Below are 115,343 nucleotides of genomic sequence, written 5' to 3'. Positions count from 1 at the left end.
GGCACGCGCTGGCTCAATGTCTACGGGCTGCACGACCCCGACCTCATGGCCGAGATCGGCCGGACGTTTAACCTGCACCCCCTGGTGTTGGAAGACATCCTCAATACCGACCAGCGCCCCAAGCTGGACACCTACGACGATTACCTTTTCCTTGTCACACGCTTTTTCAGCTACGACAAATCCTCCATGCTCATCGGCTCCGAGCAAGTGAGCATCGTGCTGGGTCGGGATTTCGTGCTGACCTTTCAAGAACGTCGCACCGGCTCATTCGATCCGCTGCGCGAACGGCTGCGCGCCAACAAGGGCCACATCCGCACTGCAGGCCCCGGCTATCTCGCCTATGCCCTGCTCGATATCATCGTCGACCGGTACTTCATTGCGTTGGAGCAAATTAGCGACGATTGCGAGACGCTGGAAGACGAAGTGCTAGATAAACCGACGACTTGCGTCCTGCAAAACATCCATAAGCTCAAGCGCGAGAGCGTAACTCTACGTCGCGCCGTCTGGCCGCTGCGCGAAGTCGTCAATAGCCTGATCCGCAACGAATCGGGCTTTTTTACCCACGAAACCGTCCTGTACCTGCGCGATGTCTACGACCACACCGTGCATTTCATCGAATCGCTGGAGGCCTTGCGCGACCTCCTCGCCGGCATGCTGGACATTTATCTTTCCAGCATCAGCAAACGGGTCAACATGGAAGTGCGTGCTCTGACCGTAATGGCCATGCTGTTCATGCCTGCAACCTTAATTGCAGGCGTATTCGGCATGAATTTCAAATATATACCGCTACTCGATAGCGCCGACGGTTTCTGGGTTGCGATGGGAGGCATGGCCACCATCGCCAGCGTCATGGGGCTGATCTTCTGGCGAAGGCAGTGGCTCAGCCGACACTGACCATGTCCGGGAATTGCTCCCGAACATGGGCAACCTTGGGCATCACCACCAACTGGCAATAGGGCTGACGGGTATTGTTGGCGAAATAATCCTGATGGTAGGACTCGGCCGAATAGAATTGGCTTGACGGCGTCACTTCCGTCACTACCGGATTCGGCCAAAGGCCATTGGCGTTGATTTCCCGAATAACTTGCGCTGCCTCTAACCGTTGTTTTTCGTCATGGTAGAAAACGGCAGAACGATACTGCGTGCCGATGTCGTTGCCCTGGCGATTAAGCGTGGTCGGGTTATGGCTGGCGAAAAAGACTTCAAGCAAATCGCGATAGGCAACTACTTGCGGATCGAACGTCACCTGAATAACTTCGGCATGCCCTGTCGTTCCTTCGCATACTTGCTTATAAGTTGGGTTCAGCAACGTGCCGCCCATAAAACCGGAAACCACAGACGACACACCCCGCAATTGTCGGAATACGGCTTCAAGGCACCAGAAACAACCGCCGGCGAATGTAGCGACTTCGAGTTGGGCAACCATCCTGTCCTCCGTCTGTGGTCTCATACGTTATTGGTTAAATTACAACTTTTCGGCAATCACAACAATGAAAGGTTCATCATGAAAACCACCCGTACCGCCCTGGCCTTGATAGGCCTGGCCCTGATTCTCCCCGCATCTCCTTCGGTCTATGCGGATCCACCTCCCTGGGCGCCAGCGCACGGTTGGCGCAAAAAGCACGATCCCTATTACACCGGCTATTCCGGCAAGCGCTGGGATGACGACTACGGCATCGTCGAGGGTACTTGCGATCGAGACAAGATAGGCGCAGTGCTGGGTGGTGTCGTAGGCGGTGCAATCGGATCGACGGTGGGGAAAGGCGACGGCCGAACGGTTGCCATCATTATTGGCTCCGTACTGGGCGCAGTAGTCGGCCATCAAATCGGCGAACAAATGGACAAAGCTGACCGCGCTTGTATCGGCCACGCACTGGAGCTTGCCTCCGACCGTAACAGCGTCGTCTGGGACAACCCCAATAGCGGCTTGAGCTACCGTGTCACGCCAGTACGCGGCTTGGATATCGATGGCCGCAAATGTAGAGAATATGACCTCGCCATCCGAGGTGATGGCGTCAACGAAAAACGGCGCGAAAAAGCCTGCCAGGTCAGCGAAGGCACCTGGAAGCCCATGTAATCGCCCGTCCCGTTACCAAAGCCGCGCGATGTTATAATCCGCGGCTTTTCTGTTTACAGACTCCCCCATGCGTCTCGTCATCCAAGGCCCATCTATCACCTCTGAATCGTTGGCCCGCATTGCATCCCTGGCCGGAGTTCAGGCAACCCAAATCGCCGAGACGGCGCATGTGTTCAAGGGTGTAGAAACGAACGAAGCCATCGGCAGCTATTGCCGCGAGCAAAGTCTGGACTACGCGTTCGTTCCGGACGAGTTGAATCTCGATCAGGTCGGCCTCGTCGTCATGGACATGGATTCAACCTTGATTTCGATCGAATGCATCGACGAAATCGCCGATATGTACGGCCTCAAGCCGCAAGTAGCGGAAATTACCGAAAGCGCGATGCGCGGCGAGATCGAATTTGCAGAAAGCCTGCGCCGGCGCGTGGCCCTGCTCAACGGTCTCGACGAAAACGCACTGCAACGCGTCTACGACGAACGCCTGCATCTCAATCCGGGCGCAGAATACATGCTGGGCGAACTCAAAAAACACGGTATTCGCACACTGTTGGTGTCAGGTGGATTCACCTTCTTCACCGACCGCCTCAAGAACCGACTTGGGCTCGACTACGCGTATTCGAATACTTTGGAAATAATCGACGGCAAACTGACTGGCAAGGTGTTAGGCAACATCCTGGATGCTCAGGGCAAGGCTGACAGTTTGATTCGTATCCGCGAAGAACTGGGCCTGATCAAGGAACAAGTCATTGCCGTGGGTGATGGCGCCAACGACCTCAAGATGATGGCCGTAGCCGGCGCCGGAGTGGCTTATCACGCCAAACCCGTAGTGCAGACCCAGGCTACATTCGCGCTCAACCATAGCGGACTCGAGGGTGTGGTTCACCTGCTGCGGAATTGATCGCGAGGCAACTACCAATAAAAAAGGGCGCCGCGGCGCCCTTTTTCGTTCGGGAAAGATTACTTCCCGTTGACTTTTACCGGCACATACAAGGTGCTGTCTCCGCGCAGGATCAGCAACGCGACAGTCTTGCCAACCATGCCGTCGATCAGCTTGTTGAACTGGTCGACACCTTGCACTTCGTTGTTGTTGACAGCCAGCACAACGTCGCCGCGGCGAATGCCGGCAAGCGCAGCAGTCCCTTGGGAGTTCAAAACCAGCAAGCCGTTCTTGCCCAGTTTCTTCTTTTGCTGCGGCGTCAGATCGCGTAACTGCAAGCCGAGGCGGTTGGGCTCTACCTTGGCCGGGCCGCGCGGCGCAGCCTTGGCTTCGTCTTTCTCGTCCGGCATCTCACCGACTTTAACTGAAAGGTTACGCGTTGCACCTTTGCGCAGCACTTCCATTGTGACGTCCTTGCCGGGCTTGGTGCCACCGACAATTCGCGGCAAATCAGAAGAATTAACGACCGGTTTACCGTCGAAACGAATGATCACATCCCCCGGTTCCAAACCGCTACGCTCGGCAGGACTACCCTTCTCGATGCCTGCCACCAAGGCACCGTTGGTGTTCTTCATGCCAAAGGAATCCGCCAGCTCTTTGGTGATTTCCTGGATACCGATTCCCAGCCAGCCACGCGACACTTTGCCGGTGGACTTGAGCTGGTTTTGCACGTCCATCGCCACGTCGATCGGAATGGCGAACGACAGTCCCATATAGCCACCAGAACGGCTATAGATCTGGGAATTGATGCCGACGACTTCGCCTTTCATGTTGAACAACGGACCGCCGGAGTTACCCGGATTGATAGCCACGTCGGTCTGAATGAACGGAACATAATTTTCCTGCGGGAGGGCGCGACCCTTGGCGCTGACGATACCAGCCGTCACGGTGTTCTCGAGTCCGAAGGGCGAACCGATGGCAACAACCCATTCACCGACCTTAAGTTGCGTAGGATCGCCCAGTGTAACCTTGGGCAGACCGGTAGCCTCGATCTTGATCAAGGCGACATCGGAACGCGGATCAGAACCGATGATCTTGGCCTTGAACTCGCGGCGGTCAGTCAGCTTGACGATGACTTCGTCGGCGTCGTTCACCACGTGTGCATTGGTCAGCACATAGCCGTCCGAACTGACAATGAACCCGGAGCCCAGCGATTGGGTCTTGTAATCCTGACCACCGCCCTGCCCGCCCGGACCTTGCGGCCCTTGCGATCCTGGAGGCGCGAAGTGGCGGAAAAATTCGTAGAAAGGATCATCCTCCGGCACGTTGGGGAACGGCATCATGCCGTTGCCGCCGTTGGCGTGCACAGTGGTGACGGTACTGATATTAACGACTGCAGCCCCCTGCTTTTCCACCAGTTCGGTGAAATCAGGCAGGTCTTTGGCCAATACAGTCGTCGTGAATGAGAGCAGGAAAAGGGCTGTAACCCAGAGCTTTCGCATCATAAAGAATCACCTTGAACAATGACGAATAGACACCAATTCGCCGCGCCGCAACATCACGGGCTGATAACGCCCGTCCGTCTCACGGCGTTGCGTTTGGAACTTGACCCATACGAAACCGGCAAAGAGGCCGGCCAGGGCGCCGATGACAGCCCCCGCATCGCCGCCAACGCGGGATGCAGAAGCGCCACTACCGATAAATGCGCCGATACAAACCAGCACAAGGGGTATAAGGTAGGCCGTCAACGAACCGGCCAGCAATGCGCCCTCCTCTATGCCGATAATCACAGCTTCGCCAACCTTGGCTTGCAGTGCATTCGACGTCCAGAATCCGCCACTGTTGCGCTTGAACAATCGGCCCCATAGGGATACCCCGCAGCCCTGCGTGGTGCCGCAAAGCCCGCAAGGCGCGTTACGACGGATTTCCAGATGTGCGCGGTCGCCTTCCACGGCGACCACGACAGCTTGCTCTTCAATCATTTGTTAAATACGACTCCGTTGGAAATTTGTGCGACCGTAGCTGCAGGCACTTCGCCCATCACCACGACCTGATGACCATCGTGCACTGTCACCAATACATTGGTAGCGCCCTGGCTGAAACTGCCGACCTTGGGCACCGAGACACCCTGACTCACGGGCTCGATGAATACAGACACCGAGGCAAGACCATCCCAGAACACGAGATGGCTAACCGGATAAGGCTTGCCCGGCACTGCACGTTTAACCTGCTCAGTCTTGCGGAACCCCGGCGGTAAATGCGTGACCGTCCAGCTTTCATCCCGTGCAGGAATCGGTGTCACGGTTTCCTCGGGCGCCATCACGTAGCTTTTACCGCGCTGGATATCCGGATGGAACCAGTCACTATTGTCACTATCCACCAGCATCAACTGGCTGAACGCCACTTGCTCGATCACTTCATCCTTGTCATTGAGGATGGCCATCTTAAGGAGCAATCCCGATTCACGCTCGATCCACAGCTTGCATCGATAACGGAGTTTGTCTCGCGGGTCCAGAGTGACCATTTGCCCTTCGTGTCCGCCGATGCGCTCGGTACCGCCAAGCTTGATCTGGTAGTTCGCTTTCAGGTCGTCTGTCAGCTTGGGCAACACAGCAGGGAAACCGTTCTGCAGCCGACGCTTGTCTACCATGACCTTTTCGCTCTTGGGCTGGTAGATCACCACGTCATTGCCCTGGCGGAGCATCTCGCGAGGAACACCGTCCAGCAGCACCAGGCGCGCAAACTCGCCGCTGGGGCCGTAGTTCACGTGCATGATCTGCATCGAACTCACATTGGCGCCCGCCTGATAAACGAACACCCCCTTGTAATTGAGCTGATGTGCAGCTTGATTGGCTTTGTCCAACATCAGCCAGGGATCACCGGACTCCGCCGCCTGTCCCGCTAGCGGCAACAACCAAAGCAACAAACCGAGGCGACGGATCAACGAGCGCATTCGAATCAATTACCGGTTTCCGAATAAGTAGCAGGCTGGATTTCATACGCATGCTGCATACCGTAGGTCGGTGCGTATTCATGGTGAGCCAGCATGTAATTGTTGAGAGATTCGGGAGACAAGGTGTTCTGGGCGATGGAGGGGGCAGGCGCTTGGGTAGGCAATCCGACATTCTGGGATTGCCAGACGATCCAGCCGACGAATGCGACAGCAGCCACTGATGCGGCAACAGGCACCACATGCTGATGCTGCAAACGCTCGCGCAGGGTACGGCGTCGCGGTGCCAATACGGTGGGTTCGGATTCGAGTTGCTGCATAATCTTGGAATACATGCCGTTTTGCGCGTGGAATTCGCCGCGCATTACGTCGCCAATAAGATGGTAGGTCGACCAGCACGCTTCAGCTTCATCGCTTTTACAAAGTGCTGTGTATAGATGTGGATTTTCATCCATATCCATCTCTCCATCCATGAGTGCGGATAGCTGTTCCTTCATTTGATTCTCCTGTCTACTACCATCTTTTATCCTGGGGGGTATCGAGCAACGGCCGTAATCGTTCGGCGATGGATTCACGGGCACGGAAGATGCGTGAACGCACGGTCCCGATCGGGCAATCCATCATTGTGGCGATCTCTTCATAGCTCAAACCTTCGATTTCGCGCAGCACGATTGCGGTTTTCAGATCTTCAGGCAATGCATCAATTGCCAACTGCACGGTTTTGGCAATTTCCTGTGTCATCAGTTCAGTTTCCGGCGTATCGAGTGTTCTCAATTCGTCGCCGTCCTCGAAGTTCTCCGCGTCGTCCACGTCGATCTCGTTCGAGGTCTGCGGCCGGCGCCCCATGGATACCAGGTAGTTCTTGGCAGTATTGATGCCAATGCGGTAGAGCCAGGTATAAAAAGCACTTTCCCCGCGGAAATTGGGTAGCGCGCGGTAAGCCTTGATAAAGGCCTCTTGCACCACGTCTTCCACTTCCGCCTGGTCGCGGATGAAGCGGGACAGCAGCCGGCCGAGCTTGCGGCGGTATTTGTCCACCAATAGCCCGAAAGCCTGCTTATCTCCACGCTGAACCCGTTCGACCAGTTGCTGATCTATGTCACGGTCGCTCGCCAAGAGCGCTTCTCCCTGTTATTGCCTTGTTATGTGCGATCAGCGAAGTATACCGCGCCAACACTGTACGCAGCTAACAGACAACGCTAAACTCGGGTTGGTTCAATTCCCGATTACGAGTCCTGATTTTGCGGAAATTCGATGTACTCATCATAGGCAGCGGTCTGGCCGGTTTGACCCTCGCGCTTCACCTGGCGTCTACCCGCAGCATCTGCCTGATTACAAAAAGAGAACTCAACGACAGTTCGAGCCATTGGGCCCAAGGTGGCATCGCTGCGGTGCTGGCCGACGACGACACTATTGAAGCGCACATCCAGGACACCTTGATTGCCGGCGCCGGCCTTTGCGATCCGGAAGTCACTCGGTTCGTTGTAGAACATAGCCGTGAAACGGTACAGTGGCTGATCGACCAAGGCGTGCCGTTCACCCGTGAAGACGACAACAGCGGTTTCCACCTGACTCGCGAAGGCGGCCACAGCCGCAGGCGCATCATCCATGCCGCCGATGCGACTGGACACGCCGTGCAGGAAACGCTGGCCGAAAAAGTAAGACGCCATCCCAACATCACGGTGTTGGAGCATCACATCGCCGTCGACCTCATCACGGCCAAGAAGAACGACAGACGCAATAATCGCTGCCTGGGCGCCTACGTGCTCGACCAACAGCAAGGCAAGGTAGTGACCATCGGCGCTCAAAACACGGTATTGGCGACAGGCGGCGCGGGCAAGGTGTACCTCTACACAACCAACCCGGACGTGGCGACGGGCGACGGCGTGGCGATGGGCTGGCGGGCCGGTTGCCGCGTGGCAAACATGGAATTCATCCAGTTCCATCCCACTTGCCTCTATCACCCGCAGGCCAAGTCTTTCCTGATTACCGAGGCAGTGCGCGGCGAAGGCGGCATTCTCAAACTGCCGGACGGGACGCGCTTCATGCCGGAGCACGATGAACGCGCCGAATTGGCACCCCGTGATGTTGTGGCACGGGCCATCGACTACGAGATGAAAAAACGCGGGATCGACTGCGTTTACCTAGACATTTCGCACCGTCCCGCCGATTTCATCCTGTCGCATTTCCCGACCATTTACCGGCGCTGCTTCGAACTTAGCATCGACATCACCAAGCAACCTATTCCTGTCGTGCCAGCCGCCCACTATTCCTGCGGCGGACTGATGACGGACATGAATAGCCGCACCGATCTCCCGCATCTATATGCCATTGGCGAAGCCGCCTGTACCGGATTACACGGCGCCAATAGACTGGCATCTAACTCATTGCTGGAATGCATGGTATTCGCACGCGCAACCGCCATCGACATCCTGACGCAGCGTGGCATGGAGATTCCTGAATTACCGGATTGGGATGAAAGCCGGGTGACGGACGCAGATGAAGAAATCGTCATCACTCATAACTGGAGCGAACTTCGACGCTTTATGTGGAATTACGTGGGCATCGTGCGCACCAACAAGCGACTAACCCGCGCCATGCACCGCATCAACCTGCTACGCGATGAGGTCCATGAGTTCTATAGCAACTTCCGGGTTAATGGCGATTTAATTGAGCTGCGCAACCTGCTTCAAGTGGCCGAGCTCATCGTGAGAAGTGCCATGGAACGCCAAGAAAGCCGTGGGTTGCACTACAGCAAGGATTATCCAGAAATGTTGCCGGAAGCGATTCCAACCGTCTTGGAGCCTTCCAACTACTACAGCCTGCTAGATCATATGCATGGAAGACGGAAACGTAAGACAAGTGCTTAGTTGCGCACACTCAATCTACTTCGAAACTTTCTCCATGATAGTAATCAAGTGAGGGCCTTGCCATGATTGGCTTAATATCCTGAAAGACCCATTAAAACCATAAATGGCTCCCCAATTATTTACATCATCAAAATAGTAGGGAAACGTCTGCTCTGTAATGATATTGACGTGCGTCGGGTCGCAGAAGGCCTCGGCATGCGGATAAGCCGGCGTTTGAGATAAAAACTTTCCACCCGGCTTGAGCACACGGAAGACCTCGCTCATTAACTCAACAAAAGGATTTCTTCGTTGCGGAGCATAGATCAACCGGGGAATATGCTCTAGAAAGTCGTGTGCCGTAACAAAATCAAAGAAATTCGAATCAAAAGGAATAGGCTCTATCACCAAGTCCGCTTTGACAATATTGTTGGCGGTATCATTTCGAACATCAATCCCATAAACCACTTCCGCATTGAAAATATTTTTAGGATTGAGGCCGCAACCGAGATCAAGAGAAGTCGTTGCCATAGTTAGTTATTTTTGTTGGTTAAAAGGTTGGATATATCTAGAAGAGAAATTCGGATGCAATTCGCAAGGTAATTAAACCTGCATGTTCATTACGTCCTGATATGCAGCAACCAGCTTATTACGCACCTGCACCATGGTCTGGAAGGAAATACTGGCTTTTTGCAGCGAGATCATCACATCCTGAATATTTGCCTCAGGCTTGCCGAGTTGAAAATCCTCGGCTTTTTGATCAGCGCCTTGTTGTGCCGCATTGACCTGATCGATCGCCCCCTTGAGGGCATCGGCAAAATTTGCCGCACTGTCGGCGGGAGCCGTGTCAGTTTTGCCGCCGGCGATTGCCGCCGCAGCGTTCATCTGACTGAGTAATTGATCAATGCCCTTTGTATCCATTGCGTTTCTCAAGTTGTTATCCGATTATAGTCCTACATCGGAAGTATTTGTCTAGGCTTTAAAAAGCAAATCCTGGGCCAATTCACTTTCCTTCCCGATACTGCTGCAACTTATGCCGCAAGGTGCGCTCGCTCATGCCTAGCTTTTGTGCTGCCAGCTTGCGTGACCCGTTTACCGAATCTAGCGCATTCATGATGTGGACTTTTTCCAGGGATTTAAGATCATTGATCTCGCCCGAAGCCTCTCCCGTCACGTCAGGGGGTTGTCGATGAGGCCTTTGTGCGGAAATAGGCAGATGTAGGTGTTGCGGTAAAATATTATCGCTACCAGCCAGAATCACTGCGCGCTGAATCACATTCTCAAGTTCGCGTGCATTGCCCGGCCAAGGGTAGCTCAACAGTGTTTGCTCCGCCTCATCTGACAGTCGCATGGATTTTCGTCCCATGGAAGCAGACATTTCCGAAAGAAAATGACGCGCCAAAGGCAAGATATCCTGCACTCGCTCGCGCAATGGTGCAATCTGTAAGGGGAAAACATTCAGGCGATAGAATAAATCCTCCCGGAACGCCCCCTTCTCAACCTCAGCCTTCATGTCGCGATTGGAAGTCGCCAGCACACGTACATCCAATGCAATCGCCTTATGCCCCCCGACGCGCTCGACCTCACGCTCCTGCAATACCCGCAGCAATTTGGCCTGTAGCGCCAGCGGCATTTCGGAAATTTCATCCAACAGCAGCGTGCCGCCCTGCGCCTGCTCGAACTTCCCCGGCTGCGCCTGCGTGGCACCGGTAAAGGCACCTTTTTCGTAGCCGAACATGGTTGCCTCGAGCAGGTTGTCCGGGATAGCGGCACAATTGACGGCAACAAAGGGCTTTTCCGCCCGTGAGGAATGCTGATGGATAAATCGCGCCATCACTTCCTTGCCAGTCCCGGACTCACCGGTAATCATCACGGTTGCCGGAGTATCGGCGACCTTCAGCGCCATGCCGTAGAGGCTACTGCTGGCCGGGTCATCCATGACTGTTTGCTGCTGGCTGGCAAAACTTGCCGGCAACATCCAGCGGGCGGCCCTGGACAACAAATCCTCGACTTCAAAAGGCTTGACCAGATAATCGCAAGCCCCCTCTCGCATCGCCTCGACCGCCTGGGAAATGACGCCATAGGCCGTCATCAGCAACACCGGCACATGAGGCCATTCGGATTTAATCTCGTGCAGCAGCTGCAAGCCCGTCATGTTGGGCATTTGGACATCGGTGATGACCAACCCAACCGCATGCTGCCGCAATACGGCTAACGCCTGGACACCATCCTGTGCAATCAACACGCGATAGCGAGAGAGCTCTAATGTATCGACCAACGCCTCGCGCAGACTAGCGTCGTCCTCAACGATCAAAATAGGTAGTTGTTTCATTGTTTGACGATCGGAAAGCTGAGGCAGAATTCGCTGCCCTCGTTTTCGACGGATTTTACTGCAATCTCGCCGCCGTGAATTTGGACGACCTCGCGCACGATGGCGAGCCCGAGCCCCGTGCCTTCGGTGCGCGTGGTAAAAAATGGCTCGAACAATCGCTCCTGCAGCGCCACAGGGATGCCCTTGCCCGTGTCGCACACCTTGAACAAAATCTTTCCATCATCCACTCCAGAAGACAGCGATACCGAACCGCCCGCCTTGCAGGCTTGCATGGCATTACTCAACAGGTTATGTAAGGCGCCCGCCAAGGCTTCGCGGCTACCGAGCACGCAAGCATCCTGACTTTGATCGTCGACAGTGAACGCAATTCCAGCCTGAATCAATTGCGGCTCCATCACTTGCTGCACTTCGGACACGAGCGAAGACACCAAGATTTTCTCCTGCGCGCTGCGGCCGCCACGCACGAACACCAGCATGTCCTTGATGAGCTTTTCAAGATAACGCAATCGCCCCAAGGCCTTTTCGGAGAACCGGCTTCGATCTTCCGGTGCAAGATTGGCATCCGCCAGATGCGAGGTGTAGAGCAATGCCGCGGCCAAAGGAGTACGGAGCTGATGCGCCAGGGCTGCAGCCATTTCGCCCATGGCGGATAAACGCTTATGGCGCTGCAGCTGGATCTGCATGGCGTAGGCATCGGTTACTTCTTGCAACAGCAAGATTTCGCCGTGCAGCCCTTCGCGAATATTGGATGAAATGCTGATACGCCGTTCGGTACCCGCCAACAGCCATTCGCCTGGCGTCGGCGTAGCCTCCAGGCACCGCTCACGCACCGATTCCCATGGTGCACCGATCACAGGCTCGGTTAGCAACTTAAGTGCAGCTGGATTCGCCTCCTCAACCAATCCTGCGGCATCTAGGACTACCACACCGCCCGGCAAAGCATCGAGCAGGCGAGTGAGCCGTTGCGAGAGCGCTTCTTTTTCCTCATATTGCCGCCGTAACTCACCATTGGCCACGGCAAGTTCCTGAGTGAGTCCCTCGGCTTTCACCTGCAATTCAGCGTAGGCACTCGTCAGCTGCTCCGAAACCTGATTGAACAAGGCGAATGCCTGCTGGAGTTCCTCTTGCGTCGATGGAGGCTTTGATGTGTCGGTCATGAATGCAATATAAATGTGTTCAATCTAAAGTATAGTGTCAAAATGCCGTTGCTAATGCTTGTTTGAAGATTGAAAAATAGATCCTGGGTCATTAGCCATCTGAACAACTGCATCCAGACTCTAACAATAACAAATGCCGAGTTAGAAAATTTAAGTGATAGGTCTACAGTGTCCACATTTCAGAAAATTAGATCAGGAATTGCCTCAGCTACAGCACTCGGCCTTTCCCTCAATGGCCATTCGAGTGCATAATTAAGGCCTAAAAACACAATAAATACCTAGAATGCCTGATACTCACGGAGCACCGAGATGTCCGAACTACTGAAGCGCATTGACGCTCGCACCAAGCTGGCCGGCTCTAACAAGCTGGAGATGCTACTTTTCTCGTTAGGCACGGACGAACGTACAGGTCGGGAAGAAACCTTCGGCATCAACGTTTTCAAAGTGCGCGAAGTCATGCGCATCCCCCAGATCACCCACGCACCTGATATGCCGCCTTCGGTCGAAGGCATGGTCAGCTTGCGCGGAGTTCTGGTGCCGGTGGTCGATCTCATCAAATACGTGGGCATCCACAACTCCAAGGCACCCCAGATCATGATTGTGACCGAATACAACGGTCACACCCAAGGTTTCCTGGTCGAGAGCGTGGACACTATTCTCCGCATCGACTGGTCTGCCATGAAGGTACCGCCAGAAATGCTTACGGCACAAATGGGTGGCCTTATCACTGCAGTCACCGAGCTCAAGGACGGCCGAATCGTGATGATGATGGACGTCGAGAAGATTCTGGCGGAAACCTCCAATTACGTAGACGATGCGGCGATTTCCTCGCTCAAGCCGATTCCCGTTGCAGGCAAAACAATATTCTTTACGGATGACTCTGTGGTGGCACGCAAGCAAATCGAAAAGGCCTTGAACGCCCTCGGAATTGCAAGTGTCTCCGCCACCAACGGCAAGGAAGCCTGGCAAGAATTGCTGAAGATCGCCAACCGCTGCGACGCACTGGGGCAGAAAGTCATCGATAACATCCAATTGGTGTTGACCGACGTGGAAATGCCCGAGATGGACGGCTATGTACTGACGCGCAACATCAAGAGCGACCCACGCTTCGCCGGTATTCCGGTCATCATGCACTCATCGCTCTCGAGCGAAGCCAATGCGCATCTTGGGCGGTCGGTGGGCGTAGATGAGTACGTGCCGAAGTTCGAACCCCATAAGCTGGCAGAGGTATTGAGCCGTATGCTGGTCACCAATCAAAACGCCTAAGTCTCTGGGAGAAACGAGCCCATGTCAGAACAAAACTCACTTCTGGACGATGTGGATGCCCGCACCAAGCTTGCAGGCTCCAATAAAATGGAGATCCTGCTGTTCTCGCTGGGAACACACGAAATCTTCGGCATCAATGTATTCAAGGTCCGTGAAGTCACGCACACGCCATACATCACAAAAACACCCAACGTACCGGCAGGTGTTGAGGGATTCATTTCATTGCGTGGCAACATCATCCCGGTAATATCCCTCACCAACTTCATTAGGTTGGGTAATGATCACAAGTGCACCAACGCTACGCTGATCGTGACTGAATTCAGCCGTCACACACAGGGTTTCCTGGTGGATAGCGTAGACCGCATCATTCGAGTCGACTGGGATAAGGTAAAGCCTCCGCAAAACATGCTGGGCGGCAACGAAGGCATCATTACCGCCATTACAGAATTGCCTGACGGACGCCTGGTATCCATTCTAGACGTAGAGCAACTGCTGGCATCTGCCATTGGGGAAGAGGTCATCCCCGAAATCGCAGCACTTGAATCCGATGACGAGCGCTTCATTTTCTTCACTGATGACTCCTCGGTAGCGCGCAAAGCCATTGTGGGTGTACTGGATCGATTGGGCGTCAAGCACCAACAAGCTAGTAATGGTCACGAAGCCTGGGAAAAACTGAAATCCCTCGCAGCCCGCGCACAGCAAGACGGCCGTCCCTTACACCAGACTTTGCGATTGATTTTAACTGACGCGGAAATGCCGGAAATGGACGGCTATGTGCTTACAAAGAATATCAAGAGCGATCGCCGCTTCGAGGGAATTCCCGTAGTCATGCACTCGTCGCTCTCATCGCAAGCCAATCGCAATATGGGGATGCAGGCCGGCGTTGATACTTACGTGGCCAAATTCGACCCGCTCATCCTGGTCGACACGCTACGCCCGTTGCTGGTTTAATTATTGTTCAAGTTTAGAGATCGTCACGGAGCAACTTAATGCCTGACAAAAATATGAAATTCCTGGTGGTGGACGACTTCTCAACCATGCGCCGAATCGTTCGCAACCTGCTCAAGGAACTCGGCTTCACCAACGTCGATGAAGCAGAAGACGGTGCAGTTGCCCTCACCAAGCTGAAAGGCGGCAATTTCGAATTCGTCGTCAGCGACTGGAACATGCCCAATATGACCGGGATCGAGTTGCTGAAGGCGATCCGCGCCGATGCTGAATTGAAGCATTTGCCTGTCATGATGGTGACTGCCGAAGCCAAGAAAGAAAACATCATCGCTGCTGCACAAGCCGGAGCTAACGGCTATGTGGTCAAGCCGTTTACGGCAGCGACCCTGGAAGAAAAGCTCAATAAGATTTTCGAAAAACTGGGCATTTGAGGAGCAAATAGTGAGCACGGAATCAGGGGATACACCAGAACTCGAAGCGCTGTTTGACAGCATCATCGGCGCTAACGAACCAACGCCGGAACCGCCGCCGCCTAAGGCAGAAGCGCCTGTTCAAGCAGAGCCCGCAATAACTGCGGTTGCTGCAGCACCGGTCAGCGACAGCACAGACGTTTATGCCCAAGTGGGGCATCTGACGAGAAAGCTACACGACACGTTGCGTGAACTGGGATATGACCGCTCGATCGAAAAAGCTGTCGGCAAGATGCCCGATGCTCGCGATCGCCTCAACTACATCTCCACGTTGACGGAACAAGCAGCCGTCAAGACGCTAAACGCCACAGAAAACGCCAAGCCGCTACAAGAAGCGCTGGAAACCAACGCGAAACATCTGTCTACCCGTTGGGATCAGATGATGAGCGGCCAGCTCAATATCGATGAGTTCAAGCAACTGGTGGGTCAAACCCGCGAACACCTGCAGGATGTTCCGCTCAAGACTAAGGCCACAAATGCCCAACTGATGGACATCGTCATGGCCCAGGACTACCAGGACTTAACCGGTCAGGTGATCAAAAAACTTGCAGAAACAGTGCAGCAGCTGGAAAACCAGCTCCTGCAAATGTTGATCGCCAGCGCATCAGAAGAGAAAAAACGCGAAATGGGCGACAGCTTGCTGAACGGCCCTGTGGTCAATGCAGAAGGCCGAAGCGATATCGTCACGAGCCAAAACCAAGTGGACGAATTGCTGGAAAGCCTAGGCTTCTAAGATACCAACCATTAATAACAATGACTGACTTGTCGTTTAAGGAAAGACCATGAGTGACTTCGCCGGCATGGAAGACATGCTGCAAGATTTCCTGACGGAAGCTTCCGACCTGCTTGCAGGCGTCGATAACAAACTGGTGGAATTGGAAAAACATCCGGAAGACCACGATCTCCTGAACGAGATTTTCCGTGGATTCCATACCATCAAGGGCGGCGCAGGCTTCCTCAATGCGAATGAAATGGTCGCGCTTTGTCACCGCACCGAAAATCTGTTTGACAAGCTACGAAACGGCGAGCTTAAGCTCAACCCAGGCATCATGGACGTGATCCTCGCCGCCACAGCAATCGTACGTGAAATGTTTGGCGAGCTCTCGCAAAATCGTCAGCCCTCGCCAGCAGACCCTGCCATTCTGGCTTCCTTGGACGCTGTTCTTTCAGGTGAAGCGATGCCTGCTCTTGCAACGGCCGCGCCAGCTCCCGCCGCACCCGGCTTGTCCCAGTCTATCCTGGCGCCTTCTGCTGCTGTAGCAGCAGAACCGTCTAATGCCGCAGAGGGTCCGGATTGGACAGGTATGTATCATGGATTGCTTGGCACCGCACCGGCTCCAGCCGCTACGGCAGCCCCAGCGGCCGCGCCCAGTCATCCCCTTGCAGGCGCAGCAGCCGACTCGACGACGCCCGTAGGCGCTTCCATTACTCCGGCTCGCACGGCCCCCAAGACGGCCACCTCGCCCGCAGCTGTTGCCGCATCAAAGGACACCTCCATCCGCGTCGATACGGCACGCCTCGACCAGGTGCTGAACCTTTCCGGCGAAATCGGCCTGACCAAGAACCGCCTGACCTGCATCCGCACTGCGATGATGCAAGGCAAGATTGACCACGATAGCATCAAGGACCTCGACGAAGCCGTCAGTCAGCTCGATTTGCTCGTGGGCGACCTGCAAAACGCTGTCATGAAGACGCGCATGCAGCCCATCGGTCGTCTGTTCCAGAAATACCCTCGCTTGGCACGCGACCTCGCACGCCAACTGGGCAAGGATGTGGAACTGGTGTTGTCGGGTGAAGATACCGAAATCGACAAGACCATGATCGAGGACTTGAACGATCCGCTCGTTCACCTCATTCGTAATGCTGTGGACCATGGTGTCGATAGTCCCGAAGAGCGTCAGCTTGCCGGGAAATCAGCCAAGAGCTTGATTCATCTTTCCGCCGAGCAGATTGGCGACCACATTGTCATCGAGATTTCCGATGACGGTCGAGGTATCCGTCCCGATGTCATCCGTGGGAAAGCCATGGAAAAGGGCTTGATCGACGCCGAAACCGCCAATTCGCTGGACGAGCGCCAAAGCCTGCAATTGATCTTCCTGCCGGGTTTCTCGACCAAGGATCAGATTTCCGATGTTTCAGGTCGCGGCGTCGGCATGGATGTGGTGAAAACCAACATTCAGCGACTCAACGGCCGCGTGGATGTCACTTCCGTAGTCGGACAAGGCACAAGCTTCCGTATTCTGCTGCCGCTCACGCTAGCCATCCTACCCGTGCTTATGGTGCGCCTGGGCGAACAGCCTTTTGCCGTGCCCTTGTCGATGGTACGCGAGATTATTCCCATTCGTCCGGAAGACGTACAGCGCGTTTCCGGCAAAGCGACCATGGTGGTGCGAGAAGAAGTATTGCCCATCCGTACCCTCGCCAGCCTCATCGGCTGGCAGCAGACGACCGTGCCGGCATTCGGCGTGCTCATGCAAACCGGCGATAGCACCTTCATCATGGCGATCGACAGCTTCATCGGCCAGGCCGATGTGGTGATCAAATCCCTGCTCGACATCAAGCCAAGAGGCATCGCCGGCGCCACCCTGACTGGCGACGGAGCCATCGTCCTGGTACTCGACATGGATGAGCTGCTTCGCATGCAAACCCAGGATACGCAGGCTGCCCTCTTCGCCTGACCCTAGACACCGCAGATAACAAACTAAATTAATGCAGGATAACCAGGCCTTTATCGGGCGCCAGCCTATTCTCAACGCTGAACAGCAGATCGTCGCCTACGAGTTGCTGTTCCGCCACAACGCCAATACCGACACGAACGTCATCGAGAATGACGTTCGTTCGTGCACGCAAATTCTTGTCAACACGCTCAACGACATGGGCACCCAATGGTTGTTGGGGGACAAGCAGGCCTTTATCAACATTAACGGTGAAGTACTGATGGGCGAGTTCATCGAACTCCTGCCCGCCAAACGCATCGTGTTGGAACTGATGCCTGGTTTGACCGTAGATGAGGCCTTGATCCAACGAATTGCGGAACTGCGCGGCAAAGGATTCGGCGTTTCTCTCGCTACGATTGAGGATCAGGGATTATTGTCCTTGTTGCCGCATGCCGATTACATCAAGCTCAATATTGCAAAGTTGGGTCTGGATAAAACTCTGGCCCTGTTTGGGAAACTACAAGGGCGAAGTATCAAGGTCATCGCAGAAAACGTCGAAAGCCGCCACGATTTCGATGCCTGTAAAAAAACCGGTTTCAAGTTGTTCCAGGGCTTTTATTTCGCTCACCCTGAAACCCTCACGGCCAAGGTCATCCATCCCGCATACGCAGTGGTGCTCGAAATCCTCAACATGGTGTCGAGAAAAGCCGAGATCAAGGAAATCGAACTCGCCTTCAAGCACGATGTAGCCCTCTCCTTCAAGCTGCTGCGCTATATCAACTCCGTGGGGTTCGGCCTGTCGAGCGAAATTCAATCGATTCGCCACGCCATTACCATCCTGGGTTACGATCAGCTCTACCGGTGGCTGACGCTGCTCATGGTCACGGCTGGTGAGAATTCAGCTCCGCCGGCCCTGATGAAGACTGCAATCACTCGCGGACGTTTGACCGAACTGCTGGGTGCTGGATACCTAAGCAAAAAGGAGCGCGAAGACCTATTCATCGTGGGTGTGTTTTCCCTGCTCGATGCCATGCTGGAAATGCCCATGGATCAGGCGCTGGACAAGCTCAACCTCCCAGAAGCCGTCACAGAGGCCCTGCTGCAGCATACCGGCGTTTATGGTCCATTTCTGCAATTGGCAGAAGCCTGTGAAGGCGCCGATGTAGATAAAATCCGCACGCTGGCGGATTCGTTGATTATGGATCCGGAACTCGTTAACAAGTGCCATATCGAGGCGCTGTCCTGGACTGAAGGACTGGGCATTTAAAAGGATTTCCCCATGAACAACGACCAGGCACTCGCTTACATGCACGGCTTGCTGCGCATGATGCTCGATAGAAAAGCCTCCGACTTGTTCATCTCGGCCGATTTTCCGCCGTCGATGAAAATCGACGGCAAGATGACTCCCGTAGCCCCGCAAAAGCTCACCGGCGTACACACCAAAAGCTTTGCCTATGCGCTGATGAACGAAAAGCAGCGTAACCAGTTCGAGCAGGAAAAAGAATGTAACTTTGCCATCTGGCCCAAGGAAATCGGCCGTTTTCGGGTGAATGTATTCGTCCAGCAAGAAAACGTCGGCATGGTGTTGCGTACGATCACCACCAAAATTCCAAATTTCGACGAGCTGGGCCTGCCTCAGCAGTTGAAAGAGGTCATGATGACCAAGCGCGGCCTCATCATCCTCGTCGGTGGCACCGGCTCAGGCAAATCGACAACGCTGGCGGCTCTGATCGATTATCGGAACGAGCACTCCTACGGCCACATCATCACTATCGAAGATCCGGTCGAATACGTTCACAGCAGCAAAAACTGCCTTATCACGCACCGCGAAGTCGGGCGCGACACATTGGACTGGTTCCCCGCACTCAAAAACACCTTGCGTCAAGCGCCGGACGTAATTCTGATCGGCGAAATCCGTGACCGCGAAACCATGGAATTCGCACTCAATTTCGCCGAAACCGGCCATTTGTGCATGGCTACACTGCATGCCAACAGCGCAAACCAGGCGATCGATCGCATCATCAACTTCTTTCCAGAAGAACGGCACGCCCAGCTGCACATGGACCTGTCGCTCAACCTGCGCGCCTTCGTCTCGCAGCGGCTGGTGCCCAAGAAGGGCGGGGGTCGGTGCGCGGCTATCGAAATCCTGCTTAATTCGCCACTGGTGGCCGACCTCATCCTTAAGGGCGAGACCAACATGGTCAAGGAGGCTATGGCGAAATCGGTCGAGTTGGGCATGCAGACCTTCGACCAAGCGCTCTTCAATTTGGCCGAGGAAGGTCGCATCACAGAGGACGACGCCTTGCGCAATGCCGACTCGATAAACGAGCTGCGCCTCAAGTTCAAGTTGCACAGCAAGACTTCGAAGGTGCAAGATGCCTCCGATCGCATCGCGCATCTCTCGCTCCACGAGGATGAACCGGAAGAGGAAGAAGCGCCCTCCACTGAAACATCACCACCCGCAAAACCTGCTGCCTGATTTGGAACTCTCATTGCTCATTACGGCCTTGGCCGCCGCCTGGTTTTGGCTCGACAGCCTGCATGCCCGCGATGTAGCCGTCGCAGCAGGCAAGCAAGCGGCTGATCGCTACGGGCTGCAATTCCTCGACGATACGGTAGCCTTTGCCAAGCTCTGGGCTGCCCGCGATGCCGACGGACGTATGCGCTTTAAACGCACCTATCATTTCGAAGTCAGCGATACCGGCACCGATCGGCTTCCGTGCCGTATCATCCTCCTAGGCAAGCACATCGAAGCGCTGTACATCCCGCCCCACAGGGATTGAGATGTTTCGAGGACGCTTCGCCCCGTCACCTACCGGCCCCCTGCACTTCGGCTCTCTCGTTGCCGCAGTAGCAAGCTATCTGGACGCCCGCAGTTGCGGAGGCGAATGGATCGTTCGCATGGAAGACCTCGACCCGCCGCGAGAGCAGCCGGGGGCGGCCGATTCTATTTTGCGAACACTGGAGACCTACGGACTGGAATGGGACGGTCCGGTGTTGTACCAGAGCCGCCGTAGTGAATTTTACGAGGCGGCCCTTGCAAAGCTCGTCTCACTGGAATCGCTCTACCCTTGCGCCTGCACTCGCAAGGAAATCGCCGACTCGGCGTTACCTGGAATCGAAGGGCCTGTATACCCCGGAACGTGCCGCCACGGCTTAGGAGGACGCGAAATGCGCGCCTGGCGGGTCAGGACCAATCAGCAAGAAATTGCATTCGAGGACGCCGTTCAAGGTCCGCAATCACAAATCCTCGAACGCGACATCGGCGACTTCATTCTCAAGCGCGCCGATGGCTTGTATGCCTATCAATTGGCAGTAGTCATCGACGATGCAGAGCAAGGTATCACCCATGTCGTCCGCGGTGCGGATTTGCTGGATTCAACGCCGCGCCAGATTTACCTCCAGCAGCTACTGTCGCTACCACATCCGATGTATGCGCACATTCCTTTGGCCGTTAACGCGCAGGGCGAAAAACTGAGCAAACAAACCCTTGCAGCCCCCTTGAAGGGTGATTCTCCAGGGCGCGCACTCTGGCTTGCCCTGGACTTCCTGCAGCAGCAACCGCCTCAGGAATTAGCCGGCGCCAACCTGGGCGATCTCTGGCCATGGGCGCTTGCCAATTGGCGTCTCAGAAACATCCCAAAAGCTCGCGCTCTGCCGGCCCCAACGCTGTAAGCCAACATTTCTAGAGTGCAGGCGCATCTTGCTGCGATTGCGAAGTCTGGAACTGATCGGCCAGGCGCTTCAACTTTTGCGACGTCTGACGAGCCCTCGTTACGCTTGAATTAAGCTCATCCAGCGCAGATCGCATCGATTCCGTCACCTCGGCCACGCCCTGAACACGATTGCCGTAAGCATAGGCGCTTTGGGCGATGTCGTTGATGAGTTTGAACATACGCTCCAAGATCTCATGCGTACCGCCGTTGTCGGATGCCGCAGCCTCAGCCAGCCGTAAGCCTTCTTCCATCCCGGAGCTACCCCGCTCCATGATGCTGACAGCCTCGCGCGCCTGTCCCTGCACGGTCTGGATCATCTGATCGATCTCAGTAGTGGCACCGCTCGTTCTCTCTGCCAGCTTGCGCACCTCATCTGCGACCACGGCAAATCCGCGCCCCGCCTCCCCAGCCCGTGCCGCTTCGATGGCCGCATTAAGCGCCAGCAGGTTAGTCTGGTCGGCGATTTCGTTGATGACCTGGACGATGCGACCGATCTGCTCGGTGCTGTCGCTCAAGCGACGAATGGTCTGCGAGGATTGATCGATCGAGGTCCGGATGTCTTGCGTACGGTCCTGCACCAAGGCGAATTGCCTGCGACTGTTCTCGACCGCTTGCTCCATGGCAGCTCGGATTTCCGTCGTTGTCGCAGTAGCTGTATCGATGTCCGACATCTGCTTTTGCAGAGAATCCAGAATCTCGTGCACCGCATTCAGCACCTGTGACGTCGCTTTACTAGCTTCCAGGTTGCGTTGCTGCATCTGCTGCTGGTTGGTCGTCATCTCTTCCGTCGCAAGCACCACCCGGCTCACGGTGCCGTCCAGCGTATCGATAAAGCTGTTGACCCATTGTGCCATCACCGAAGGTTCGTCGGTCGCGGCCGATGATCGCTCGAAGCGCTGCGCCAGGTTGCCCCCGCCTTCCGCCAGGCTGCGGATTACCTTGGCCATCTGACGCAAGCGATCCGTCATCGGGCTTAATGCAAAGCGATAGAATGCCAAAGTACCAAAACACAATAGGCCGAGGTTAAGCAGCTCGTTCTGGAGCCGGTTCAGCTCGAACCAGCTACCGACCCCCACGCTGGCAAGCCAAGTGCCGAGCACGATGGTGAGATAGCCTCGCAGCATGCGGAAATTGACCGACCGGAAGCGAAAAGCCTCTTCCAGGTCTGCCTCGCACATCATGCCCCAGGTATCCTTGGAGCCCGGCATCTTGAAGGTAATACCCTTGCCTATCACCGGAATATGGCGGTAATCGGAGTATCCGGGATACGTCACAAACAAGTTCTGTCCGTTGCGTATGGTTTCGCGCACACCAGGATGAAGCTGGCCCGTCGCCGGATCGTTGAAGATCAACTCCAGTTCGGTGTGATTCTTCACCGTGACCGTACCGTAAGCAGTGCGCACGCCCTGCTTGAGGTTATCGCCCAGGCTGAAGGTGCTGTCCTCGAAGCGCGAGCGAGAGAGTGCCGTACCAGGTTGGATACCTGGATCGAACATCGATTTGACCATGAACAAATAGTTGTCCCCGGATTCGATGAACACGTGCCCAGCCTCGCGCTGGATCAAATCACCCAGCACATCGTTCGGCACTCGGCCGCACAGGCAACCTACAACCTGGCCGTTTTGCTGCAACGGCAGGTAGAACATAAGCGTCACCGCATCGTGAAAACGCGATGTAGAAGGCCCGATGGCCACGGTTTGCGGATCGACGTAGGGACCATGCAGGAACTTGGCCTTCAGGCCTTCCGCAAGCGCGGCCGAAGGCAAATCTCGCTGACCGATATGCTTGGCGTAGGTCGAGACCAGGACTTGGCCTTCGGTATTGACGATGAAAAGCTCAGAGAAGTCGCTCGAAGAGGATTGCTTGCTGGCAAACGCCGTTTGGTCCAGTGACGGGAAATCCTTCAACGCCTCGGTCGCAAGGTTTTCCAAGAACTCCCAATGTTGAGCAGCCCAACCTTGAAGAATTTTCACCCGCGTATCGGCGATTCCCTCGAAAGTCTGCTCCAGTACGGGGTAACGCCGGCGGTTGAGGTAGCACGCCCAACGCATGCTCATTTTTCCGGTCTTGCCAAACCAAGGCAGCCACGCACGCTCTGCCGAAGACAAGCTCATTCGATTACTTTGCAACATCTCCACTCCTTTGTGTTGTAAGAAAAGCCTTGCGCCGTTGCAAAACCTTCTCAATTTCTGTGGGGATTTCCCTACATTTAATGAAGAGCTAAAGCAGCATCTGTGCCAGAGATAAACACCCTATGTTCAACGTCGCCAGAAACACAAACGCCCAATACAGGTGCATCCGCCCCATGGCAATTGATACATGTACCTTTTTGGTGCATTCCCTCTAATCGGCCTCCGTGCTTATGCGGACAGAGCCAATACGAGAGAATGGTATGATTAGAGGTTTCCCATTTATGCAGGACGAAGAATTTTGTCTGACGTTTTACAGCGCTTCGTGTTTGAAGCAACCCCAATTCGTGGTGAAATCGTGCACCTCGACCAGACTTGGCGCACCGTACTCGAACGCCACCACTATCCCGAAGTCTTGCGCGACAAGTTAGGCGAACTCATGGCGGCCGCAGCTTTGCTGGCTGCAACGCTCAAGCTGCGCGGATCGCTCATCCTTCAAATCCAGGGTAGCGGACCAGTTTCACTGTTGGTAGTGGAATGCACGGGAGACATGACCATGCGCGCAACTGCCAAGTGGGAAGGAGAATTACCCCAAGGCGGACTGGCGGAATTGGTCGGTAGCGGCCGATTCGCCATCACCTTGGACCCGCAGGATGGTAGCCAGGCATACCAGGGCATCGTTGCGCTCGAAGGCAACAGCGTGGCGGAGATTCTGGAAAACTACATGCTGCGCTCCGAGCAACTGGACACGCGCCTCATCTTGAGTGCTAACGACAAACAGGCGGCCGGGATGCTGCTGCAAAAGCTGCCGGGCAAGCCGGATCAAGATGAAGACGCGTGGAATCGCGCGGGAAAATTTCTCGAGACCGTCACGCCGCAGGAACTCATGGAGTTGGCGCCGGAAACCCTGCTGCACCGTCTGTTCCACGAGGATGACATCCGCGTGTTCGAACCCCAGCCAGTATCGTTCTACTGCCGCTGCTCGCGTTCAGGCGTCGCCAATATGCTCAAGATGCTAGGCAAGGAAGAAGTGCAGAGCATTCTCGAAGAGCGGTCCAACATCGAAGTGAATTGTGAGTTTTGCAACCAGCAGTACACCTTTGACTCGGTCGATGCCGATCAGCTTTTTTCAAGCGATTACGACCTGCCCGGCAGCCAGACGCGTCACTAGACTATCGCTGGCTCAATCAGCAGCCGCTCGAAAGCCTCGCTTGTGAGCGGCCTGCTGAAAAAATATCCCTGCAACTCGTCACAGCCCATGCTGCGCAGATGATCGTGTTCGTAGCGGGTTTCCACCCCTTCTGCGATCACCTTGAGCCCCAGGCTCCGCCCCAACGCGACAATGGCGTTCAGAATGGGCTTCTTCGCTGGTTCCTGTTCCAGGTTATCGACGAATGACCGATCAATTTTCAGCCGGTCCACAGGAAAGTCCTTGAGATAAGCCATGCTTGAATAGCCGGTCCCGAAATCGTCGATCGCCAGGCACACGCCCAGCGCCTTCAATTCGTGCAGGGTATCGACGAATTTCCGCGCGTCCAGCACCAAGGTGCTTTCGGTGATTTCAAGCTCCAGGCAATGCGGTGGTAGATCGACAGACGCCAACGCACTGCGCACGGATTCGACGAAGTGTGGTTGCCCGAATTGGCGCGGCGAGACGTTGACGGCAATAGGAATATCGCGGCCCAGACGTTCGCGCAATTCATGAGCCTTGGCACATGCCTCGCGCATCACCCAAGCACCGATCTCTTCGATCATCCCGGTCTCTTCCGCTACGGGGATGAACTTGAACGGTGGGATCATCTCACCCCCTTCCGGCTGCCAGCGAATCAACGCTTCAGCACCATTGACCTTGCCGGTAAGGAAATCCATCTTAGGTTGGTAATGAAGCACGAATTCCTTGCGCTCGATCGCCTGGCGGAGACGATATTCCACGCTGAGCCGCTCGATCAAAATATCGTTCAGCGCCGGGGTATAGAACTGCAGGTTGTTGCGCCCCGCCCGCTTTGCCTCGTACATGGCGGAATCGGCATGCTTGAGCAGAGTATTGGGGTCGCGTCCGTCCTGCGGGTACATGCTGATGCCGATGCTGCAAGACACGACGAAATCGCGATGATCGATGGTGCAGTTCTCCGACACCGCCGCGAGAATACGCTGCATGCTGTGCGAGATGTCCTCGACCTTGTGGATGTTGGTGAGCAGGATCACGAACTCGTCCCCGCCCAGCCGCACCACAGTGTCGCTTTCACGCACGCTGTCGCTCAGCCGCTTAGCCATCTCGACCAGGAGCCGGTCGCCCATGTCATGGCCCATGCTGTCGTTGATCAGCTTGAATTGATCGAGGTCGATGAAAGCCACGGCGAGCTGAGTGCCGCTACGTTCCGCAAGCGAGATGCACTGTTCCAGCCGATCGCTTAACAATGAACGGTTAGGCAAGCCGGTCAACCCATCGTGGGTCGCCTGGTATTCGATCTGCTGCTCGAAGCTCTTGCGCTCGGTGATGTCTTCTACCGTGCCTTCGAAAAACAGTAGCTTGCCGTCCGCATCCAATACTTGGCGGGCGTTCTCGCTGATCCAGATGATATCGCCGTACTTGCGATAGACCTGCGCCTCGAAGTTCTGCACCCGGCCTTGGGCGCGCATGATAGCGACGAATTCATTGCGCTTGTTGTGGTCGACGTAAAGCTGGTTCTGGATATCCGAGATGCCCAGCCGCAGATCGTCCGGCGAATCGTAGCCGTAGATGCGAGCCAAAGCGGGATTGAAGTTGAGATAGGTGCCTTCCGGGCTAGTCTGGTAGATACCTTCCAGCGCGTTCTCGAATATGGACCGGTAGCGCTCTTCGGCCTCTCGCGCCGCCTGCTCGCTGAGCTTGAGTCGGGTAATGTCCTGGATGAAACCTTCCAGCGCCTCCACCCCACCCTGCTCGTTGCGCAGCGTGGCGCCGCGTTCCCATACCCAACGCACACTGCCATCGGCATGCAGGATGCGATACTCCACATCGAAACGATCGCCGTGCGCGATTGAAGCATCAATGCTGGCCCTGACCCTGGCCCGGTCATCGGGATGGGTCAGACGGTTGTAGGAAATACGGCGATTGAAAATGAGGTCGTCGGCATCGTAGCCGGTGACTTCCTTGCACCCTTCGCTGACGAAAATCATGCTCCAGTTCTCGTCGCACAGGCAGCAGTAGGCCAAGCCGTCGAGATTACTCAGGAGCGAATCCAGCATGCGCGTCCTGTCCTGAAGCAATTGTTCCAGGACGGGCGTCAGCGGCAAAGAGGGAAAGACTTTCCCCAGTCCGCCATCCACTTCTCGCAAGATACTGTCGTCGCAATAAGAATTCATGCCGTAGGGACAAGCAACATCTATACCGAAATATCGCCTTACAGCATTTCCTTACTTCCGAGCGCCATCCTCAAAAGATTACCTGCCACTTACCGCCTTTGCGGCACCATTGTTGTGCACGGGGATGAGCAGTATTACTTCAAGCGTTGTCGCACGCACTCGAACAAACAAATGGACGCCGCCGCAGCAGCATTAAGTGACTCGATCTGCCCCGGCATCGGGATGCGTACAGGCGTATTGGCGATTTCCAGCAAGGCATCTGATAACCCGGCACCTTCATTCCCGATCAGCACCGCCGTCGGTCCGCGCAAGTCCAGTTGGTAGAGCGATTGCTTGGCATCGAGCCGGGTAGCCAGGGTTTTACCGTTGAATCGCGCTACCAGTGCCGGCAAATCAGCCCCTTCTTCGATGGGCAGGACAAAATGCGCGCCCATGGCAGCCCGAAGCACCTTGGGCGACCAGGCATCCGCGCAGCGCGGGGAGAGATAAGCGACCTCAACACCTGCCGCCGCCGCAGAGCGCAGTATGGTGCCCAGATTGCCCGGATCCTGCACATCTTCGAGCATCAGGCAAAACCCAGCATTGGAAGGAATGCGCGCTGGCGGAATATCGATGAGGGCCAGCAGGCCTACGGGGGTGTCGAGCTGCGTGATTTCGTTGAAAAGCGCATCCGGCAGTTGCAGTACCTCGACCTCAGGCAGCGACGCGAGCAGTGGACCGATTTCCGGATGATCGAGGGCATTCTCGCTGATGGCGACGAGACGGGGCTGCATGCCGGATTCGAGGCAAGCGGCCAGCAGGTGAATACCGTCCAGCAAGGCTTGCGCTGCCTTGCGTCGCGCTTTCGACGATTCTGCGAGTTTTTTGAGTTGTTTGAAGCTTGCGTTATCGCGCGAGGAAATGCGTTTCATGCCCTGAGTCTGGTGTTAAGTAGCGCCTCGAATTCCTCGGCCGGCAGAGGGTGCGAGAACAGGTAACCCTGTCCGTAATCGCACCCCGCAGACACCAGCCAATCGCGTTGAATGGGTGTTTCCACGCCCTCCGCGACGACCTTGATGCCGAGCTTGTGCGCCATCACGATGATGGCTTCGCATAATGCCATATCGTTGCCGTGAGGCGCCATCTGATGGATGAAAGACTCATGGATTTTAAGGTAGTCGATCTCGAACTTGCGCAAATACGCCAGGGAGGAATAGCCGGTCCCGAAATCGTCGATGGCGATCTGCACACCCGCGTTGCGCAACTCCATGATTTTTTCCGCCACTAGCGGACTGGAATCGAGCAGCAGCGCTTCCGTGATTTCGACCGCCAACGCGGCGCCAGCATGTTCCCATTGCGTCGAGTTGCCTGGTTGTATTTTCTTTTTTTCGTCGTGGAATTGTGCCGCAGACTTATTCACGCCGATCTGAAAATCGCTACGATAGCGGCTCCGCCATAGCTCGGCTTGACGAGCTGCCTGGTGAAATACCCAATCCCCGATCTCGACGATGAGCCCGGTTTCTTCCGACAACGCCAAGAATTCACCTGGGTTAAGCAAGCCGTGCACCGGGTGCTGCCAGCGCACCAGTGCCTCGGCCTTGCGAATCTCGCCGGTCTTGAGATCAACGATGGGCTGGTAATGCACGACGAACTGGCCTTCCGCCAACGCGATGCGTAATTCGCCGGCCAATTGGAGACGGGCCTGGGCTGTAGCCTGCATGGCCGCTGTGAAGTAATTGAACCGGTTGCGCCCCTGGTGCTTGGCTGCGTACATGGCCTGGTCGGCGTTCTTGATCAACGTATCGACATCCTCGGCATCGGCGGGAAACAGCGTGATGCCGATACTGGCAGAAACATACCCTGTCTCAAGCCCCAACTGGAACGGTTCCGTCAGGCGATGCAGGATATTTTGCGCCACACGTTCCACACTACTGGTATCCACCAGTTCACCCATGATGGCGGTGAACTCGTCACCGCCCAAACGTGCCACGGTATCTGAGCTGCGCACGCAATTACGCAGCCGCTGCGCGGCTTCCTTAAGCAGCAAGTCGCCCATATCGTGGCCCAGCGTATCGTTTACCTCCTTGAAACGGTCAAGGTCCAGGAACATCAGCGCCATCGGCAGGCCGGAACGCTTGGATTTCTTCATTTCCTGATCTAGGCGATCATAGAACATGCGACGGTTGGGCAAGCCGGTCAACAAGTCGAAATTAGCCTGCTGCCAGATCAACGCTTCTGAAGCTTTCTTCTGGGTGATATCCGAAAACAGCGCCACCAATCGATGAGTCGTCCCGTCGGCACGGCGAATGGCATTGATGCGCAACCATTCCGGAAAAACCTCCCCATTCTTGCGCTTGTTCCAGATCTCCCCCTCCCACTTGCCGTGGGTTTTGATGGCGTGCCAGAACGAGCGATAAAAGGCGGCATCCTGCCGTCCGGACTTCAACAGGCTCGTCGGCTGGCCGATTGCTTCCTCTGCCGAATATCCGGTCAACGCGGTGAAGGCAGGGTTGATACTCATGATGATACCGTTGAGATCGGTGACCATCATGGCATCGCTACTGTGCTCGTACACCAAGCTGGCCAGCTTCTGCGACTCCTCGATCTGACGGCGTTCCGTGATATCGCGCAGCACCATATGGATAAAGCGCTGCTGATGCTGCGTGATCATTCGGGCACTGATTTCCACGGGAAACACACTGCCGTCCTTGCGCCTGTGCTGGGTCTCGAAACGGCTTGCCTCTTTACGTTCCAATATTTCCCGCTTTTGCTCGCACGCCGCATGCGAAGCATCTTCCTCAAGTTCGCACACGTGTTTGCCGACCAACTCATCCATGTCGTAGCCGTACACTTCCTGCGCCCGATCGTTGGCCTGGATAATGCGACCCTGGCTATCGGCCACAATAATGATGTCGTTGGCGAATTTGGAGAGTGTGTTATAGCGTGCCTCGAGGGTTTCGCGTTCCAGCTTTTCCTGTTTATGCAGGTGCTCGAGATGTTCCTGCCGCCGTAGCCACCACAACCAGATGCTAAAGCCAGAAATCGCCATGAGGGCCATGCTGCCCAAGGCCGCCACAATACCTATACGATTAATACTGGCATAGGCTTCCGCTTGATCTTCCTTCACCAGTAGCAGCCAGGGAGAATGAGCGATAGGCGTGATGTAGCCAAGCACTGGATGGCCTCGATAATCATGGAAGTCGTTTAAAAAGGCAGGGACGTTCGACACCTTTGCCATTGCCATGCTGAGTTCGTCAGCGGCTTCAGCCAACGATTTGTTCGTTCGCGGTGGACTTAAATATACGGCGCGCCCATCCTTATAGCGAAGCAGCACCGCCTCGCCAGTTCGGTTATTTCCCGGCCAATCCTGAATCATGGGATACAACACGGGCACAGGATCGAGTTCGGCATACAAAGCACCGATCACCGTACCATGAGCACGCAAGGGCACCATGAAGCCGAAATTTATCGGACCAGCGGCACTGTCGCGATGAAAATCGACCAGCACCAAGTCGTTGTTGGCCATTGCTTGCCTGGCTGCCGCGCCTTCCGTTGCAACGGCTGGGGTATTGTCGCCGTATTCAGGCCGGCCCAGCTTGTCGTAGACCTCGATGCCGGTAAATCCGTGAATGTTTTTGAGCGCCTGAAAACGCGCTTGTACATCAGACATATCGAGCCCAGCATGGCCTTGATACATCCATGCTGCCAAGTCGCGCACCGATTCATCGTCAGCCGCATGCATGATCAGGTCATCCTGGCGTTCCTTCAGCCAACTTGCGATCTGACGGGCCTTGAGCGTGCCGTGCGTGACCAGCGATTGCTGGGTGTCTTGCATGACGGAATCCCTCAAGGCAGTGAAAATCGACCAGCCGCTCAAGCCAATGGCCAAGCACAGCCAGACGAAAAGAAGCAGGGGAAAGAGCCGACTAGCAACGGGAACTGGAAGCTGTAAATCTACATTGGGATGCTGCCTGGATGAGGTGAGCCGGTATACCAGCCGATACAGCAAACTGCCCGTAATAAGGACGAAAACCAGCCCTTTGTAGGTTTGCAGCTGTGTTACCTCAGCAATATCGGGAATCAGCCATTGCAATAAATCGTCGGACAAAAAAATCCAGCTCGCTGCAAAAGCGATATAGATCGCACTGATGCGTGCCGCAGGGCCGGAAGCTTTGTAGGGATTTCCTGACATGCCATTATTTTGAGGCGGCAAGATCAGCAATACAAGAATTTGTTAAAACACTTATTTAAAAAAACCTCCTCCACCAGATAACCAAAAGGGTTAGTCAAACCGCATAAACGATTCGACTAACCCTTTGAGCATTACAAGCAGGCGCAAATTCGCCTGCGGAGGACGATTAGCGTGTAATCGGCTTGTATCGAATACGCTTGGGCTTGGCACCCTCTTCGCCCAGCCGTTTCTTCTTGTCTTCCTCGTATTCCTGGTAGTTTCCGTTGAAGAAAGTCCACTGCGAATCGCCTTCAGCCGCCAGGATGTGCGTCGCGATACGATCCAGGAACCAGCGATCGTGCGAAGTCACCAGCACGCAGCCGGCGAATTCCAACAGTGCGTCTTCCAGCGCACGCAGGGTTTCCACGTCAAGGTCGTTGGAAGGCTCGTCCAGCAGCAGCACGTTGCCGCCGGAAATCAGCGTCTTGGCGAGATGCAGCCGTCCACGTTCACCGCCTGATAGCTGACCGACGATCTTCTGCTGGTCACCGCCCTTGAAGTTGAAGCGGCCGATGTAGGCCCGGCTTGGCATCTCGAATTTGCCCACGGACAGAATATCTGCGCCGCCTGCAATCACGTCGAACACCGTCTTGTTATCTTCCAGCCCTTCGCGCGACTGATCCACCGCCGCAATCTTCACGGTCGGACCGACCACGATTTCGCCACTGTCCGGCTGCTCCTTGCCTTGCAACATCCGGAACAGCGTCGACTTACCCGCGCCGTTGGGACCGATGACGCCAACGATGGCGCCGGGGGGAATGCTGAAACTCAGGTTATCAATCAGCAGGCGATCGCCAAAGCCCTTGCTGACGCCGTTGAACTCGATGACCTTGTCGCCCAAACGCTCACCAGGCGGAATGAAAATTTCCTGCGTTTCGTTGCGCTTCTGGTATTCGACGGAGTTGAGTTCTTCGAAACGGCTCAGACGCGCTTTGGACTTGGCCTGGCGCGCCTTCGGGTTCTGGCGCACCCATTCCAGCTCTTGCTTCATCGCCTTCATGTGGGCGTCGATCTGCTTGTTTTCCTGCTCCAGGCGCGCTTCCTTTTGCTCGAGCCAGCTGGAGTAATTGCCCTTCCAGGGAATGCCGTGGCCGCGGTCCAGTTCCAGAATCCACTCGGCGGCGTTATCCAGGAAGTAGCGGTCGTGCGTCACGGCTACCACAGTGCCTGGGAAGCGCACGAGGAACTGTTCCAGCCACTCCACGGATTCGGCATCCAGGTGGTTGGTCGGCTCGTCCAGCAGCAGCATGTCCGGCTTTGAAAGCAACAGCTTGCACAATGCCACGCGGCGTTTTTCACCGCCGGACAATGGACCGATCTTGGCATCCCAAGGTGGCAGGCGGAGCGCATCGGCGGCGATTTCGAGCTGGTTTTCCAGGTCGGAACCGCTGGCGGCGATGATGTTCTCGTACTTGGCCTGCTCTTCGGCCAGTTTGTCGAAATCGGCGTCGGGTTCGGCGTAGGCCGCGTAGATTTCTTCCAGCTTCTGCTTGGCCTCCATCACGGCGCCCATGCCGGATTCGACTTCCTCGCGCACGGTCTTTTCCGGGTCGAGTTGCGGCTCCTGCGGCAAATAGCCGATGGAAACGCCGGGCTGCCATTGCACTTCGCCCTCGAATTCCTTGTCGGCACCCGCCATGATGCGCAACACAGTGGATTTACCCGCGCCGTTCAAGCCCAGGAGACCGATCTTGGCACCAGGGAAGAACGATAGGGAAATATCCTTGATGATTTGCCGCTTGGGCGGCACGACTTTGCTCACGCGGAGCATGGACATGACGTACTGAGCCATGGAGTATCCTTTTGACAATGAAAAACGGCCCGCAGTGATACGAGCCGTGCCAGTGTTTTGCAAACACCTGAATATGGGCCTGAATTATAGACTCTATTAGTTCAGGCAACCACCGGGTTCATCTTGCCTTGCAGTGACACACCCAAGTATCTAAAGCGAAGCAACTTTTACCCTGGGCGCCGCTCGATGGCTGACATATGCAAGAAACTCATCCTCCGGCATAGGCTTGGCATATAAATAACCTTGCAAATACTCGCACCCGACCGAGGCCAGAATATCGCGCTGGGCTTCGGTTTCCACCCCCTCGGCCACCACCTTGATCCCAAGCTTGTGCGCCATCGCCACGATGGCTTCGGCAATCGCACGATCATTCGCATCGGCATCGATGTCACGCACAAAAGAACGGTCGATCTTCAAATAATCGATTGGAAACTTCTTGAGATATGCCATGGCAGAGTAGCCCGTACCGAAGTCGTCCAGTGCTACCTGCATACCGGCTGCACGCAAGTTCTCCAACTTGCCCAGGATGTCCGAAGCATCGCTCAACAGCAACCCTTCGGTAATTTCGACAACGATGCTTTCGGTCTGCAAGCCGATTTCGTTGATATACGCGGCCCAATGGTCGCTGAAATCCCCACGTGTGAATTGGCGCGGCGACAGGTTGACACTAATACTGGGAGCATCGCCCCCCACGCTGGGAAAGAGATCGGACCATTGTTTCGCCATCAGGGCCGACCGCTGGAACACCCAGTTACCGATGTCGTGGATACAGCCATTTTCTTCGGCAATCGGTACGAACTGGGCGGGAGACACCATTCCGCGATCCGGGTGCACCCAGCGCAAAAGTGCTTCTGCCTTGACGACTTCACCGGTTGCAACCTCGGCAATCGGCTGGAACCAGACCTGCAACTGGTTATTAGCCAAGGCCTCGCGCAAGTCATTGGCAAGATGCAATCGGTTCTGGGATTGCGTCTGCATTTCCCGAGTGAAGAAACTGAACCCGTTGCGTCCTTGTTCCTTGGCTGCATACATGGCCTGGTCGGCGCAGCTAAGGAGAGTCTCCTGCTGCGTTGCATCCTCGGGAAAGCAGGTAATGCCGATGCTTGCCGAAATGTAGCAAGTGTTGCCGTCGACATGAAACGGCTGTTCCATGCGCTGGATAATTTCACCCGCAATACGCGCAAGATGCTTCGCCTCCACAGCATTAGGCACGACGACAATGAATTCGTCACCGCCCAGCCGCGCGACGATATCGGATTCTCGAACGCAATGCGTAAGACGACGAGCGGCATCGACCAACAGAAGATCGCCGACTTCATGCCCCAGCGTATCGTTGACTTCCTTGAACCGATCGAGATCGATGAACAACACACCGATTGCCGTTCCCGTGCGTTCGGCATGGGCGATTTCCTCGCGTAGACGTTCGCCGAACATGCGCCGATTCAACAAGCCAGTCAAAGCATCGTAGCTTGCCTGGCGCTGCAATAGCCGCTCGACAGCAAGACGTTCAGTCATGTCACGTCCAATGGCAAGCGTCCCTTCAACCTGGCCATTACCATCGTATTCAGCAACGATGTACATCTCGTGACTGACCAGGCGTCCATCATCGCGATGCCATTCCAACAGCACATGGTCCGGCTTTCCGGTCAGCATCACATGCCGTAGCCGTGCCTGGTATTCTTCGCACGACATATGGGGCCGCCAAATGGTGTCGTCCTCCACGGGACGTTGGAGGGCCCGCTCAATCGGAGTACCAGTCTCATGTGCATACGCTGGATTGACGAACACACGGCGAAAATCCCGGTCGTAGCGCGCGATGATGTCGGGCGAATTTTCAACCAAAGTACGGAAACGCCGCTCACGTGTAGCAATTTCCTCCTGCATGGCATGCTCTGCCGCCAGCAGATCTCGTACGTTGCCGATCATGATGTTAAAGTCCGCCGCGAGACGACCGATCTCGTTTTTCTCGTTCCCTTCTGGCGGGATGACATAGGCATCAACCTTCGACGCATTGATATCGACATCATGCACGCGCCTCGAAAACTCCCTGATCGGCCGCACTACGGTATGCAGCATGACCAGCGCCACGGCAATACTGACCGCCAGCAGTTCCATCACCAGGAATATGGCGCTGATTTGGGAATAGCTCATGGCTTGTGCGCGGATGAATTCCCCATCCGCGACCAATGTCACCTCGCCAACCATGTCGCCCGCGCCGAATGGAGAGGGAATCGGGCGGGTCACTACAAAACGTTCATCCTTGATCGTGCCTTCACGCAATCGATCAGTCAGCACGGCCTTGCCCGCAGATATCCTGACTCCCGCCACCAGCTTGTTAGTAAGGAGTCCACGCGAAATATCCCCGGCTAAGGTGGCATCGCCAGTAAAGCAGGCAACGCTCACCGAGCTTTCGACCGTGGATAGCAGGGCATCGACATGCGCCATGAGGCGCTTTGTTTCCTGGTCGCGAATGAAGGCCATGCTACCCATGGCAAATAGGGCCGCCAGCAAAGCACCAACCATCAGCACGCGGAAGGTGCTATCGATGACGAGACTGCCGCGGCCCCATTGTCTGAACCAAACCCACATCCGCTGTAGCATGAAGGTCTTATTCATCCCCGTGCTCCAATGGGTGAATAAGTTGCCTCTGCGGCTTAAGCATGAGAAATAGATCGATCGAGATTCTGCAATTCATTTTTATTGTTCTATACAGCCAATCTTTAGATTTAAATGACGGTAGCTTCAGTGCCTTTGGCTATATCCTGCGAGATATCGCGAATATAGGGGCTTCAATCCTGCTCACCTTGGCACTTTTAAAGTTTCCTCAATCCGGCAGCTCATACACCACCTTGACCGAATTACGCAGCTTGCCCCGATCGACATACCCCACCATTCCCGGTGCGCGCGCGACAATGTCCAGCACATCCTGCGGCGGTAAAGATTTTGGCGGCGTCGTGCGCCCCGAAAACATCAGCCGCGACCAGTAGGCATTGATCTCGGCAATGCTCTTGTCCAACAGCTTCTTGTAAAACTCGCGCCGCTCGGGTGAATCGTCATTGACGTCCAACGGATACGCCATGCTGCCATCCGGCAATTTTCGATAACGTCCCATGAAGATATTGACGACATCTTCACGCGACAAATGCTCGACAGGGCTTGTTGCACTGACAATCACGACCAGGCCGGCATGCGCAGGCAGCGAGACCGACAACGACATGAACAGCAACATGAAAAGACGAAAATATTTCATGTCGACCTCCTTAAAAAACGAAATCCAGCGCAACGGAGATCACAGTAAAGGCACGGTGGCCTCGCTGTTCATACGTCTGCTGGAATAAACCAGGTTCGATGGCGGTCCCTGGATCCTGATAGCGAATGCGATCTGCCTGGAACTTGAGTGCCTTGTGGGGGGTAAAGTCGTAGCGAGCACCCAGGATAAAGTCCGTCTGGTTGGTCAAAGGACCGCTTTGCGATAAGGCCGAAGCCATATTGAGCGCATCAGTAGCTACAGATAAACCGTCTGGAATTCCGGTGTGAATAATCTTCCGGTCGGAATGCTGTTTAAAAAAGCCGGCATAAGGTGTGATATCCCCGAGACGATATCCTGCCGTAGCAATGAATTCCTGGCGACCCGGCCAGTTATCCGAAGTTAGATTGTCATAGCTGATGAGCGCCTGCACAGGGCCTTGGTCGTAAGCCAAAGCTATCTGCTGGTAGTTCAGCACCCGGTCCTTGAAGCTGAGGCGATCAATGATAGATGCGCCATTGGGCGCGAACTGCAGTGCACTTAATAATTGCTTGAAAGCCGCGCTTTTGAACTCTTTATCAATCTTCAGCCGTCCGAACGTATATCGTCCCATCCAACTGCCGCGACTATATTCCAAGGTAGAGGCGAGCACCTCAGAATCTCTGTAGTCGAAGCGGTTCGCACCATCCGCTCCAATCGAATTGCCTGAAGTCAATCCGGCCATGCCTCTCACCTTGATCAACCCTCCCTCGACAGGCCTACGCCAATCGATATCAATGCCATCATAGCTACGGGGAATGGTCACGATAGGCTGGCGAATGAGCAAGTTGGAATACCCGATTTCGGCAGAATCGCCCTGCACATAAAAATCCAGGGCGAGGCGACCGGCGCGAATGTACCAGTCATCACTCGGAGAGTATTTTAGGAACGCCCAAGTCAGGTCGGGCTTGTAATTGTTATCGACATTGAGATGGCTAATGGCCTGTATCGTCGCCTCGACATCAGGACGGAAATGCGCCGTCACCTGCAAACCCAGCATCGAATCGGGCGCAAACGACAGATGCCCTGCCCCGGCGCCATGCCCTTGCGAAACGTCACGCCGAAACTGTACGCCGTGTTCGTCATGGTAAACGGCCCCCAGCGTGCCAAAACCATGTACATCTAACATCGACGGCGTATCGTCATCTGCAAATGCTGTAGATGCTCCCAATAACAGCATGGCCGACATTGCCAGCTTCTTGATTTTTATTTTTGTCATTTTTAAATACTTCCGTTATTAACTTGCTTGCACGAACTCCATGAATTGCTCGACCGGCATGGGCTTGGCATAGAGGTAGCCTTGCACGTATTCACATCCAACAGCATCCAAAATGCAGCGCTGCCCTTCGTTTTCCACCCCCTCCGCGATGACCTTGAGTCCCAGCTTGCTAGCCATCACCACGATGGCCTCGGCAATCGCGCGGTCGTTGGGATCGGTTTCGATATCGCGAACGAAAGAGCGGTCGATCTTGAGGTAATCGATGGGAAATTTCTTGAGATAGGCCATGGCCGAGTAGCCGGTGCCGAAATCGTCGAGCGCCACCTGCATGCCGGCCATGCCGAATCGTGCCAGTTTCTCCATGATATCCATGCGATCGTCGAGCAGCAGTCCCTCAGTGATTTCAATCGCAATGCTGCGGGGATCGACGTTAAGCGACTCGATATGCTCGAGCCAGACCTTGTCGATGCGTCCCTTGGCGAACTGGCGCGGTGAAAGGTTCACACTTACCTGTCGCAAGGTCGAAGCCGTGCCGACACATGCCGCAGCGTTCCATTCCTTGGCAAGCATCACCGCCTGACGGAAGACCCAATCGCCGATGTCGTGGATCAATCCGTGCTCCTCGGCGACGGGAATAAAGACATCAGGCGAGACCATCCCGCGCGTCGGGTGCTGCCATCGCAGCAAGGCTTCTGCCTTGAGCACTTCACCCGTCGCGATATCCACGATAGGCTGGTAATGCACCTGCAACTGGCCTTTATCCATGGCTTCGCGCAGATCGCCGGCGAGTTGCAATCGGGAATGCACTTGTTGCTGGATTGCGGCGGTAAAGAAGCTGAAAGTGTTTCGCCCGTCATTCTTGGCGGCATACATGGCATGGTCGGCGCAGCTAACCAGGCTCTCGGCGTCCTGTGCATCCAGGGGATAGCCGGCGATCCCGATACTGGCGGAAACGTACACAACATGAGCATCCAGGCAGAACGGCTGTGATAGCTTATCGACCATGGTCTGGGCGAGATGGCCCAAGGCGGAGACTTCATCCACCTGCGTCAGGACGACGACAAACTCATCCCCGCCCAGGCGAGCCACGGTATCGGACTCGCGTACGCAAGCTTGAATGCGCTTCGCTGCCTCGATTAGCAATTGGTCGCCGAACTCGTGACCGAGGCTGTCGTTGACCTCCTTGAAATGATCAAGATCGATGAAGAGCAGTGCAATACCCTCTGACAAACGCTCGGCTCGCATGACTTCCTCATGCAACCGTTGCCTGAACAGGCGGCGGTTAGGCAGGCCGGTTAGGCTATCGTAACTGGCATGCCGCTGCATTTGTTCCTCGATGTGCTTACGCTCGATAGCAATCGCACAAAGGTTGGCTGCCTCGCGCAGCAGTTCCATATCGGAGGCCTGCGGCTCGCCGAGTTGTTGCAGATAGACCGTGACTACGCCGAGCATCCGACCCGATGCAGCCTTGATAGGCTCTGACCAGCAGCCGCGCAAATCCTGGTCCTGGCTGAATACGGTACACATCGCCCCGGCATGATGGCAGGTTCGATCGGAAGATATCCGTTCCCCACGCGAGGCAGCCACAGCGCAGCATCCTTTATGCTGGCTGAGGTCGATTTCGCCCAGAGCGACGACTTCCGGCAGCGTGGGAGCTGCGACGCTCTTGAGCCGCGTGCCGCTTTCGTCAAGCAGCATGATGGATGCGCGCATGCCGCGTCCCGAAGCGTCGATGTATCCCGCCACCTGTGCCAGCACCTGGGCCAAATCTCCGCCATGTGCCATCGCTTCGAAGACGCGTTGGCGTTCGGCATCGAGCAACTGTTCGCGCCGTTGCGCAGTGATATCGAATCCCAGCACCAGCAGGCCCAATACCTGCCCCGCTGCATCGAGCTCAGGCGCCACACGCACCATATGGCTGTAAAAACGCCCGCGCTCGCTTCTCCATTCGAGCGTCACTTCCTCCTGCACTCCGGTTTCGAGGACGCGGGTGAGCGTGGTGACATACTCGTCAACGGTAATATTCTCGGCACGCCAGAAAGTGCTCACATGCAAACCGTACAACCGATCTTCGGCAATGCCTACAGCCGACATGTAAGCGGAATTGGCATACACATGACGTAGCCTGCGATCCAGGCGAACGACATAGGTCGGCAGATTTTCCACCAATGTGCTGAGCTCCCGCTCACGCTGCATTAATGCCCGCTCCGCCAATTTGCGAGGTGTGATATTACGGCCGATCGACAAGACACCAGTGATGCTCCCGTCTGTATCCCGCTCCGGCACGTATAAATTGAAGAAGTATTGCTCGCGACCGTCAGGCCCGATGTAAATGACTTCCGTCTCGGACGGTTCGCCGGTATTGAGGACATGCCGGATCGCAGCCATCAATTTTTCCGATTCACCCTTGCCCACCAATGAGGCGTCTTTCGGGCTCGCGCCCAGCAATTCGGCCGCAGATTTGTTCGATAAGCGCTCCACTGCCGGGTTTACATAAATACGGCGCCCCTCCCTGTCGTAGCGGAAAATCGGATCAGGCAGATTGTCCGTCAGGGTACGCAACTCGCGCTCGCGCTCGGCCAAGGCCTGCTGGGCGAGCTTGCGCTCGGTGATGTCGCGTATAAGGGCAAAATTAAGACGCTGGCCCTCATACTCGACCATGTTTGCATTCACCTCCACCGAGATAATTTCTCCCGTCCTGCAACGATGCAGCGTCTCCAGCGTGATCGTTCCCCTGCGATGCAAGTCCGCCCAATGCTCGGGCCATACGGCCTCGTTGTACAAGGGATCAATGTCGGGGATACGCATGGTAAGAAGTTCTTCCTGCGCGTATCCCAGCATCCTGCTGGCGCCTTGGTTGACCTGGAGAATACTGGCATCCTCTGCGATCAGGTAAATGGCTTCACCCACCTGATTGAGCGCCTTGTCCTGCAATGCCAGGCGAGCCTCGACCCGCTTGCGTTCGGTGATGTCGCGTACCAAGGCCAGGTTGTAGTTTCTACCCTGGTAGGAGAATGGATTGGCATTGACTTCTGCCGCGAACGTAAGTCCATCCTTGGTCTTGATACGTGTCTGGATGGTTTTGGATGCCAAACCATTTTTGAAACCAACCATCAACTGCTGCCAGTCTTCGGGAGTGAAATCAGGATCGATATCGAATACCCGCATCCCTAGTAATTCGTCATGCGTATATCCCAGCGCTCGGCAAGTTTCTGCATTGACCCTGACAAATTCGGCATTTTCGTCGATCAGGTAAAAACCTTCGCCAATATGATCGAGTGCGTATTCGAGCAACTTGAGTTCTTCATCGCGCTGTTTGCGCTCGGTAATGTCACGCACCAGGCATAAATGGTAGCTACGGCCTTCGTAGACTATCGCCGTGGATTTGACTTCTACATCAATGAGACAGCCACCCCTAGTTCTGTGCCGACTTTCCAATGTTGCAGTCATTCCAGGCTTCTCATGCATCCTGGATGTTTGCCAATGCTCCGGCTGGTAGTCCGGGTCGATGTCGAACACGCTCATCGTCAACAGTTCTTCCCGTGAATAACCCAGCGCACGGCAGGACTCCTCGTTGACCTGCACGAACCGGGCTTCCTCATCCAGCAAGAACAAGCCTTCGTTGATCTGGTTCAGCGCATAATCCTGCAAGGCAAAACGTGCTTCCTGCCGCTTGCGTTCGGTAATATCACGCACCAGCGCAAGGGTATAGCAGTGTTCATTGGCTTCGAAGTAGCTGGATACAATCTCGATTGGAGAGACATGACCAGCGCGATTCCGGTGGCTACTTTCGAAGGTCAGCACCCCATGGCGTTGAAGGTCTCGCCAATGGCTAGACCAAGCATCCTGACGATAATCCAGATTGAAATCCGGCACCGACATATTCATTAATTCTTCACGGGTATACCCGAGCGTCCGGCAGGTATGCTCGTTGACATAGACCAGTCGCGCCGACTCATCAACCAGCATGACGGTTTCCTTGACGTTGTCGAGAGCGAGGCGCAGCAGTTCCAGCTTTTCTTCGCTCTGCTTACGCTCGGTAATATCCCGGCCGATGCCCAGCACCCCGATGACATTCCCAGCGGCGTCCTGGACCGGAACCTTACGCGTTTCGAGCAGGATATGACTGCCATCGCTGGCCAGCGTCACCCATTCCTCATTGATACGCACTGCGCCTGCATCAATAGCTTCCTTATCTTTCTGGCGGAAGAAATCGGCCAATTCGGTGGGGACGTAATCGTAATCGGACTTGCCGACAATCTCGGCTTCAGCAACGCCGAAAAACCGCTCAAATGCATGGTTGCATGCGAGGTACACCCCATCGACATTCTTCATCCATACATAATCGGGAATAGTTTGGAGCACGCTGCGCAGGCGGTAAGTGGTATTTTCCAGATCGAACTGTGTTTGCTTGAGTGCAGTAATGTCCTTGATGGTACCCACCAGGATGGACTCGCCCTGCGCATCTTTAAAGCAGCTCTTGGTGGTCAGGATCGTATGGGTGAGACCCGCGGCGTCGGTGAACGACTCCTCGTTGATGTTGGGTGTTCCGCTGACGAACACTTCCTCGTCCTTGGCCCAGAACACATCGGCTTGTTCAGACGGGAAGAACTCGTAATCCGATTTACCCAGTAAGCCTTCGCGTGAGACACCCATGAAACTGCACATGGCATCGTTCAGCAACAGCCAACGGTGCTGTCTATCCTTGACGAACACCGGATCGGCCACAGTATCGATGATTTGCTGCAAGAACTGATGCGATGCCTCAATTGCGCGTTCTGCACGATCACGCTCGATCTCAGCCGCGACCCGGGGCGCCACCATGCGCAGAATAGCGCCGATCGCGGCGATATCCTGTATCGGCTTGTCGTCCATCACGGCGATCAAGCCGATCACTTGCCCCGTGGAATCCATCAACGGCTGGCCGGCATAGCTCTCCGCCTCCATGTCCACCAGCAAGCGATCATCGGGGAAGAGTTGCTGCACACCCTGCGGGTAGCAGCACGCAAGCCCATCCATCACATTGCTGCACGGGGTATCCTTGAGGCTGTATTGCATGTTGGGCAACAGGTCGCCCTTGGCGTACAGCGCCAAGGTTTCAGCGATGCTCGCATCCCCGGAAAGTTTATCGACCAGCACATAGGCCACGCCGAGCGTTTGGCCTAGATAGCGCATCAGCGCTTGGAGGAACGATTCGACATCCTTCTCCCAGCCGCCCTGCGCAATAAACTCCAGTACGCCTTCCACCCGCTTGCGAGCGCTGATATCGGTCATGATGGTGGAGTAGTACAACGGCTTGCCGCCTGTATCACGGTGCAACACCAATAGCTGCGATACAGGAATTTCATGCCCATTCTTATGGCGCAACGCAGTTTCGCCACGCCATACGCCATGCTCGTGAAGGGCTGGCAGCGCTTGTTCCACAAGAATCTGATGGGCCCAATCAGGATGAACGTCGGAAATTCTCAAGCCCGTTAGATCAGCATCTTCGGCCAAGCCGAGCATGCGCCTCGCGGCGCGATTGTGGTACTGCAAACGACCGTCGATACTGGCGCTGCCGATGAAGTCGACGGATTGTTCCAGTATCTCGACCACCTGCTTCAACTGGTTTTCCGACTGCTTGCGCTCGGTAATATCGAGTATGGTGCCGATCAACCCTGCCACATCGCCATGGACATCGCGGAAGACCGCCTTGTTGAAAACCACGTCGCGCAATTGGCCATCGGCATTCCTGACCTGGGATTCGTATTGTTGCAAGCCGCCTTGCGCAAACAGCGCGCGATCCTTGGCGGCATAGACCTCAGCAAGCTCTTGCGGGCTGATGTCAAATACCGTTTTGCCCAGCAGCACTGCCTTGCTCGCACTGAAAAATTCTTCGTAAGCCCGGTTGAAACCGAGGTAGCGGCCAGCGCGATCCTTGTAGAACACAGGCAGCGGCAAGGTATCGAGCAGCGTATCGAGGAAAGCCTCGCGTTCGCGCAAGGCTTGTTCCGCCTCTTTGCGTTCCGTGATATCGAGCACGGTCCCGTGCGTCGAGAGTGGATTACCGTCTGGCCCGTAGTGATGTTCGCCGCGTTCCAGCACGTATTTGATCCGTCCATCCGACATCAGCAGGCGGTGTTCGATCTGGTAAGGCTTACGGGTGTTCAATGATTGGTCGAAAGCCTGTTGCACCGCATTCCGGTCGTCCGGGTGCACCCATCTGAAGAAATCCTGGTCGCTAGCACTAAAGCGCACCGGATCGATCTCGAAAATGCGGTAGACCTCGTCCGACCAGGTCAAGCGGCGGTCGGTCAAATCCAGCGTCCAGCTGCCTAGCCGGGCGATACGCTGAGCTTCGGACAAGGCAAGGCTCTTGATGCGCAAACGCTGTTCGTCCTGCTTGCGCTCATTGATATCCAGCATCATGCCGTAGCCTAAAACATCGCCATCCGGCTGTCGGGCATGCGTCGACTTGGCGTGCAACCAACGTACGCCTTTCTCCGGATGCAGGATGCGGAATTCAACATTCAACGGCGTAAGCTTCTCGGCCGAGTCGAGGATGACGCCTTGCAATATCTCGCGGTCTTCGCCATGAACCAGTTCGAGAATATTGTTGCCTGCCGCGATAACAGCCTCCGGCGCGAGGCCGCATAACGCCTGGACGCCGACACTGGCATGAAGGAACTGCAGATGGCCATCCATGCCGACTCGGCAGATGTAGAGGAACCCCGGCAGGTTCGCTGCCATGAGCGAATATTGCTGCTCCAGATCCAGACGCGCCTGAATGGCGGCCTCATAGACCTTGCGTTCCGTAATGTCACGCGAGCAGCCAACCGTACCTACCACCTTGCCGTCCACGACTAGCGGAGACTTCCAGGTTTCCATCCAGTGCCGCACACCATGCTCGTCGCAATATTCTTCTTCGACGTTCTTCGACTGGCCGCTCGCCATGACTTCGCGATCGTCAGCGACGTATTTTTCGGCAAGCTCGCGGGGAAAGAAATGGAAATCGGTCTTGCCTTCAAGATCGCGCGTATCGGCAACCCCCGCCACCCGTGCATACTGGGTGTTGGCTGCCAGCAAACGACTTTGCTCGTCCTTGAGCCAGACGAAGTAGGGAGAATTATCGAGCAAGGTCCGTTGGTATTGCTCGCGTCGGCGCAGTTCGGCCAGCGCTTGATCATGTGCCCGCCGAACATCGTCGACCCGCTGCACATGCCCTGCCAGCAGATACCGACCACCGTATTCCCAACGGCTCAAGCGGAGTGCGATAAGGCTTTGCTGCCCATCGAACAAACCCTCTGTTTCAATTTTCACCTCGGCAGTCTCGGCAAGTTGTCGCCATACGCCCGCCAGTTGTGATGTATCCGGAATAGAAATCCACTGCGCCAAAGGCATGCCCGGGGCAACAGCTTGGACGCCGTAGCGGCCGCATGAAGCGCTGACATGAGCAAGGCGAAAATCATCGTCGGGATCGGCGACGAAAAAAGCCGGCGCATTAACGTCCTCGGCCACATGACGATAAAACGCCTGTTCTAGATCTGGAACCGGGGAGGAGGAAGGGGTTTGCATCATGCGAAGCTGGCTCTAGAGTTGGCTGATCGATGCCTGATCACCTGGCATTGAACAAGCCGACGCAACGAAGGTTATTGCTTACAACCGGGCTGACGCCCAGCTACACGTACGGCCTCAAAGGACTAGGGCGATTCCAAATTCTCGCCTCTTCATATTAACTACCGCGTACGGGATGATCGCAAAACCGGCCCGGCATATACAATCAGCGAACTCCGAATATTCCTAGGCCAATACTGCATCTCAAGGCCTACCGGCACTAAGGAATTCCCTACCACTAAAGATGCAATCGATAGGGTCGCACCTCGAATATTCCGACACACAAGATCAGGAAGAGGATGAGGGCTCCATCGGCAGACACACACAAAACACATGCCGGTCGCCATACACTTCGTCAATGCGGTTCACGCTCGGCCAGAATTTGTTTTCTGCCACCCAGGCTGAGGGAAAGGCCGCCGCAGCCCGCGAATAAGGCCGAGACCACAGTTCTTCCGCCAGATCGGCCTGAGTATGGGGCGCTAGGCGTAACGGGCTTTCCTCCGCTTTCCACACGCCGCGCTCCACCTGACGGATTTCCTCGCGAATCGAATGCATCGCCGCAATGAAACGGTCGAGTTCGTCGCGCGCCTCGGATTCCGTCGGTTCGACCATGAGCGTGCCGGGGACAGGAAAACTCACCGTGGGGGCGTGAAATCCGTAGTCCATTAGCCGCTTGGCAATGTCGGTTTCGGTAATTCCCGTCGCGGCCTTGATGGGCCGCATATCGAGGATACACTCGTGCGCCACCCTGCCCTGTTCGCCGGTGTAGAGCAGCGGGTAATCGTCTTTAAGCCGCACGGCGATGTAGTTGGCGTTGAGGATGGCGATTTCGGAAGCGCGTTTCAGCCCGCGAGCACCCATCAGCGTGATGTACATCCACGAGATCGGCAGGATGGAAGCTGAACCCCAGGGTGCCGCGGAAATCGCGCTGAGTCCTTTATGCAGCCGATCCTCCGGCCCCACTGGTTGCAGGGGATGGTCGGGGATGAAAGGTAGCAAATGTCGTTTGAGCCCGATTGGCCCCATGCCCGGCCCACCGCCACCGTGCGGGATGCAAAAAGTCTTGTGTAGATTGATATGACTGACGTCCGCGCCAATGTACGCCGGACTGGCAAGCCCGACCATGGCGTTGAGGTTGGCACCGTCCATATACACCTGCCCGCCGTGGCGATGCACGAGTTCGCATATCTCGCGAATGCGAGGCTCGAACACGCCGTGGGTCGATGGGTAAGTCACCATCAGGCAGGACAAACGCTCGGCATGTGCGCTGGCCTTGGCTTCGAGGTCGGCCACATCCACATTGCCGCGGGCGTCGCAAGCGATTGCCACCACGTCCAGTCCGCACATCCGGGCACTGGCCGGGTTGGTGCCATGGGCCGAGGTCGGGATCAAGCATACGTCACGTCGCCCCTGCCCGATGGACGCCTGGTAGCGGCGAATCGCCACCAGCCCGGCATATTCCCCCTGCGCGCCGGAATTCGGCTGCATGCAGATACCGTCGAAGCCGGTGACGGCCTTGAGCATGTTTTCCAGCCCGTAGATCATCTCCAGGGTGCCCGCCGCCTGCTCCAGCGGCGCAAAGGGATGCATATCGGCAAACTCGGGCCACGAAATCGGCAGCATCTCGCTGGTCGCATTGAGCTTCATGGTGCACGAGCCGAGCGGGATCATGCTCCGGTCCAGCGCCAGGTCGCGGTCTTGCAACTTGCGCAGGTAGCGCAGCATCTGGTGTTCGGAATGATGGGTGTTGAAGACAGGATGGGTGAGTATGTGGTCCTCGCGCCGCAGGCCGTCGAGCGGGCTTTTCGCCTCGGCATCCAGTGCCGCGATCGCGGGCGATTGCCCGGTCAGCAGAATCAGCAAGGTCGCGATGTCGCTACGCGTGGTTTTCTCGTTAAGCGCGATTCCAAGGACACTGGGCGAAACGCATCGCAGGTTGTAGCCCGCGTTAAGAGCCGCCAGATAGACGCTTTCTGCCCGCGGACCGAACTCCACGCGCAACGTATCGAAATAGCGCTGCGACAGTACCTTCACCCCGCCCCGCTGCAATCCCAGCGCCAGGATGCTGGTCAGGCGATGGATACGCTCCGCAATGGTCTTCAAGCCCTTGGGGCCGTGGTAGACCGCGTACATTGAGGCCATGTTGGCCAACAAAACTTGCGACGTACAGATGTTGGAATTGGCCTTTTCACGGCGGATGTGCTGCTCCCGCGTCTGCAAGGCCATGCGCAACGCCGGTTTGCCGCGGCTATCCTGCGACACGCCGATGATGCGTCCCGGAACGCTGCGCTTGTGCTCGTCGCGTGTGGCAAAAAAAGCGGCATGCGGACCGCCGAACCCCATGGGTACGCCGAAGCGCTGGGCCGACCCCAGGGCGATATCTGCCCCCATGGCTCCCGGCGACTTGAGCAGCACCAGCGCCATGAGGTCGGCCGCCACCGCGGCGATGCCGCCTTGCATCTGGACGGCGGCAATATGGGGCGAAAGGTCGGCCGCCTCACCGCGGTCGTCCGGGTATTGCAGCAAGGCCCCGAACACTGCCCGCTCGCCCGCCTGTTGCGCCTTGCCGAACAGCAGTTCGAAGCCGAAAAACCCGGCGCGGGTTTTCAACACGTCGATGGTTTGCGGAAAGCAGTTTTCATCGACGAAGAACTTGTTCGACGCCGATTGGCTCAAGCGACGCGCCATCGCCATGGCTTCGGCGGCTGCCGTTGCTTCATCCAGCAACGAGGCATTGGCGAGCGGCAGCCCTGTCAAATCGATGATGAGTTGCTGAAAATTGAGCAGCGCCTCCAGCCGACCTTGCGAGATTTCCGCCTGATACGGCGTGTAGGCGGTATACCAGCCGGGGTTTTCAAGCAGGTTGCGCTGGATGACGGCGGGGGTGATGGTATCGGCATAGCCCATGCCGATGAGGGATTTCTGGACAAGGTTCTTGGCGGCCAGAGCTTTGAGCGCCGCCAGGGCTTCATGTTCAGGCTTCGGGCCGGGGAGCGGCAGTTCGTCGGTACGGCGGATGTCGGCAGGAATGGTCTGGGCAATCAGGTCGTCGAGGCTGGCCGTCCCCACCACCTCAAGCATTTGCTCGACTTCTTCATCGCGCGGTCCGATGTGCCGGGCGATGAAGGCGTCTTTTTGTTCAAGCGATTCAAGCGGCAAGCGGTCTGGCATGGCGCGTCTTTCTGTCAACGTGAAGCCTTTCAACGTGAACTGGGGGTTACATTTCCCAACCTCTCCTGCAACGACTGAAATTGAAACGCAAAGAAGCCTTAGCCTTCCACCGACTTGCGATACCCCTCGGCGTCCAGCAGCGTCTGCACGTCCGCCGCGTTGTCAGGCTTGATGCGGAACAGCCAGGCAGTGAAAGCCCCGTCGTTGACGCTTTCCGGCGCATCGGCCGCGGCCTGGTTGACCTCGACCACGGTGCCCGCCACCGGCGCATAAATGTCCGATGCCGCCTTCACCGACTCCACCACGGCAATCTGCTGCCCGGCACCATAGGCCTTGCCGACCTGCGGCAACTCGATAAATACCAAGTCGCCCAATTGCTCTTGCGCGTGATCGGTGATGCCGACGGTCAGGTTGCCGTCGCTTTCCTGGCGCACCCATTCGTGGGTGGCGGCATAGCGAAGTTCGGCGGGAATATTCATAAAAATCTCCAATGGTTTCAGACCAGTATTGTTCCATGGCGCACGAAAGGCGGCTTGACGACGCGGGCCTCGAACAGGCGATCGCGGATTTCGACGCGCACAGTATTGCCAAAAGTCACCCCGGGAGGCAAGCGCGCCAAGCCGATGGCCCGCTGCATCGTGGGTGAAAACGTGCCGCTGGTTACCAGCCCCATGCCGTGCGCTGTCTCGACTTTTTGATGGGCTCGCAACACGCCGCGCTCCAGCAGCACCAACCCCGCGAATAGCCAGGTTTGACCGCGTCGTTGCAGCGCCGCCTTGCCGACAAAATCGCGTGGGTCGTTGATATCTACCGTCCAGGCGAGCCCCGCATCCAGCGGCGACGTCGCTTCATCCATGTCCTGGCCGTAAAGACTCATGCCGGCCTCCAGGCGCAAGGTATCCCGTGCCCCCAATCCGCAAGGCGCCACGCCCAGCGCCAGCAATCTCTCCCATAGCGGCGCTACCTGTACGGCAGGTAGGCTGATTTCGAAGCCGTCTTCCCCCGTGTAGCCGGTGCGTCCGACGAATACATCGCCGACCTGCCGACCGAAGAACGGCGGCATATCGCGGGTGGCGGACTTGAGATCGGGTATGGCTTGCCAAACGCGCTCGCGAGCGTTCGGCCCTTGCACGGCCAGCATGGCGAGGTCGCGGCGCGGCGCGACCGTGGCATTCATCTTCCATGCCTCCAGCCGGTCGACCATCCAGGCCAGGTCTTTTTCGGTCGTGGCGGCATTGACGACCAGACGGAAATGCGTGTCATCGAGGCGATAGACGATCAAATCGTCCACCACGCCGCCGTTGTCGTTCAGCATGACGCTGTAAAGCGCCTTGCCCGGCAGCTTCAGCTTCTGGACATCGTTGGCCAGCAGACCGCGCAAAAAGGTGTGACTCTCGTCGCCGACGATATCTACGGCACACATGTGCGAGACGTCGAACATGCCGCAGTCGCGCCGCACGGCGTGGTGCTCCTCGATTTGCGAGCCGTAGTGCAGCGGCATTTCCCAACCGCCGAAATCGACCATATGGGCGCCCAGCTTGCGGTGGGATTCGTTGAGAACTGTTTTCTGCATGGGGTCCTCGCGGCCGATATCGGAAAATGCCTCTTAGCTACCTGTATAAATGAGTCAGCCTATCCTGACAAGTCTACTGACTGTAGTCCACGGCGGCTTCTCGTTAAGTCTCAATCATTCCATTGTTCGACAGCGTTCTCCTACGCACATACACCAGGCTTCCATGCCCTTAAGCTTACCGCACTCAAGCAATTGATTTAATTAATATTCTCAACCTCATGCATGGAGGATTTACCATGAAAGCGCTGGTTTATGAAGGCCCGAAGCAAGTCAAGATCGTCAACGTTCCCGACGCAAAAATCGAGAAGCCCACCGACGTATTGGTCAAGATCACCACCACCAATATCTGCGGCTCCGACCTGCACATGTACGAAGGGCGCACCAGCGTCGAACAGGGCAAGGTACTGGGGCATGAAAACCTCGGCGTGGTGATCGAAGTCGGCAAAGAGGTAGAACGGGTGAAGGTCGGCGATCGCGTGTGCCTGCCGTTCAACATCAGCTGCGGGTATTGCGAAAACTGCGAGCGCGGCTACACCGGTTTTTGCCTCACCGTGAACCCCGGCCATGCAGGCGGCGCCTACGGCTATGCCGAGATGGGGCCATACAACGGCGGCCAAGCCGAATTACTGCGCGTGCCCTATGGCGATTTCAACTGCCTGGTGCTGCCGGAAGGTGCGGAGGAACACGAAGAAGACTACGTCATGCTGTCGGACATCTTTCCCACCGGTTATCACGCCACCGAACTCGCCGACGTGCAGCCGGGCGAATCGGTGCTGGTGTACGGCGCGGGGCCGGTCGGCCTCATGGCGGCCTATTCTTCCATGCTGCGCGGTGCCGATCAGGTCATGGTGGTGGATCATCATCCGGATCGCCTCGCCCTGGCCGAGAAAATAGGCGCCATCGCCATCGATTATTCCAGGACCGACCCGGTCGAGGCCGTGATGGAGTTCACCCAGGGCAAAGGCGCCGACAAGGGCTGCGAATGCGTAGGCTTCCAGTGCCACGACCACCACAACCATGAAATCCCCAACCTCACCATGAACCGGCTGGTGCAATCGGTCAAAGCGACTGGCGCCTTGGGCGTGGTGGGCGTTTTCACCCCGCAAGACCCCAACGCGACGGACGCGCTGGAAAAAGAAGGCGAGATCGCCTTCGACATGGGGATGTTTTTCACCAAGGGCTTGCGCATGGGTTCGGGCCAGACCAACGTCAAAGCCTACAACCGCCATTTGTGCGAGCTGATCGAGCACGGCAAGGCCAAGCCGTCGTTCATCGTCTCGCACCGGCTGACCCTGGACGAGGCGCCCAATGCCTACCAGCACTTCGACCGCCGCGACATGGGCTGGACCAAAGTGGTGCTGCATCCCAACGCCTGACCTTGTGCGGCAGGCCGCAGACGTTGGCGACGAATCGGCGTAACAAGGAAACACAACGTCATGAGGAGATCACCATGAACACGCCAAGATCATTGAGGACAGTCGCCCTCCCCGCCCTGCTTGCGCTCACGCTAGTCACGACCGGCTGCAACACCATGAAGGGTGCCGCGGTCGGCGCGGGTGCGGGCGCAGCGGTAGGGGCCGGGACCGGCTACGGCGCCGGGAAAGGCGCGCTGATCGGCACCGGCATCGGCGCTGCGGCCGGCGCAATCTACGACATTACGAAGTGAAGGAGAACCGTATGAACAAGCATGCATGCATTTCCTGCCTGGCAGCCGCCATGCTCGCCTTGGCCGTGCCGTCTTTCGCGGGCGACGAAAACAAGGATTGCTCCAAGGCTGGCAGTCCGCAGCAGCTCGAAGGCACCGTCACCAAGATCGACGCTTCCAGCAACAAGATCACCGTCAAAGGCAGCGACGGCACCACCCACGTATTCCAGGCTTCAGCGGAGACGCTCAAGGACTACAAGGTGGGCGATACGCTCAAGGCCAAATTACGCTGCTCGAAATAACCAATTTACGAGCCCATATCTGTAGCGCAGGCGGCCTCCCCTGCGCTACATTTCCTGCTACCCAGCCAGCCCCACCACCCGCATGGCTAGCCGCAAGCCATAAGCCAAAACACTCAGCGCGCACACACTCAATCCCCAAATCAGCACCAGCCACCCCAGTCGCTTCAACCCTTGCGTCATCTAGTGATAGCCCTCGCCGTGCTTCACCTTGCCCCGGAACACGTAGTAGCCCCACAACGTATATGCCAGCACCAGCGGGATGATGACCAGCGCACCTACCAGCGTGAAACCCTGGCTCTGCGGCGGAGAAGAGGCATCCCAGATGGAGATATTGGGCGGGATGATGTTAGGCCACAGGCTGATGCCGAAACCGACGTAGTTGAGGATCACCAGCGCCAGGGTGAATAGGAAAGGCGCGGCATGCGAGCGTTTGGCCACCGCGAGCAGCAGCAAGGCGGCGCTGACGACAGTGAGGATGGGCACAGGCGCTGCGTAGAGGATATTGGGATACGCGAACCAGCGCTGGGCGATGCCGGGATTCATGAGCGGCGTCCACACGCACACGATCACGATCGCCGCCAGCAACCCCCAAACCAATTTTTTGGTCAGCCGATAGGCTTGTTCCTGCACGCTGCCTTCGGTCTTCATGATGAGCCAGGTGCTGCCGAGCAGCGCGTAGGCCACCAGCAGCGCCAGCCCCGTAAACAGCGAAAACGGCGTCACCCAGGCCCAGGCCGACCCGGCATACATGCGCTCGACCACGGGAATCCCTTGCTCATAGGCTCCCAGCACCACGCCCTGGAAAAACGTCGCCGCAATCGAACCGCCGATGAAGGCCTTGTCCCAGAAATGCCGCTCGTGCTCGTGCGCCTTGAAGCGGAACTCGAACGCCACGCCGCGAAAAATCAACCCGATCAGCATGAAAATCAGCGGCAGGTAAAACGCGCTCAGCACCACTGAATACGCTAGCGGAAAGGCCGCCAGCAAGCCTGCTCCGCCCAGCACCAGCCAGGTTTCGTTGCCGTCCCACACCGGGGCCACCGTGTTCATGACGACGTCGCGGTCTTCCTTGGCGGGAAACCACGGGTACAGGATGCCGAGACCCAGGTCGAAACCGTCCATGATGACGTACATCAGCACGGCGAAAAGAATGACGGCGGCCCAGATGAACGGAAGATCCATGGTTAGCTCCTTAGCTGCTCCTTGAGGGGTCAAGTGCATCCGCCGACTCGGTGACGGCTGACATCGGCCGCATGGCATGGCGACCTTGCCCCGGACCGCCGGCATCCACCTCGCGCGGCTCGTTCAACACCGGCCCGATGCGCATCAAGCGAATCAGATAACCGATGCCTGCGCCGAACACGGCGAAGTAAATCAGCACGAACAGCACCAGCGAAATGCTGAGTTCCAACACGCTATGGCGCGAGACGCCATCGGCCGTGCGCATCAATCCGTACACTACCCAGGGCTGGCGACCCATTTCCGTGGTAATCCAGCCTGCCAAGATAGAAACGATACCCATCGGCCCCATGACCAGCGCCACATTGAGGAACGGCCTGCTCGTAAACAGCTCGCCCCGCCAGCGCAGCCAGGCGCTCCACAACCCGAGGGCGATCATGGCGAACCCCAGCCCCACCATCAGGCGGAAGGTCCAGAACACCACGGTGGAATTGGGCCGGTCGGCCTTGGGGAATTCCTTGAGCGCGGGAATCTTGCCATCCCAGCTGTGGGTGAGGATGAGGCTGCCCAGGCGCGGCACCTCGACAGAATACAGCGTCGCTTCGCGCTCCATGTCGGGCCAGCCGAACAGGATCAACGGCGTGCCGTCGCTGCCCGTATTTTCCCAGTGCCCCTCGATCGCGGCGAGCTTGGCGGGCTGGTGATGCAGCGTGTTAAGGCCGTGCAGGTCGCCCACGAACGCTTGGATGGGCGCCACGATGAGCATCATCCACATCGCCATCGACAGCATCTTGCGTACGGCGGCGTTGTCGTTGCCACGCAGCAGATGCCAGGCCGCCGCAGCGCCCACGATCAGCGCAGTGGAGAGAAACGCCGCGATGCTCATGTGCACGAGACGATACGGAAACGACGGGTTAAAAATCACGCTCAGCCAATCCATCGGGATCAGCCGCCCGTCGGCCAGGGTATAGCCCTGCGGCGTTTGCATCCAGCTGTTGGAGGCGATGATCCAGGTCGTCGAGATCAAGGTGCCCAAGGCCACCATCACGGTCGAAAAGAAATGCAGTCCCTCCCCCACCTTGTGCCGCCCGAACAGCATCACGCCGAGGAATCCGGCCTCCAGGAAGAACGCGGTGAGCACCTCGTAGGTGAGTAGCGGCCCTGTCACGCTGCCCGCATAGTCGGAAAATCGGCTCCAGTTGGTGCCGAATTCGTAGGACATGACCAGCCCCGACACCACGCCCATGCCGAAATTGACCGCGAAAATCTTGAGCCAGAAATGGTAGAGATCGTTGTAGACCGGTTTGCGCGTCTTGAGCCAGCAGGCTTCGAGCACGGCGAGATAACTCGCCAGCCCGATGGTGATGGCGGGAAAGATGATGTGGAACGAAATGGTAAAACCGAACTGGATGCGTGCGAGATCGAGGGCAGTCATGGCTGGGCGCGATATGAGTTCGACCAGCGTTTGACCAGCGCAGCATTGGTTTAATTCGTCGATTGCATTCGAAAAAAATGCACCGCAACGGAGCGTTAGCCAACAGACAGTATGGGACCAATGTAAAAAAATACGCCTCATTGTCGCAAGCGGAATGGATTGCCATGAAACTCGCCAACTTCGTGTCCCGTATCGCAGTGAGTCTGTTAACCGTATGCGCACTGCCTGTTGCGCTCGCCGCTCCAGTCAAGGACAGCGACTGGCCCATGCCCGCCAAGGATTACGCCAACACCCGCTTCAGCCGTCTCAACCAGATCACCACCGGCAACGTCAAACAACTGCAATTGGCCTGGACCTTTTCTACCGGTTTGGCCACCGGGCACGAAGCCGCACCGCTGGTCGTCGGCGACACCATGTATGTGGTGACGCCCTATCCCAATTATCTCTACGCCCTCGACCTCAAGTCCGGCGGCAGGCTCAAGTGGACCTACAAGCCCGAGCCGGCCCGCGCCGCACAGGGCGTCGCCTGCTGCGACGTAGTGAACCGCGGCGCGGCCTATGCGGACGGCAAGATTGTGTTCAACGCATTGGATAACCACACGGTGGCGGTCGATGCCGAGACCGGCAAGGAAATCTGGAAGACCAAGCTGGGCGATATCAATCTCGGGCAGACCATGACCATGGCCCCGCTCATCGTCAAGGACAAGGTCATCGTCGGCAACAGCGGCGGCGAAATGGGCGTACGCGGCTGGGTGACGGCGCTCAATCTCAAGGACGGCAGCAAGGCGTGGCAGGCGTTCAGCACTGGCCCGGACAAAGACGTGCTGATTGGCGCAGACTTCAAGCCTTACTACGAAAGCGACCGCGGCAAGGATCTCGGCGTCAAGACCTGGCCGCCCGACAAATGGCAGATCGGCGGGGGCACGGTGTGGGGCTGGATTTCCTACGACCCGACGACCAATCTCATTTTCTACGGTACCGCCAACCCAGGCCCATGGAACCCGGATTTGCGCCCCGGCGACAACAAGTGGACTTCCTCGGTATTCGCCCGCGACGCCGATACCGGCATGGCGAAATGGGCCGTGCAATACAACCCGCACGACCTGCACGACTATGATGGGGTGAACGAGCACATCCTCGTCGACCTCACCATCCAGGGCAAACCGCGCAAGGTGATGCTGCATCCCGACCGCAACGGTTTCCTGTACGTGCTCGACCGCACCACCGGCGAGATCATCTCGGCCAACCCCTTCGTCTACACCACAAGCATCCAGAAAGTCGATCTCAAGACCGGCCATCCCATCGTCGCGCCCGGCAAGGAGCCGCACACCGGCATCCGCGTCAACGACATTTGTCCCGCAGCGCCCGGCGGCAAGGATTGGCAGCCTAGTGCCTTTTCGCCTCAGACCGGCCTGCTCTACATTCCGCACAACCACTTGTGCATGGACGTGACCTCGACCGAGGTCGGCTATATCGCAGGTACGCCCTACGTCGGCATGGAAGTGTCGATGAAGAAAGGCCCGGGGGATTACGGCGGCGTGTTCAGCGCCTGGAATCCCGCGACCGGCAAGGAAGTATGGGCGATCAAGGAACATTACCCGGCCTGGAGCGGTGCGCTGGTCACAGCGGGTGACGTGGTCTTCTACGGCACCATGGACCGCTGGTTCAAGGCGGTGGATGCCAAGACCGGCAAGGAGCTGTGGAAATTCCAGGCCGGGTCCGGCGTCATCGGTCAACCCATTACCTTTCAGGGCCCCGACGGCAAGCAATACATCGCCGTGCTTTCCGGGGTAGGCGGCTGGGCTGGGGCCGTCGTCTCCGGTCATCTCGACACGCGTATCCCCTACGGTGCCCTAGGCTTCGTCAACGCCATGAAAGACCTGCCAAACGACACCACGCCGGGCGGCATGCTGTACGTGTTCGCTTTGCCGGGGAATACCCCATGAGCGCCACCTGGCCAGCCTTGGCGCTCATGGCAGCGCTGCTGGCGGCGACCTGTTGGCTGATGCCGCTCACGGCTAAGGCCGATACGACAGGCGCTGCCCTGCGCGTTTGCGCCGACCCCAACAACATGCCGTTTTCCAATGCGGAAGGCCGGGGGTTTGAGAACCGGCTGGCCGAATTGATGGCGCAGGCATTGGGCAAACACGTCGAATACACCTGGTGGGCACAGCGCCGCGGTTTCGTTCGCAATACCCTCAACGCCGGGGCTTGCGACATCGTGATGGGACTACCGGCCGCTTCGGACCACGTACTCGCCACCCGCGCCTACTATCGCTCGGGCTACGTGCTGGTCACACGCCAGGACCGGAACTTGAATCTCTCCAGCCTGGATGACCCCCGTCTTCAATCCCTCAAGATCGGCGTTCACCTCATCGGCGACAACAGCACACCGCCGGTACTGGCGCTTGCAAGGCGTGGAATTGTGAATAACGTCTTGGGCTACAGCATCTTCGGCGACTACCGCGAACCCAATCCGCCTGCACGGTTGATCGAGGCAGTCGCCGATGGTGAGGTAGACGTGGCGCTTGCCTGGGGACCGCTTGCCGGCTATTTCGCCAGTCATAGCGCGGTGCCGCTGGAGGTCATTCCGTTGGCTGACGATCCGCGCGATCCGCCGTTCCGGTTTTCCATCGCCATGGGGGTACGGCCTGGCGACACGGCACTCAAACGGCGGCTGGATACCGAACTCGAACGCCACTGCGGCGATATCGACGCCCTGCTGCGGCAGTACGGCGTACCACTGCTGGATAACGCCGATAACGTCCCCGCGGCTGGTCTGAAATGAAGGAGCTGACATGCGTGCATTTCACATTTCATGCCGGGATATTTCATGGCTCGGCGCTCTGATCTTAGGCATCGCAATTGCAGACTCGGCGGCCGCGGCACCGGCGGCGACACAGCAATTGCCTGGCAGCGAACAAATCATGCACCAGCAGGTCGGCGGCACGCATATCCCCCGCCCCGCGACCCCAGATCAGTTGAAAAACCCGTATGAAGGCAACGCCAGCGCAGCCGCCGAGGGACGGTCGTTGTTCAACGCCATGAACTGCTCCGGATGTCATGCCAAGGATGCCGGAGGCGGCATGGGGCCGCCCTTGGGCGACAAGGACTGGATCTATGGCGGCGAGCCCGGGCAGATCTACCTCAGCATCCTCCAAGGCCGCCCCAACGGCATGCCCTCGTTCGAAAAAGCCCTGCCGCCCGACGCGCTGTGGAAGCTGGTGACCTACATCCGCACGCTCGGCCAATCCCCGAGCGAGCCGATCGACGCCTCATCGCCCGCCAAGCAGACGGGAAAGGCTCACTGAGATGCGCCCCTGGCACGCAGCATGGCTTGTCCTATGGCCCGGCTGGGCCCGCGCCGCCACGCCGATGAGCTATCTGCAGACCTTCGGTCCGGCGGGAGACCCGGTCACGCGTCTCAACTGGGGCCTGATGCTCATCTCGATCGCTGTCTGCGTCATCATCGCCGCCCTCGTACTGATGGGCATTTTGCGCCGCCGTCCGCCGCTGGTTGCCGACGCTGAGGGCCGATTGCCCGTTGAAAAACCGGCGGGCGGCATCCGCTGGATTTACATCGGCGTCGGCATCTCGACGGTGGTACTGCTGGCCTGCGCCGTATGGACTGCATTTACGCTTTCGGCCGTGGCCTCGCCTGCCAATAAAACGCCGATCGAGGTCGAGATCGACGGCCATCAATGGTGGTGGGGCGCGACTTATACGGGCGCGGTGCCGTCCGAGGAATTCGTCACCGCCAACGAGGTGCATATCCCAGTGGGCCAGCCCGTGCGTTTCAAGCTGGTCAGCACCGACGTCATCCACTCGTTCTGGGTGCCGCAACTCGGCGGCAAGACCGACGTGATTCCCGGCCAGACCAACTACACATGGCTGCAGGCCGACCGCCCCGGCGTCTACCGCGGTCAATGCGGCGAGTATTGCGGAGCGCAGCACGCGCATATGGCTTTGTACGTCGTGGCCGAGCCTCAGGAACAATTCACCACCTGGAAAACTGCGCAGCTGGCTGCTGCGAATGAAAGCACCGCACCCGGCGCGGCTGTGTTCCAGGCCCGATGCAGCGTTTGCCATACGGTGCGCGGGACCCAAGCGCACGGCGCCTTGGGGCCGGACCTCACCCACCTGATGAGCCGCAGCACCATCGCCGCCGGACTATTGCCCAACAACGCCGGCGGCCTGTCGGGGTGGATTCTCAATCCCCAGGCATTGAAGCCCGGCACGCGCATGCCGCCCGTCGGCCTGCAGCCGGAAGAACTGCACGACGTCGTGGCTTATTTGCAAACCCTCAAATAGGAGCCCGCCTTGAATACCTCCGCCTTTAGCCGTGTGCCTGCCGTCGTCAAGGAACAATACGGCTCGCGCACCGCGGAACGCCTGGAGGAAATCTGGAAAACCGAAGCCGGCGTGGGCGGCTGGCTATCAACGGTGGACCACAAGAAAATCGGCCTGCGCTACCTGGTGACGTCGTTCCTATTTCTGGTCCTGGGCGGCGTCGAGGCGTTGATCATGCGCATTCAGCTCGCCGGGCCGGACATGCAGGTGCTGTCGCCCGAGCGCTACAACCAGCTCTTCACCATGCACGGCATGACCATGATCTTTCTCTACGCCCTGCCTGTGCTTTCCGGCTTCAGCAACTACCTGTGGCCGCTGCTCCTGGGCTCGCGCGACATGGCGTTTCCGCGACTCAATGCGTTTTCGTACTGGGTGTACTTGTTCTCCGGCATTTTCTTGTACGCGAGCTTTTTCGTGGGGCACACGCCGGATGCGGGCTGGTTCAATTACGTGCCCTATGCCGGACGGGCTTACGATCCCGGCCTGGGCATTGATATCTATGCGCTGGGCATGGTGTTCTTCGGCGTCTCCACCACGGCCGGGGCGATCAACTTCGTCGTCACCTTCATGCGTACCAAGGCGCCGGGGATGTCGATCAACCGCGTACCCATCATCATCTGGGGCACGTTGACGGCTTCCGTCGGCAACCTGTTCGCAGTGCCCGCGGTGAGCCTGGCCTTCTTCCTGCTGTGGATGGACCGGCAGTTCGGCACCCAGTTCTACCAGCCGCACGGCGGCGGACATCCGTTGCTGTGGCAACACCTGTTCTGGTTCTTCGGCCATCCCTGGGTCTACGCCATCGTGCTGCCGGCCATGGGCATCGTTTCCGACGGATTACCCGTGTTCTGTCGGCGACCGTTGGTGGGCTATACCGTGGTGGCGCTTTCCACCGTGCTCACCATGTTCATCGGGTTCGGCGTGTGGGTGCACCACATGTTCGCCACCGGATTGCCGCCGATTTCGCTGTCGTTCTTCAGTGCGGCCAGCATGGTGATCGTCATCCCCAGCGCAGTTGCGGTGTTTGCCTGGATCGCGACCATCTTCACCGGCCGCCCCGTGTTCAAGACGCCGTTCTACTTCTTCGCCGGCTTCGTATTCCTGTTCACGCTGGGCGGCGTGTCGGGATTCATGACCGCCGCCGTGCCGCTGGATTGGCAGCTCACCGACACCTACTTCATCGTCGCTCACCTGCACTACGTGCTGCTGGGGATCAACGTGTTCCCGGTGGTGGGCGGGCTGTATTTCTGGTTTCCCAAATTCACCGGCAGGCTGATGGACGAGCGGCTGGGCAAATGGAATTTCTGGGTGATGTTCGTAGGTTTCAACCTGGCGTTTTTCCCCATGCACATTTCCGGCCTGCTGGGCATGCCGCGGCGCATCTACACCTATCCGTCGGGCCTGGGCTGGGAGTGGCCCAACCTCATCACCAGCATCGGCGCATTTCTCTTCGCCATCGGCGTGTTGCTGCTGGTGGTGAATGTCGTCGTCAGCCTGAAACGCGGGCGGGTAGCCGGGCCGAATCCCTGGGATGCGCCATCGCTGGAATGGCTGACGCCGTCGCCGCCGCCTTCGTTTAATTTCGTGACCATTCCCAATGTCGCCACGCGCCATCCGCTATGGGAAGAGCGCCTGGACGAAGGCCCGGAACGTTCCAAACTGCACGAAGGCATGCTGCTCGACCAGGGGCGCGAAACCATCGGCACCAGCACGCTGGACAGCGAACCGGAGGCCATTTTGAAAATGCCCGGCGACAGCTATGTGCCGCTGCTATGTTCGCTTGCGATCACCTGGATGACCTGGGCCGCACTGATGCACTGGTGGCATTCCCTCGAACTGTCGAGCGTACTGTTGTTGCTGGTGACGGCCGTATGGCTGTGGCCGCGGACCGAACTGGGACAAACCGCGGAGGTGCCGCATGGCTAAGACCGCCCGGATGAATGACGACACCGAGATGGAAATAGCCCAACCGCTTCCCATTGGCAGCGTCGGCAAGGCGGCCTCCGGCTGGTGGGGCATGCAGTGTTTGATCGCCACCGAAGCCGCGCTGTTCGCCTACCTGCTGTTCAGCTACTTCTACCTCGGCTCGCAAGTGCACGGCCCGTGGGTACCGGAACTGCCCAAGCTCAAGATCGCCGTGCCCAATACGATCCTTCTCTTGGCTAGCAGTTTTGTACTGCATTGGGGCGAGACCGGCATCCGCCGCGGCAAGAATGGCCGGCTGGTCGCGAGCCTGGTGGTCACGCTGCTCATGGGCATCGTGTTCATGGCGCTGCAAGGCGTGGAGTGGCACAACAAGCCGTTCCGCCTCGGCGACCACGCCTACGCCTCCAGCTATTTCGTCACCACCGGGTTTCACATGATGCACGTCGCGGTCGGATTGATCGTGCTGGCGGTACTGCTGCTGGCCGCGTTCGGCCGCAGATTCAGTGCAGAGCGCCATGTGCCGGTGTCCATCGGCGCACTTTACTGGCACTTCGTCGATATCGTCTGGCTGTGCGTGTTTACGACTTTCTACATCACCCCCTATTTTTCATCATGAGCCCAGCCGCCAATTCCCCTGCCTCCCCGGCACATCCCGCTCCGCACCGCGACAAGGTGGGCGGCGGCGCCCTCGCCTTCGGCCTGCTGGCCGCACCCGCGGCATGGGGCGTAAACGAGCTGGCGCAGTATTACCTGGCGAGTCGGTTGTGCTTGATGAAATCGTCAGTGGGCGCGGCGGCCTTGAGTCGAGCAGACCATCCGGGTTTCATCGCCATCGCGTTGGCGACATTTCTCATCACGCTGTGGGGTGTGTGGATGGCCGCAGGATGCTGGCAGCGCTCGCGCAATGAACATCTCGGCGAAGGCCATCACCTGATCGAGCGCGGCGAAGGCCGCACACGCTTTCTCGCCATGACAGGGCTCATCACCAGCGCCGGGTTCGCCATCGCCTTCCTGTTCATGTTCGCCCAGCTGTTCATGGCCCCCTTGTGCGGGAAATTGGGGTAGCCGCACCCACCCGAGGACGGACGCATCGTTCCGGCGAAATCTTTTCAATCAACTGTTTTTTCCAGGAGACTCACTATGCATGTGAATTGCGAACAAGCAGAACGCATCATCGATGCCGCCATTGCCAAGGCCCGCGAGACGGGCGTGCCAAGTTGCGTCGCGGTGGTGGATTCCGGCGCCAATCTCAAGAGCTTCCGTCGCATGGACGACGCCTGGGTCGGCAGCATCGACGTCGCCATCAAGAAAGCCAAGACCGCCTGCTTCTTCGCCATGCCCTCGGGCGAACTCGGTAAGCTCTCACAGCCGGGCAAGCCTTTGTACAGTATCGAACACTCTAACGAAGGGTTGATCACCTTTCCAGGCGGGTTGCCCATCGTCGATGCGGACGGGGTACTGGTCGGCGCGATCGGCGTCAGCGGCGGCACGGTGGACAACGACCATGCGGTGGCCCAATCCGGCGTAGCTGTGATCGGGGTGTGCGACGTGCCCAAGCACCCTTGGCGTACTTGAAAATGCAGTGGATGTTGTCGCCTTGCATCGCTTGATCAAGGCAGGAATTTGCCTGGCGACGCTGTTGCCCCTGCCTTGCCTGGCCCACGTCGCCGAACAAGATTCGCCGCCATCCTCCGAAATCTGGCTATGGATGTGCCTGGCCTTGAGCCTGGGCTTGTATTTGACGGGCTGGGCCAGGATTGTGCGCAAAGCCAGGGACGAGCGACGGCCGTTGACCAATATTGCGCTCTGTTTCACCCTGGGCTGGATCGTACTGGCAGTCGCCCTGGTACCGCCGCTCGATACCTGGAGCGAACACTGGTTCAGCGCCCACATGGTGCAGCATGAACTCATGATGGTGGTCGCGGCACCACTGCTGGTGTTGGGAAAACCCTTGGGCGTGTGGCTGTGGGGGCTGCCGTCCGAGATGCGGCCTCGACTGACGCAAGCCCTGCGTCGTCCCGCTATATTGTCGGTCTGGCGATGGCTGGGCCGTCCGTTACCAGCCTGGATGCTGCACGCTGTTGCGATCTGGGGATGGCATATTCCTGCTTTTTTCGACGCGGCGCTGGAGAACAATGCCATCCACATCGCCCAGCACCTGAGCTTTCTCGTGACCGCACTGTTTTTCTGGTGGGCGGTATTCGACCGGGCTAGCCGCGGCCATGCGGTCATCAGCCTGTTCACCACCATGATGCACACCGGCGCACTCGGCGCCTTGCTGACTTTTTCGTCGGCCGCGCTCTATCCCGCCTATGTCGCCCGTGCCCTGTCCCATGGGCTGACGCCGCTGGAAGATCAGCAACTGGGCGGTCTCATCATGTGGATTCCGGCGGGAACGGCGTATCTCGGCGCTGCGCTGGGATTGCTGTTCGGCCGGTTGCTCAAGACATCCTCCTAACACTTTCGCCTTTTCCTTCTACATCAATCCCGTCACTGCAGTGACACAAGACGTAACTTCAGCCCCTCAAGGTCAGGCAAAAGACCATAGTGCTTGTAGGTATCGCCTTACATCATGATATTCTTCTAAGCGAGATAAAAAGACAGTTGGCGGGGCATGGGGGACAAGAACAAATCGAAGCGCATCAGTAGACGGCAATTCCTGGCATGGTCGGCGGGATGCCTGACTTTGTCGCTGTTACCTGCTTGCGCCCGGCCGCAAAAATCGGTGCGCATGGCCCTTCACGTGTGGCCTGGCTATGAACCGACGACACTGGCCTCATCTCTCGGCTGGCTCGACCCCAACATGGTTCAAATCGTCGCCAGCGAATCGGCGACCGATTCCATCGCAATGCTGAAGCGCGGCGAAGTAGACGGCGCGGGGCTTACGTTAGACGAAGTGCTACGGTCGCGCGAAAACGGCCTGCCGCTTTCCATCATCCTCATCTGCGATATTTCCGCAGGCGCCGACCAGTTCCTGACCAAACCGTCCTACCGCAGCCTGGCTGATATCAAAGGCTGCAAGCTCGGCGTGGAAGAAGGCGCGCTGGGTGCCTTGATGCTGCACGAGATTTTGAAATCTGCCGGCATTCGCGACGAGGATGTCCATGTCATCCCGCTTCCCATCGATAAGCACGTGGCAGCCTGGCAGCAAGGGGATATCGATTGCGTGGTGACCTACGAGCCCGCCGCGAGCCGCATCCTTAGCCTGGGCGGCAAGCGCTTATTCGACAGTCGCGAGATTCCAAATCTCATCATCGACACGCTGGCAGTGCGGACCGAACTGCTCGACGGTTCGCACGACGAGGCCTTGCGCCATCTGGTCGCCAATCACTTGCGCGGCCTGCGTTACCTCAACACCAATTCCGACGATGCCGCCTATCGACTGACGGAACGCTTCCAGCTCCCGCACGACGAAGTCCTGGCGGCATTTCGCGGTTTGATCCTGCCAGACCTGGACAACAACCGGCGCTTGCTGGAGAGTTCCCCGCCGGTTGTGGTACAGAGTGCAAACCAAATAGCGACCGCCTTGCTTGAAGCCGGGTTGCTGCGGCAATCGCCGCGCATGGACGACCTCGTGCGTGCTGAATTTCTGCCCAAGGAGGAAGCGTGATATCCCGCCTGCACCGCTGGCTGGCAATCGTCACGCTGCTGTGCCTCGCCCTGCCCGCCATGGCGGAGGAGGAAATCAGGATCGGCGTGCTGGCCTATCGTCCCAAGACGCAACTACAGGCGCAGTGGGAGCCGCTGGCGCAGGCGATGAACCTCGCTATCCCCAAGTACCATTTTGTAGTCGAAGTCTACGACCTGGAAGGCCTGAGTTCGGCCATCGCTGCACGGCGCGTAGACCTCATCCTGACCAATCCCGGCCATTACATCCTGATGGCACGCCGCACCGGCTTGTCCGCGCCGTTGGCGACCTTGTCTACTTTCGAGCAAGGTGTGCCGGTTTCTTCCTTCGGCGGCGTCATTTTCGCGCGTGCCGATCATCCCGGGTTGGAGCACCTGGCCGACCTGCGCGGAACGACCGCCGCATTCGCCGCCTACGATTCGCTCGGTAGCTATCAGATGCAGGCGTATGAGTTGCATCAGGCGGGCTTGACCCTTCCCGGCGATGTGAAACCGTTGCCGGTCGGCATGCCGCAAGACAATGTGGTCGCGGCGGTGATGGAGGGTCGTGCAGATGTAGGCTTCGTGCGTTCAAGCGTGCTCGAAGGCCTCGCCAAGGAAAAGAAGCTCGACCTCACGCAGATCAAGATCATCAACAGCCAGCATCTACCTGGGTTCCCGGCTGAAGTATCCACCCGCCTCTACCCCGAATGGCCGTTTGCCGCCATGCCACACGCCAACAAGGACATGAAGCGCGCGGTGGCGTCTTTCCTGCTCGGCATTGAGAACGACAAGGCGCTGGTTTCCACGCTCAAGATTCACGGCTTCGACGTTCCGGCCGACTATAGCCCGGTGGAAGATCTGCTGCGCGACCTGCGCATGCCGCCTTATGAGAAAGCGCCGAGCTTCACCCTGCGCGACATCTGGGAACGCTACCAGGCGGCCATCGTCATCGGCATGATCTCGTTCGTGCTGTTGCTGCTGCTAGGTTTCTGGCTGCTAATCCTGAACCGCCGGCTGCATCTGGGCGAAGCCAAGCTCAGTACCATGCTGCACACCATCAGCGACCTGATCTGGCTCAAATCGCCGGATGGCGCATACCTAGCCTGCAACCCGATGTTCGAGCGTTATCTGGGCAAGAAAGAACATGAAATCCTGGGCAAGACGGATTTCGACTTCGTAGCCCCCGAGATTGCCGATGTGTACCGACGCAGCGACCTCAACACCATCAGCCGCGGCGGTCCGCTGGTGGTGGAAGAGTGGATTACTTTCGCCGACAGTGGGCGCCAGGCCTTGCTGGAAACCACCAAGACCCCCATGTACAACAAGGCTGGCAAGCTGATCGGGGTGCTGGGCGTGGGCCACGACATTACCGAGCGGCACGACGCCGAAGCCAAGATCGAGCGTCTCAACAACCTTTATGCGGCACTGAGCGAGTGTAACCAGGCCATCGTGCGCTGTTCCAATCAGGACGAATTATTCAAGGTCATTTGTGCCGACGCGGTGCGCTTCGGCAAGATGAAATCGGCCTGGATCGGTCTGGTCGACGAAGCTGCCGGGGTGATTTGCCCTGTGGCATGGGACGGGCACGGACAAGAGTTCATGCAGGCGATCCGCATCCCCCTGCATGGCGACGACAGGGTGCTGGGACCGGCTGGCATCGCCTATCGCGACGATCAGCCGGTGTGGTGCCAGGATTATCTCAACGACCCCACCACAGCACCTCGCCATGAGAGCGCTGAACATTACGGATGGGGGTCGGCCGCGGCCTTACCCTTGCATCAGGACGGCAAGGTGGTGGGCATATTCTTGCTCTACGCGGCTACCGTTAACGGCTTCGACGAGCCCGCCCGCAACCTGCTGACCGAAATGGCGATGGATATTTCGTTCGCCTTGAACCGCTTTAGCAGCGAAGTGCGCCGCAAGGCATCGGAAGAACAGTTAAGGCTATCAGCCGAGGTATTCAGGAACAGTACCGAAGGTTTTCTCATCAGCGATGCCGATGCCAACATCATTCTTGTAAACGAGGCGTTTAGCCGCATTACCGGCTATACCCTGGCTGAGGCGCTTGGGAAAAACCCGCGCTTCCTCGCCTCGGATAAGCAAACGCAGGCTTTCTACGACGAGATGTGGAAGGACATCCGGGCCCAGGGGTTCTGGCGTGGGGAAATCTGGAACCGCAAGAAAACCGGGGAAATCTACCCGGAGTGGCTGTCCATCAGCCGCGTCCAGGATACGGACGGCAACACCACGCACTACATCGGCATCTTCAGCGACATTACGGAAAAGAAAAACGCCGAGGAACGCATCCATTGGCTCGCCCATTTCGACGAGTTGACCGGCCTGCCCAACCGCACGCTGCTGGCCGATCGCATCACCCACGCCATCAGCCAGTCGCAGCGCAGCGGCGACCCGATGGCGCTGATGTTCCTCGATCTCGACCATTTCAAGAACATCAACGACTCCCTCGGACACCATATCGGCGACCGCTTGCTGATCCAACTCGGCGAACGGCTTAAAACGGCCGTACGCAGCGAAGACACGGTGGCACGGTTGGGCGGCGACGAATTTATTATCTTGATCTCCGGCACCTCGGTCAGCGGCGCTGCTCACGTGGCGCAGAAAATCCTGGAAGTCGTCTCCAAGCCCTTTTCAGTGGATTTGTACGAGCTTACGGTCACGCCTTCCGTCGGCATCGCCATGTATCCCAATGACGGGCAGGACAAGGATGCGCTGTTCAAGAGTGCGGACGCGGCCATGTACCAGGTCAAGCAGAGCGGCCGCAACGGCTACCGTTTCTTTACCCAGGAAATGCAAACCCGGACGGTACGCATGCTGCACCTGGAAAACGCGTTGCGGCACGCTATCAAGAACGGCGAGTTGTCGATCCAGTACCAACCGCAAATCTCCATTGCTACGGGAGAAGTGTCCGGCGCAGAAGCGCTACTGCGCTGGCAGCACCCGGAATTCGGGTGGGTGTCGCCGGCGGAATTCATCCCCATCGCGGAAGAAACCGGTCAAATCCTCGCCATCGGCGAATGGGTGATGCGGCAAACCTTGCAGCAACTCAAGGCCTGGACCGAAGCCGGATTGCCGGCCCTAGCTGTGGCGGTCAATATTTCCGCAATACAATTCCGCCAGCACATGCTGCCGCAGCTCGTCATGCAGATCCTGAACGAGGCCGGCCAGCCGCCCGACCGGCTGGAACTGGAGCTCACCGAAAGCGTCGCCATGAGCGATCCGCAAGCCGCTATCGCGATGATGGACAAGCTGCATTCGTTCGGCATTAACATGGCCATCGACGACTTCGGCACCGGTTATTCATCGCTGAGCCTGCTGAAGCGCTTCCAGGTGCACAAGCTCAAGATCGACCAATCCTTCGTGCGTGAAATCACGGTGGATGCGGAAGACAAGGCCATCGTCTCGGCCATTATCAGCATGGCCAAGAGCCTGGGCCTCACGACCATCGCCGAAGGGGTGGAGACCGCAGAGCAATTTGCGTTTTTGAAAGACCAAGGCTGCGATGAGGTGCAGGGCTACTATTTCAGCAAGCCGCTGAACGAACAGGATTTCGAGGAATTCTTGAGAAAAAACCGCAAGGGTTGAGATGGTGCGGCGAAGAGGACTCGAACCTCCACAGGGTTTCCCCCGACAGGACCTAAACCTGTTGTGTCTACCAATTTCACCATCGCCGCACGCGAAGAGGGCGCTATTCTACATGCCCCGCCCCCGATTGACAAAGCCCGCCGCCGCGCCGCATGATGGTTTTAACGCATACCGATAAGACAGAAGGAGGCACCTATGCCAAACGCCATTCAGGATCAAGAAATCGCCATGCTGCGGTCCGAGCTGGAAATGCTCATGAAAGAACGCGAGGCCTTATTGCGAGTCGCGGGTTATGCCGCAGGGTTCATCGCCGAGCTAGATAGTTTCGACGTCCCCAGAGGCGCCATGCAAGCCGCTGAGCTACTCGCCGAATGCGTCAATGGGTTGACCGAGGAAACCTTGCAGGATGCCTTGTCCGCCGTGCAGGCGCACAGCGTGGCTTAATTTTGCGAGACCGGTGCAGTAGGCAGTTTGCACCGGTTCACCCCTACCCTAGACACTCCGCCAGGTATTCGTGGATTTCCCGTTCGATGCGGCCCTTCATCGGCCGTAGCAAGAAAGACAAATCTACTGCCACCCGCACTTCGTGTTCGCCCACTTCGATGCCGCCCTGTGCTCCGGGACAATCGAATTTAAGCGTCTCGCCCTGCCAGCGGTAATCGGCGTTTAATTCTCTTTTAAGTTTCTGCGCAATCTTCTCTGCGCTCTGTTTTGCCGCTTCGCGGCCCAAGGTGTGTTGTTGCTTGATATCGATGGTAGCCATGGCGCTATTATCCCATGCCCACAATTCCCGAGCTCGGCCGTTTGCCGCATCCTCTTGCAGCATGTAATATCACCGCTCATTTTTTCCATTAAGAGTTAAGTGCTTAACGCGAAAACAATTTCGGTTTTCACTCTGCTTGCCATGCTGCTGGCAGGCTGTGCGCATCAAACCTATGCGCCGCAGCCTTTGCAGCCGACGGCCAGTGCGGAAGCATTCAACGCTCGCTCGTTGGCAGATGCCGGCATGGGCGCAGTTGAATCGTGGGACTTGCCGACGCTAACGCAAGCCGCACTGCGCTTGCACCCCGACCTAGCCGTTGCCCGCGCCCAACTCAAGGCGGCTCGGGCTGCGAAGATCAGCGCTGGACAAAAGCCCAACCCCACCGTCTCGGGCAATGCCGAGCATCATAGCCGCGCCGACAACGTATCGCCTTGGACCATGACGCTTGGCGTCGAAATTCCCGTCGAAACGCACGGCAAACGCGAGGCACGGCTGGAACAGGCAACGGCATTGTCGGAAGCCGCAAAACTGGATATTGCCTTAACTGCCTGGCAGATTCGCAGCCGCTTGCGCAGCCGGCTCCTGGATTGGTACGCAGTTCAGGAACAAGCGGCGCAATTACAGAAAGAAGCCGACCTTCGCGGAAAAGTCGTGGCCCTGCTCGAAGCCCGCCTCAAGGCCGGCATGGTGAGTGGAACCGATCTCGCCGATGCACGACTGATGTGGCTCAAGACACAAACGCAATTGGAAGCCGAATCGGCACGCACCGGGGAAATTCGCGCTGCCTTGGCGGCTGGTATCGGTATTCCCGCAGAAGCGTTGCCCAAGGCGAATCTCTCCCTCTCCGGATTCCAACAGGAAACCGTCTCGGCTTCCGCCAGCGACATTCGCATCGCCGCCCTGCTCAACCGCATCGAATTGCGCAAGGCCTTGGCCAATTACGTCGCGGCAGAAGCCCGACTCAAGCTGGAAGTCGCCAAGCAGTACCCGGACATTTCCCTGTCGCCCGGTTACCTCTGGGACCAGGGCGATAAAATCTGGTCGCTCGGTTTATCCCTGGTGCTGCCGCTCTTCAACAAGAACGAAGGGCCTATTGCAGAAGCCCGCGCCCAGCGCGAAGTCGAGGCGCAGCGCTTCAACGCTTTGCAGGCTGCCGTCATCGGCGATCAATCCCAGGCCATGGCCGCTTGGCAGTCGGCCCTTAACGAAACCGACAAGGCTCGCAGCCTAGTCTCGTCGCAACAAGCGCGGCTTGCCCAAACCCAGCGACAATTCGATGCAGGCTATGCCGACCGGCTGGAACTCACAACCGCACAACTGGAACTGGCGACGGCCGAATCCGCCGTTTTGGCGGCGCATCTCAAGGCCCAGCGTGCTCTGGGAGCGCTCGAGGATGCCGTCCAGCAGCCGCTCGACGGATCAGCTCCGCTGCCTGCAATGACCGAGGAAGACCAATGAACCGCAAAGCCCTCATCATCATCGGCCTGCAGGCCGTCATCATCGTTGTACTGGCCTGGGTGCTGGTGTTTTACGGCAAGGACGAATTCGAAGCCGTGCAGCAAAAGGACGATGAAGAAATCAAGACCGAAACCCACGTCACCAAGCAAAAAGGCGCGGCCGTGGTCAAGCTCTCGGCCGACGCCCAGCAGGCCAGCGGTATCGCCGTAGAAACTCTTAAATCCGCCTCGCATCAGGCAGAAACGGTGAGCTACGGCAGCGTGATCGGCATCGAACCATTGATCGACCTGCGGGCGCGCTACCTGGCGGCTTTGGCCGACGCCAATGCCGTGCGCGCCGCCATTAGTAATTCGCAGCAGGAATACCAGCGCCTGCTCGCCCTCAACCGCGACAACCGCAACGTTTCGGACCGTGCCGTGCAAGCCGCCGAGGCCGCTTGGAAAGCCGACCAGGCTAAGCTGAGCGCGGCCGAAACCCAAGCCAATAGTCTTCGAGATAGCCTGCGCCAGCAATGGGGCGAAACCTTGGCCCGCTGGGCGATGGAACCCCAAGGCGGCGCACTCACCAAGCTGCTGTCGCATGAAGAAACATTGGTGCAAGTCGTACTGCCAGACGGCGCCCAGCCACAGAACATCGACATCAAGCCCGCGGCATCGCGTGGCAAGGCCGTTGCTGCCGTGCTGGTCTCCGCTTCGCCGCAAACCGATCCCACGCTGCAAGGCCGTACGTTCTACTACCGCGCGCCGGCCGGTGAATTGCGTGCCGGGATGCGGGTGGAAGCGCGCTTCAAAGGCCAGGGCGGCAAGAGCGCCGGTGGCGTAATGGTGCCGAATACGGCCGTGGTGTGGTATGCCGGCAAAGCCTGGGCTTATCGCAAGCAGGACGACGACCAGTTCGTACGCAGCCTGGTCGATACCTCGCAAGAGGCCGGCGACGGCTGGTTCAACCGCAGCGGTTTTCAGGCAGGCGACGTGATAGTGGTCAGCGGCGCCCAATTGCTGCTTTCGGAAGAACTGAAGTACCAGATCAAGAACGAAAACGAGGACTAAGATGCAGGCCCTCGTCCGCTTCTCCATCCGACACGCCGGGGTCATCCTGGGTCTCGCCATCCTGGTCGTGGTGTACGGCTTCTACAGCCTCACCCGCGCTAACCTCGACGTATTCCCCGAGTTCTCGCCCACCCAGGTGGTGATTCAGACCGAAGCACCCGGCCTGTCTGCAGAACTGGTGGAAATGCAGGTGTCTCAGCCCATCGAGAACAGCGTGGCCGGCGCGGTGGGCGTGGAAATGATGCGTTCGCAGTCGATTCCCGGCGTTTCCGTGGTCACCGTCGTGTTCAAGGAAGGCACGGACATCTACCGCGACCGCCAGATCGTGGCGGAACGCTTGTCCACGCTGGGCAATCAGCTGCCGCACGGCATCACACCCACCATCACCCCGCTCTCTTCCTCCGCCAGCACCGTGCTGGGCGTTGGCCTCAAGTCGGACAAACGCAGCCTCGCAGAGCTGCGCACCCTGGTCGATTGGACCGTGCGCCCTCACCTGCTCGCGGTGCCCGGCGTGTCCGACGTCAACGTGTTCGGCGGCGAAGTACGCCAGCTGCAAGTCCAGGTCGACCCCGACCGCCTGATCCGCTACAACCTCGCCCTGCAGGACGTGCTGGAAGCCGCCAGGCGCGCCAGCGGCGTGGTGGGCGCAGGCTATATCGAAAACAGCAATCAGCGCATCGTCATCAATACCGAGGGCCAGACGCTGACGGCAGCTCAACTGGCGCAAGTCGTGCTGCTGCACAAGGACGGCCAGACCATTAAATTGGACGATATCGGCCGCGTGGTGGATGGGGCTGCGCCCTCGATCAGCGCGGCGCAGATCAACGGCACGCCCGGTGTCTACCTGTCGGTCCAAGGCCAGCTCGGCGCCAATACCAAGGCCGTGACCTATGCGTTGGAACGCGCCCTGGATGAACTCAAGCCGACCTTGGCGGCAGAACAAGTGACGCTCTACCCCAGGCTGTTCCGCCCTGCCAACTTTATCGAAACCGCCGTCAACGGCGTCCGTACCGACATCCTCATCGGCTCGCTGCTAGTGGTGACGGTGCTGTTCCTGTTCCTGTTCAACGTGCGCACGGCGTTTATCTCGGCCACGGCCATTCCGTTGTCGCTACTCACCGCCATCCTCATCCTCGGTTACTTCGGCGTCAGCCTCAACATTATGGTGTTGGGCGGTCTTGCGATTGCCTTGGGAGAAGTGGTGGACGACGCGATTATCGATACGGAAAACATCTTCCGCCGCCTGCGCGAAAACCGCCTGTTGGAGCAGCCGCGACCGACGCACGAGGTCGTGTTCGACGCCTCCATGGAAGTCCGCAGTTCGGTGGTCTACGCCACCATCATCGTCGCCATGGTGTTTATCCCGCTGCTCACACTCTCGGGCGTGGCAGGCAAGCTGTTCGCGCCGCTCGGGCTGTCGTATATCTTCGCCATCCTGGCTTCGCTGCTGGTCGCACTCACGCTGACGCCAGCGCTGTGCTACCTGCTGCTCGCCAACGCCAAGCTGGACAGCGCCGACCCGCCGCTGATCGGCATCCTCAAGCGGCATTACGAAAAAACCCTGCGCGCCATCGAGCGGCACTATCGCGTCATCATCGGCATCACCGCCGTGGTCATCGCACTGGGGCTCGGGCTGTTGCCGCTGTTCCGCGGACAGTTCATCCCCGACCTCAAGGAAGGCCATTACATCCTGCACATGACGGCCGTGCCGGGCACATCGGAACAGGAGACGCTGCGCATCGGCGAAAGAGTTGCGGGGGCTGTAGGCAAGATCAAGGGCGTGAAATCGGTGCTGCAATGGGTAGGCCGCGCCACCAACGGTGCAGATACCTTCGGCACGCATTACAGCGAATTCGAGGTGGAAATCGGCACGCGCTCGGGCGAGGAACAAAGCCGCATCCAGCAGGAAATCCGCGACACGCTCTCCGGCAAGGGCGACGAGAGTTTTCCGGGGGTGACATTCGCCATCAATACCTTCCTCACCGAACGCATCGAGGAAACCATTTCCGGCTACACCGCCGCTGTGGTGGTCAATATCTACGGGCACGACCTCGATGCCTTGGACCGCGATGCCCAGGCCGTGGCAGGCATCATGGCGAGCATTCCGGGTGCCGAAGACGTGCAGGTGCAATCGCCCCCGGGCACGCCGCAGCTAACGATTCGCCTAAGGCCGGAACGCCTCGCCGAATGGGGCCTGAAGCCGCTGGACGTGCTGGAAACCGTACAAGCCGCCTACGAAGGCGCACCTACCGGTCAGGTATACGAAGGCAATCGCGTCACCGGTATCGCGGTGATCCTCGATCCGGCCCAGCGCAAGAACATCACACAGGTGGGCCGCCTGCCGCTACGCAACCCGGACGGGAAAATCGTGCGCTTGAGCGAGGTCGCCGACATTGCCCAAGCCAGTGGCCGTTCCAAAATCCTCCATGGCGGCGGCAAGCGCATCCAGACCATCACCTGCAATGTGGTGAACCGAGACGTGGGGCTGTTCTCGGACGAACTCAAGAAGCGCATCAAGGCCGAGGTGCATTTCGCGCCGGGCAATTTCGCCGCCTATACCGGTGCAGCGGAAGCCAACGCCCAGTCACGCGAAGACCTCATCGTGCACTCGTTACTGGCCGGCGTGGGTATCTTCCTCATGCTATACATTGCCTTCGGGCGCATGCGCAACCTGCTGCTCACGTTTGCCAACCTGCCGTTCGCCTTAATCGGCGGCGTGCTGGCGGCGATGTTCGGCGGCGGCTGGATTTCGCTGGGTTCTTTGGTTGGATTTGTGACCCTGTTTGGTATTACACTACGCAACTCCATCATGCTGGTATCGCATTACCAGCACTTGATCGACGAGGAAAATCGGGTGTGGGGCCTGGAAACCGCGATACGCGGCGCTTCCGAACGGCTGCCTTCGATCCTCATGACGGCGCTCGTGACTGCGCTGGGCCTGTTGCCCCTGGCGGCAGGCAGCGGACAGCCTGGACGCGAGATCGAAGGCCCGATGGCGACCATCATCGTCGGCGGCCTCATCACCTCGACCATACTCAACCTGCTCATCCTGCCCACGCTGATGCTGCATTTCGGGCGGTTTGAAAAGCATTCGTATAATTCTCAGAAATAAGTGACCATGTCCGCACTCAACAGTCTTAACCATCATTTTTCCATTGCAGGACAACTGACTTTCACTGCAACCGATGACGGCCAGCAGATCGCCGAAATCAACAACGCTCATGCCAAGGCCAGCATTGCATTGCAAGGTGCCCACGTCATGACCTTCCAGCCGCATGGCGAAGCCCCGGTGCTGTGGATGAGCGAGAATACTCATCCAGCACCCGGCAAAGCCATTCGCGGCGGTATCCCCGTTTGCTGGCCGTGGTTCGGCGATCATCCAGACAAGGCGTTTCCGCAACATGGCTTTGCTCGCGTCCAGCTATGGCGCGTCATCGGTAGCGAGGCACTGGCCGACGGCAGCACGCGCGTGGTGTTCGAGTTGCAAAAGAACGAGGCAGCCCGCGCCCAATGGCCCTACTCCTGCCATCTGCGCTGCACGGTGACAGTCGGCAAAACGCTGACCGTGGAACTGGCCACGGAAAACCTAGGCGAAGAGGCCTTCACGATTGGCGAGGCGCTGCACACCTATTTGGCGGTAAGCGACATCGAGCACATCCGCGTCAGCGGTGTGGAAGAAGCCCCCTATTGGGACAAGGTGCGCGACCTGCGCAGCGTGCAGAACGGGGCGATTACCTTCTCAGGAGAATTCGATCGCTTGTTCATGAACACCAGCAACGACTGCGTTATCGACGATGCACAATTCAAACGTCGCATCCGCATCAAGAAAAGCGGCAGCAGTTCCACCATCGTCTGGAACCCGTGGGCTGAGAAATCGGAAAAAATGGGGGATATGGGCAAAGACGGCTATCGCACCATGGTGTGCGTGGAAAGCGGCAATGCAATGGACAACATCGTGACGTTGGCACCGGGCGAAACCCACAAGATGCATGCGATTTACAGCGTCGAGCCGCTTTAATTAGAACTGTTTAAATTGAAACGGGCCACAGAAATGCGGCCCGTTTTTTATTCATTGCCTGATCGCGCTTAATGCACGGCACGTGGCGGTTGTAATGCGCTGGTAAGCACGCGTTCGACCTCCGCATATCCATCCTTGCCGACAATGCGGAACCGCCCTTCCAAACCTGCGGCGAATGCTGGGAACGCTGGGTCTACCACGCCGTCTTTAGCCAGTTGATCGAGTGCAGTACCCTCCGCCACGCCTTCATGCTTGACCAGCAGCAGCCGGCTTGCATTGATCTTGCGGGCAAGCCAGGCAGCCAAGCTATCGGAAGTGACATCCCAAGTCTTCGGAATATCATCCTCGGCCAGCACCATGCTGCACGGCAGCCACAAGATGCCCCGATGCTGCCAGGAGCGTTCGGAAATTTCAAGCTCGGATGAGGCGGTGGCCAGTTCCGGTTGCAGCGCCTCCATCGTCAGGCCGTACTGTTCCATGGCCAACAAGGCGAGATGATGTGCTGCTGCATCGTCGAACTGGGCGATGCGCTGGGCTTCGCGGACGGCGTCGGCATAAATGCCACCGCCAGGAACAATGACAACGCGACCATCGCCGTGCTTGGCAATAACATCCAGCCAGGATTTCAGTTCGGGCGTGCCCATGAGGCTCCCGCCCAACTTAACAACCCACATTAAACACCTCCATCAAGGCCAGCATGTTGGCAGCCTTATCCCAGGTTTCTCGATATTCTTTCTCGGCTTCGGAGTCGGCCACAATGCCGCCGCCCGCATAAAAGCTGATGCGGCCGTCAGCGAGCACGGCGGTACGGATGGCGATATTGGTATCCATGTTACCGTCGAACCCAATGTAGCCGATCGCCCCGCAATACACGCCTCGGCGATGGGGCTCCAGTTCTTCGATGATCTGCATCGATCGTAGCTTAGGGGCACCGGTAATCGATCCGCCCGGGAAACATCCTCGCAAAAGATGTAGCGCTGTATGGCCGGGTGCGAGCTTGCCGGTGACGGTGCTCACCATATGATGCACATTGGTAAAGCTTTCCAGTTCAAATAATCTATCCGCCCGCACCGAACCTGGGACGCAGTTCTTGCCGATATCGTTGCGCAGGAGATCAACGATCATGAGGTTTTCGGCGCGATCCTTTTCGCTCGCCAGCAGCTCGTCGGCATTGGCGCGGTCTTGGGCAGGATCGGCGCTGCGCGGTCGCGTACCCTTGATGGGACGGGTTTCCACCTTGCCGGCCCGCACTTCCAGAAAACGCTCGGGCGAGGCCGATAGCACTTGGGCATCGGGCAGGTTGAGATAGGCAGCGAACGGCGCCGGGCTGCGTTTACGCAATTCGCAATAGGCGGTCCAGGCATCGCCCTCGGCCTGCGCGGAAAAGCGCTGCGCGAGGTTAACCTGATAACAGTCGCCTTCGTGGATGTAATGCAGGATGCGGTCGAAGGCGGCGGTATATTCGCTTTGCGTCATGTTCGACGTGACAGGCGTCGTTACCTTGAACGGACCAGGGGATACCGGTTTTCCATCGCGGAACAGTGCGACGAGTTCATCCCAATGTTCGCGCGTCAACGGCGCCCTGCCGTAGCTCGCGAGCCAAGTGCGGCGTGCCTGATGATCGACCACCACGGCCCAATCGTAAATACCGACGCGCATCTCGGGCAGGTGGTTGATATCCTCAGCCCGGTTGGGCAAGTGCTCGAGGCGACGCCCCAGGTCGTAGGCGAAGTAGCCGATTGCACCGCCCATGAAAGGCAGTTCTCCCACCCGCTCCTGCTGGCGGCCGAGATAATCGCGTACCAGGCCAAAAGGGTCGTCGCGTGAGATTTCGCTGCCTGTGGGGCCGCAGATTTCCGTAAGTTCGCCGCGTGTTGTAAGAGTGATGACTGGATCGGCCACCATGATGTCGTAGCGGCCGTAGCGCGAACCCGGCCAGCCGCTGTCGAGCAACATGGCCCAAGGACGCTGGGCGATGATGCCGAAGACTTCCGTGCTGTCTTCGCGGTAAGGGAGTTCGGTCAAGAGCGGCGTCATGCGACAAGCTCCTGCTGCGCCCCTAGGTAGGCCACGGAGAAGGCTGGCGCGCACACAGCGGCCCATTCGCGCGAGGCGGAATCGCCATCCATGAGCGAGGCGAAATCGATGTATTCGCGGTCCAGCCGTTGCGCCAATTTGTTCACCATAAACCGTCCTGCACCGGCGCCGATCAATGGAGATTTACGGTAAAGGGATGTACGCGACTGAATGCGCTCGACGGCTTCTTGCAATTGATTCATCTGAGCATCGGCAAAAAATTGGGCAAGGTCGATCCAAGCCGACATTGAGGCTTCCTCGAAGTCACGCCCCACCATCCGCGCTAAGCGTCGTGCGCTTTCCTCCAAGCTTTTACCGGCGCCATCGGCTGTATCGGCCATATCGTGGGCAGGATCGAGGTGGCCAGTCAATCGATGGATATCCGCGGTGGTCGAGAAATATTCCGCGGCGATGCGCTGCCATTGCCCTGCGAAAGGGACGCGAGCGGTTACAGCCATTAGCGGGGTGCGTACGACACCGGTGTAGATCAGTTCCTCCGATGCAAGGCGTGCCGCATCCGTCAGCCCAACTGGGCTGGCTTTGCCATTCTGTAACGGGATCAAGTCGGTGGTCGTACTGCCCATATCGATAAAAATACCCTCGGGGCAATGGCTTGCGGCAAACTGGGCGCTGGCAAGCCAATTGGTTGAAGCGATGTCTACGGCGTATTCGCGGCTATTTTCAGGTAGGACCAATCCGCGAATGCCGGCAAAAATAAGAAGCTCTGCCTCAGGCAGACTCTGCACCATGGTATCGACCAATTGGGCCACACCTTCGTTCCGGTTTGGGAAAATATCGGCCAATTCGCCGGTCATGGTCACCGCATGGCGACGCGTGTTCCCGAGTACAGCCAACACTTCGGAGATGGCCAGCTTTAGATGGTCGAGCCCGCGCCAAAGCGGGCAAGGACGCTGCACGGCACCGACAATGCGTCCGCTTGCATCCAAGCGTACAGCCTTGAGATGCGCGCCGCCCAAATCCCATCCGATGCACTCAATCATCCACGTTCACTTCCACGATGTTGCGTTGGAACAGCCCTGTTTCGACAAACCGCCCATTATAGTGTAAGTCCAGCAGGAGCTCTGCCGGGTTAAGCCCGATGGCTTGCCGCAATCCGGCGTACGATGTGGTGAGGCGAGGATTGACTTCGAGCACGGTCAACTGACCCTGATGCAGCATTGCATCGACCCCCACATAACCGTAAAGCTCGGGCATGGCAGCTGCGACTTGGGAAGCGAGTGCCTGGAAAACATCCCAATGGGCGGAGAAATCATTGAGCCGACTGCCGCGGTAATGAAATTCACCTTGGCACGTTTCAATCAGTTGCCGGTTGCAACTCAATAGTTGGGCGATGCCGTCTCGGCACAGCATGGAAAGACTAGTCGCTTCGCCAGGCAGCCAAGGTTGGATGACATGAGTATCGGTGCGCCCATCGTTCAGCCATTCCTTCAGCAGTTCGGCATCGTCAAAAATGCGCATATCGCCGCACCCGACGCCATCGTCGGGTTTCGCCACCCATTTTTCTGAGGCGCCAATCCAACCGTTGTCATCGGGAAAAAAGGTAGCTACGGTGGGAACGCCATGCGCCCTCAAACGATGTGCCGTGGCGCTTTTACTAGTAGCCAGACGAATGGCTTCCGGCGAACAACCCAGCCATTTGTGCTGGGCCATGGAAGCGAGACGCTGTAGCTCGCCACCGCTTTCCGGCGCTACCGCCCACACGAGATCGGCCTCATCGATACATTGCGTCCAACATTGGTCAATATCTCCGGCTACTTGAATGACCTCAATGCCTGCCATCTCCAACACCGGCAACCTGATATCGCGCGTGGTCGTGAGGCTGACGCCAGGAATAGCGCCGATATCATGCAGCATTGCTTCCAGCATGGCTTGCCCTTCGCGGGCCAGGGAGTCTGGCAAAGGGGCGTTGTATAATCCGCCTCCGGTAATGAATTCGCAGACGAAGACCTTGAGATTCGAAACCATACCCGTCATGGATTTAATGGGGGGGAAAGTCGTGCGCGCGATGCGCGGGGAACGTCACGCCTACCAACCGATCGTCTCGAACCTTTGCAGCACGAGCGATGCGATTGCAGTGACGAATGCATTGCTGCAATTATACCCGTTCGACACGCTTTATATCGCTGATCTGGACGCGATTCAGCAGCTTGGGGCTCACCTTGAAACCGTTGCCGACATTCGCCGGATGTTTCCCGACCTGGAACTCTGGGTGGATGCCGGATTGAACAATATCGCATCCTGCCAGGCATGGGTCGAGCTCGGTGCGCGTTGCGTCATCGGCAGCGAAAGCCAGCATAGCGATGATGCAGCTGTTACCTTGCTGCAAGCACTTGGAAGAGATCGCGCAGTGCTCTCCCTCGATTTTTTCGACGGTGAGATCAAAGGGCCTACAGCATTATTTGAGAACCCAGCTCATTGGCCGGAGCGGATCATTGGGATGACACTGGGACGCGTGGGCAGCTATCTGGGACCGGATTTGCCACTTTTGCAAACTTTGCAGTCAAAAAATCCTGACGTCAGGATTTATGCTGCAGGTGGCGTGCGCGATGCTGCCGACCTGAGCTGCTTGGCAGATGCCGGAATACAAGGGGCATTGGTTGCAAGCGTGCTGCATGATGGAAAAGTCACGTCCAAACAGCTTGCCGGACTTGAACGGCTGTCTTGATCTAACGCTTGCATATAGGCAATAAAAAACCCGAGGGCTCACGCACTCGGGTTTTCTTACCGCTCCAGGAATTACTTGGCCTGGAAAGGATGGCTGACAGTAGGATCCTTGTAGGTTTGGACCACATCGCCAACCTTGGGCTCGCGATTCACTGCACGCTTGATCGCTTCCTTGGTAGCACGATAGTTCCAATCCTGGATACGCTCGTCGATATCGGCCTTGTGGTCGATGAACACGCCAACGCAGATGAACACGTCATCGGCTTCGTTTGCAGGGATAACACCTTCCGCAACACTGTCCATCACTGCCATAGCGACACCGCGCTGAGCCGGGCCGAACATCTGTACGGCTTGCTTGCCGTTCTTGATAGTGACCTTGTTGAACATCACCGTAGCCGGCTTGGTCATCATGTTGGGGGCAACCACGGCCAGAAGACCGTTGACGCCCTTGCGCTGGGTGGTGAGCGTACGGGTAAATGCACGCTCTGCGGCACTACCGCGAGGTCCGATGATCAGGTCGATGTGCGCCACATTAAGCAGGTCGAGACCACTACCGTCGGGACGGTTGTCGATCACAAGCGACTCGCCTACCAGAACGCGGTCGATGACGCGCGAACCGGCTGCAACAGGCTTGGCAGCTGGAGCGGCTTCTGAACTACCACCACCGAACAAACCGAGAATTTTATCGAAAATAGACATTTTTAAACCACTCCCCTTCGCGACTCCATAGGTATAAAGCTAAACCGCCCCGGGATCGGGGCGGTCGATGATGCTTTATTACTTGGCTGCGAATGGGTGGGCAGAATCCTTGTAGGACTTGACCACGTCGGCAACCTTGGGCTCGCGGTTGATGGCGCGCTTGATCGCTTCCTTGGTGGCACGGTAGTTCCACTCTTGGATACGCTCGTCGATGTCGGCCTTGTGGTCGATGAACACGCCAACGCAGATGAACACGTCGTCAGCTTCTTCCTGGGGGATGGTGCCGTCAGCGACACAATCCATCACTGCCATCGCAACGCCGCGTTGTGCGGGGCCGAACATTTGAACAGCTTGACGGCCGTTCTTGATGGTGACCTTGTTGAACATGACCGTTGCAGGCTTAGTCATGAGGTTGGGAGCAACCACGGCCAACAGACCGTTCACGCCCTCCTTCTGGTCGGTCAGGGTGCGGCAGAAGGCTTCTTCTGCAGCGCTGCCGCGCGGTCCGATGATCAGGTCGATGTGTGCAACATTCAACAGATCCAGGCCGCTGCCGTCCGGACGATTTTCAATAACGAGGGACTCACCTACGAGAACGCGATCGATAACTGCCATGTTTAATTATCCTTTTGAGAGTTAAAGGCCCCAAGAGGCCGGCCATTCGCCAGTCTCACTTTTTTTTAGACATCGTTGGGTTAACGTTGTCTTGGCCGAAAAAGTGCGGGCATCATAGCACAGCTTTTTCAGAGATTCCATCTACCGCCGCCGTCCTCGTAAGACGCGATCAGCCCAAAACTTCCTTGCGCATGGAATCGCAGAAAGCCACCATTTCCTTGATCAACTGGCTGGGGACATTTTGCTCGCGCAACGTGACCACCAGATTGTCGATCACCGCTTCGAAATGATCGTCCGACAACCCAAGGGTCGAGAGATGTGCCACGCCATCGGTAACTTCGGCGTTCTTGAGGCCGCCCAGTGCAGACTTAAGGAAAGTCAGCTGTGAATGGATGCGGCGCTCCATTTCCCGAACGTCGTCGTAGTCGAAGAAACTGCGGATACGCTTGTCGCGCAAGGCCTTGGCATAGAAGTAACGCAGCATGGAGCCAACGGCTTCGTCCCCGCCGATACGGCCATGCAAACTGGCATTATTGGTAAAGGCATTGGCATTGATCGTGACCAGGCGCTGTGCGTTGATCAAGCTGCCATAGACACTACCCTGGTTGTTCTCGGAACGAGCCGAAGTCAGCCTGCGAGCATTAGTATGGCTGCCATACACGCTGCCCTGCTCTCCGCCGCCGCTCACTTGGTTCAATCTGCGGGCATTGGTTAAATTCCCGTAAACGCTTCCCTTGTCCATCTTCCACCTCCAAAAATAAAAATAGTTTTAATTGGTTAGGTACAGTGTAACCCCGATGCGCGAATTTGGCATCAGGTTATTCACCTAGTCATTAGAACCTATTTTTATCTGAGACTCAGGGACTTATCAAGCATAGCAGTCAGCAGCGTCGCCACTGTTAGATCGGCACTCGTGCCGGGATTCAAGCCTCGCCGCTTCAAGTCAGCGTCGAAGCGCAGCAAGGAGGCAAAAGCAGCCTTGGGATTATCGTAAGTCATCAGGAGTTGCTCGTACTCCTGGGTCTCGGCACAAAGCGCTTCGGCAGCGGCCAATCCATATTTCCGTTGCACATGCGAATCAGGAAATCGGGCCATGAAGCCGAGATGCACGGCGGTAGCCGCCCAGGGCTCGTTATCCCATTGGGACATGGCCTCTTGATATCGCTGCAAACCGAAACCCAGCACATCCTCGTAATTGTGAACATATTGATAGGCGATGCGATCGCGGGATGCAGCCGCACGCATTGCCTCAAGGAGCGTGACTTGAGGGGCATCGTGGACATCATGTTGCTCGCTATCCCCCAAACCGGCAGGCGACGCCATAACGATAGCGCGAAAAACGTCCTTGGCATCATCCTGCGTCAGCCCAGCGAGGACTTCACTTACTCCCTCACCAGAAAGCGCCGATGCGATCAATGGTGACGACAGCAAAACAATTCCGAGATTAGTATTGCAACCAACCGCCTGCCAAGTGGCCTCGACGGCACGATACACGCGCTGCCCTACCGTCAGCCCCGGCTGGGCAATGGCGCTTGCCGCCGCATGAGCGCTTTTGACGAAATCATCGACGACCATATTGTGCCCGTCGGCAAACACATGCACGTTGCCCGGTTTGAGGGCTTGCAATTCAGCTAGGCAGGCTTGCTCGAAAGCTTGGGCGACAAGCGAAGCTTGAATGGGATGAGACACTTCAGGAAACAGCGGTCAAATTTGTATGACGCAAGGCAAAACGGCGTAGAAAATCATCGACCAGTACCTGAGCGATATCGGTCTCGACCACGTCTTGCAGCCCCTTCCAAGCAGGAATGCTGTTGACCTCCAACACAAAGAGACGTCCATCGCGATCACGGATCACATCGACCCCACAATAGTCGATGTCCACCGCCTTTGCCGCAGCCAAGGCTAATTCCGCGATGTCGCCGTCGGGACGCAAAGGTTCGCATCGCCCGCCTTGGGCAACATTATTGATCCAATGGCTGCCATAGCGAATCATGGCGCCAATGACCTTGCCGTTGACGATAAAAACGCGGTGATCGTGCCAGGCACCCTCTCCGCTATCGATGTAAGGCTGCAGGTAGTACACACCGTCGACGTGATCTTCCATCGGCACGGGGAACGGCGTTCCCGCTTCCAGTTTGCGTACGCCCTGCCCTTGCGAACCGAATAGGGGCTTGATCACCAGCTGCCGGCCGGCCATGGTTTCGCGCAAGATCAAGTTATGCGCATTTTCGCGCGATTCGCACACCCAGGTAGGCGGAGTTGGTACACCATGACGATGCAGTAAAAAGCTCGTCATTCCTTTGTCCACCGTGCGCTCGACAGCACGGCCGTCGTTATACACGACCACCCCGAGTTCCTTCAGCGCGTGCAGCACGTTTAACCGCAGGATGACTTGCTGCAAGGTACCGCCGGGCACACCGCGGACAAATACGCCGTCGGGAAGATGATCGAAACCGGGAATCTGCACACCAGGTTTTCCCGGTGTGAGATCGAGATGGCAATCCTTGAGGGAGATGAACACCGCTTCCCGACCGCGTGCGGCAAAGGCTTCTTTGAGCCGTTTGCCGTGCCAGCCGGGATCGTCGGTAAAGACAGGAACGCGGTTCAAATTAAGCGGGGTACCCGAAAGATTTATCCAGCAGTTCGGCGTTGAGCTTGCCGCCGGTAAAGCTCTTGCCGGACTCCACTGCGGTCACGGTGACAGCCGCCGGACTGAACAGCATGGGGTCGACCTTGTAGAAATCGTACTCGACCGCCTTGAATACTTCGGCAAACGGGCGGCCGTAATCGCGAGAAGCACTGCTGGGCAGGTTCTTGGCGAGTTCGGCGGCAGCATCGTCGCTACCCAGCACAAACACGTGGGCGTGACCGCCGAACAAAATGGCGTCGTTGGTGCGGCCCATGCCGTTGAGGAAATCAGGGGCAGGCGGCGGCACCGGAGCGCTGGCCATGCCGTCTACCACGTGTTCCAGCGGGAAATGCAGCGCATGAATCTTGTGCATCGCCACTTCCAGCACACGGCCGACGATCTGCACGGTACCGGCCAGGCTGCGCGTCGGCGTCAAGATGAACGTCAGCTTATCGGCGGAAAGGCCTGTATCGCGAGCGACTTTCTCGATTACTTCGGTCGGTGGCACTTTGTCGCTCTCCAGCACCAGGCAGGCGCTATCGGCCTTGTCCTGGTAGCCGAGTTCCTTGTACAGCTCTTCGCGGCCAGCCATGGCGCGACCGGGGCCGGAACCGAGCGAGAAGAATTTCTCATGGGCGAGGCTCCAACCTGCATATTGGCTACCCAGGCAAGACAGGATGGGATTGCAAGAATGCACGTTGAGCTGCCAAGGCCAATGACCGAACGTGGGATTGGCAGTGAGGCTGACACGCCCCAAACCACCCATGCAGATTTCGGCGACTAGACGGCCGGCTTCCAATCCGCCAGGAACCTTGATGCCGGCATCGATGATGGTGGCACCGGTTGCATGCTTTTCAATGCCCAGACGCAGACTTTTGGCGTTGTCGATGAGGTATTGAACCAAGGGCGCGGTCAGGGTGTTGACGCTGGGCCATTGGGTGGTGTCTAGATTACTGCTCATTATTTCCCCGGAGTTCTTGTGAAAGTGCGTAATTGTGCATCAAGTTCGCGTGCTCTGGCAAAAACCAGCGCTTTTGCACCCTCGGCATCCGCCGCTTCAGCCTGGACCGTACAAATAGGCTCACCTGGGGCAAATTGAACATCGGCTTCTGGTGTATCGGTAGCCCACTCCGGCCAGTTGAAGCCGGCTACCTGCAAGGGCTCTACTGTGTAAAGAATATGCGCCGCTCGTGACAGACGTTGCGAAGGAAGCGAATACAGGCCCCCTCCTTGGCACGCATGAATATGCTGTTCCAGCAGCGGCGCTTGTGCGTAGAGATCGAAACTCGCACTCAAGCGTGGATTAACCTCCAGCAACAGCACGCGTTCGCCGGACCAGATAAAGTCCAAGCTGAACAAACCACGCAGGCCAAGCATAGGCGCCAGCCGCACCGCGACATTCGACATTTCTGACTCGATGTCCTGCGGCAGCCGCACATTCCCTACAATGCCGCCAAACCGATAAGGCTGGGCACGTACAGGCGAGGTCCATTGCTCGTTGATACCGACGACTTTAGTCTCCGCCCCATTAGAGGTGCACAAGACGGAAACGGCTTTGCCATCGATGCGGCGCTGGAAATATTCGTCGGGTGCAAGCGTATCGCCTTCCCGAATGTGCGTGCCGCCCGAGCCACCGACGCGCTTGATCAACCATTCGGGGCCGCCATCGCCTTTGTGCCTCACATCTGGATGGGCAATACCGAGTTCGTCCAACAAGCCAAAGAATTGTCGTGGTTGCTTGACACGGTCGACGACCTCCCCCGCATTCCCCATCAAAAGGAATCGTTCGCTGATTCGGTCGAGCAACGCGGGCTGGATTTCGAGGCCGCTACCGTAAATGACGGGCGTTCCCGGCGCAAGCAGTGTAATGAGCTGCTCCCACAAATCTTCGGCGTCGAATCCGCCATTCTGGAACCGCACAGCCCGACTTTGCAAAGAAAAACGCCGCGTTTGGACATCGTTGAAGATGTCAAACGCGGCGATTCGGTAGCCTAGCTGCGCCGCGGCCGCAACATACGGCCTGGCGCAGACGGCGATGATGGCAAGATTAGCCGAAATCCTTGCGTGCAAGTTCGAACGCAGACAGGAAGTCGAGGTAAACGTGGCTTTGGCCTTCCAGCATCTTCTTGAAGAGCAGGTTCTGGGTTTGGTACTTGACGTTACCGATGGCCAGCGCGCCCAAACCGACGGCCTTCGTGCCTTCGATAGATTCTCCGTCAGCCATCACACCCACACCTTCAGCGCCTGTCGGCGGCACAGCGTTGACGTCGGCCACAACCTTGAGGCGCGGAGAACCGGCCATTTGTGCCAGCTCGATCACGCGTACGCCTGCAGCAGCACAGCACAGCGCAACGTCGGTGTCTTGCAGAATGGCTTTCTTCAATTCAGCAGTGCTACCGTCGGTGTAACCGATATTGGTGCCATAACGTGCGTTATAGGCTTCGGCCTTTTCTTTGACATCAGCTACAGCGCGGTGGGCTACCAGTTCGACCTGAGCACCGTTCTTGGCAGCGATCACTGCGGTACAGCCGCCAACCGGGCCGGTTGCGCCGAAAATGCTGACCTTGCGGCCATTGAGATCGCAACCGAATTTACGCTTCAGCTCGCGCTCGACCATGGCCATCATGGCGGCAGAGGTGGTGAAAGCGCCAGAGGGGTCTGCGAACACGGAAACTTCGAAGGGAGGAATCATGGACTTCTTAGCAATGTTCAGCATATCCATCGCCATGTCGATATCGCGACCGCCAATGAAAATACCCGTGCGCCAAACACCGCGCGGCCCCCTGGAGAAAATGGCATCTTGCACCAAGCCCATCACCTCGCTGGTTTGGACATCGGTGTAGGGAATGACGGCATCGTAGCCGGCGTCGTAAGCCATATTGGCATCGAACGGACTAGCGTTCTTGGCCGGCGTAATGAAGTGGAGAACGTAAGGTTTTTCCATTTAAATCACCCTGAATTTTATAAATTTAAATTATTTAGTCCCGCCAAGGACTGTTTGGTCCGCCAAGCTAACCCGTGATAATGCTGCCTTCGTTACGCGCCTGGCAAATTTCGTACTGCAATCTAGAATTTCTTGCCTGCAGCCCTTGCTGCAGCCTGTATGCTTTTTCTTCGCTTTCTACCACGGCAAAGCCGGTCGGCCCCCAGGAACTCTGGCCGGTACATTGCACGCCTTGGGATTCCAACCATGCCATTGCATCCGCCACATCGGCGCTGGAATAACGGCCGCCGCCCTGCGCAGGGCCGAAGTGATCACCTATCATGTGTTGTATTTCAGTGATGGCGCGACCGAAGCTACCCAGGTCGCCCTCAGCTACTGCAGGCAAGGCCTGCATGAGGATCAACCGGGCAATCTGACCTGACTGCTCCGCCGGAAACTCCGGCAATTCCGCAAACGCCTTGACTTCGCTTTGGCCGTGAACACCCTGGTCCCGCGGGTCGAAAACCAGCAATATACGCCAACCGAGCGGAAAATCCATATGTGCAACAACCGGGGGAACCGTTGTCTCGGCATTGCGACCACCATCCACGAGCAATCCGCCCTGCTTAAAGGCACCGATTCCGATACCGGAGCGCATACCGCGCTCGGTCATGGCTGCAATATTTTCCAGTGAATAATTAAGCTTGTAGAGACGTGAGATGGCGGCACCCACCGCAAGCGCCAATTGCGTGCCGGAACCCAGACCGGCATGTCCTGGGATCGCTGACTCGATCGTCAGGTGCGACGTGCATTTGACATGGGCTTTCTCTGCGAATCGTTCGGCGATCGATATGACACGGTCGGCCTCTGGACCAACAGCAGAAAACGTATCCGAAATGGTTGCAACAACACGGGTTACTGGCTTGTTCAACGCCAGCCCGATACTGCCAAAACGTCGTCCCAGGCCGCCGTTGAGGTCGATAAAGCCCATATGCAACCTGGCGGTCGTCTCGACAGCCACGCTTCGCCCGGGCGAAGCTTGCACAGCCTGCGTCATCACTAAAATTGGATTCTTATCAGGAAAATGGGGCGGTATTGTAGACTACTGGTAGCAATCTTCCAAACCAAAAGCCGTACCCGCAAAATAGCTCTGGCTTATACCTTGAATTTACGCACGGTATCCTGCAAGCGCGAAGCCTGATCAGCCAAGTTCTGGGCCGCCGAAGCGGTTTCGTTGGCCCCTCCTGCGGTTTGATCGGAAATCTCGCTGATAACGTTCATGTTCCGGTTGATTTCCTCGGCCATCGCACTCTGGTCACATGCCGCGGTAGCAATCTTTGCGTTCATTTCGTTGATGGTCTTGACCACTTGGGTAATCGACCCCAACGAAGCCCCTGCAGACTCTGCTTCCCGGACGCTTTCTTGAGCTCGGTCCCGCTCTTCACCCATCACGCGAACGGCATTGGCCGACTCGGTTTGCAGCCGTTCGATCATGGCCTGGATTTCCTGCGTAGACTTTTGCGTGCGCTGCGCAAGGGTTCGTACCTCATCCGCCACCACAGCAAAACCGCGGCCGTGCTCACCAGCGCGGGCCGCCTCGATGGCGGCATTGAGCGCAAGGAGATTGGTCTGTTCTGCGATGCTCTTGATGACGTCCATCACCGTCCCGATGTTACGGCTTTCGTTCTCGACCAGCTGAATGACTTGCATGGATTTTTCTACGTCGCGCGCCAGGATATCAATGGATGCACCTGCCCGCGTGACCACTTCGTAACCCAGTTGCGCCTCGCGGTCGGCAGACTCGGCCGCCTCAGAAGCGGTCGAAGCGTTCTGTGCCACATCCTGGACCATGCCCGACATGACACTCATGGAACTCACGACCTGGTCGGTCCGCTCTTTTTGCTGATTAACGCGATCAAGGGACTGTCGTGTAATCGACGACAATTGCTCAGCTGAGGCAGCTAGACTTAGGGCCGTCTCCGTCACACTCTCGAGCAAAGTGGCAACCGACTTCCGCGCCGTATCGTATTCGTAGGCCATCCAACTAAACTCATCCTTACCTTCCAGACGAACCTTGTTGGTCAGATCGCCCTTGGCCATCGAACCCATGGCCTTGACGATGGTATAGGCTCGATTCCCCGCATGATTACCGAGGTAGATCGCAACAGAAAACATGATTGCGCAACCGATCAGGAACAGTACCGCAGCAATGACCCAATAGGTTCTCAGATCGAAGGGGTAGGTAATTGCATAAACGCCGAGTAGCGTCATGGTCATAAACCCCGACAAGGCGACGAACGCAAGCAGGATCATTTGTTTTTTTAGATTGAGGCGTTGAATGAATTGCATGGGCGACCTTGCATAAGGTTTATGATCAAATACTTAAACAATCGTGACTTAATTTATGTTTATACGCAACAACTTTGTAATTTCTCGATGCTAAATTTTGGCGGCGCGTTTAGCTCCCATATCGCCACATTTTTGCAAGACTTTAGGGCATCGGATCTATTGTGCCTAAGCTTGACGCCCCCTTTGAATCAATCGATAATTTAACTAGTTTTGGTGCCGTTCTGACCGCGGGGGCTTCATCTTCTCCAGATCAGTACTACCGAGGCGCACACCTGATGTCCTCGCTGCAGTCCAAAGCAAGACTTAACTCTATGTTTCGTGCCTTGCTATTGAGTACTTAGAAAAGTATGGGCTCGACAACATCATTTTGGGGACGATTAGCCGGATGGATAATTTCGCACAAGCAGGTGTCGTGGAGAACGTCACCTGTCCCGCCTGCGGATTGTTGTGTGACGACCTGACTGTCGAACGCGACGCTGCAAGCAATCTCAAAGTCAGCAGTAACGCCTGTCAAAAGAGCGTGGTGTTCTTCAACCGCGCATCGCAAAGCTCCTCCCCGCGTATCAACGGAAAACCCGCAGACCTTGCGGCTGCGATTGCCAAGGCCGCTGAGATTCTCGGCAACGCCAAGCATCCGCTGTTCTCCGGCCTCGGCACAGAAGTGCAAGGCATGCGTGCCGTGATGAGCGTTGCAGATAAATCCTGCGCTGTCGTGGATCACATGAACTCCAACGGGTTCATGCGCAATATCCAAGTGATCCAGAATTCCGGCTGGCAAGTCACCACGCTGACCGAAGTCAAAAACCGCGTGGACCTGTTGGTGGTTGTCGGCACCGACATCGTGACCAACTTCCCGCGCTTCTTCGAGCGTGAAGTGTGGAACAAGGAATCCATGTTCGGTCAGGACACGGCAACCCGCGAAGTCGTCTACCTGGGCGGACGCAACATCAATACCGCTCCCGGCGTCTCGCCCGACGGCCGCCAGCCCGATGTGCTGCCATGCGACATCGACCGCCTGCCCGACGTCACCGCCGCACTGCGTGCACTGGTGCTCGGCAAAAAGCTGTACGCAACGGAAGTCGGCGGCATTGCCACGAGCGAACTCGAAAAGTTGGCCGAACGCCTCAAAAACGCCAAGTACAGCGTCGTCACCTGGGCGGCTGGCGCGGTCAACGTCCCGCACGCCGAGCTCACCATCCAGAACATCACCGAGATGGTGAAATCGCTCAACAAGACCACGCGCTCCTCCGGCTTGCCGCTGGGCGGCCTTGAGGGCGAGATGAATGCCAACCAGGTTTCGGCCTGGATCAGCGGTTATCCGATGCGCACTTCTTACGCCCGCGGCTATCCGGAACACGATCCTTACCATTTCTCGACCGATGCCCTGCTGGCTTCAGGCGAGACCGATGCGCTGTTCTGGATTTCCTCGCTTAACCCGGATCGTCTAGCGCCCAAGGTGGAACTGCCGACCGTGGTATTCGGTCATCCCGATATGAAACTGGAACAGGAACCGGATGTATTCATCCCTGTCGCCGTTCCAGGCATCGACCACAAGGGTATCGCCTTCCGCTCCGATAACGTCGTGTCGCTGCCGCTGGCTCAGCTTCGCAACAGCGCACTTCCCAGGCTGGGCGATGTGCTGAGCGCCATCGAACAAGCCCTGTAAAGCATTCACAAGGAAAATCAGATCATGCTGATTAAACTCACCGGCGGCACGGTCTACGACCCGGCGCACGGCATCAACGGCAAGGTCATGGACATCTATGTCCGCGACGGCCGCATCGTCGAGCGTCCGCGCGACGAAGAACGCATCGACCAGGAATACAACCTTGCCGGCAAGGTCGTCATGGCAGGTGCCATCGACATGCACACCCACATTGGCGGCGGCAAGGTCAATATTGCACGCACCATGCTGCCCGAAGACCATCGCGGCGACCCGGTCGCGCATAGCGACCTATGCAAGGCCGGCTGCGGCCACGCAGCCCCTTCCACGCTGACTACCGGCTACCGCTACGCCGAAATGGGCTACACCGCCGGCTTCGAACCTGCCGTGCTACCCATGAACGCACGTCAGGCCCACCTCGAAATGGGCGATACGCCCATCATCGACAAGGGCGGCTACGTCATGCTGGGCAGCGACGACCTGCTGCTGCGCATGATGACGGCCAAGAAGGACCAGAACGCGATCAACGACTACGTGGCTTGGACCATCAACGCCAGCCAGGCCATGGGCGTGAAAGTGGTAAACCCGGGCGGCATCAGCGCCTTCAAATTCAACCAGCGCTGGCAAGACCTGGACGAGAACAATCCCTTCTACCAAGTCACACCGCGCGACGTGCTGCAAACCCTGTCGCGCGCCGTCTACGAACTGGGCGTCCCCCATCCGCTGCACATCCACGGCAACAACCTGGGCGTGCCGGGCAACATGGATACCACGCTCAACACGATGGCCGGCGTGGACGGTTACCCCATCCACCTGACGCACATCCAGTTTCACAGCTACGGCACCGAAGGCGACCGCAAGTTCTCGTCCGGCGCGGCGCAAATCGCCGAGGCCATCAACAAGAACAAGCACGTCTCTGCGGACGTCGGCCAAATCTTGTTTGGCCAGACCGTGACAGCTTCCGGCGACAACATGTCCCAGTTCCGCAACGCCGGCCACGCCCATCCCAACAAATGGGTGTGCATGGACATCGAATGCGACGCGGGCTGCGGCGTGGTGCCGTTCAAGTACAAGGACCAAAACTTCGTCAACGCCCTGCAATGGGCCATCGGCCTGGAAATCTTCCTGCTGGTAGACGATCCCTGGCGCATCTTCCTGACCACCGACCACCCGAACGGCGCGCCCTTCACCAGCTACCCGCATTTGATCAAGCTGCTGATGGACAAGACCTTCCGTAACGATGTCTTCTCGCGTTTGAACCCCGACTCGCAGGCCATGAGCACGCTGGCTTCCATTGACCGCGAATACTCGCTGTACGAAATCGCCATCATGACCCGCGCCGGCGCCGCCAAACTGGTCGGCCTGCATGACCGCGGCCATCTGGGTGTAGGCGCAGGTGCCGACATCACGGTGTACACAGATAATCCCGACCGCGAAAAAATGTTCGCCAAGCCAGACTACGTGTTCAAGGACGGCGAACTGGTGGTCAAGGACGGCCAGGTGGTCAAGGTCACCTGGGGCGGCACGCACGCCGTCAAGCCGGACTTCGACCGCGGCATCGAGAAGGAAATCTCCAAGTACTTCAATGATTTCCACACCATCAAGATGGATCACATGAAAGTCACCGACGAGCACATCAGCGAAGACGGCCGCGGTTATGTGATTGAGCAGGAATGTAAAGGTCGCAGGGAGAAGACCGCATGATTATCAACGGCGTCCAGATCGACGACACCTTCGCCGAAGCCTTCGGCATGCGCGGCACACGCATCATCATCACAGCGCAAAACCACAAGTGGGCCAATATTGCAGCGGCCACCATGACTGGCTTCGCCACCTCGGTGATTGCCTGCGGCGTAGAAGCCGGCATCGAGCGCGAACTCGACCCGTCGGAAACACCCGACGGCCGTCCCGGTATATCCGTGCTGCTGTTCGCTATGTCGAGCGCAGTGCTGACCAAGCAACTGGAAACCCGCATGGGGCAATGTATCCTCACCTGCCCGACCACCGCGGCGTTCTCCGGGATCGACGAAGGCTACGCGGAAATCACCCGCATTCCCTTGTCCAAGAACCTGCGCTTTTTCGGCGACGGCTTCCAGACTTCCAAACAGTTCAACGGCAAACGCTACTGGCGCGTTCCGGTCATGGACGGCGAATTCCTGTGCGAAGAAACCACCGGCATGATCCGTTCGGTCGGCGGCGGTAACTTCCTGATCCTGGCCGAATCGCAGCCGCAAGCGCTAGCCGCTTGCGAAGCCGCCATCGAGGCCATGAAACAGATACCCAACGTCGTCATGCCTTTCCCCGGCGGCGTGGTGCGTTCAGGCTCCAAAGTCGGCTCGAAGTACAAGGCGCTGATTGCCTCGACCAACGACGCCTTCTGCCCGACACTGAAAGGCATCACCAAGACCGATCTCTCGCCCGAAATCGAATCCGTGATGGAAATCGTGATCGACGGCCTCTCCGATGCGGACATCCGCAAGGCAACGCGTGCGGGTATCGCAGCAGCTTGCGAACTCGGCGCCAAGAACGGTATCAAGCGCATTTCTGCCGGTAACTACGGCGGCAAGCTCGGCCAATTCCAGTTCCACCTGCGTGACATCATGAGCGGAGAAGCAGCATGAGCGCTCTTACCTTCAAGCTAAAACTACAAACCGCCCAGCGTATCGACGTCTCTCCTCTGACGCCTGACTTTCTGGCCGGGAACTCTGCTACGGATATCGCGGCAACCGAACTGCAATGCGGCAACCAGAGGCTCCGCGCCGATGCCGTATTCGACATCAGCGGCGACGATAGCAGCAACATCGTTTTCGACGGCGCCAACGGCAAGCTGGATTTCATCGGTTCCAAAATGCAAAGCGGCAACATCACCGTCAACGGCGACGCCGGCGCTTACCTGGCCTTCCAGATGAAAAAAGGCAGCGTCACGGTCAACGGCAACGCCGGGGCTTACGCTGCAAGCGGCCTTGCTGGCGGCACACTGCATATCCACGGCAACGTGGGCGATTTTCTCGCCTCCGCCATTCCAGGCGACAAGAAAGGCATGAAGGGCGGCCTCGTCATCGTCACCGGCAATGCCGGCGACCGAGTCGGCGATCAAATGCGCCGCGGCATCGTGCTGATCGAGGGTAATGCCGGCGCCTACTGCGCCTCGCGCATGTTGGCCGGTACTATCGGTGTGATGGGTTCCGTGGGCGAGTATGTCGGCTACGGCATGCGCCGCGGCACCTTGCTGCTTTTCAGCAAGCCAGCCCTGCACTCGACGCTACAAGACTGCGGCACGCATACCCTGCCCTTCCTGAGCCTCATGTTCAAGTCGTTCCGTAACCTACCCACAAAGTTCGCGACCATCAACAAAAACCGCGTCCAGCGCTTTGGGGGCGATCTCGCCAACGATGGCAAGGGGGAAATCCTGGTCTTCCAGTAATCTCTTCCACGGAGCCTGTGCTCCGGCAAGCATTAAAAAGTGCGGTAATCCATTGATTGCCGCACTTTTTTTATGCCTATCAGCCGACGAACGTATCTTTCAAATAGCCTCAATAAAGCTTAAGCTCATCTATTAATAGCCGTAGTAGCAAGGCAGCCGAACCTTCGACACTTAACGGGAGATGAAGATGGCTTACAAACATGTACTTGCTACCTGGCTTGGCGCGACACTCGGATTCTGTATCATGCCGTTACAGGCGGCAGACGACACGGCGGCAGATCATTCAGTCCACCAATCAGGCAACCCGCTTCCCGCCCCGGGTTATGCCCGCCCACCTTTCCACATCACACGCAACGCCACCACCGGACCGACCGGATTAACGCCGGTCAAGGTCGCCAAGTTCTACGGTATCGATCAAATCATTAACCAAGGTGCCGGGCAAACCATTGCCATTGTCGATGCCTATGATGACCCCAATATCGAAGCCGACCTCGGCACTTTCAGTAAGGCATTCAGCTTGCCAGTTTGTACGAGCGGCAATGGATGCTTCAAGAAAATCTACGCGTCCGGAAGCAAACCCTCGCCCAATGCGGGCTGGGCCCTTGAAATGGCGCTGGACGTAGAATGGGCGCATGCCATTGCCCCGCAAGCCAAGATCATCCTGGTCGAAGCCGCCAGTAACAGCTTCGCTAACCTGATGAAGGCCATCGATGTCGCGGTCAAGAACGGTGCCTCTGTCGTTTCCATGAGTTTCGGCGGGTCAGAATTTTCGTCGGAAACGTCATACGACTACCACTTCAACGTACCCAACGTCTCGTTCACCGCCTCTTCAGGCGATAGCGGCTACGGGGTGGAATATCCCGCCGCCTCGCCTTACGTGGTTGCCGTCGGCGGCACGACGATGAACCTGGCGGATGCTACTGGTGCCTATGGCAGCGAAACTGCATGGAGCGGTAGCGGCGGCGGGCAAAGTGCTTATGAAACCCAGCCCAATTACCAAACTGACATCGCTAATAGTAATGGCAAGCGCGGAGTACCCGATGTTGCTTATGGTGCCGATCCCAACATCGGCTTCGCAGTGTACGACTCGCTAAAATACAACGGGCAAAGCGGCTGGTTTCAGGTGGGTGGCACCAGCGCCGGCGCGCCACAATGGGCAGCCCTGTTCGCTGTCGCCAATTCCATCCGAGCCAGCGCTAGCATGACTGCGCTCACCCTGCCCGACGCAGACTTGTATCCTGCCGCGACGACCGTCGGCAACTTCCACGACGTGACCAGCGGCACCAACGGAACCTGCGGCACGCTCTGCACCACAGCTGCCGGCTACGACTACGTGACAGGGTTGGGCAGTCCCATCACTAACCATTTGATGAGTTCGCTCACGCAATAAACCGGTTCCGAAATAGCCATGCCGCTGAAACGAATACTCGCCTGGATTGTTTTCCCGGCTTTGTTCGGCGCATGGCTTTTCAGCGCAAGCATCTGGCCCGGAAACAGCGCGATTTATAACGCTGTCCTCGCCGATGACGCCAAGGAAATTAGCCATTTACTTGCGCAAGGTGCCGATCCGAACAGTCAATCCGAACCGCTGATCTTGGACCGCAACCGAACTGAGTTGAAGAAGTACCGATATCCTCCGCTCATTTATGCCTGCGCCATGGCAAAGCAGCCGCGGCTTTGGCGCTCGTGGAAGGCGGAGCCAATCCCAACACCCTGGACGAAGACGGAAAAAGCGCGCTCGACATGGCCACAAGCCAACATCTGGACCAACTCTCCAACGCGCTGATTCAGCGCGGCGGCACTTCACACGAGCATTAACCGAAACAGCACAAGACAGGGCGTGCCAGCGCACAAAATACCAGTGAAGCTTGGTCTATGTTGGATGAGCTATCGCAGCCATGCAAGCCCATGCACACTAAGCCTATAAACCAGGACAAGATCGAAAAAGTCCCTCTGGTCGACGCATTCCGTTTCGTACTGGAAGAATGCCGCATGGTACTGCCAGGTATACAGGGATTATTCGGCTTTCAGTTGATTGCCGTGTTCAACGACGGATTCTCGGAGAAACTCAGCGCTGGCGAGCAAGCCCTGCATTTGCTCGCGCTCGGACTGGTCGCCGTCGCGATTGCGCTGATCATGACGCCGGCAGCGTTTCATCGGCATTGCGGCCCCAACCAGGTCAGTGACGCACTGGTCGCACTCTCTACCCGGCTGGTATTGTGGAGCATGCTGCCGCTGTCCTTGGGCATCAGCCTAGACTTCTACCTCATCGCCCGTATCGTGTTGCAATCGCCTTGGGTCGCCATCCTGGCGGGACTGCTGTTCTTGTTTTTCGTTCTGATGTGGTTCGCCCTGCCGCGGTTGGCAAGGCTGAGGCGCCCTCCCAGCGACTAGGCTTTATCGTTTACTGCCAAGGATGGAGCCCAACACACCGCGCACGATTTGACGTCCCAATTCAGCACCGATAGTACGAGCAATGCTTTTCGCTGCGGCTTCCAATACGCCCTGGCGCCCGCGTCCACCGCGTGGCCCGACCTCCCCGCCCAACATGCCGCCCCAATCGAAACCGCGGCTTTCCTCAGCCGGTGGTTGCTCGGGTGTTTGCGCTGCACGGCCCTTGAGGATTTCGTAGGCAGATTCGCGGTCGATGGCTTTTTCGTAATGCCCATACAACAGCGATGCCTGGATTACCGCACGTCGTTCTTGTTCATTGGCCGGACCGATACGGCTACCGGGCGGGATGATGAGGGCACGCTCCACCGGCGCGGGACGCCCCTTGTCGTCCAGTAAGGACACCAGCGCTTCGCCCACGCCCAGCTCGGTGATGGCCGTTTCCACGTCCAGTTTGGGATTGGCGCGGAAGGTCTCGGCGGCGGATTTGACGGCCTTCTGGTCGCGCGGAGTAAAGGCCCGCAAGGCATGCTGGATACGGTTGCCGAGTTGCCCCAGCACCACGTCGGGAATATCCAATGGATTCTGGCTGACGAAATACACGCCGACACCCTTGGATCGGATCAGGCGCACCACTTGCTCGATCTTGGAGAGCAGCGCAGGCGGCGCATCGTTGAACAGCAAATGCGCCTCGTCGAAGAAGAACACCAACTTGGGTTGATCCAAATCGCCGACTTCCGGCAGCTTTTCGAAGAGTTCCGACAGCAGCCACAGCAACAAGGTGGCATAGGCGCGCGGTGAGTTGTAGAGCGTCTCAGCCGCAAGAATATTGATTACGCCGCAACCTTTTTCGTCGGTCTGCATGAGGTCGTCGAAATTGAGCGCAGGTTCGCCGAAAAGTTTGTCGCCGCCCTCGTGTTCCAGTTGCAACAGGCCGCGCTGGATGGCGCCTACGCTGGCGACTGAGATATTTCCGTATTCGCTGGTGAACTCTCCGGCATGCTCCGCGGCATATTGCAACATGGCGCGAAGGTCTTTCAGGTCAAGCAGCAGCCATCCGTTGTCGTCGGCGATCTTGAACATCGCCGTGAGCACACCGGCCTGGGTATCGTTGAGGTTCAGCATGCGCGACAGCAGCAGCGGCCCCATGTCAGAAACCGTCGCACGCATGGGATGGCCTTTTTCACCGAACACATCCCAGAACACGACCGGATTGGCGTCGAAAGCGAATTCCTGAAGCTTGAGTTCCTTGATCCGCGCATCCACCTTGGCGTTGCCGCCGCCGGGCAACGCCGCGCCCGAAAGGTCGCCCTTCACGTCCGCCATGAACACCGGCACGCCGTTGCGAGAGAATTGCTCTGCGAGCGACTGCAGCGTGATGGTTTTGCCGGTGCCAGTCGCACCCGCGATCAGGCCGTGGCGGTTAGCCATGCGGGAAAGAAGAGAGAGTTCGATCTTGCCGGATTTGGCGATCAACAAGGATTCAGTCATATTTCGTATCGAAAAATTAATAAGCGACGACAAGTTAGCGCAGGCCAGTCACGACGGCAAGGCGAAGGCGGTAAGCCTAGCCACTACCTTAAATTTCGCCTTTTCTCGCCTTATCGATGATGGAAAGCAGCACCTCCTCCAACTTCTGCGCGGCTTTAACCGCACGCTCGGTAGGATGCTTAATGTATTTAAGGTCGAAGCTGGGACGATCCAGGGCTAGATACAGCTGCTTATCTTTTTCGTAGATCGCGATACGACAAGGCGCGAACACCGCAAATTCAGGATGATCCAGCATGATTTCCGCGCCTAGGCTGAGGTTGCAATAGCTGCGCACTTCCAGCACCCCTTCCAACGGCAAGCCGCGCTGCTTGATGTGTTCTCCCAGCGGGAAATTAGCTGGGCTAACGAAATTTGCACCCTCGGCTGCGACTTTGAGGCTGGTCACGACATCATCATAAGTCACACCCGGCTCGACCTTGACGCTGTAGATCGGAGTATCAGGATCGACAGGAGGCATTGCTTGAGGTGCGGCATGAGCGCACGCAGTGAATAGGAGCATCCAAAATAACTGTTTTAAGCCTTTCATTATTAGGGTTGTTCCTCTCAAGATCAGCCGATTCGAATATAATTGAAAAATTTTTTAACTTTTATTCACACTCATGCCCGAACACATTCCTACCTCGAACGATGCCTTCACGCCTGCCCAGATGGCTTCCAAGGTCCAGAACATCGGCGTCAGCAAGGCGCGCATGCCAGCCTTCAAGCTTATTGTACTGGGGCTCATGGCCGGCGGCTTCATTTCCTTCGGCGCGATCAACTTCACGACCGTCCTGGCGCAAGGATTACCGCGACTAGTCGCAGCAACCGCGTTCGCATTGGGCCTCATCCTTGTCATCGTCGGTGGCGCCGAGCTCTTCACCGGCAACAACCTCATGGCAATGGCCTGGGCCGAACGCAAGATCACAACACGCGAGGTATTGCGAAACTGGTTCTATGTCTATTTCGCCAATCTGATCGGCTGCCTCGGCCTGGTCGCGATGGCCTATTGGTCGGGCATTCTGCAAGGCGAACATCTCAATTACGGCGTCCAGGCGTTGACTATTGCTGCTGTAAAGAGCCACATGCCCTGGTGGCAGGCTTTCTTCAAGGGCATCCTGTGCAACAGCCTGGTTTGCCTGGCCGTTTGGCTGTGCTTTGCGGCACGTAGCGTGACCGACCGCATTTTCGCCATCGTGTTTCCCATCGCCGGCTTCGTCAACATGGGATTCGAGCACAGCATTGCCAACATGTTCTTTATCCCCATGGGCATGCTGGCCTCGCTCGACCCCGCCATCGTTTCAGCAGCGCACCTGCCCGCCGAGACGATGGCCGACCTCAACTTCTACGGTTTCTTGCGCAATATCAGCGCGGTCACGTTAGGCAATATCTTCGGTGGCACAGTGCTGGTCGCGGGAATGTATTACTCCGTCTATCTGCGCGGACGATCCAAGACCGAAATGCCGGTGATGTCTGCCATGGTCAAACAAGGCCATGCGAGCGAAGGCAAGAAAGCCAAGGTAGCCTGATTACAACGCCGCGTTGACCGCCTGGCGGTCGAGATGCGGCGCGATCAGGTGAATGAATTCGTAGATGTAACCCCGCAAGTAAGCGTCCCGGCGCACGCCCAGGTAGGTCGTGCTGTCGGGGAATAAATGGCTGGCATCCAGCATCACGAGGTTCTGGTCACGCTCCTGGTTGTAGGCCATTTTGGCCAATAGCCCGACGCCCAAGCCGAGTTCCACGTAAGTCTTGATCACGTCCGAGTCGATCGCCGTCAGCACGATATTGGGGTTCAACCCTTGCGCCTCGAACATGCGCTTGACCGAAGTACTGCCGGTAAAGCCCAGGTCGTAAGTCACGATGGGATATTGCGCAATGCGCTCCAGCGTCAGCGTGCCGCCATCTGCCAACGGGTGCCCCGGCGGCACCACCACGCAACGATTCCAGGTGTAGCAAGGCAGCGCCGCCAACTCATCGTTTTCGGCAATCGATTCTGTCGCAATGCCGATATCGGCCTCGCCATTGATAACCAGCTCCGACACCTGCTTGGGGCTGCCTTGGTGAATACTGAGCTGCACCGAGGGATAACGCTCCACAAAAGCTTTGACTGCGGGTGGGAGTCGATAGCGCGCCTGGGTATGGGTGGTGGCGATGGAGAGGCAGCCTTCGCTTTCCTGGGTAAAATCCTCGCCCACGCGCTTGATGTTTTCCATCTCTCGCAATACGCGTTCGGCCATATTGAGGATGGCCATGCCCGGTTCGGTGACACTGGTCAGGCGCTTGCCGCTACGGTGGAAAATTTGCAGGCCGAGTTCTTCCTCGAGCAACTGGATTTGCTTGCTGACGCCTGGTTGCGAAGTGTGCAACACATCGGCTGCGGTGGAGACGTTCAAACCTTGCCGATGAACCTCGCGGATATAGCGGAGTTGGTGCAATTTCATAGGTATTTGATATCGAGCCTAGACGACCATTCTTATAACTGGAAAGAATAAGATAGAACAACATATTCTTTCTGGCAAGAAACCGCGTCTGCTATAGTGGCGCCCTCATTCTGGCAGAACTACAAGATATGGAAATTGGTTATATATTCTCGGGCATGCTCGTCGGCTTGTTGGTCGGCATTACCGGGGTAGGCGGCGGGTCGCTGATGACGCCGCTGCTGGTGTTCCTGTTCGGCTTCAAGCCTGCCGTTGCTGTCGGTACCGACCTTTTGTTCGCCTCCCTGACCAAGAGCGGCGGTGTGTTGGTGCATCACGGCAACCATAAATCCGTCGAGTGGCGCATCGTCGCCCTGCTGTCTGCCGGCAGCTTGCCCGCTGCAATCGCTACGCTCATGGTGCTCAATCACTTCGCCAAGATCGGCAAGGATGTCACCCACACCATCACGTTCTCCCTGGGTATCGCGCTGATCCTGACGGCGATTGCATTGTTCGTTCGCGCTTATATTCAAAAAGCCGGCAAGAATGCCGAAGACCACGCCCCGGGGCGTTTTCATCACCTGCAAGCACCGGCGACCGTAGTGGTCGGCCTGGTATTGGGCGTACTGGTCACGCTATCTTCCGTCGGTGCCGGCGCACTCGGCACTGTAGCGTTGATTTTCCTGTATCCGCGCTTGCCTACAGTGAAGATTGTCGGCACCGATCTCGCCCACGCCATTCCGCTCACCGCCATCGGCGGTTTCGGCCATTGGCAAATGGGCAACGTCGATTTCACCCTGCTAAGCAGCTTGCTGGTAGGTTCCCTGCCCGGCATCTGGGTTGGCAGCCATTTGAGCGCCAAGATTCCTGAGAAATTTTTACGGCCGCTATTGGCATCGATCCTGATGCTAATCGGCTTCAAATTTGTTTTGTAACGGTTATTCACAAGCACTGACACTATGTATATCTACGACGACATCGACCAACGCATCGTTGACGAACGCGTCGCCCAGTACCGCGATCAAACGCGTCGCTACCTGGCCGGCGAACTCTCCGACGATGAATTCCGTCCGCTGCGCCTGCAGAATGGCCTTTATATTCAGCGTCATGCTCCCATGATGCGCATCGCCGTGCCTTACGGCCTGATGAATGCACGCCAGATGCGCAAGCTGGCCGACATCACCCGCCGCTACGACAAGGGCTACGGCCATTTCAGCACGCGCCAGAACTTCCAGCTCAACTGGCCCAAGCTGGAAGACACGCCGGACATCCTCGCCGAACTGGCAACCGTGCAGATGCACGCTATCCAGACCTCCGGCAGTTGCATCCGCGCCATTACGGCCGATCAATTCGCAGGTGTCGCACCTGATGAGATTGTCGATCCACGCCCGTTCATCGAAGTCATGCGCCAGTGGAGCAGTTTCCACCCCGAATTCGCCGGCCTGCCGCGCAAGTTCAAGATCGCCGTCAACGGCGCCAAGAACGACCGCGCCCTGGTGCTGACGCACGACATCGGCCTGGAACTCTACAAGGACGGCGACGGCAAGATGGCCGTTCGCGTGTTCGTCGGCGGCGGCCTCGGCCGTACGCCCATCCTCGGCAGCAAGATTCGCGAACATCTGGAATGGCAGCACGCCTTGACCTATTGCGAAGCCATCCTGCGCGTTTACAACCTGCATGGCCGCCGCGATAACGCTTTCAAGGCGCGTATCAAGATTTTGGTGAAAGCCTTGGGCGCCGAAGAATTCGGCCGCCAGGTCGAAGCCGAATGGGTGCACCTCAAGGACGGCCCCAGTACCATCACGCAGGTCGAGTACGACCGCGTGGCAAGCTTCTTTGTGCCAAATCGCTACACCGCCCTGCCCGATCACGATGCATCCTTCGATGCGGCCATTGCCTCCAATCCGGCCTTTGCCGCCTGGGCCAAGCGCAACGTGCACGGCCACAAGGTGCCGGGCTACCGCGCCGTCACCCTGTCACTCAAGAAAACCGGCGTACCTCCGGGTGACGTGACTCATAACCAAATGGATGCAATCGCAGATTTGGCCGATCGCTACTCCTTCGGCGAACTGCGCGTCTCGCACGAGCAGAACCTCATTCTGGCGGATGTGAAGCTAGGCGACTTGTTCGCCGTGTGGGAAAAGGCTCGCGAACAAGCCCTGGCAACGCCGAATATCGGCCTTCTGACCGACATCATCTGCTGCCCCGGCGGCGATTTCTGCAGCTTGGCCAATGCCAAATCCATCCCGATCGCGCAGGCCATCCAGGAAAAATTCGACGACCTCGATTACCTGCACGACATCGGCGACATCGAGCTCAACATCTCCGGCTGCATGAACTCCTGCGGCCACCAACACGTCGGCCACATCGGCGTACTAGGCGTGGATAAGGACGGTTCGGAGTGGTACCAGATCACCATCGGCGGCAAGCAAGGTTCCGATGCCAGCCTCGGCACCGTCATCGGCCCGTCTTTCGCTTCGACCGAAGTGCCCGGCGTGATCCAGAAACTGATCGAAACCTACATTGCCAATCGCACCGATGAAGAACGCTTCATCGATACGGTGCGCCGCATCGGCGTAGCGCCGTTCAAGGCGCATGTTTACGCGAAGGAGGCTGCGTAATGTCCAACCTCATCAAGAACAACGCCATCGTCGCCGACGAATGGACACTGGTAAAACTGCCCGCACCGGCTGAAGAAACCGTGCGCAAGCAGGCCGGCAAGGTAGTGATCTTCAAGGTCACCGGCGAACCCGCTGCCACGCCGGAGCAGATCGAGGGCACCGTAATTCCCGAAAACGGCAAGGCCATTATTCCGCTCACCGTCTGGCTCGCACGCAAGGAGCAACTTTCTGCACGTTTTGCCAAGGGAGAAATCGGCGTCTGGGTAGACAGCTTCGAACTGCTGGAAGACTTGACCGACAGCGTGGACGACATCAACCGCCTGCCGCTCATTGCTATCAACTTCCCACGCTTTGTCGACGGTCGCGGCTTCTCCATGGCCGCACTGCTGCGTACCCGTTACGGCTACAAGAACGAACTGCGCTCCATCGGCGACGTGCTGCGCGACCAGCTTTATTTCATGAAACGCTGCGGCTTCGATGCCTATTCGATTCGCGCCGACAAGTCTGCCGAAGATGCCCTCGCCAGCCTGCGCGATTTTTCCGAGCCCTATCAGGGCGCCGTGGATAATCCGCTGCCGGTATGGCGCCGTCATGCCCGCACCTCTCACCATGCAGCCTCTGCGGGCCGCGTGTTCTCACGTCACGAAGACGAGGTGGATTGATGGATCTGCAACCCAAGATCGACGCCGTTGCGGCGTTGCTGAAACGTATCGAGTCCGAATTCAGCCCAGCAACCTTCGCCAACAGCCTGGGCGCGGAAGACATGGTGCTGACCGACCTCATCGCCAAGTACGCGCCGGGCATCGAGCTGTTCACGCTGGATACCGGCCGTCTGAATCCTGAGACTTATGACCTGTTGGCAAAGGTGCAGGAAACTTACGGCAACACCGTGCAAGTGCGAACCTATGCGCCGCAGGCCGAAGCGATTCAAACATATATCAACACTAATGGCATCAATGCCTTTTATAATTCCGTGGAGTTGCGCAAGCAGTGCTGCGGCATTCGCAAGGTGGAGCCGCTGAAGCGCGCCCTGGACGGCAAGAAAGCCTGGATCACCGGCATGCGTCGCCAGCAAGCGGTCACGCGCAAGGATATGCCGTTCGAGGAAATGGACGCCGACCACGGCCTGATGAAGTTCAACCCGCTTGCGGACTGGACCGAGAAGGAAGTCTGGGCGTATCTCCGCGACAACGGCGTGCCATACAACGCGTTGCACGACCAGCACTACCCCAGCATCGGCTGCGCACCTTGCACTCGCGCCATCGCTATGGGCGAAGATGTTCGCGCCGGCCGTTGGTGGTGGGAGGATGAAGCAGGCAAGGAATGCGGCCTGCATGTTAAGAAAATCAGCGCCGTAACGCCTATCAAGTAAGAGAACCACATGACCACGTTGACCCGACAAACCCTGTCCCACCTCGACTGGCTCGAGGCCGAGGCCATCCACATCATGCGCGAAGTGGCCGGCCAATGCGAACGCCCCGTACTGCTGTTTTCCGGCGGCAAGGATTCCATCTGCATGCTGCGTATTGCCGAAAAGGCGTTCCGCCCCGGCAAGTTCCCCTTCCCGCTCATGCATATCGATACCGGCCACAACTACAAGGAAGTGGTCGAGTTCCGCGACAAGCGCGCCGCTGAATTGGGCGAGCGCCTCATCGTTCGCTCCGTTGAAGACTCCATGAAGCGCGGCACCGTCGTCCTCAAGCACGAAGGCGAATCGCGCAACAAGCATCAGTCCGTGACCCTGCTCGAAGCCATCGAGGAGTTCGGCTTCGACGCCTGTATCGGCGGCGCACGCCGCGACGAGGAAAAGGCCCGCGCCAAGGAACGCATCATGAGCTTCCGCGACGAGTTCGGCCAATGGGACCCAAAGAACCAGCGCCCTGAGCTATGGAACCTGTACAACGCCCGCGTGCACAAGGGTGAAAACATCCGTGCCTTCCCGATCTCCAATTGGACGGAAATGGACGTGTGGCAGTACATCGAGCGTGAAGGCTTGGAACTGCCGAGCATCTACTTTGCGCATCAACGCAACATCGTCATGCGCGGCGGCGCAATTTTCCCCGTGAATGTGCCGCTGGCTACCGGCGAGATCATCAATCAGCCCAAGGCTGACGAAGAAATCGTCAACATGCAGGTGCGTTTCCGCACCGTGGGCGATATCACCTGTACCGCCCCCGTGCCATCCGATGCCGACAATGTCGCCAAGATCGTGCTGGAAACGGCCACCACCACCATTACCGAGCGCGGCGCAACGCGCCTGGACGACCAGACCAGCGAAGCCTCGATGGAACAACGCAAGAAGGAAGGTTACTTCTAATGAACGCCCCGATTCACCTTCAGGACAATGGCCTGCTGCGCTTCATGACGTGCGGCAGCGTCGACGACGGCAAGAGCACGCTGATCGGGCGCCTGCTGTTCGACACCAAGACCATTCTTGAGGACACGCTCACCCAAATCGAGCGCACCTCCAAGAAGCGCGGCATGGAAGCCGTAGACCTTTCCCTGCTCACCGACGGTTTGCAGGCCGAGCGCGAGCAAGGCATCACCATCGACGTCGCTTACCGCTATTTCAGCACCGGCACGCGCAAGTACATCATCGCCGATGCACCGGGCCACGAGCAGTACACCCGCAACATGGTGACGGCTGCCTCCACCGCCAACCTCGCCATCATTCTCATCGATGCGCGCAAGGGCGTCCTGACGCAAACTCGCCGTCATTCTTTCCTGGCTCACTTGGTCGGCATTCCGCACATCCTTGTCGCTGTGAACAAGATGGACCTGGTGGACTACGATCAGGCCACGTTCGACCGCATCCGTGCAGATTACCTGGCCTTTGCCGAACAGATCGGCTTGCAGCGCCAAGGTCACGATATCCGCTTCATCCCGATGTCTGCCCTCAACGGCGACATGATCGTGGATCGTGGCGAAGACATGGACTGGTACACCGGCCCGACCCTGCTGGAAATCCTGGAAGCTGCCCCTGCGGCGCATACCGAGAAAGCCGAGAACTTCCGCTTCCCGGTGCAATACGTCTGCCGCCCTCAGGATTCCGCCAATCCGGAATTGCACGATTTTCGCGGCTTCATGGGACGCGTGGAATCCGGCGAAATTGCTGTTGGCGACGAAGTGACGGTATTGCCGTCCGGCCGCTCCAGCAAGGTCAAGGCGATTCAATTGGGTAGCGACAAGTTGGATCGTGCTATTCATGAGCAGTCCGTCACCATCCTGCTGCAAGATGAAATCGACATCTCGCGCGGCGACATGATCGTGAAAAGCAGCGAAGCCAAAGAACCGGTCAAGCAGATCGACGCCATGCTGTGCTGGCTCTCCGAAACGCCGCTCTCCCCGGCTCGCACCTACATCATTCGCCATACCTCGCGCGAATCCAAGGCCAAGATCGGGGCGATCGAATACCGCGTTGACGTCAACACGCTGGAGCAGCAGCCTGTGCAAGGCCTAGGCATGAACGATATCGCCAAGATCAGCTTCCGCCTGGCGCAGCCACTGTGCGTTGATCGCTATGCCGACAATCGCGCGACGGGGGCCTTCATCGTCATCGACGAAAGCACCAATAACACGGTCGCCGCCGGCATGATCGATTGATCAGGAACTGGTAAAATCTAACATTCTGGAATCTGGAGCAAGAACATGACTTATGTCGTAACCGAGAACTGCATCAAGTGCAAATACACCGACTGTGTAGACGTATGCCCGGTCGATTGCTTTGTGGAAGGCCCGAACTTCCTGGCGATCGATCCTGACGAGTGCATCGACTGCACCCTGTGTGTTGCAGAGTGCCCGGCAGAAGCCATCTTTGCCGAGGACGACGTGCCGGCAGACCAGCAAGAGTTCATCGAGCTGAACGCCCGTTTTGCCAAGGTATGGCCGAGCATCACCGCTCGCAAGGATCCCCTGGCCGATGCCGATCAGTTCAACGGCACGCCCGGCAAGCGCGACATGCTTGAAGAGTAATTACTGCATACGCTGTAAAAAAGGACGCCATGGCGTCCTTTTTTATTGGGCAAACTTCTTAGTAACCCAAGCGTGTAATTTGGCGGTACAAATAAAAACGGCCCGCGAACGGGCCGTTTTCACGATGACCAATCAGCTTACTTGATGGACAACAGGTAGGTGATGTAGTCCGTCTTTTCCTGAGCGGTACAATCCTTGCCGATCACTTCCAGGCAGTGCTTCTCGAAGTTGGTCTCGACCTTGTCGATATCGCTGAAGCGCTTCGGATTTGCAGAAGGAGCCAACGGCTTGATCGGCTTGCCATCCTTGATGTGCTTGCCGGGGTTAGCCGGATTGTCGGTGTGGCAGGAAGAGCAGGAAATTTCCTTGCCGTGTACCAGAATCTTGCGGGTGAAGAACGCGCGACCGGCATCAGCGGAAGGCTTAAAGTTCGGGTCGATGGTCTTAGCGACGGCTGCATACTTGTCAGCCAGCTTTTGTCCGCTGGCCACATCGGCGACGGCCGGAAGGCTGGCGATGCCAAGAGCGATTAGCAGGGTGGTAGCTAGTTTTTGCATCTTTGACTCCATTGGTAAGTTAAATTCGGGCTGCTGAGCTTATTTTACAATAAATGAAAAGCGCCTTGCAGGAAATTATACAGACCTATCCTGTTTGGAGGGCCCACCGAATTTAGGCGAAGATGTCCAGCTTGGCTCCCAACTGAATCATATCTTCCTTGGCTGCTGTGGCTCGCTGAATTTCCTGAAGTGCAGTATCGGTCACTTTTTCTTTTGCGGCATCCACCTTATTTTGACCTGCCTCCAGCATACGAGCCACCGCCTTGCCGTGATCGTTCAACGATATCGACAAGTTAGCGGAATATGCACCAATTTTGCTGAGGTCAGACATTTGATGTCCTTACGAATATAGGTTCTACACCTACCAGTTATCGGACGAATCCGACATAACTTTAATTTTTTTGTGGTGAAGTAGAAACCTGATGCCAGATCCCGGTTTGCCGAGCGCACCACCAGCCGAACAAGGCGTAACCGCCCATACCCAGAGCAAGGCCGATGACGTGTCCCCACAGCAAAGGAATGATCAATCCCGCAGACAAGGTCGACAACACCATTTGCAGGAAAGCCTGCCCCGAGGCTGCAGTGCCGCGGAGCCGCGGGTGGCGGTCGAGCGCAGCGACAGAGAGTACGGGCATCGCCAAAGCCATGCCGACGTTATAGAGGGCTACGGGAAGAATGTTCCAGACATGGTAAGGCGGCAGCCAGAAACACACTGCAATATTCAGCAGCACAGCCCCTGCCATTCCAAGATAAGCGATGCGCAGAATCCGGCCGGAAGCATATTTCCCCGCATTGTGCCGGGCGATCCACGACCCCAGGACCATCCCACACACGGTGGGAACGAACATATAACCGAACTGGTGTGCATTGAGGCCGAGATGCTTGATCAGAAACACAGGCGCTGCCAGCACATAAACGAAGAAACCTGCGAAATTGGCACCGAATGCGGTTGCCAGGCAAAGAAACTCGCGATCGCTGAAAATCTGCTTATAGCCGGTAATTACCTGCCGAGCCGACAATGGAACGCGTTTTTCCTGGGGCACGGTTTCGGGCAATGTTTTTAGCGCAATGATCAGCGTTGCCACGGCATAAATCGCCAGGAACACGAAGATAGCTTGCCAATGCACGGCTAGCAGCAGCCCGCCCACGATAGGCGCCACGGCAGGCGCCAAGCCGAAAATCATCTGCACTTGGGCCATGACGCGCTGCGCCATGACACCTTCAAATAGATCACGCACCAAAGCACGCGCCACCACATTCCCGGCCCCGGCTGACAGCCCCTGCACTGCCCGGAAAAACCACAAGGTATAGGCATCAGGAGCCAGCGCACATCCGACAGAAGCCAGGGAGAAGACCAGCAAGCCCCAACGGATGGCCGCCAAGCGACCGATGGCGTCTGAAATGGCGCCGTGCCACAAGGTCATCAGGGCATAAGGCAGCAAATAGGCTGTTAGGCTCTGTTGCAACTCGAGAGGCGTCGCATGAATATCGCTGCCGATCGCGGGAAACGCCGGCAAATAGGTATCGATGGAAAAAGGCGCAAGCGCGGCGAGAGCCGCCAAGATGACGGCGATGAGTGTCTGGGATGGCATGAGGGGATTTTAAGGCACGGGCCGCGCCAAAAACAGCCCGTACCTTAAAGGGGTATTACGGCAGTGCGTGGAAATCCGCGACCAACTCGTCGGATTCGCCATCGACCAGCTTGCGCGAGTTCTTGTCATTGCGGAAGACAATCGGCTGCGCCGCCAGCTGAGGATTCTTGGCGTCCTCGATGGCTTTTTCGATCAGGTGATGGTTGGGCGAAAGCGAGCAAACCGGGTCGGCACTTTCCGCATCGCCAGAAAGCAAGAAGGCCTGGCAACGGCATCCGCCCAAGTCCTTTTCCTTATCCGGACAAGTGCGGCATGGTTCCTTCATCCAGTCGTCACCGCGGTACTTCATGAATGCCGGCGACTCATTCCACACCCAATCCAGATCGGCATCCTTCACATTGGGGAAGGTCAAGCCAGGCAATACGCGAGCGGAGTGACACGGCAATACATCACCGTTGGCGGTTACGATCATGAACACCTCGCCCCAGCCGTTCATGCACTTCTTGGGGCGATCGGCGTAATAGTCGGGCACCACGAAGAACACCTTCATCTTGTTGCCGACGCGCTCGCGGAACTTATTGGTGACGGCTTCCGCCTTCAACAGTTGTTCCTTGGTCGGCATCAATTGCGCACGGTTGAGCAGCGACCAGCCGTAGTACTGGGTGTTGGCCAGTTCCACGTAGTCGGCGCCGATCTGTTCGGCCATGTCGAGAATTTCGCCGATGTGCTCGATGTTGTAACGGTGGATCACGACATTCAACACCATCGGATAATCGTGCTCCTTGATCATCGCAGCCACCTTCTTCTTGAGTTCGAAGGTGTTGGTATCGGTGATGAAGTTATTGATTTCCTTGGTGATGTCGTGCATCGACAGCTGGATGTGATCCAGGCCGCCGCGCTTGAACTCGGCAATGCGTTTTTCCGTGAGCCCGACGCCCGAGGTGATCAGGTTGGTGTAGTACCCCAAACGCCCTGCCTCGGCCACGATCTCTTCTATATCGTCTCGCAGCAAAGGTTCTCCGCCGGAAATACCCAATTGCAAAGCCCCCAGCTTGCGGGCTTCGCGCAGGGCCTTGATCCACTGTTCGGTAGTCAGTTCGTTCTGCGTATGGGTCACGTAGTCCGTCGGGTTGTAGCAGAACGCGCAGTGCAACGGGCAGCGGTAGGTCACCTCGGCCAATAGCCACAAGGGCTTAGGCGCATGACCTATTTTTGCACCGTTGTTTACGGCTTCAAAATCACTCATGTCGATTTCCGTTCAATCCAGGCTTTGTCGGCTGCAAGCTCGATCATCGCCACTACGTCGGCTTCCAGATCGGGTGCTTCAGGAAAAGCAGTTTTCAATTCGTCCACGACGGCAGCCACATTTTTCTTGCCGTCCAAACGTTTGATCACTTCTCCCGCCCCACCGTTCAACTTGATCATCCCCTCCGGGAAGAGCAGGACGTAACAGCCCTGCGCCTCCTCCCATTGGAAACGATAATGACGCGCCAAGCCGAATACGTCGTCAGACTTGATCTTGTCGGACATATTGCACACCGTTTTCAATTTTCACATCGCAGCACTGCAGCATAATGGCGTCGGCCAAAGCCCACAGCACGTCCAACTTGAACTGCAGGATTTCGCAAGCACGCTCCTGCATCTCGCGAGATTTGCCGAAGTAATCCAGCGTGATGTCCAACCCCTGCTTCACATCGCGACGGGCTTGGGTCAAGCGATTGCGGAAATACTGCAAGCCGTCAGACTTGATCCATGGGTACTTCTCAGGCCAGGCGTCAATCCGCTGTTGGTGAATATGCGGTGCGAACAATTCGGTGAGAGATGAGCAAACCGACTCTTGCCACGGGCGTTGCCGGGCAAAGTTGATATAGGCATCGACAGCGAACTTGGCCGCAGGAGAAACCAGCTTGAGCGATTGCACATCTTCACGCTTCAGGCCGACCGCTTCGCCCAGTTGCAGCCAGGCTTCGATACCGCCCTTGCCGCCTTCGTTGATCGGGCCGCTGCCGTCGTGGTCGAAAATACGCTGAATCCAGCCGCGACGCACGTCGATATCCGGACAGTTGGAGAGGATCGCCGCATCCTTGATTGGAATAGCGATCTGGTAGTAGTAACGGTTCGCCACCCAGCACTGAATCTGTTGCTGATTCAGCTTGCCTTCATACATCAGCACATGGAACGGATGGTGGATGTGGTATCCACGGCCGCGCTCGCGCAGCTTGGCTTCGAATTCTTCACGGCTCCAGACTTGGGTGTCGCTCATTTCTCTCTAGCTCCTCAATTACAGGGTGATTTCCATGCCGTCATACGAAACTTCGATGCCGGTCGCTTCCAGTTGGCGGCGCTCGGGCGATTCTTCGTTGAGGATGGGATTGGTGTTGTTGATGTGAATCAGGACGCGCCGCGCCTTGGGATATGCGGACAATACTTCCATCATGCCTCCAGGCCCCGATTGAGGCAGGTGACCGATATCGCGGGCGGTCTTGGTCATCAGGCCAAGATCGATCATTTCGGTATTGGTCCAGAACGTGCCATCGACCATGATGCAGTCTGCTTGCTCGAACAAGGGCGGCAAATGCGGCTCGATCTCGCCCAGACCCGGCGCGTAGAACAGTTTCTTGCCGTTACGGGTATCTTCCACCAGCACGCCGATGGTGTCGCCCGGATGCGGGTCGTGGCGGTGCGGGGAATACGGCGGCGCTGCGCTCTTCAGCGCGACGGCAGTGAATTTAAGATTGGCGGCGCCGGGAATCTCGAACGTGGTGCCGTCAGTCGGCACAGGATGGTGGTTGACGCCGCAATAATGGCCGAGGATGTTCATCAGCGGATTTCCGCTGGTGAGGTCGCCCTTGACGACATCCGTACAGTAAATTTCACGCTTGACCGTGCCTTCGCGCAGCATCAGCAGGCCGGTGGTGTGATCGATTTGAGCATCGATCAGAATAATGCCGACCATGCCGGTATCGCGAATCGCGCGGGCCGGTTGCATGGCGGGGAAATCCTGGAATTGCTTGAGCACGTCGGGAGACGCATTGAACAGCACCCAATTGGTTCCGTCGCCGCTTACGGCAATGGACGATTGAGTACGGGCGCGGGCCTTGATGGTGCCCTTACGCAGGCCGCTACAGTTGTGGCAGTTGCAGTTCCACTGCGGGAAACCGCCACCTGCGCCTGAACCTAGCACGTGTATCAGCATGTTGTTCTTAACCTGGGAAATTCTTGTGTAAAAAAGGCGCCCGAGCGCCGCGGGAGATTCGATGACAGGCTGCCCTTGCGGGCAGCCCATCCATCACCGGCTAAGCCGGGATGTTATACGGTCAGCAACAGCGATTAGCGGTTGCAAACGTACATGGTAACTTCAAAGCCGAAACGCATTTCGGTAACTTCAGGCTTGGTCCACATAATTTCTCTCCTTTTAATTACTGTTTAATGAAATGAACGCTATGTAACGTTCGGGATGCATTGTGGCTTCACGGGCCGTTCCGATACAGCGCCAAAACATGGAATCTTTCCTCATGATTTTCATGAGATGGCCATCACGGCCGTTTTGAACGTAGAATCCCCTTATGGGAAACCTGATTACTGACGCATTAGATTCATGGGATACCGCCAGCCGTTTTGCCTGGCACGACGGCTTGGGCAGCTTATTGCTGCTGGTCGCGGCGCTGTCGTTACTGATGCTGCATTATCGACCGAGCGACCGCCGCTCACTGTTCTCCACCCTGCTCATGCTCGCGTTCGGCCTGATCGGCCAGCTAGGCGCCGGTTTCGTTTCCACACGGGGATTTCCTGCCATGGCGGAAGGCTTGCACGAAGCCTTTCGCATTCTCGAAGGCTTGGCCGTCATTCGTATTTTCGGCATGTTCATCTTCCGCATGCTGCCGCCTCTAGTGCACCTCACACCTCCGCGCATCTTAGAAGACATCATTGTTTTCCTCGCCTACATTGCGTGGGGCTTTGTCCGACTGCATACCGCGGGACTGGATCTCTCCGGCATCGTCACCACCTCAGCCGTCATCACCGCCGTGCTCGCGTTCTCGATGCAGGATACGCTGGGCAATATTCTGGGCGGCCTCTCGCTCCAATTCGACAATTCCATTCAGATCGGCGACTGGATCAAGGTGGACGACATCGTCGGCAAGGTCGTGGATATCCGCTGGCGCTATACCGCCATCGAGACGCGCAACTGGGAAACCGTGATCGTGCCGAACAGCCAGCTCATGCGCGGCAAGTTCGCCGTATTGGGCCGCTACAGCGACCGCGAAGTGCAATGGCGACGCTGGGTCTGGTTCAACGTCGGCTACCAGGTTTCGCCTTCGCGCGTGATCGAAACCGTTCAAAAGGCCATTCGCAGCGCGGACATTCCCAATGTATCCAAGTCGCCTGAGCCCAACTGCGTGCTGATGGATTTCACCGACAGCTACGGCCGCTATGCGGTTCGCTACTGGCTCACCGACCTACAGCTGGACGATCCGACCGATTCGGAGGTCCGTGACCACATCTACGCCGCCCTGCAACGCGCAGACATCCGCCTCGCCGTGCCCGAACACAGTATCCATATGATTACCGAGACGGAAAAGCATGAACAGGCGCGCCATATCCGTCGACTGCAAGAGCGCATCGATGCGCTGCACAAGGTGGAGCTATTCAACAGCCTGCACGCCGACGAACTACGCACGATTGCGGAAAAGCTCAAGTATGCGCCCTTCGCCAAGGGCGACATCATCACGCGTCAAGGCGCCGTAGCCCATTGGCTTTACATGCTGACTGATGGCGAGGCAGACGTTTATCTCGAAACGCCGGGACAGGAAAGGCGCAAGCTCAACACCTTGCACCCGGGTAACTTCTTTGGGGAAATGGGCCTAATGATGGGGGCTCCCCGCACGGCCACCGTGATTGCCGCCACCGACGTGGAGTGTTATCAACTGGACAAAGCCTCGTTCCAGGAAGTGCTGGAACATCGGCCGGAAATGGCGGAGGAAATCTCCAAAATACTGGTATCGCGTCGCTACGGGCTGGATAGCCTGCAACAGATGATCGACGACGACACGCGGGTTTCTCAAATGGCGCAGCAGCATCAGGATGTGCTTTCGCGCATCTATGAGTTCTTCGGGATCAAGGCCGGCAGCAAATAATTCTCGCCTGTTCTCGATATGTCGCCTGCGCTAGCGACACCCCGTCGCACAAAATGAAAAAGGCCGGAATTCCGGCCTTTTCTGTATTCCCGAAAACTCGGAAATTACTTGTTCACAGCATCCTTCAGGGCCTTGCCAGCGGAGAAAGCCGGGGTCTTGGAAGCAGCAATCTTGAGCTTTTCGCCGGTCTTGGGGTTGCGGCCTTCACGTGCAGCGCGCGCGCGGGTTTCGAACGTGCCGAAACCAATCAGCTGAACCTTGTCGCCGCTCTTCAGTGCGTCGGAGATGGTAGCCACGGTAGCATCGACCACAGCAGCAACGCTTGCCTTGCTCACACCATTCACCTTGGCGGAAATAGCGTCGATCAGTTCGGTTTTATTCATAATTATAGTCCTCTCTTCAAAATTGAATCAGTGGTTAGTGGATAGTTATAACCCGCCAAAGCCCGTCAGGACGGGCTTGGAAGGCGACTCTGCTACCGTAACATAAAATTCCGCAGACCAGAACCTTAAATTGATAGCCCCAGCGATTACAGCTCGCTTTTTTTCTTATCGGTGGCGGATTTCATCACCTTGCCTGCAATTTTGCTAGCAACTTTCTTTCCGCCGTAGACCAGCGCCACGAGGAGCGCTTTCTTGGCCGCGTTTTTCAAAGCGCCGCTGATAATGCCCATTTTGCCTCCTATTGGCAACTGACTTGCTTCAATTCGATTCCCGGAAAACCCGGCTGGAGCTTGCTGGCAAGGTCGTCCTGACTCAGCGAAACATGACTCAATACATAACTGGTCATCTCGCCATCGTGCCCCTTCAACCCCTTTACTGCCGACTTTACGCCGCGCTGGCGCAAGCTTTCGAGGAATTTATTAGCGAGAGCCTCATCCTTGAACATTCCCAACGAAATCGCATAGCGCCAAGGCACTTCCTTGACGATAAAGGTATCGGTAACACCTAGGGCCTTTAGTTCGTCCACCTTGGCCTGGGCTTCTTCCTGGGTGTGCCGAGGCGGCACATACACCCAGAAACGCGTACCTTCGTGGGGCACCAATTGACGCGGCTGTGCTTGCAGCCCCAAGGTATCTAATGCTGCTTTGGCGCGCATTACTTCAGAAACCGGAAAA

Annotated in this window: 104 protein-coding genes and 1 tRNA gene (2 of these 105 cut by a window edge); 50 read left to right on the top strand and 55 right to left on the bottom strand. The window is 57.4% G+C overall.

Going from position 1 to position 115,343, the window contains the following annotated elements; all coding sequences use genetic code 11:
- Positions 1–894: the 3' portion of a magnesium/cobalt transporter CorA gene (gene corA / locus NMK_RS02070; protein WP_109014101.1), read on the top strand. It extends 177 nt beyond the left edge of the window; 894 of the gene's 1,071 nt are visible here — the last part of the coding sequence; its start codon lies beyond the left edge, outside the window; its stop codon occupies positions 892–894.
- On the opposite strand, the gene msrA is transcribed toward corA, so the two are convergent.
- Positions 881–1,426 (bottom strand): peptide-methionine (S)-S-oxide reductase MsrA, encoded by a 546-nt coding sequence (gene msrA, locus NMK_RS02065; protein WP_109014100.1) that lies wholly within the window; start codon positions 1,424–1,426, stop codon positions 881–883. The genes corA and msrA overlap by 14 nt on opposite strands.
- Positions 1,427–1,504: 78 nt before the next feature.
- On the opposite strand from msrA, the gene NMK_RS02060 reads away from it, so the two are divergent.
- Together NMK_RS02060 and serB are read left to right on the top strand one after the other, a co-directional pair.
- A complete protein-coding gene (locus tag NMK_RS02060; protein ID WP_109014099.1) occupies positions 1,505–2,077 on the top strand; it encodes an RT0821/Lpp0805 family surface protein in 573 nt (190 codons plus the stop codon).
- Positions 2,078–2,144: 67 nt separating this feature from the next.
- Positions 2,145–2,975 (top strand): phosphoserine phosphatase SerB, encoded by an 831-nt coding sequence (gene serB / locus NMK_RS02055; RefSeq protein WP_109014098.1) that lies wholly within the window; start codon positions 2,145–2,147, stop codon positions 2,973–2,975.
- 59 nt (positions 2,976–3,034) lie between these two features.
- On the opposite strand, the gene NMK_RS02050 is transcribed toward serB, so the two are convergent.
- Genes NMK_RS02050 through rpoE form a run of 5 tightly spaced genes read right to left on the bottom strand, consistent with a single transcriptional unit; the run spans position 3,035 to position 7,020 of the window.
- On the bottom strand, positions 3,035–4,456 hold the full coding sequence (locus NMK_RS02050) for a DegQ family serine endoprotease (RefSeq protein ID WP_370848364.1): 1,422 nt from the start codon (positions 4,454–4,456) through the stop codon (positions 3,035–3,037).
- Between the two features lie 9 nt (positions 4,457–4,465).
- Positions 4,466–4,936, bottom strand: coding sequence for a SoxR reducing system RseC family protein (locus NMK_RS02045; RefSeq protein ID WP_109014096.1), 471 nt, complete (start codon positions 4,934–4,936; stop codon positions 4,466–4,468).
- On the bottom strand, positions 4,933–5,907 hold the full coding sequence (locus NMK_RS02040; RefSeq protein ID WP_109014095.1) for a MucB/RseB C-terminal domain-containing protein: 975 nt from the start codon (positions 5,905–5,907) through the stop codon (positions 4,933–4,935). The genes NMK_RS02045 and NMK_RS02040 overlap by 4 nt, the downstream gene beginning before the upstream one ends.
- A 5-nt stretch (positions 5,908–5,912) precedes the next feature.
- Positions 5,913–6,401 (bottom strand): sigma-E factor negative regulatory protein, encoded by a 489-nt coding sequence (locus NMK_RS02035; RefSeq protein ID WP_109014094.1) that lies wholly within the window; start codon positions 6,399–6,401, stop codon positions 5,913–5,915.
- A 16-nt stretch (positions 6,402–6,417) separates the two neighbouring features.
- Positions 6,418–7,020, bottom strand: a complete 603-nt coding sequence (rpoE, locus tag NMK_RS02030) for an RNA polymerase sigma factor RpoE (RefSeq protein WP_109014093.1) — start codon at positions 7,018–7,020, stop codon at positions 6,418–6,420.
- Between the two features lie 125 nt (positions 7,021–7,145).
- Between rpoE and nadB the strand changes: the two genes are divergently transcribed.
- Entirely contained in the window at positions 7,146–8,774 is a 1,629-nt protein-coding gene (gene nadB, locus NMK_RS02025) for an L-aspartate oxidase (protein ID WP_227871325.1), read from the top strand.
- Positions 8,775–8,789: 15 nt separating this feature from the next.
- On the opposite strand, the gene NMK_RS02020 is transcribed toward nadB, so the two are convergent.
- From NMK_RS02020 to NMK_RS02005, 4 genes are all read right to left on the bottom strand, one after another.
- The gene (locus NMK_RS02020; RefSeq protein WP_109014091.1) at positions 8,790–9,281 is read right to left on the bottom strand and encodes a methyltransferase domain-containing protein; all 492 of its coding nucleotides are present in this window, start codon (positions 9,279–9,281) and stop codon (positions 8,790–8,792) included.
- A gap of 72 nt (positions 9,282–9,353) precedes the next feature.
- Positions 9,354–9,671 carry a flagellar hook-basal body complex protein FliE gene (gene fliE / locus NMK_RS02015; RefSeq protein ID WP_109014090.1) on the bottom strand — a complete coding sequence of 106 codons (318 nt, stop codon included), beginning with the start codon at positions 9,669–9,671 and terminating at the stop codon, positions 9,354–9,356.
- Positions 9,672–9,753: 82 nt separating this feature from the next.
- A complete protein-coding gene (locus NMK_RS02010) occupies positions 9,754–11,082 on the bottom strand; it encodes a sigma-54-dependent transcriptional regulator (protein ID WP_109014089.1) in 1,329 nt (442 codons plus the stop codon).
- The gene (locus NMK_RS02005) at positions 11,079–12,239 is read right to left on the bottom strand and encodes a sensor histidine kinase (RefSeq protein ID WP_109014088.1); all 1,161 of its coding nucleotides are present in this window, start codon (positions 12,237–12,239) and stop codon (positions 11,079–11,081) included. Before NMK_RS02005 ends, NMK_RS02010 begins: the two co-directional genes overlap by 4 nt.
- A 309-nt stretch (positions 12,240–12,548) precedes the next feature.
- Here NMK_RS02005 and NMK_RS02000 point away from each other — a divergent pair, with 309 nt between their 5' ends.
- The 9 genes from NMK_RS02000 to gluQRS are packed head-to-tail and all read left to right on the top strand — an operon-like array spanning position 12,549 to position 21,255.
- Positions 12,549–13,505 (top strand): chemotaxis protein, encoded by a 957-nt coding sequence (locus NMK_RS02000; RefSeq protein ID WP_109014087.1) that lies wholly within the window; start codon positions 12,549–12,551, stop codon positions 13,503–13,505.
- Between the two features lie 21 nt (positions 13,506–13,526).
- A complete protein-coding gene (locus NMK_RS01995; protein WP_109014086.1) occupies positions 13,527–14,456 on the top strand; it encodes a chemotaxis protein in 930 nt (309 codons plus the stop codon).
- Between the two features lie 38 nt (positions 14,457–14,494).
- A complete protein-coding gene (gene cheY / locus NMK_RS01990) occupies positions 14,495–14,884 on the top strand; it encodes a chemotaxis response regulator CheY (RefSeq protein ID WP_109014085.1) in 390 nt (129 codons plus the stop codon).
- A 10-nt stretch (positions 14,885–14,894) separates the two neighbouring features.
- Positions 14,895–15,656, top strand: coding sequence for a protein phosphatase CheZ (gene cheZ / locus NMK_RS01985; protein WP_227871324.1), 762 nt, complete (start codon positions 14,895–14,897; stop codon positions 15,654–15,656).
- A 49-nt stretch (positions 15,657–15,705) separates the two neighbouring features.
- Complete coding sequence (locus tag NMK_RS01980; protein ID WP_109014083.1) at positions 15,706–17,601, top strand: chemotaxis protein CheA; 1,896 nt, start codon at positions 15,706–15,708, stop codon at positions 17,599–17,601.
- 31 nt (positions 17,602–17,632) lie between these two features.
- Entirely contained in the window at positions 17,633–18,847 is a 1,215-nt protein-coding gene (locus tag NMK_RS01975) for an EAL and HDOD domain-containing protein (RefSeq protein WP_109014082.1), read from the top strand.
- Between the two features lie 12 nt (positions 18,848–18,859).
- Positions 18,860–20,059 carry a PilT/PilU family type 4a pilus ATPase gene (locus NMK_RS01970; RefSeq protein ID WP_109014081.1) on the top strand — a complete coding sequence of 400 codons (1,200 nt, stop codon included), beginning with the start codon at positions 18,860–18,862 and terminating at the stop codon, positions 20,057–20,059.
- A 13-nt stretch (positions 20,060–20,072) separates the two neighbouring features.
- Positions 20,073–20,363 carry a DUF3301 domain-containing protein gene (locus tag NMK_RS01965; RefSeq protein ID WP_265415754.1) on the top strand — a complete coding sequence of 97 codons (291 nt, stop codon included), beginning with the start codon at positions 20,073–20,075 and terminating at the stop codon, positions 20,361–20,363.
- 1 nt (position 20,364) lies between these two features.
- Positions 20,365–21,255 carry a tRNA glutamyl-Q(34) synthetase GluQRS gene (gene gluQRS / locus NMK_RS01960; RefSeq protein ID WP_109014079.1) on the top strand — a complete coding sequence of 297 codons (891 nt, stop codon included), beginning with the start codon at positions 20,365–20,367 and terminating at the stop codon, positions 21,253–21,255.
- A gap of 10 nt (positions 21,256–21,265) precedes the next feature.
- Here the strand turns inward: gluQRS and NMK_RS01955 are convergent, their stop codons facing one another.
- The gene (locus NMK_RS01955) at positions 21,266–23,428 is read right to left on the bottom strand and encodes a methyl-accepting chemotaxis protein (RefSeq protein WP_109014078.1); all 2,163 of its coding nucleotides are present in this window, start codon (positions 23,426–23,428) and stop codon (positions 21,266–21,268) included.
- A gap of 298 nt (positions 23,429–23,726) precedes the next feature.
- Between NMK_RS01955 and hslO the strand changes: the two genes are divergently transcribed.
- Entirely contained in the window at positions 23,727–24,596 is an 870-nt protein-coding gene (gene hslO / locus NMK_RS01950) for an Hsp33 family molecular chaperone HslO (protein WP_109014077.1), read from the top strand.
- Here the strand turns inward: hslO and NMK_RS01945 are convergent.
- The 11 genes from NMK_RS01945 to gcvT form a co-directional block, all read right to left on the bottom strand.
- Entirely contained in the window at positions 24,593–26,734 is a 2,142-nt protein-coding gene (locus NMK_RS01945) for a putative bifunctional diguanylate cyclase/phosphodiesterase (RefSeq protein WP_227871342.1), read from the bottom strand. The genes hslO and NMK_RS01945 overlap by 4 nt on opposite strands.
- A 170-nt stretch (positions 26,735–26,904) precedes the next feature.
- Positions 26,905–27,681 (bottom strand): TrmH family RNA methyltransferase, encoded by a 777-nt coding sequence (locus NMK_RS01940; RefSeq protein ID WP_109014076.1) that lies wholly within the window; start codon positions 27,679–27,681, stop codon positions 26,905–26,907.
- Positions 27,678–30,941: a bifunctional diguanylate cyclase/phosphodiesterase gene (locus NMK_RS01935; protein ID WP_146187117.1), complete on the bottom strand. Its 3,264-nt coding sequence runs from the start codon at positions 30,939–30,941 to the stop codon at positions 27,678–27,680. Before NMK_RS01935 ends, NMK_RS01940 begins: the two co-directional genes overlap by 4 nt.
- Before the next feature lie 166 nt (positions 30,942–31,107).
- Positions 31,108–32,772, bottom strand: coding sequence for an energy-dependent translational throttle protein EttA (gene ettA / locus NMK_RS01930; protein ID WP_109014075.1), 1,665 nt, complete (start codon positions 32,770–32,772; stop codon positions 31,108–31,110).
- A gap of 150 nt (positions 32,773–32,922) precedes the next feature.
- Positions 32,923–35,388 (bottom strand): EAL domain-containing protein, encoded by a 2,466-nt coding sequence (locus tag NMK_RS01925; protein ID WP_109014074.1) that lies wholly within the window; start codon positions 35,386–35,388, stop codon positions 32,923–32,925.
- A 208-nt stretch (positions 35,389–35,596) separates the two neighbouring features.
- The gene (locus NMK_RS01920) at positions 35,597–36,022 is read right to left on the bottom strand and encodes a type 2 periplasmic-binding domain-containing protein (protein WP_109014073.1); all 426 of its coding nucleotides are present in this window, start codon (positions 36,020–36,022) and stop codon (positions 35,597–35,599) included.
- Positions 36,023–36,032: 10 nt separating this feature from the next.
- A complete protein-coding gene (locus NMK_RS01915; protein ID WP_109014072.1) occupies positions 36,033–37,277 on the bottom strand; it encodes a hypothetical protein in 1,245 nt (414 codons plus the stop codon).
- 18 nt (positions 37,278–37,295) lie between these two features.
- Positions 37,296–44,834 carry a PAS domain S-box protein gene (locus NMK_RS01910; RefSeq protein ID WP_109014071.1) on the bottom strand — a complete coding sequence of 2,513 codons (7,539 nt, stop codon included), beginning with the start codon at positions 44,832–44,834 and terminating at the stop codon, positions 37,296–37,298.
- A gap of 324 nt (positions 44,835–45,158) precedes the next feature.
- The gene (gene gcvP / locus NMK_RS01905) at positions 45,159–48,059 is read right to left on the bottom strand and encodes an aminomethyl-transferring glycine dehydrogenase (RefSeq protein WP_370848362.1); all 2,901 of its coding nucleotides are present in this window, start codon (positions 48,057–48,059) and stop codon (positions 45,159–45,161) included.
- An 80-nt stretch (positions 48,060–48,139) separates the two neighbouring features.
- Positions 48,140–48,520, bottom strand: coding sequence for a glycine cleavage system protein GcvH (gene gcvH, locus NMK_RS01900; protein ID WP_109014070.1), 381 nt, complete (start codon positions 48,518–48,520; stop codon positions 48,140–48,142).
- A gap of 17 nt (positions 48,521–48,537) precedes the next feature.
- Positions 48,538–49,614: a glycine cleavage system aminomethyltransferase GcvT gene (gene gcvT / locus NMK_RS01895; RefSeq protein ID WP_109014069.1), complete on the bottom strand. Its 1,077-nt coding sequence runs from the start codon at positions 49,612–49,614 to the stop codon at positions 48,538–48,540.
- A gap of 236 nt (positions 49,615–49,850) precedes the next feature.
- Here gcvT and NMK_RS01890 point away from each other — a divergent pair, with 236 nt between their 5' ends.
- Genes NMK_RS01890 through NMK_RS01880 form a run of 3 tightly spaced genes read left to right on the top strand, consistent with a single transcriptional unit; the run spans position 49,851 to position 51,561 of the window.
- On the top strand, positions 49,851–50,990 hold the full coding sequence (locus NMK_RS01890) for a glutathione-independent formaldehyde dehydrogenase (protein WP_109014068.1): 1,140 nt from the start codon (positions 49,851–49,853) through the stop codon (positions 50,988–50,990).
- Between the two features lie 23 nt (positions 50,991–51,013).
- A complete protein-coding gene (locus NMK_RS01885; RefSeq protein ID WP_227871320.1) occupies positions 51,014–51,280 on the top strand; it encodes a YMGG-like glycine zipper-containing protein in 267 nt (88 codons plus the stop codon).
- 11 nt (positions 51,281–51,291) lie between these two features.
- The gene (locus NMK_RS01880; RefSeq protein WP_109014066.1) at positions 51,292–51,561 is read left to right on the top strand and encodes a hypothetical protein; all 270 of its coding nucleotides are present in this window, start codon (positions 51,292–51,294) and stop codon (positions 51,559–51,561) included.
- Between the two features lie 57 nt (positions 51,562–51,618).
- On the opposite strand, the gene NMK_RS01875 is transcribed toward NMK_RS01880, so the two are convergent.
- From NMK_RS01875 to NMK_RS01865, 3 genes are read right to left on the bottom strand one after another with little or no spacing between them, the layout of a single operon-like run.
- On the bottom strand, positions 51,619–51,741 hold the full coding sequence (locus tag NMK_RS01875; protein ID WP_109014065.1) for a DUF2474 domain-containing protein: 123 nt from the start codon (positions 51,739–51,741) through the stop codon (positions 51,619–51,621).
- Complete coding sequence (gene cydB / locus NMK_RS01870) at positions 51,742–52,743, bottom strand: cytochrome d ubiquinol oxidase subunit II (protein WP_227871318.1); 1,002 nt, start codon at positions 52,741–52,743, stop codon at positions 51,742–51,744.
- Between the two features lie 10 nt (positions 52,744–52,753).
- Positions 52,754–54,175, bottom strand: a complete 1,422-nt coding sequence (locus NMK_RS01865) for a cytochrome ubiquinol oxidase subunit I (protein WP_109014378.1) — start codon at positions 54,173–54,175, stop codon at positions 52,754–52,756.
- 164 nt (positions 54,176–54,339) lie between these two features.
- Here NMK_RS01865 and NMK_RS01860 point away from each other — a divergent pair, with 164 nt between their 5' ends.
- The 11 genes from NMK_RS01860 (at position 54,340) to NMK_RS01810 (ending at position 67,660) form a co-directional block, all read left to right on the top strand.
- Positions 54,340–56,121: a methanol/ethanol family PQQ-dependent dehydrogenase gene (locus tag NMK_RS01860; RefSeq protein ID WP_109014377.1), complete on the top strand. Its 1,782-nt coding sequence runs from the start codon at positions 54,340–54,342 to the stop codon at positions 56,119–56,121.
- Positions 56,118–56,963 carry a substrate-binding domain-containing protein gene (locus NMK_RS01855; RefSeq protein ID WP_227871316.1) on the top strand — a complete coding sequence of 282 codons (846 nt, stop codon included), beginning with the start codon at positions 56,118–56,120 and terminating at the stop codon, positions 56,961–56,963. The genes NMK_RS01860 and NMK_RS01855 overlap by 4 nt, the downstream gene beginning before the upstream one ends.
- Positions 56,964–56,973: 10 nt before the next feature.
- The gene (locus tag NMK_RS01850) at positions 56,974–57,486 is read left to right on the top strand and encodes a c-type cytochrome (protein ID WP_109014063.1); all 513 of its coding nucleotides are present in this window, start codon (positions 56,974–56,976) and stop codon (positions 57,484–57,486) included.
- A gap of 1 nt (position 57,487) precedes the next feature.
- Positions 57,488–58,486 carry a cytochrome c oxidase subunit II gene (gene coxB, locus NMK_RS01845; RefSeq protein ID WP_306419332.1) on the top strand — a complete coding sequence of 333 codons (999 nt, stop codon included), beginning with the start codon at positions 57,488–57,490 and terminating at the stop codon, positions 58,484–58,486.
- A 9-nt stretch (positions 58,487–58,495) separates the two neighbouring features.
- A complete protein-coding gene (gene ctaD, locus NMK_RS01840) occupies positions 58,496–60,448 on the top strand; it encodes a cytochrome c oxidase subunit I (protein WP_109014062.1) in 1,953 nt (650 codons plus the stop codon).
- The gene (locus tag NMK_RS01835) at positions 60,441–61,064 is read left to right on the top strand and encodes a cytochrome c oxidase subunit 3 (RefSeq protein WP_109014061.1); all 624 of its coding nucleotides are present in this window, start codon (positions 60,441–60,443) and stop codon (positions 61,062–61,064) included. Before ctaD ends, NMK_RS01835 begins: the two co-directional genes overlap by 8 nt.
- Positions 61,061–61,513, top strand: coding sequence for a hypothetical protein (locus NMK_RS01830; RefSeq protein ID WP_109014060.1), 453 nt, complete (start codon positions 61,061–61,063; stop codon positions 61,511–61,513). Before NMK_RS01835 ends, NMK_RS01830 begins: the two co-directional genes overlap by 4 nt.
- 75 nt (positions 61,514–61,588) lie before the next feature.
- Positions 61,589–62,023, top strand: a complete 435-nt coding sequence (locus NMK_RS01825; protein ID WP_109014059.1) for a GlcG/HbpS family heme-binding protein — start codon at positions 61,589–61,591, stop codon at positions 62,021–62,023.
- A 7-nt stretch (positions 62,024–62,030) separates the two neighbouring features.
- Entirely contained in the window at positions 62,031–62,906 is an 876-nt protein-coding gene (locus NMK_RS01820; RefSeq protein WP_109014058.1) for a cytochrome c oxidase assembly protein, read from the top strand.
- A gap of 156 nt (positions 62,907–63,062) precedes the next feature.
- Complete coding sequence (locus tag NMK_RS01815) at positions 63,063–64,058, top strand: ABC transporter substrate-binding protein (protein WP_109014057.1); 996 nt, start codon at positions 63,063–63,065, stop codon at positions 64,056–64,058.
- Positions 64,055–67,660 carry an EAL domain-containing protein gene (locus NMK_RS01810; protein WP_109014056.1) on the top strand — a complete coding sequence of 1,202 codons (3,606 nt, stop codon included), beginning with the start codon at positions 64,055–64,057 and terminating at the stop codon, positions 67,658–67,660. Before NMK_RS01815 ends, NMK_RS01810 begins: the two co-directional genes overlap by 4 nt.
- A gap of 2 nt (positions 67,661–67,662) precedes the next feature.
- Here the strand turns inward: NMK_RS01810 and NMK_RS01805 are convergent.
- A tRNA-Leu gene (locus NMK_RS01805) sits at positions 67,663–67,749 on the bottom strand.
- A gap of 106 nt (positions 67,750–67,855) precedes the next feature.
- Between NMK_RS01805 and NMK_RS01800 the strand changes: the two genes are divergently transcribed.
- Positions 67,856–68,104: a hypothetical protein gene (locus NMK_RS01800; protein WP_109014055.1), complete on the top strand. Its 249-nt coding sequence runs from the start codon at positions 67,856–67,858 to the stop codon at positions 68,102–68,104.
- Positions 68,105–68,147: 43 nt separating this feature from the next.
- Here the strand turns inward: NMK_RS01800 and NMK_RS01795 are convergent, their stop codons facing one another.
- The gene (locus NMK_RS01795) at positions 68,148–68,423 is read right to left on the bottom strand and encodes a polyhydroxyalkanoic acid system family protein (RefSeq protein ID WP_181376141.1); all 276 of its coding nucleotides are present in this window, start codon (positions 68,421–68,423) and stop codon (positions 68,148–68,150) included.
- A gap of 99 nt (positions 68,424–68,522) precedes the next feature.
- On the opposite strand from NMK_RS01795, the gene NMK_RS01790 reads away from it, so the two are divergent.
- Genes NMK_RS01790 through NMK_RS01775 form a run of 4 tightly spaced genes read left to right on the top strand, consistent with a single transcriptional unit; the run spans position 68,523 to position 74,948 of the window.
- Positions 68,523–69,881, top strand: a complete 1,359-nt coding sequence (locus NMK_RS01790) for a TolC family protein (RefSeq protein WP_146187116.1) — start codon at positions 68,523–68,525, stop codon at positions 69,879–69,881.
- Entirely contained in the window at positions 69,878–70,930 is a 1,053-nt protein-coding gene (locus tag NMK_RS01785; RefSeq protein ID WP_109014052.1) for an efflux RND transporter periplasmic adaptor subunit, read from the top strand. Before NMK_RS01790 ends, NMK_RS01785 begins: the two co-directional genes overlap by 4 nt.
- Position 70,931: 1 nt before the next feature.
- Positions 70,932–74,042, top strand: coding sequence for an efflux RND transporter permease subunit (locus NMK_RS01780; RefSeq protein WP_109014051.1), 3,111 nt, complete (start codon positions 70,932–70,934; stop codon positions 74,040–74,042).
- A 6-nt stretch (positions 74,043–74,048) separates the two neighbouring features.
- A complete protein-coding gene (locus NMK_RS01775; RefSeq protein ID WP_109014050.1) occupies positions 74,049–74,948 on the top strand; it encodes a D-hexose-6-phosphate mutarotase in 900 nt (299 codons plus the stop codon).
- Between the two features lie 68 nt (positions 74,949–75,016).
- Here NMK_RS01775 and NMK_RS01770 read toward each other — a convergent pair whose 3' ends face one another.
- The 4 genes from NMK_RS01770 to NMK_RS01755 are packed head-to-tail and all read right to left on the bottom strand — an operon-like array spanning position 75,017 to position 79,010.
- Entirely contained in the window at positions 75,017–75,622 is a 606-nt protein-coding gene (locus NMK_RS01770; protein ID WP_109014049.1) for an amino acid kinase family protein, read from the bottom strand.
- Positions 75,609–76,985 carry an aminodeoxychorismate synthase component I gene (gene pabB / locus NMK_RS01765; RefSeq protein ID WP_109014048.1) on the bottom strand — a complete coding sequence of 459 codons (1,377 nt, stop codon included), beginning with the start codon at positions 76,983–76,985 and terminating at the stop codon, positions 75,609–75,611. Before pabB ends, NMK_RS01770 begins: the two co-directional genes overlap by 14 nt.
- A complete protein-coding gene (locus NMK_RS01760) occupies positions 76,982–78,025 on the bottom strand; it encodes a hydantoinase/oxoprolinase family protein (RefSeq protein ID WP_109014047.1) in 1,044 nt (347 codons plus the stop codon). The genes pabB and NMK_RS01760 overlap by 4 nt, the downstream gene beginning before the upstream one ends.
- Positions 78,018–79,010 (bottom strand): ATP-grasp domain-containing protein, encoded by a 993-nt coding sequence (locus NMK_RS01755; protein ID WP_181376140.1) that lies wholly within the window; start codon positions 79,008–79,010, stop codon positions 78,018–78,020. The genes NMK_RS01760 and NMK_RS01755 overlap by 8 nt, the downstream gene beginning before the upstream one ends.
- Between NMK_RS01755 and NMK_RS01750 the strand changes: the two genes are divergently transcribed.
- Positions 78,994–79,710, top strand: coding sequence for a HisA/HisF-related TIM barrel protein (locus tag NMK_RS01750; RefSeq protein WP_227871314.1), 717 nt, complete (start codon positions 78,994–78,996; stop codon positions 79,708–79,710). The two genes, NMK_RS01755 and NMK_RS01750, sit on opposite strands and share 17 nt — an antisense overlap.
- A 71-nt stretch (positions 79,711–79,781) precedes the next feature.
- On the opposite strand, the gene fae (NMK_RS01745) is transcribed toward NMK_RS01750, so the two are convergent.
- The 10 genes from fae (NMK_RS01745) to NMK_RS01700 all read right to left on the bottom strand — a co-directional run bounded on the left by fae (NMK_RS01745) (position 79,782) and on the right by NMK_RS01700 (position 88,924).
- A complete protein-coding gene (fae, locus tag NMK_RS01745) occupies positions 79,782–80,408 on the bottom strand; it encodes a formaldehyde-activating enzyme (RefSeq protein ID WP_109014044.1) in 627 nt (208 codons plus the stop codon).
- Positions 80,409–80,486: 78 nt separating this feature from the next.
- On the bottom strand, positions 80,487–81,023 hold the full coding sequence (fae, locus tag NMK_RS01740) for a formaldehyde-activating enzyme (protein ID WP_109014043.1): 537 nt from the start codon (positions 81,021–81,023) through the stop codon (positions 80,487–80,489).
- A gap of 169 nt (positions 81,024–81,192) precedes the next feature.
- The gene (locus tag NMK_RS01735; protein ID WP_109014042.1) at positions 81,193–81,765 is read right to left on the bottom strand and encodes a group I truncated hemoglobin; all 573 of its coding nucleotides are present in this window, start codon (positions 81,763–81,765) and stop codon (positions 81,193–81,195) included.
- A gap of 104 nt (positions 81,766–81,869) precedes the next feature.
- Positions 81,870–82,712: a triphosphoribosyl-dephospho-CoA synthase gene (locus NMK_RS01730; protein WP_227871312.1), complete on the bottom strand. Its 843-nt coding sequence runs from the start codon at positions 82,710–82,712 to the stop codon at positions 81,870–81,872.
- A 1-nt stretch (position 82,713) separates the two neighbouring features.
- On the bottom strand, positions 82,714–83,631 hold the full coding sequence (locus tag NMK_RS01725) for an ATP-grasp domain-containing protein (protein WP_109014041.1): 918 nt from the start codon (positions 83,629–83,631) through the stop codon (positions 82,714–82,716).
- Between the two features lies 1 nt (position 83,632).
- Complete coding sequence (mch, locus tag NMK_RS01720; protein ID WP_181376139.1) at positions 83,633–84,613, bottom strand: methenyltetrahydromethanopterin cyclohydrolase; 981 nt, start codon at positions 84,611–84,613, stop codon at positions 83,633–83,635.
- Positions 84,613–85,722: an ATP-grasp domain-containing protein gene (locus NMK_RS01715; protein WP_109014039.1), complete on the bottom strand. Its 1,110-nt coding sequence runs from the start codon at positions 85,720–85,722 to the stop codon at positions 84,613–84,615. Before NMK_RS01715 ends, mch begins: the two co-directional genes overlap by 1 nt.
- On the bottom strand, positions 85,700–86,596 hold the full coding sequence (locus tag NMK_RS01710) for an NAD(P)-dependent methylenetetrahydromethanopterin dehydrogenase (protein ID WP_109014038.1): 897 nt from the start codon (positions 86,594–86,596) through the stop codon (positions 85,700–85,702). Before NMK_RS01710 ends, NMK_RS01715 begins: the two co-directional genes overlap by 23 nt.
- A 67-nt stretch (positions 86,597–86,663) precedes the next feature.
- Entirely contained in the window at positions 86,664–87,632 is a 969-nt protein-coding gene (locus NMK_RS01705; RefSeq protein WP_109014037.1) for a beta-ribofuranosylaminobenzene 5'-phosphate synthase family protein, read from the bottom strand.
- Positions 87,633–87,730: 98 nt separating this feature from the next.
- On the bottom strand, positions 87,731–88,924 hold the full coding sequence (locus NMK_RS01700; RefSeq protein ID WP_109014036.1) for a methyl-accepting chemotaxis protein: 1,194 nt from the start codon (positions 88,922–88,924) through the stop codon (positions 87,731–87,733).
- A 385-nt stretch (positions 88,925–89,309) separates the two neighbouring features.
- Between NMK_RS01700 and NMK_RS01695 the strand changes: the two genes are divergently transcribed.
- From NMK_RS01695 to NMK_RS01665, 7 genes are all read left to right on the top strand, one after another.
- Complete coding sequence (locus tag NMK_RS01695; protein ID WP_181376138.1) at positions 89,310–90,590, top strand: formylmethanofuran dehydrogenase subunit B; 1,281 nt, start codon at positions 89,310–89,312, stop codon at positions 90,588–90,590.
- A gap of 24 nt (positions 90,591–90,614) precedes the next feature.
- Positions 90,615–92,291, top strand: a complete 1,677-nt coding sequence (locus NMK_RS01690) for a formylmethanofuran dehydrogenase subunit A (RefSeq protein ID WP_109014034.1) — start codon at positions 90,615–90,617, stop codon at positions 92,289–92,291.
- Complete coding sequence (gene fhcD, locus NMK_RS01685) at positions 92,288–93,208, top strand: formylmethanofuran--tetrahydromethanopterin N-formyltransferase (protein WP_109014033.1); 921 nt, start codon at positions 92,288–92,290, stop codon at positions 93,206–93,208. Before NMK_RS01690 ends, fhcD begins: the two co-directional genes overlap by 4 nt.
- The gene (locus NMK_RS01680) at positions 93,205–94,011 is read left to right on the top strand and encodes a formylmethanofuran dehydrogenase subunit C (RefSeq protein ID WP_109014032.1); all 807 of its coding nucleotides are present in this window, start codon (positions 93,205–93,207) and stop codon (positions 94,009–94,011) included. The genes fhcD and NMK_RS01680 overlap by 4 nt, the downstream gene beginning before the upstream one ends.
- Before the next feature lie 187 nt (positions 94,012–94,198).
- Positions 94,199–95,401 (top strand): S53 family peptidase, encoded by a 1,203-nt coding sequence (locus NMK_RS01675; protein WP_146187115.1) that lies wholly within the window; start codon positions 94,199–94,201, stop codon positions 95,399–95,401.
- An 18-nt stretch (positions 95,402–95,419) separates the two neighbouring features.
- Entirely contained in the window at positions 95,420–95,797 is a 378-nt protein-coding gene (locus NMK_RS01670; protein WP_109014030.1) for a hypothetical protein, read from the top strand.
- Between the two features lie 122 nt (positions 95,798–95,919).
- The gene (locus tag NMK_RS01665; RefSeq protein WP_109014029.1) at positions 95,920–96,405 is read left to right on the top strand and encodes a DUF6328 family protein; all 486 of its coding nucleotides are present in this window, start codon (positions 95,920–95,922) and stop codon (positions 96,403–96,405) included.
- A gap of 3 nt (positions 96,406–96,408) precedes the next feature.
- Here NMK_RS01665 and NMK_RS01660 read toward each other — a convergent pair whose 3' ends face one another.
- Together NMK_RS01660 and NMK_RS01655 are read right to left on the bottom strand one after the other, a co-directional pair.
- Positions 96,409–97,893 carry a helicase HerA-like domain-containing protein gene (locus NMK_RS01660; RefSeq protein WP_109014028.1) on the bottom strand — a complete coding sequence of 495 codons (1,485 nt, stop codon included), beginning with the start codon at positions 97,891–97,893 and terminating at the stop codon, positions 96,409–96,411.
- Between the two features lie 88 nt (positions 97,894–97,981).
- Positions 97,982–98,410: a DUF302 domain-containing protein gene (locus tag NMK_RS01655; RefSeq protein ID WP_306419331.1), complete on the bottom strand. Its 429-nt coding sequence runs from the start codon at positions 98,408–98,410 to the stop codon at positions 97,982–97,984.
- 142 nt (positions 98,411–98,552) lie between these two features.
- On the opposite strand from NMK_RS01655, the gene NMK_RS01650 reads away from it, so the two are divergent.
- A complete protein-coding gene (locus NMK_RS01650) occupies positions 98,553–99,458 on the top strand; it encodes a formate/nitrite transporter family protein (RefSeq protein ID WP_109014026.1) in 906 nt (301 codons plus the stop codon).
- On the opposite strand, the gene cysB is transcribed toward NMK_RS01650, so the two are convergent.
- On the bottom strand, positions 99,459–100,373 hold the full coding sequence (cysB, locus tag NMK_RS01645; RefSeq protein WP_109014025.1) for an HTH-type transcriptional regulator CysB: 915 nt from the start codon (positions 100,371–100,373) through the stop codon (positions 99,459–99,461).
- 128 nt (positions 100,374–100,501) lie between these two features.
- On the opposite strand from cysB, the gene NMK_RS01640 reads away from it, so the two are divergent.
- Genes NMK_RS01640 through fdxA form a run of 7 tightly spaced genes read left to right on the top strand, consistent with a single transcriptional unit; the run spans position 100,502 to position 106,942 of the window.
- Positions 100,502–101,284 carry a sulfite exporter TauE/SafE family protein gene (locus NMK_RS01640; protein WP_109014024.1) on the top strand — a complete coding sequence of 261 codons (783 nt, stop codon included), beginning with the start codon at positions 100,502–100,504 and terminating at the stop codon, positions 101,282–101,284.
- A 24-nt stretch (positions 101,285–101,308) separates the two neighbouring features.
- A complete protein-coding gene (locus tag NMK_RS01635) occupies positions 101,309–102,970 on the top strand; it encodes a nitrite/sulfite reductase (protein WP_109014023.1) in 1,662 nt (553 codons plus the stop codon).
- Complete coding sequence (locus NMK_RS01630) at positions 102,970–103,632, top strand: DUF934 domain-containing protein (protein ID WP_109014022.1); 663 nt, start codon at positions 102,970–102,972, stop codon at positions 103,630–103,632. The genes NMK_RS01635 and NMK_RS01630 overlap by 1 nt, the downstream gene beginning before the upstream one ends.
- Entirely contained in the window at positions 103,632–104,342 is a 711-nt protein-coding gene (locus NMK_RS01625; RefSeq protein ID WP_109014021.1) for a phosphoadenylyl-sulfate reductase, read from the top strand. Before NMK_RS01630 ends, NMK_RS01625 begins: the two co-directional genes overlap by 1 nt.
- Before the next feature lie 9 nt (positions 104,343–104,351).
- Complete coding sequence (cysD, locus tag NMK_RS01620; RefSeq protein ID WP_109014020.1) at positions 104,352–105,287, top strand: sulfate adenylyltransferase subunit CysD; 936 nt, start codon at positions 104,352–104,354, stop codon at positions 105,285–105,287.
- Positions 105,287–106,573 carry a sulfate adenylyltransferase subunit CysN gene (gene cysN / locus NMK_RS01615; protein WP_109014019.1) on the top strand — a complete coding sequence of 429 codons (1,287 nt, stop codon included), beginning with the start codon at positions 105,287–105,289 and terminating at the stop codon, positions 106,571–106,573. Before cysD ends, cysN begins: the two co-directional genes overlap by 1 nt.
- Positions 106,574–106,618: 45 nt before the next feature.
- On the top strand, positions 106,619–106,942 hold the full coding sequence (gene fdxA, locus NMK_RS01610) for a ferredoxin FdxA (protein WP_109014018.1): 324 nt from the start codon (positions 106,619–106,621) through the stop codon (positions 106,940–106,942).
- 137 nt (positions 106,943–107,079) lie between these two features.
- Here fdxA and NMK_RS01605 read toward each other — a convergent pair whose 3' ends face one another.
- The 8 genes from NMK_RS01605 to pqqA form a co-directional block, all read right to left on the bottom strand.
- Positions 107,080–107,499: a DUF1924 domain-containing protein gene (locus NMK_RS01605; protein WP_109014017.1), complete on the bottom strand. Its 420-nt coding sequence runs from the start codon at positions 107,497–107,499 to the stop codon at positions 107,080–107,082.
- A gap of 112 nt (positions 107,500–107,611) precedes the next feature.
- Positions 107,612–107,830: a hypothetical protein gene (locus NMK_RS01600; RefSeq protein WP_109014016.1), complete on the bottom strand. Its 219-nt coding sequence runs from the start codon at positions 107,828–107,830 to the stop codon at positions 107,612–107,614.
- Between the two features lie 61 nt (positions 107,831–107,891).
- Complete coding sequence (locus NMK_RS01595) at positions 107,892–109,091, bottom strand: multidrug effflux MFS transporter (RefSeq protein ID WP_109014015.1); 1,200 nt, start codon at positions 109,089–109,091, stop codon at positions 107,892–107,894.
- A 55-nt stretch (positions 109,092–109,146) separates the two neighbouring features.
- Entirely contained in the window at positions 109,147–110,337 is a 1,191-nt protein-coding gene (gene pqqE / locus NMK_RS01590; RefSeq protein WP_109014014.1) for a pyrroloquinoline quinone biosynthesis protein PqqE, read from the bottom strand.
- Positions 110,334–110,621, bottom strand: coding sequence for a pyrroloquinoline quinone biosynthesis peptide chaperone PqqD (pqqD, locus tag NMK_RS01585; RefSeq protein ID WP_109014013.1), 288 nt, complete (start codon positions 110,619–110,621; stop codon positions 110,334–110,336). The genes pqqE and pqqD overlap by 4 nt, the downstream gene beginning before the upstream one ends.
- A complete protein-coding gene (gene pqqC, locus NMK_RS01580; RefSeq protein WP_109014012.1) occupies positions 110,599–111,354 on the bottom strand; it encodes a pyrroloquinoline-quinone synthase PqqC in 756 nt (251 codons plus the stop codon). The genes pqqD and pqqC overlap by 23 nt, the downstream gene beginning before the upstream one ends.
- 18 nt (positions 111,355–111,372) lie before the next feature.
- Positions 111,373–112,287, bottom strand: coding sequence for a pyrroloquinoline quinone biosynthesis protein PqqB (gene pqqB, locus NMK_RS01575; protein ID WP_109014373.1), 915 nt, complete (start codon positions 112,285–112,287; stop codon positions 111,373–111,375).
- A gap of 134 nt (positions 112,288–112,421) precedes the next feature.
- Positions 112,422–112,493 carry a pyrroloquinoline quinone precursor peptide PqqA gene (gene pqqA, locus NMK_RS01570; RefSeq protein ID WP_081774944.1) on the bottom strand — a complete coding sequence of 24 codons (72 nt, stop codon included), beginning with the start codon at positions 112,491–112,493 and terminating at the stop codon, positions 112,422–112,424.
- Positions 112,494–112,657: 164 nt separating this feature from the next.
- Here pqqA and NMK_RS01565 point away from each other — a divergent pair, with 164 nt between their 5' ends.
- Positions 112,658–114,226: a mechanosensitive ion channel family protein gene (locus tag NMK_RS01565; protein WP_109014011.1), complete on the top strand. Its 1,569-nt coding sequence runs from the start codon at positions 112,658–112,660 to the stop codon at positions 114,224–114,226.
- A gap of 104 nt (positions 114,227–114,330) precedes the next feature.
- Here NMK_RS01565 and NMK_RS01560 read toward each other — a convergent pair whose 3' ends face one another.
- From NMK_RS01560 to NMK_RS01555, 3 genes are all read right to left on the bottom strand, one after another.
- Positions 114,331–114,609, bottom strand: coding sequence for an HU family DNA-binding protein (locus NMK_RS01560; RefSeq protein ID WP_109014010.1), 279 nt, complete (start codon positions 114,607–114,609; stop codon positions 114,331–114,333).
- Between the two features lie 146 nt (positions 114,610–114,755).
- A complete protein-coding gene (locus NMK_RS18400) occupies positions 114,756–114,899 on the bottom strand; it encodes a hypothetical protein (RefSeq protein ID WP_181376137.1) in 144 nt (47 codons plus the stop codon).
- Positions 114,900–114,907: 8 nt separating this feature from the next.
- Positions 114,908–115,343: the 3' portion of an SPOR domain-containing protein gene (locus NMK_RS01555; RefSeq protein WP_109014009.1), read on the bottom strand. It continues 254 nt past the right edge of the window; 436 of the gene's 690 nt are visible here — the last part of the coding sequence; its start codon lies off the right edge, out of view; its stop codon occupies positions 114,908–114,910.

The organism is Novimethylophilus kurashikiensis, from assembly GCF_003112435.1.
GTDB lineage: Bacteria > Pseudomonadota > Gammaproteobacteria > Burkholderiales > Methylophilaceae > Novimethylophilus > Novimethylophilus kurashikiensis.
The sequence above is the reverse complement of the archived record's forward strand: the minus strand, read 5'-3'. Positions and strand labels throughout refer to the sequence as shown.

What these genes read in the sequence shown, in the direction of transcription:
- msrA (WP_109014100.1), bottom strand. Translation starts at nt 1,426, where the DNA reads ATGGTTGCCCAACTCGAAGTCGCTACATTCGCCGGCGGTTGTTTCTGG.
- NMK_RS02060 (WP_109014099.1), top strand. Translation starts at nt 1,505, where the DNA reads ATGAAAACCACCCGTACCGCCCTGGCCTTGATAGGCCTGGCCCTGATT.
- serB (WP_109014098.1), top strand. Translation starts at nt 2,145, where the DNA reads ATGCGTCTCGTCATCCAAGGCCCATCTATCACCTCTGAATCGTTGGCC.
- NMK_RS02050 (WP_370848364.1), bottom strand. Translation starts at nt 4,456, where the DNA reads ATGCGAAAGCTCTGGGTTACAGCCCTTTTCCTGCTCTCATTCACGACG.
- NMK_RS02045 (WP_109014096.1), bottom strand. Translation starts at nt 4,936, where the DNA reads ATGATTGAAGAGCAAGCTGTCGTGGTCGCCGTGGAAGGCGACCGCGCA.
- NMK_RS02040 (WP_109014095.1), bottom strand. Translation starts at nt 5,907, where the DNA reads ATGCGCTCGTTGATCCGTCGCCTCGGTTTGTTGCTTTGGTTGTTGCCG.
- NMK_RS02035 (WP_109014094.1), bottom strand. Translation starts at nt 6,401, where the DNA reads ATGAAGGAACAGCTATCCGCACTCATGGATGGAGAGATGGATATGGAT.
- NMK_RS02020 (WP_109014091.1), bottom strand. Translation starts at nt 9,281, where the DNA reads ATGGCAACGACTTCTCTTGATCTCGGTTGCGGCCTCAATCCTAAAAAT.
- fliE (WP_109014090.1), bottom strand. Translation starts at nt 9,671, where the DNA reads ATGGATACAAAGGGCATTGATCAATTACTCAGTCAGATGAACGCTGCG.
- NMK_RS02010 (WP_109014089.1), bottom strand. Translation starts at nt 11,082, where the DNA reads ATGAAACAACTACCTATTTTGATCGTTGAGGACGACGCTAGTCTGCGC.
- NMK_RS02005 (WP_109014088.1), bottom strand. Translation starts at nt 12,239, where the DNA reads ATGACCGACACATCAAAGCCTCCATCGACGCAAGAGGAACTCCAGCAG.
- NMK_RS02000 (WP_109014087.1), top strand. Translation starts at nt 12,549, where the DNA reads ATGTCCGAACTACTGAAGCGCATTGACGCTCGCACCAAGCTGGCCGGC.
- NMK_RS01995 (WP_109014086.1), top strand. Translation starts at nt 13,527, where the DNA reads ATGTCAGAACAAAACTCACTTCTGGACGATGTGGATGCCCGCACCAAG.
- cheY (WP_109014085.1), top strand. Translation starts at nt 14,495, where the DNA reads ATGCCTGACAAAAATATGAAATTCCTGGTGGTGGACGACTTCTCAACC.
- NMK_RS01980 (WP_109014083.1), top strand. Translation starts at nt 15,706, where the DNA reads ATGAGTGACTTCGCCGGCATGGAAGACATGCTGCAAGATTTCCTGACG.
- NMK_RS01975 (WP_109014082.1), top strand. Translation starts at nt 17,633, where the DNA reads ATGCAGGATAACCAGGCCTTTATCGGGCGCCAGCCTATTCTCAACGCT.
- NMK_RS01970 (WP_109014081.1), top strand. Translation starts at nt 18,860, where the DNA reads ATGAACAACGACCAGGCACTCGCTTACATGCACGGCTTGCTGCGCATG.
- gluQRS (WP_109014079.1), top strand. Translation starts at nt 20,365, where the DNA reads ATGTTTCGAGGACGCTTCGCCCCGTCACCTACCGGCCCCCTGCACTTC.
- NMK_RS01955 (WP_109014078.1), bottom strand. Translation starts at nt 23,428, where the DNA reads ATGTTGCAAAGTAATCGAATGAGCTTGTCTTCGGCAGAGCGTGCGTGG.
- NMK_RS01940 (WP_109014076.1), bottom strand. Translation starts at nt 27,681, where the DNA reads ATGAAACGCATTTCCTCGCGCGATAACGCAAGCTTCAAACAACTCAAA.
- NMK_RS01935 (WP_146187117.1), bottom strand. Translation starts at nt 30,941, where the DNA reads ATGTCAGGAAATCCCTACAAAGCTTCCGGCCCTGCGGCACGCATCAGT.
- ettA (WP_109014075.1), bottom strand. Translation starts at nt 32,772, where the DNA reads ATGGCTCAGTACGTCATGTCCATGCTCCGCGTGAGCAAAGTCGTGCCG.
- NMK_RS01925 (WP_109014074.1), bottom strand. Translation starts at nt 35,388, where the DNA reads ATGAATAAGACCTTCATGCTACAGCGGATGTGGGTTTGGTTCAGACAA.
- NMK_RS01920 (WP_109014073.1), bottom strand. Translation starts at nt 36,022, where the DNA reads ATGAAATATTTTCGTCTTTTCATGTTGCTGTTCATGTCGTTGTCGGTC.
- NMK_RS01915 (WP_109014072.1), bottom strand. Translation starts at nt 37,277, where the DNA reads ATGACAAAAATAAAAATCAAGAAGCTGGCAATGTCGGCCATGCTGTTA.
- NMK_RS01910 (WP_109014071.1), bottom strand. Translation starts at nt 44,834, where the DNA reads ATGATGCAAACCCCTTCCTCCTCCCCGGTTCCAGATCTAGAACAGGCG.
- gcvH (WP_109014070.1), bottom strand. Translation starts at nt 48,520, where the DNA reads ATGAATATTCCCGCCGAACTTCGCTATGCCGCCACCCACGAATGGGTG.
- gcvT (WP_109014069.1), bottom strand. Translation starts at nt 49,614, where the DNA reads ATGCAGAAAACAGTTCTCAACGAATCCCACCGCAAGCTGGGCGCCCAT.
- NMK_RS01890 (WP_109014068.1), top strand. Translation starts at nt 49,851, where the DNA reads ATGAAAGCGCTGGTTTATGAAGGCCCGAAGCAAGTCAAGATCGTCAAC.
- NMK_RS01880 (WP_109014066.1), top strand. Translation starts at nt 51,292, where the DNA reads ATGAACAAGCATGCATGCATTTCCTGCCTGGCAGCCGCCATGCTCGCC.
- NMK_RS01875 (WP_109014065.1), bottom strand. Translation starts at nt 51,741, where the DNA reads ATGACGCAAGGGTTGAAGCGACTGGGGTGGCTGGTGCTGATTTGGGGA.
- cydB (WP_227871318.1), bottom strand. Translation starts at nt 52,743, where the DNA reads ATGGATCTTCCGTTCATCTGGGCCGCCGTCATTCTTTTCGCCGTGCTG.
- NMK_RS01865 (WP_109014378.1), bottom strand. Translation starts at nt 54,175, where the DNA reads ATGACTGCCCTCGATCTCGCACGCATCCAGTTCGGTTTTACCATTTCG.
- NMK_RS01860 (WP_109014377.1), top strand. Translation starts at nt 54,340, where the DNA reads ATGAAACTCGCCAACTTCGTGTCCCGTATCGCAGTGAGTCTGTTAACC.
- NMK_RS01855 (WP_227871316.1), top strand. Translation starts at nt 56,118, where the DNA reads ATGAGCGCCACCTGGCCAGCCTTGGCGCTCATGGCAGCGCTGCTGGCG.
- NMK_RS01850 (WP_109014063.1), top strand. Translation starts at nt 56,974, where the DNA reads ATGCGTGCATTTCACATTTCATGCCGGGATATTTCATGGCTCGGCGCT.
- coxB (WP_306419332.1), top strand. Translation starts at nt 57,488, where the DNA reads ATGCGCCCCTGGCACGCAGCATGGCTTGTCCTATGGCCCGGCTGGGCC.
- NMK_RS01835 (WP_109014061.1), top strand. Translation starts at nt 60,441, where the DNA reads ATGGCTAAGACCGCCCGGATGAATGACGACACCGAGATGGAAATAGCC.
- NMK_RS01830 (WP_109014060.1), top strand. Translation starts at nt 61,061, where the DNA reads ATGAGCCCAGCCGCCAATTCCCCTGCCTCCCCGGCACATCCCGCTCCG.
- NMK_RS01825 (WP_109014059.1), top strand. Translation starts at nt 61,589, where the DNA reads ATGCATGTGAATTGCGAACAAGCAGAACGCATCATCGATGCCGCCATT.
- NMK_RS01815 (WP_109014057.1), top strand. Translation starts at nt 63,063, where the DNA reads ATGGGGGACAAGAACAAATCGAAGCGCATCAGTAGACGGCAATTCCTG.
- NMK_RS01800 (WP_109014055.1), top strand. Translation starts at nt 67,856, where the DNA reads ATGCCAAACGCCATTCAGGATCAAGAAATCGCCATGCTGCGGTCCGAG.
- NMK_RS01795 (WP_181376141.1), bottom strand. Translation starts at nt 68,423, where the DNA reads ATGGCTACCATCGATATCAAGCAACAACACACCTTGGGCCGCGAAGCG.
- NMK_RS01785 (WP_109014052.1), top strand. Translation starts at nt 69,878, where the DNA reads ATGAACCGCAAAGCCCTCATCATCATCGGCCTGCAGGCCGTCATCATC.
- NMK_RS01780 (WP_109014051.1), top strand. Translation starts at nt 70,932, where the DNA reads ATGCAGGCCCTCGTCCGCTTCTCCATCCGACACGCCGGGGTCATCCTG.
- NMK_RS01775 (WP_109014050.1), top strand. Translation starts at nt 74,049, where the DNA reads ATGTCCGCACTCAACAGTCTTAACCATCATTTTTCCATTGCAGGACAA.
- NMK_RS01770 (WP_109014049.1), bottom strand. Translation starts at nt 75,622, where the DNA reads ATGTGGGTTGTTAAGTTGGGCGGGAGCCTCATGGGCACGCCCGAACTG.
- pabB (WP_109014048.1), bottom strand. Translation starts at nt 76,985, where the DNA reads ATGACGCCGCTCTTGACCGAACTCCCTTACCGCGAAGACAGCACGGAA.
- NMK_RS01760 (WP_109014047.1), bottom strand. Translation starts at nt 78,025, where the DNA reads ATGATTGAGTGCATCGGATGGGATTTGGGCGGCGCGCATCTCAAGGCT.
- NMK_RS01755 (WP_181376140.1), bottom strand. Translation starts at nt 79,010, where the DNA reads ATGGTTTCGAATCTCAAGGTCTTCGTCTGCGAATTCATTACCGGAGGC.
- fae (WP_109014044.1), bottom strand. Translation starts at nt 80,408, where the DNA reads ATGTCTATTTTCGATAAAATTCTCGGTTTGTTCGGTGGTGGTAGTTCA.
- fae (WP_109014043.1), bottom strand. Translation starts at nt 81,023, where the DNA reads ATGGCAGTTATCGATCGCGTTCTCGTAGGTGAGTCCCTCGTTATTGAA.
- NMK_RS01735 (WP_109014042.1), bottom strand. Translation starts at nt 81,765, where the DNA reads ATGGACAAGGGAAGCGTTTACGGGAATTTAACCAATGCCCGCAGATTG.
- mch (WP_181376139.1), bottom strand. Translation starts at nt 84,613, where the DNA reads ATGAGCAGTAATCTAGACACCACCCAATGGCCCAGCGTCAACACCCTG.
- NMK_RS01710 (WP_109014038.1), bottom strand. Translation starts at nt 86,596, where the DNA reads ATGGAAAAACCTTACGTTCTCCACTTCATTACGCCGGCCAAGAACGCT.
- NMK_RS01705 (WP_109014037.1), bottom strand. Translation starts at nt 87,632, where the DNA reads ATGACGCAGGCTGTGCAAGCTTCGCCCGGGCGAAGCGTGGCTGTCGAG.
- NMK_RS01700 (WP_109014036.1), bottom strand. Translation starts at nt 88,924, where the DNA reads ATGCAATTCATTCAACGCCTCAATCTAAAAAAACAAATGATCCTGCTT.
- NMK_RS01695 (WP_181376138.1), top strand. Translation starts at nt 89,310, where the DNA reads ATGGATAATTTCGCACAAGCAGGTGTCGTGGAGAACGTCACCTGTCCC.
- NMK_RS01690 (WP_109014034.1), top strand. Translation starts at nt 90,615, where the DNA reads ATGCTGATTAAACTCACCGGCGGCACGGTCTACGACCCGGCGCACGGC.
- fhcD (WP_109014033.1), top strand. Translation starts at nt 92,288, where the DNA reads ATGATTATCAACGGCGTCCAGATCGACGACACCTTCGCCGAAGCCTTC.
- NMK_RS01680 (WP_109014032.1), top strand. Translation starts at nt 93,205, where the DNA reads ATGAGCGCTCTTACCTTCAAGCTAAAACTACAAACCGCCCAGCGTATC.
- NMK_RS01675 (WP_146187115.1), top strand. Translation starts at nt 94,199, where the DNA reads ATGGCTTACAAACATGTACTTGCTACCTGGCTTGGCGCGACACTCGGA.
- NMK_RS01670 (WP_109014030.1), top strand. Translation starts at nt 95,420, where the DNA reads ATGCCGCTGAAACGAATACTCGCCTGGATTGTTTTCCCGGCTTTGTTC.
- NMK_RS01665 (WP_109014029.1), top strand. Translation starts at nt 95,920, where the DNA reads ATGCACACTAAGCCTATAAACCAGGACAAGATCGAAAAAGTCCCTCTG.
- NMK_RS01660 (WP_109014028.1), bottom strand. Translation starts at nt 97,893, where the DNA reads ATGACTGAATCCTTGTTGATCGCCAAATCCGGCAAGATCGAACTCTCT.
- NMK_RS01655 (WP_306419331.1), bottom strand. Translation starts at nt 98,410, where the DNA reads ATGCCTCCTGTCGATCCTGATACTCCGATCTACAGCGTCAAGGTCGAG.
- NMK_RS01650 (WP_109014026.1), top strand. Translation starts at nt 98,553, where the DNA reads ATGCCCGAACACATTCCTACCTCGAACGATGCCTTCACGCCTGCCCAG.
- cysB (WP_109014025.1), bottom strand. Translation starts at nt 100,373, where the DNA reads ATGAAATTGCACCAACTCCGCTATATCCGCGAGGTTCATCGGCAAGGT.
- NMK_RS01640 (WP_109014024.1), top strand. Translation starts at nt 100,502, where the DNA reads ATGGAAATTGGTTATATATTCTCGGGCATGCTCGTCGGCTTGTTGGTC.
- NMK_RS01635 (WP_109014023.1), top strand. Translation starts at nt 101,309, where the DNA reads ATGTATATCTACGACGACATCGACCAACGCATCGTTGACGAACGCGTC.
- NMK_RS01630 (WP_109014022.1), top strand. Translation starts at nt 102,970, where the DNA reads ATGTCCAACCTCATCAAGAACAACGCCATCGTCGCCGACGAATGGACA.
- NMK_RS01625 (WP_109014021.1), top strand. Translation starts at nt 103,632, where the DNA reads ATGGATCTGCAACCCAAGATCGACGCCGTTGCGGCGTTGCTGAAACGT.
- cysD (WP_109014020.1), top strand. Translation starts at nt 104,352, where the DNA reads ATGACCACGTTGACCCGACAAACCCTGTCCCACCTCGACTGGCTCGAG.
- cysN (WP_109014019.1), top strand. Translation starts at nt 105,287, where the DNA reads ATGAACGCCCCGATTCACCTTCAGGACAATGGCCTGCTGCGCTTCATG.
- fdxA (WP_109014018.1), top strand. Translation starts at nt 106,619, where the DNA reads ATGACTTATGTCGTAACCGAGAACTGCATCAAGTGCAAATACACCGAC.
- NMK_RS01605 (WP_109014017.1), bottom strand. Translation starts at nt 107,499, where the DNA reads ATGCAAAAACTAGCTACCACCCTGCTAATCGCTCTTGGCATCGCCAGC.
- NMK_RS01600 (WP_109014016.1), bottom strand. Translation starts at nt 107,830, where the DNA reads ATGTCTGACCTCAGCAAAATTGGTGCATATTCCGCTAACTTGTCGATA.
- NMK_RS01595 (WP_109014015.1), bottom strand. Translation starts at nt 109,091, where the DNA reads ATGCCATCCCAGACACTCATCGCCGTCATCTTGGCGGCTCTCGCCGCG.
- pqqE (WP_109014014.1), bottom strand. Translation starts at nt 110,337, where the DNA reads ATGAGTGATTTTGAAGCCGTAAACAACGGTGCAAAAATAGGTCATGCG.
- pqqD (WP_109014013.1), bottom strand. Translation starts at nt 110,621, where the DNA reads ATGTCCGACAAGATCAAGTCTGACGACGTATTCGGCTTGGCGCGTCAT.
- pqqC (WP_109014012.1), bottom strand. Translation starts at nt 111,354, where the DNA reads ATGAGCGACACCCAAGTCTGGAGCCGTGAAGAATTCGAAGCCAAGCTG.
- pqqB (WP_109014373.1), bottom strand. Translation starts at nt 112,287, where the DNA reads ATGCTGATACACGTGCTAGGTTCAGGCGCAGGTGGCGGTTTCCCGCAG.
- NMK_RS01565 (WP_109014011.1), top strand. Translation starts at nt 112,658, where the DNA reads ATGGGAAACCTGATTACTGACGCATTAGATTCATGGGATACCGCCAGC.
- NMK_RS01560 (WP_109014010.1), bottom strand. Translation starts at nt 114,609, where the DNA reads ATGAATAAAACCGAACTGATCGACGCTATTTCCGCCAAGGTGAATGGT.
- NMK_RS18400 (WP_181376137.1), bottom strand. Translation starts at nt 114,899, where the DNA reads ATGGGCATTATCAGCGGCGCTTTGAAAAACGCGGCCAAGAAAGCGCTC.